We start from the raw sequence: 115,343 nt of genomic DNA on the forward strand, positions 1-115,343 counted from the left end.
ACATGCCCATGCGACTTCCGTAGAGGCCTGCCAGCTTTATGTGAATATTGCTCGTAGGCTCTTAAAAGGCCAGCAACTAGAGGAAATACTATCAGGCTTAGAGACTAGTACGACCTATGCTCGTTTGCAAACTTTAGCAGAGTTAGCAGAAGACGACATTCGCTCTAGTGGCTATGTGGTGGATACCTTGGAAGCAGCACTGTGGTGTCTGCTGACTAGCACTTCTTATCCGGAAACCGTCCTGAAAGCTGTTAATCTAGGCGATGACACTGATACAGTAGCAGCAGTTGCTGGCGGTCTGGCTGGTATCATCTATGGTTTGGAAGGGATTCCTGACAACTGGTTAGCCCAGCTGCGCAATAAAGAACTACTGGAAAGCTGCTTGTTTTAAAGGGATAATCGGAAGACAGGACTGTATTGATCATTTAAAAAGTAAAACATTAAAAGAGCCACCTAGGCTCTTTTACTTATTCTGTAGTTAATTCTTTCTGGGCTTCCTTGCCTTGGTCCAATAGGGCTTGGATAATCTTTTGATCACGCAATTTGACAGAGTTATTGATGGTCTCTGCAGACTGGATAACAGTAGCTTCTAGCAGAGCGCGTTTTTCCCGTCCTTTATCAATGGCTTCGATGATGCCTTGGTTTTGTGCGACGAGGCTTTCTGCCAGCTTAGTGACAGACTCAACAGCGATAGTAGGGCTTTGAGAAATCCGCTCCAGCTGAGGAATGACTTCCTTGCTCGTTTCGGCGAGCATTTGAAGGGCAGCATTATTCGCATTAGAGATGGCGTCAGCTACCTGACCGGACTTCATCGATTGCTGGAGGATCCCTAACTGGGCGATAGACAGTTTCATAGTTGGAATGGTATTTCGACGGAGCATTCCTAGCTTCTGGCGCATATCAGAGGAAACCTTGACCAGATTACGCATTTGAGGCGTTGTCGCCCAAGCCACATAGAGACGGCTGACATATTCAGTGTGTTGCTGCTCTAGGGTATTGACCACCTCTGTCATTCGAGCTAATTCTTGCGATTTAACTTGATAGTCAACGGTTGTCATATCTAGCTGAGCAACTTCAGCCTGCAGCTTGAGCGCTCGATTGCCAGATTCTTGCTGAGCAGCTTCGATAAAGGAAATAACTCCAACTAGGTTTTCAATCGATTTGGTATTGTCCTCAATCAGCATTTCAGCAGAAACAATATTGCGAGCCAGAACATCCTCTTGCTTGACGACGGTTGCAGCCATGCCGTCCATTTTCTGCTCAATATTTTGTGAGTCAAAATAGAATTCTTGAAGAGTGTTTTTGCTCTGTTTGAAGAGTTTTTCCAAGAAATTAGGCTTTTTGTCCAGTTCCGCTACTTGAGCATCCTTGTATTTTGCGACAAAGCCATTGAGTTCTTTGTTGGTATTTTTTAAAAGCTCATCTACCTGGGGAATTTGTAATTTTTTCTGCTCGGCTAAGATACGATTGACAGTGCCGTTGACCTCTTCTACAGCAGATTGGCCAAAGTCCAGCAAGGCATTTTGGTCCGATACGAAATTATCCACCAGCTGCGGAGCTTTAGCTGTAATCGCATTCTGTTGCTCAGGGGTCAGCTTTTCCAGAAAAGTTAGCTGGCCATTTTCTTGAGTCGTATTGGCTTCGATGATTTCTGTTGTTTTGTCGCTTTTGCTGATGGCATTGTTAGCAATTTTATCAATATCAAAATTAAATTCTTGGCTCATAGTTTCTCCTTTGGTTTATATAGCTTAAAGACCAGTTTCTGTTTGTTTTTCCTTGTCTAAGATGCGCAGACTAATGTCAAAGTCCCTCAAATCAGCTTCATTTAACTGGCGCAGTGCTTCGTCTAGGTCCAAGTCAAACTGCTCGATAGCTGCTTTGGCCTTGGCTAGCCGCTCTTCTGCATTGTAAAAATCTTTGGGAGAAGCTTTGATTTTGAGGTAGCCTTCTAAAATATCTTCGTAGTGCTCCATCTGGGACTGATGAATGGCAGTCAGTTCTTCCTTATTATTGCTTTCGGATTGAGAGATTTTTTGAAGAATGGCCTCATGGTCAATCTGAATATTGCGAACCGTAGCGACCAATTCTGGGGATAGCTCTTCTAGACTAGTTTTCTTAGGCTGCGCTTCTTTTCGTTTTTTCTCTCGTTCAATCTTTTTCAGTTGTTCATCGATTTCATCGGTGACAGTACGAATTTTGGTCTGGATTCGCTGGTAGACCGAAGTAGGAATTTCTCCTCGTAGGTCGTTAGCAGCATTTTTGATATAGGTTAGCTGGGGAAGAATTTCTAGAGCTAAATTCTGATAGCTTTCTTGGTCACCATCTTCTTGGTAGCCTTCCAATTCTTTAATACGGCGGTCAGCATGGCCAATCTCTGATTTCAAATCTTCAATCCGGCCAATGCTGGCTTGTTTAGCTTCAATCCGAACTTTTTTCTGGCTTTGGTGGCGATAGATTCCGTAGCCAATAGCCCCCAGAATAGCTATGGGAATTAGATAGCTGGCTACAGCTCCAGAACCAAATACAAATACAAGTATCCAAATCCAGCTAAACCATTCTGGTTGCTGGTTGGAATCATCATTTCTCCTCGACATGGACGTTTCTCTTTCTTCTCAATGTGATATCTCTATTTTAACATAAAAGCTGATTTTTGAAGGATAAAGATTAAAATGATTTTATATATTGAGACCATTTTTTATATTTGCTTAATTCAGAAAGGCATTTTATTCCTATCAATGAAGCATGCGTTGTTTCCAGAACGAAAATTTCTTCGATTCTCTCAAGTATTCAAACAAAAATCGCAAGATAACTCCCGCGATTTTCGTCTTATCAGTCCATTTCTGGGAAAAGTTTGGCCAATATTTTAGGGGTGATGCTTTGTCCCGGCCCCTCAGCACAATAGGTGTGCATATACATAGAGGGGTTGAAGTTGAGCTCGATGCAGGTGCAGTTGGGATTTTCCTTTATGGAAATAGCAGAGCTGTCAGGGATGATTAGGTCAACGCCACAAGCCCAGGCTCCCATAGCCTTTGCCATGTCAGCAGCGAGTTCCTTATAAGACGTGTGCATGCTGTCTGTGACATCGATCGAGTCTCCGCCAGTAGAAATGTTGGAATTGCGCCGCAAGTCAACCTTGACTCCAGCAGGAAGGATATCATCTGGTCCATAGCCTTGTTGGTCCAGCATAAGGAGTTCAATGTCGCCCAGTTCAATGATTTCAAGTGGTGAACGATGATCTCGGCCCCGCAGCGGATTGTCATTTTTGATGGCAATCAATTCTCTCACGGTATGCTGACCGTCTCCGACGACATTGGCCGCCACGCGCAAGAGGACTGCCTGGCACTGACCGTCTAAGACAAAGAAGCGGTATTCCGTTCCAGCGATGAATTCCTCCACCAAGACGGCGGCGTCTTCTGAAAAAGCAATCTCCAAAGCCTTGCCATAAGCTTCCAGACTAGCCGGTTCTTGGAAGATAGAGATGCCCAGTCCGAAGTTGGTCGATTTTGGTTTGACGACAATTTGTCGGTCCTTAATCAAAGGGTAATAGGCCAGTCCATCCTCTAGGGAAGAAAATTCTGCTCCAGCTGGAACGGGAAAGTCAGCTTCTGCCAAAATCTTTTTGGTGACTGTTTTATTGGCCATAGCCAGAGGAATGACATAGTTATCCTTGGAGGTCATGTTGCCGTTCTTGACATACTCCACATGGTGACCATGCCAAAGTTTGAGAAATTGGTCATTTTCATCTAAGATGTCTACATTCAGCCCCTTTTGAATAGCATCAAAGAGCAGCATCTGGGTGGACAGTTCCATATTTTCGTAGCCTTTAAGAGCATAAGGAGCAGTCCAAGCATAGCGGTGATATTCCTCTGCTTTTTCTAGTCCAAAGGCCATTAAGGAATCCTGCTGGATATGAGGTAGGAGCTGGCCAGATAGGGTTAGCTGAGGATTTAGTAGTACCTCTTTAAGCTGATCAAGCAAGTTTTGGTAGTATGTCGGCAGTTCAAAATGCTGGATGAGCTCTTCCATGGCTTGGAGCGGTGCTGAGCTGTCTGCCTCATCTGGCAGGGCAGTTAGCGGGTGGCTACAAGCAATCTTTTGGTTTAAGTCGTGGGCAGCTTTTAATACTGCATCAACATTTTCTACATCATCTAGCCAGAGCAGGCTCAGTAAAAAGAGATGGACAGTATCTAAGGTTTCCTGGCTAATGCCTAAATGGTCAAAAGGATTGAGGTCAAAGCAGCGGAATTCCAGATAGGTGATACCCTGCTCCAGATAGGCGTGATTGTGCTTCTGTCCTCGGAAGCGAACGGCTGAGTAAAATTCTTTTTCAGCGCTGAGCTCGCCTGACTGAACGTAGTTTTCAATATCAGTTATATATTGTTCCAAAGAAGCGTAGGATACCTGAATATTCTCGTCATTGACATAGCCATAGTCGCTGTTACGAAAAGAGCGGATAGGCTGGGAAATTTCCTGACTGTAGAAACCGGCTTCTGCCCAAGGGGCAGCCCCGTAGAGATAGGTTAAAATCCAGCGGAAACGCAGAAAGTTTCGAGCCAGCTTGAGATAGAGGTCATTTTTAAAGTCCTTGAGTGAATGGTAGGAGCTGACTTGAAAGAGAGAAGTGACCAGATCTTTTCCTAGCTCCATGTTGTAGTGGATGCCAGAGATGGCCTGTAGTTTTTTGCCATATTTTTTCGCTAAACCCTCTCGGTAGTGGCGTTCGTAGTCGTTTTCCAAACGGGCGATGACAATCTCTTCTTCAGTCAGCTGCGGTGGCATGGACAGGGGCCACAGGCGTTCACTCTGGTCAATCGAGCGGCCAGCCACATCGCTGATAGCTCCCAGCAAGCGTCGTGCTTCCTTAGTCGAGTGAGCGATAGGTGTAATTAGTTCCAGTTGTTGCTCGCTGAAATCTGTTTGGATGGTCGGGTGGAAATTGCGGGAACCAAGCTGACTCGGATGGGCAGTTTGAGCTAAGTGCCCGTCAGCTGTCACTCGCAGATTTTCCCTCTCCAGACCAAAGGTCGCTTGGAGAATAGGGCTTGATGTATCCAGTTTCTGCAGTAATTGATTAATCGTCATCGTTTCACCGTCCTATGGTAGTAATTTTAGTCTATTACAAACGGAAAAAGAAAACAAATTTTCGCTACGATTTTACAAAAATTCCGAACTTTTATTTTTAATAAACTAACAACTTTCAGAAAAAACAGATTTTTTGAAAATTTAATTCATTTTCAAAAGGAAAAAAGCAAATCAAGAATGGATCCTACCTTGAAAAATTGTTAAATTTTTCATATAATGAGGTATAAAACATAATCGCAGGTGAGATTCCTGCCTGCTTTTCAAGAAAGGACGAGCTGCTTCAGCTCAGACAAAATTATGACATCAGTAGTTGTTGTAGGAACCCAGTGGGGAGATGAAGGAAAAGGGAAGATTACAGACTTCCTTTCAGCCAATGCCGAAGTGATTGCCCGCTATCAGGGTGGTGACAATGCCGGCCATACCATCGTGATTGATGGCAAGAAGTACAAGCTGCACCTGATTCCGTCAGGGATTTTCTTCCCAGAAAAAATCTCTGTCATTGGGAATGGAATGGTGGTCAATCCCAAATCTCTGGTCAAAGAATTGAACTATCTGCATGAAGAGGGTGTGACGACGGATAACCTTCGTATCTCTGATCGAGCGCATGTCATCCTGCCATATCATATCGAGCTGGATCGCCTGCAGGAAGATGCAAAAGGTGATAATAAAATCGGGACGACAATCAAGGGAATTGGCCCTGCCTATATGGACAAGGCTGCTCGTGTCGGTATCCGCATCGCTGACCTTTTGGATAAAGATATTTTCAGAGAACGCTTGGAGCGGAATTTAGCTGAGAAAAACCGCCTCTTTGAGAAATTATACGATAGTACAGCAATCAGCTTTGATGATATTTTTGAAGAATACTATGAATATGGTCAGCAAATCAAGCAGTATGTGACCGATACCTCTGTTATCCTCAACGATGCGCTGGACCAAGGCAAGCGAGTGCTCTTTGAAGGGGCTCAAGGGGTTATGTTGGATATTGACCAAGGGACTTATCCATTTGTAACTTCTTCTAATCCAGTTGCAGGGGGAGTCACCATCGGTTCCGGTGTTGGTCCGAGTAAGATTGACAAGGTAGTCGGTGTCTGCAAGGCCTACACCAGTCGGGTCGGAGATGGACCATTCCCAACAGAGCTTTTCGATGAAGTAGGTGACCGCATTCGTGATATCGGCCACGAATATGGGACTACCACTGGCCGTCCGCGTCGGGTAGGCTGGTTTGACTCGGTTGTCATGCGCCATAGCCGCCGTGTGTCAGGGATTACCAATCTTTCGCTTAATTCCATAGATGTATTGAGCGGTCTGGATACAGTCAAGATCTGTGTAGCCTATGACTTGGATGGACAGCGAATTGACCATTACCCAGCTAGTCTGGAACAGCTCAAGCGCTGCAAGCCGATTTACGAAGAGCTGCCAGGCTGGTCAGAGGACATCACCGGTGTTCGCAGTCTGGAAGACTTGCCAGAAAATGCCCGCAACTATGTTCGCCGGGTGAGTGAGTTGGTTGGTGTTCGTATTTCTACCTTCTCAGTCGGTCCTGGCCGCGAGCAGACCAACATCTTGGAAAGCGTCTGGTCAAATTTATAAAAAAGTCAGCACAAGAAAATTGCTTCTTGTGCTTTTTTGTAGGAAAATTTAATATTAAGACTCATTTAAGATATATATTTTATACTAACAGCATAAACAAAGACCTCCTAACTTTGTTTAAAAATCCTAAACTTTTTTCATAATAATCTCCTGAAAGTCACCCCAGTGGTGGCTTTTACTTTTTCTGAGAAGTGCAGCGGGCTTGTGGTATAATGGGATAGACGACTATAGATTTAGAAAGACAATGATGAATTATACGATTGAAGAAAAAGAAGCATTCATGCGGGAAGCTTTAAAGGAGGCGGAGATTGCCCTAGCTCATGATGAAATTCCTATCGGCTGTGTTTTGGTTAAAGAAGGTAAGATTATCGGTCGCGGTCACAATGCACGTGAGGAGCTGCAACGGGCTGTTATGCATGCGGAAATTATGGCTATCGAAGAGGCGAATCGGCATGAAAATAGCTGGCGCTTGCTGGATACAACGCTTTTTGTGACTATTGAGCCCTGTGTCATGTGCAGCGGAGCGATTGGTCTAGCGCGCATACCCCATGTTGTCTATGGAGCAGCAAATCAGAAGTTTGGTGCAGCTGGCAGCCTTTATGATATTTTGACAGATGAGCGCCTGAATCATCGAGTAGAGGTGGAGACAGGTGTTCTCCAAGAAGAATGCGCTCAAATCATGCAGGAATTTTTCAGACAGAGAAGGAAAAAATAAAATTAGCCAAAATCAAAAGTTTGTGTTATACTAATTAGTGGAGCAACAGTTTTGCGTGAAGCGGGTCAGGGGAGGAATCCAGCAGCCCTAAGCGAAGTAAGCTGTGTGCTCTTTTTCTATGCCTCTTAACGAATCAAGTCCGAAGGAGGCAGATGAGTTTAGAAGTATTGATGCAGTTCAATTTACATGTTGGTTTTTTAAATTTTTAGTAGAACTTTATAAAGAATTTACTCGCAAGAAATGGCAATAGCTAACCTCGTTTTTATAAGATATATGCAAACGATTGCTCTCAGTCATGTCCTAGGATTATCTTATTTAGTAAAATAGTATGGAATAAAAAATGTAAACGTTTTAAAATAGTAAAAGCACTTGCTTATTTTTTCTTAAAGCGTTATCATAAGAGAAAAGAACAATTGGAGGACAAACATGACACATATTAAATTTGACTACTCAAAGGTACTAGATAAGTTTGTAGCACCACATGAAATAGATTATATGCAGCCTCAAGTGACTGCAGCGGATTCTGCTCTGCGAAATGGAACAGGTCCTGGGGCAGAAATGACTGGCTGGTTGAACTTACCTGAAGAATACGACAAAGATGAATTTGCTCGTATTCAAAAGGCTGCTGCTAAAATCCAATCTGATAGTGAAGTATTGATCGTAATCGGTATTGGTGGTTCCTATTTAGGTGCTCGTGCAGCTATCGATTTCTTGAATAATTCATTTGTAAACTTGCAAAGCAAGGAAGAACGTAAGGCACCTCAGATCCTCTATGCTGGAAACTCTATCTCTTCAAGCTATTTGGCTGATTTGGTGGACTATGTATCAGACAAAGATTTCTCTGTCAATGTTATTTCTAAGTCAGGAACAACAACAGAACCTGCTATCGCTTTCCGTGTATTCAAAGAGCTCTTGGTTAAAAAATATGGTCAAGAAGAAGCTAATAAACGGATTTATGCAACTACAGACCGGGTCAAAGGAGCAGTTAAGGTTGAAGCGGATGCTAATGGCTGGGACACTTTTGTAGTGCCTGATAGCGTGGGTGGTCGTTTTACAGTACTGACAGCAGTAGGGCTTTTGCCAATCGCAGCAGCGGGTGCTGATATCAGCAAGTTGATGGAAGGAGCAAATGCAGCACGTGAGACTTATGCTTCTGACAAGTTGGCTGAAAATGAAGCTTATCAATATGCAGTTGTACGCAACATCTTATACCGTAAAGGTTATCTAACAGAAGTTCTAGCTAACTACGAACCATCTCTGCAGTACTTTTCAGAGTGGTGGAAGCAGCTGGCAGGTGAATCAGAAGGTAAAGACCAAAAAGGTATCTACCCAACTTCTGCTAACTTTTCAACAGACTTGCACTCTCTTGGACAATTTATTCAAGAAGGTACTCGTATCCTCTTTGAAACAGTTATTCGTGTAGATAAGCCACGCAAAAATGTGCTGATTCCTGAATTAGCAGAAGACTTGGACGGCCTAGGCTATCTGCAAGGAAAAGATGTTGATTTTGTTAATAAGAAAGCAACGGATGGAGTTCTACTAGCACATACAGACGGTGGAGTACCGAATATGTTTGTGACTTTGCCTGAGCAAGATGAGTTTACGTTGGGATATACCATTTACTTCTTTGAATTGGCTATTGCTCTTTCTGGTTACTTGAATGGAATCAATCCGTTTGACCAGCCAGGAGTTGAAGCTTATAAGAAAAACATGTTTGCTCTTCTTGGGAAACCAGGTTTTGAAGAGCTTGGTGCAGAACTGAATGCACGTCTTTGATTCTCATATATTTTGAGTTCATTCAGAATAAAAAAATCCACAAGTTAATTTCTTGTGGATTTTTTAGTATAATCCTCTTAATTAGTTTATTATTTTTTTGAACAGTTCAAAAAAGACTGTCTTAATTATTTTATGAAAGCGCTGTATAATTGCCTTGTAAATAAAATTTGAGAGGTATCAAAATGAATGATTGGTTAAACATAAAAGGCAAAACAGTTCTTGTAACAGGCGCTTCATCTGGTATTGGCAAGGCAATCGTTGAAGAATTGCTGGAATTAGGTGTTAATGTAGCGAATTTTGACCTTAGTGACAATGATTTACGTCATCCGAATCTATTGTTTGTAAAAGTTGATGTAACTTCTCGTTCTGAAGTAGAAGCAGGTGTTGCTAAAATTGTTGAAAAATTTGGCAATATTGATGCTGTGGTTAATAATGCAGGGATTAACATTCCTAGATTATTAATTGATGCTGAAAATCCTAAAGGTCCTTATGAACTAGATGATGAGACATTCGAAAAAGTAACGATGATTAACCAAAAGGGCTTGTATTTGGTTAGTCAGACTGTAGGACGGATTCTAGTGAAAAATGGAAAAGGTGTGATTGTGAATATGGCATCTGAAGCAGGCCTAGAAGGTTCTGAAGGACAAAGCGCTTATGCTGCAACGAAAGCTGCAGTATATAGTTACACTCGTTCATGGGCGAAAGAGCTTGGTAAGCATGGTGTTCGTGTGGTGGGAGTTGCTCCAGGAATTATGGAAGCTACAGGACTTCGAACACTTACTTATGAAGAAGCGCTTGCCTATACACGAGGAAAGACTGTCGAAGATATTAGAGCTGGATATGCTTCAACTTCAACAACACCATTAGGTCGGAGTGGTAAACTACGGGAGGTAGCCGACCTCGTTGCTTTCTACATTTCAGACCGTTCTAGCTATATTACAGGTGTAACTACAAATATTGCCGGAGGTAAGACTCGCGGTTAAAATAATGAAGGTGAGGAAGAGAGTTGACTTTAGTAAATCGATGGTATAACATTTTGGAAAAAATGGTCTCGCAGCCGACTTATTCCTTGGTAGATATGCGTTTAGAGTTGGATATTAGTATGCAAACCTTGCAAAAGAGTATCCAACAATTAAATGATGTTTTAGCTCCTAATATACAGATTATCTCAAAGGATGATCAGCTATTATTGGAAGTATATGACTATACAGAGTTGGAAAAAATTTTATCTGGTAGTTTAAAAAAGGAAAGTGACTTTAATTCTTCCAGTAAAAGAATTGCCTATTTGCTAAAACGTTTAATTGAGTCAACCTCCCCTCTTCTTATTGACGATTTGGCAGAGGAAGTAGGCGTTAGTAGAAGTACGCTTAATAAGGATTTGAAACAGGTCAAGTCTTTAGCAGAGAAATACTTCATCACAATTTCAGGAAAGCCTAATCGAGGATTGGAGATTTTGGGCAGCGAGTTGAATTTACGTTTGCTATATATTCATCAAGTGGCTCCTTACTTTGAAGGAAACACTCTAACTGGGGAAACCTCTTATTTTCTGGAGACCTTGGTTCAAGACTATAAAATTCCCAAAGAAACACAGGATCTCCTTCGAAAGACTATTTCTATTATAGTGGAGCGCATTCACTCATCTAGGATGTTGGATTGTCCTATTCCTTACTACAGGAATGATTTAACATCGACACTTATGGCTGAGCAGTTAATCTATCATATTGAGATGACTTATAAAATTTCTCTAAGTCAGTTTGAGATAGACTTCTTATGTTTTCCGTTTAATGTCCGTTTTATCGATACTTTAAGTAAACCTTCTTATCACTCTAATCAGCTTACTCAAGTGTTTCACCAGATTGTGCAGAAAGTCAAAGAAAAAATGCTGGTACACTTTGATGAAGCTGAATTGTTCGAAGAAATCAAACCTCATCTTGGTTCTTTAATTAATAGACTGATCTTCCATGTGCAAGCTAATGATATATTTCATGGCGAGGTTCAAAATCAATATCCGTTTGCTTTTGAAATGGCTAAAATAGCTGGAGAAGAACTGACCTCCATTTTTGGTACCGAATTGGAAAAATCTGAAATCGGTTATCTGGCTTTGTACTTTGAAATGATTTTAAGAAAGCAAAACTCTACCGTGAAGGGTTCTCGCAAACAGATAGCTGTAGTCTGCACGACTGGCAGAGGAACTGCTGCGATGATTATTCAGCAGCTCAGGCGAGTTCTTGGAAATGATGTGGATATCACACAGTATTCTGAAGAGGATTTTAATTTCGATCTTGATCAGGAATACTTTGCAATTTTCACGACAGTGCCTCTGAAATATCAGAATTCTAAATCCCCAGTAATACAGGTTAATCATCTTTTTGATGATCAATGGCTGCAAGAAGAATGGCAGCGGGCGAATGATTTTCACCAAAAAAATCTAGAAACTGTAAGCTTGCGATTTATTTATTTGAATCCTGAAAAAAATTATCAGCGTTATTTGTTAAAAATGGTAGCTGAGTTAGAGAAATTTCAGATGATTGATGCAGATTTTAAAGAACGGATTCTTGAAAGAGAGAGGAAGCAATCAACTGTTTTTGGTGGGGGTATTGCCTTTCCCCATACGATTAATAAAGGCTATTCAAAGACAATTTTGATGTTTGGGAAGTTGGAAGAGCCTTATCAAAAAGGTGATGAATTGATTGAATTTATCTTTTTGGTTGCGATTCCTTCTGAAATTGAAACCAAGATGGAAAGTGAATTACTAGAAGTGTACGACGATATTTTTAGAGTCGCAGGTGAGTCTTCTTTGAAAGAAGCATTGAGAGGTGTAAACACGGAAGCAGAGTTTTTATCATTTTCTGAGAGCAAAGGAGTATTTTAATGAATTCGCTAATAATTTTTGCAATATTTGCCATGGCGGCTTATGTTTTCCAAATCTTCCTCGGCTGGCAACAACTAAAAGACTTCAATAAGACCTATACGATACTCAGGAAATTAGGGCGCGTAGCTATTGGCAGGAAGTCAGGAAAAATCAAATCTGGTACGATTGTCATGTTTGCAGTTGATGAGAATGGTCGAGTTCTCAAAGCTAGCAAAATGCAGGGAGTCACTATCTTAGCACGCTTTCAAAACATGGAAAATTTTGTTGGAGAAGATATCCATTATTTTGATAAGTATAATCCTCTTGTTAGACAGGAAAATAAGTTATTACAAGAAGCTATAGAAGATGCTAGAAAGGTTTATCTTTGGCACGAGGCTGGTATTGAGCAAGAGACAAATTCTTCTAATTCTTTTCTGGGATTGGCTTTCTATGCCAATTACTTAAAATTATCTATTAAGCAGTTCTTTACAAAAAATAAGAAAAGGAGTTCGTTATGAATCACATTACAAAATTTGCAGAGAGTTTTATGAAACTTTTCCAATTGGGCGGAGAGACATTTATTAGTTGGATGACAAATATTGTGCCGCTGGTCTTGATGCTATTGATTGCAATGAATACACTTATCGCTTTCTTGGGAGAAGAAAAAGTCAATGCTTTGGCTAAGATTTCCGCAAAGAATCCTATTAGCCGTTATATGATTTTACCTTTTATTTCAGCATTTATGCTGGGAAATCCTATGGCAATCAGTATGGGACGTTTCTTACCAGAATATTATAAACCTGGTTTTGTAGCAGCCCAGATGCAATTCTGTCACACTTCAAATGGTGTATTCCCTCATATCAATCCTGGTGAATTGTTTGTATGGATGGGAATCGCGACGGGGATTCAAACTTTAGGTTTAAGTCAGATGGATTTGGCAATTCGTTACATGCTTGTGGGGATTGTCATGAACTTTATAAGTGGCTGGGTAACTGATTTTACAACTGCTTATGTTGCAAAACAGCAAGGAGTTACCTTGAGTAAAACGTTTGATTGATAGGATAGAAAGAGTGAAATTATGGTATACAAGAGTATAAAAGTTGTTAAAGGAAATGGTGGTTTCGGAGGCCCTTTGGTCATTACTCCTAGTGAAGCTAAGCACAAATTTATCTATATCACTGGCGGAGGAGAAAAACCAGATATTGTAGATAAAATTGCTGATTTGACAGGTATGGAAGCCGTTAATGGCTTCAAAACTTCTATTCCTGATGAAGAGATTGCTTTAGCAATCGTTGATTGTGGCGGTACTCTTCGCTGCGGTATTTATCCTAAGAAAGGGATTCCCACTATCAATATTGTTGCGACAGGGAAAAGCGGTCCTTTAGCTCAGTATATTACTGAGGATATCTATGTATCAGCAGTCGGCCTGGATCAAATTTCAGCGGCTAATGAAGACGAAAAAGCGCCAACAGTCGTTACTGAGAAGCCAACCTATGATACAAGTAAAAAGATTACAGAACAAAAAGCAGAAACCAGTATTGTGGCAAGAATTGGGATGGGAGCTGGTAAAGTTGTTGCAACTTTCAACCAGGCTGCTCGTGAAGCTATTCAAACGATGCTCAATACAATCATTCCTTTCATGGCATTCGTTTCTTTGCTGATTGGGGTCATTCAGGGATCTGGTGTTGGAAATTGGATTGCAAAATTGATGGTTCCTTTAGCTGGGAATATCTGGGGACTCATTTTGATTGGCTTTATTTGTTCTTTGCCATTTTTATCTCCTCTGTTAGGCCCTGGCGCCGTAATCAGCCAGATCATCGGAACCTTGATTGGTGTTGAAATCGGCAAAGGAAATATTCCTCCCCAAATGGCTCTGCCGGCTCTATTTGCCATCAACACTCAAAATGGTTGTGATTTCATTCCTGTAGCACTTGGGTTGTCGGAAGCCAAGGCTGAAACTGTAGAGGTTGGGGTACCCTCTGTTCTCTACTCACGCTTTCTCAACGGAGTGCCACGGGTGTTAGTAGCTTGGATAGCAAGCATCGGTCTTTATCAATAAAGCTTGGATAGATGAATGCAAACCTAGCATCTATTATGCTAAATTTATCTGTAAGAATAATGTTCATTAACAATTAGAGAAAGGATGAATAGGAATTATATGAAGAAAATTTTTGAAGCTAAAGTAATTCAAGTGGGCCCTGAAGCTCAGAATATGATTCAAGACGCTAATATGCTAATTTTATTTGGAGAAGAAGCTCCAGAAGATTTAGCAGAGTATTGTTTTAAAATTGATAACAAAGATCTGCTAGGATCAATACAAAAAGGTGGAAAGCTAGTAGTCGATAGTGAAGAATATTTGATTACAGCTGTAGGAAATGTAGTAGAGAAAAATTTAACTGGACTGGGGCATATCACTATTTCTTTTGATGCTTCAGAAGAAGGCAGTCTTCCTGGAACCCTTCATGTTGCTGCAGAGAAAGAAGTGGTAATTGTACAAGGCACTACCATTCAGATCTTCGAAGCAGCTTAAGTATAAATCCTGTAAATTATTGAAGCAGCAGTCTAATTCGAAACGCAGCCTCCCTTTGGGGAGGTTTTTTGATTGGAAGAACAATTTATGTTATAATGTTGTAAAATTTGTCATTGTTTTTCAATATTTTCGCAATATGACAAATCAACAAAATTTATAAGGAGAAAACCATGTCAGATAAAGATGGTCAAGGTCAAGTGCAAGGGGCTTGGCAAGAAAATCAAGCTAGCAGCCAGCCATTGCAAGGGAATTTCCAGCAGATTCAGTCGCAAGGATTGCCTGATAAGAAGGGCAATATCGGAAAAGTCATAGGACTTTCAGTTTTTGCTCTCATAATTGGTCTTTTGATTGGCAGCGGTTCAGCTTATTTTATCGGCAAGCAGGCGCAGACAAATAAGGATATACAAAGGATTAAGCGTCTGAGTAAGGCTCAGGAAGAAGCCAAAGACAAGAGTGACAGCTTTACTACAGACGGGCAGTCGGTTCAGTTTAATTGGACCTTGAAAGACTTGGGACGGTTGAGCTATACAAATGATGAGGGATTAGGTCTGACGGCTGATCAAATCGTTGAAACTTATGGCTTGGCTAGTTCAGCAGAATATGATCGTAATCGTCTGTTACTCCGATGGGGCCCTTCTGTCAGGGACAAGGAGCAAAATATTTCTTTTCAATTTGATAAAGTTGACCAGAACTACTATCTGAGGCAAGTGGTAGTTGGAGATTCTTTTAAAGAATATAGAAAAGGGAAGGAAACGACAGATTGGAGCGTATTATCTCCCAAAGACCTTGAACGTTTGAAAAAAGGAGACAAGGAAACGGGTGAAGGAGGAACAGCTTTATCAGAGGTCCTGAAGAAGCATCCTGTTCCGTCAGAAATTGTCATCACAACCGAACGTGACGTGGATAATAAGATTATCTCCAACCGTCTGATTGCTGAGGTGACTTACAAAACAGAAGATGGTTATGAATACCTATTGTTTGTAGGCCAGCCAGATGGAAATTTCTTATATATAAAGTCAGAGGAAATGTAAGTTTTTAGTTATTTAGTTTATCTTTTGTGACTGACTGCTTTCAAAGCATTTCGTTATTAAAAGAGAACTGATAAGATTATTGGAAATAAACAAGAAAGAGGAAAGAAGATTGACAGAACAGCAAACACAGCATTCTTTTGAGCCTTCAAGGAATGCTCAGTCGCAAGAGGAATTCCCGCATCATTTTCAACCTCAGCAAGGCCATGTTTCAAGTCCGCAGGGACCAACTCCGCCTTTGACCAAGAATAAATCCTGGAGAGGAATCCTGATAGGCGGAGCCTTGCTCTCTCTTGGTCTTGGACTAATCGGAGGGGGAATCTGGGGATATAGAGTGGGAGTAGCGGAGGTCATCAGAGGAGAATATCCTGTGCTTCATCCTTTGGCAGATGCTAGGGAATCAAAGAGAGATCAATCAGATCAGTACATTGACCCCGATACTACTGAGTTCAAGTGGGACATTGATAGTTTGTCAGAGTTACGGTTCAATACTATTCAGACAGATACGAATGGTACTTCTGTGGAAGATATTCTTGATAAATATGGCAAGGCTTTAAAAGAAGAGATCTCTCGTGACAGCCTTGATTTAGAGTGGGGAACACTTCAAGATTCTGATGATGAGGAGGATTGGCCAATTTATTATACAGATCAAACTGCTTCTCTGGATTTTGAGAAGAAAAAAGATGGTTTCTATCTGAATAGCCTTCATATCTATAATATTCGCTTTGAAGGAAGCAAACATAATGCTGAGGACGAAGCGATGGCGACTGATTACTTTGAAAAACTGAAAAAAGGCGATGCAAAGACTGGTAAGGACGGCATTTCCTATAAGGAAGTTTTTAAGGAATATGGCAGTCCGAGGAGTATCTATATTCGTGTAGATGAAGATTTCAGTGAGGATACTAGTCAAACCATTATGGAGGCGGCTTATGATGCTCCTAATGATGGTACTTATAGGTTGTTCTTCGTTCAGCAGGAGGATGGAAACTATCTTTTGTCCGCTACTGCCAATAAATAAAATAGAACTCAAATAATAAAAGGAGAAACGATGTCAGAACAAAATAAACCGCAGGAACAATCTTTAGAAGGATTAGCTCCCTATCCACAGCAACCCCAGTCATCAGACCCAGGACAATTTGTAGCTAACTCAACAGAGGGACAGCCTCTCCCAGTAGAAGGGGGCAGTCCTGAAATGCCGAATCCTAATCAAGATTTTGGTGTTCAGCAACCCATTTTTGATGCTCCTCAGCAGCAGATGCCTCAGCAGGATAATTGGGGAAATCCTGCTTTTCAAAAAGAAATTCCTCAGGGATTTAATCCAGCTGGTCAGAACTTTACCGGACCACAGCAAGCTGCAAACTTCGCTGGCCAGCCAAGTCCAGAGCCAAAGAAAAATAGTACGGGTAAGCTGATAGGATTTTTAGGAATAGGTCTGGCAGCGGGACTATTGCTAGGAGGTCTTGGTGGCTATTTCCTAAATAATTTTATGGGTGGGGGAAGTGTGCCAAGTCTGTCTCGAAAGGGACATCAAAGCGATGTTGCTTCTTTTGTGGCTCCATCAAAAGACGATGTATATGAGTGGGAAGTGAAAGACCTTGAAAAGCTGAGCATTGTTAGTGCGGATAATGAAGGATTGACCCCTGAACAAGTAGTCAAAGATTTTGGCTTGGCCAGCAGTGTTACGTTTCAGGAAGAAGGGCTCTCATTGTCTTGGTTACCTGACTCTAGTTATACCACTCTGACCTTTATGAAACACGAGGATGGCAGCTACCATCTTCAGGGTATGAGTATTATGCCCGGTAGTGACGACTATAATAAAAAGGTATCTAGTCAGATTACAGAGAGCTTAAAGATGGGTGATGCGGAAACAGGCGAGGGCGGTTCTTCCTTTAAAGAAGTAATCAAGGAATACCCAGAATATCAACATATCTCAGTTTATGGGGATGGTGAATCAGAGCCGAAGATGCTTGTAAACTATGAAACCTCTTCAAATAAGGAGATAACTTTGACTTTTATCCGTCAGGAAAACGGACAGTATCTATTGAGTAATCTTTCTAAATAGAATAAATGAATAGGAGTGCTTATCTCACAAGCTGGAAGCTCTGAACGGTACGCAAAAGATTAAAATAACCATTGATGCTAACAGCGGGAACATTTTGAACGAAAGAATTAAATAATATCGTTGGTATATGGTTTGGAATTGCTTTGTTAGGCACGGACGAAAGTTCGTGTCTTTTTCCTTGTAGATTTAGAGCTAAACCTGTTCAAAATATGATATACTGGAACAAGACTGTCTTAGCGAAACATTGCCTTTTCAAAGTGTTTAGAGGAAGGGTGAACTGAGAAGTTAAAAGGACTATTCATCAAAGTCTCACATTAGTTATTTTTGTTGTAAAATATTTTAAATAGTAAATGATGTTTTAAAAAAGTTATTGATACAGATATGGTATTTCTAGCTTATTGAAGAAAGAGAAGCTAGCGATTGTCTGTTAGAGCAGATCTATCAAAATAAATAACAAATGCTATCTTACTAATGCTGATTAGTTTAAAAAATATGATTGGGAGAATATATGGAAAAAAGAAATCTGGAAGCCTTAAGACGGGAACATAAATCAAAATTTAATAAGGTTCAGCCTAAAAGAAGGGACGTCAATCATTCTGTATTCCCATCAAGAAAATCTGAAGAAGAGGAATCTCAGGCTTTAGCTCAATCACAAATGACTGAGAAAAAATCAGTCGAAAACATTGAGTCCAATGAATCCTCCTCTAACTCAGTAATTAATTTAAGCGACAAAGATAGTGGAGCTCAGTTCAGCTATCAGGATGTTTCAGAGACTCCAGACGGTTTGAGAACTGAAACAGAGATTAAACGAGTTTCAACGGCTGAGTCAGATGACTTCTTGCACCTGAGGGGGAGAGAGTTATCTCGCCTTATTTTTGCTTTAGAATCCTTGAAATCTAAGAAAAAAGAATCACTCTATTTTAAGGATGAAACTAGTCGTCCAGACTCAGAACTTGTATCTGAAGCAGAAGAGTATGAGCTTCGTCCGAGATTTAGTGCTGAGGAGCTCGCTAAAAAAGAAGAGAATGAGGCTTTTTGGAAGGAAAATTCGGAGTCTTCATCTGATAGTTCTATGGGTTGGAAACTTATGTGGGCGTTTTTCATGTTACTCATAGGACTAGGAGCTGCAGGGCTAGTTTCCAATCCGAGCTCTAAAACAAATAATATTTATAATGATTCTTTTGATATTTATCAGAGGGGAACGTCATCTAACAGCGAAAGGGATTTAACTTCTACTAATCGTTCAGAATTGATTGCTGGAGAAGAATATCAGTTTCATATCACTTATGATGATATCGCACTTTTGTTTGCGGATTTTAAAGGAACTGCCTCTCGTTTAACAGCAGATGAAGTGGTTGCTAAGTTAGGAAAAGCAAAATCTGGGAGGGAACATAACTATGATAATCAAATAATAACACTGAATTTAGATTATCCTGATGCAGGATCAAATGCTTCGGTTTCAATTTCTTTTTCTAGTTACGGTAGTGTGGGAACGCCTAAATTAGATTCTCTATTCAGTCATCATCTTAGCAGCAATAGTTTGCCAAATCGAAATTCTCAATTAACTCGTCAAGATTTTTCTGGCATAGAGAAAGGAAAATCCTACCAAGAAGTTGTCGGTCAATTGGGATTGCCAGATAGTCTTTCTATCTATACAAATTACATATCTTCTAGCAAAGTGTCTATTAGTTACCAGTTATCTGATGGCCAAATAGTTAATCTTTCTTTTGAAGTCTCTGATTCTCAAGATTATATATTAGAAAAAAGTCCTGGTTTAGAGGATGGAGCAGGAGAAACAAACACTTAGCGCTCGATGTAGAAGCTAATTTTGTTCAAGGTGCTAACAACATAGAGTTTAAATAAAAAATACAATAGGAGAATGGATGAAAAAAAGAGATTTAGAGTCATTGAGACAACAGCACAAGGCTAAATTTACAGGAGGAAAATCGGCGTCAGCTAAAAAAGAGCAGCGAGAACCTCAAATAAGCCCTGATATTGATGAAACGAAGGAAGAATCAGGACAGTTACTAACAGGAAATCAGAAATCTGAAACAAAAAATAATTGGAAGCAAGGGGAGTTTGTAGAGAAGCGAAGAAGAAATTTTAAGTGGGTCTGGAGAAGCGGGGCAATTCTTTTATTGATATTGGTGCTTATTTCTATTTTTCGGTATGTTTCTTCAAATAAGGGAAGCCAGGAACGCAACACCTATCAATCTAGTTGGTCTTCTAGCGAGGAAAGTGGGAGTGACTCTTTTTCGGAAACATCGTCTCGCTCATGGGAGGTTCCCGAGGATGAGACTTCTCAAGAAGCGACAGCTTATGTTGATAAGAAAGCAGCTAACTTCACTTGGACATTTGATGATATCTTAGCTCTTCAAGTCTATTCATCTGAACAGCAAGGAAGTGGACAAGACGCTCCAACTGCCGAAGAAATTATCGAACGGTTTGGGAAGGCAACTTCTGGAGGAGAAAGCAATAACGGTAGCGACGATACACTTTATCTTTTTTATAGTGAATCGAGTGGACAACAAACAGCTAGTCTTTTGTTCAAAAAAATTGACGGCAAGTACCGACTGAGCACAATCCGTGGTAACCAACTGAGCAGCACGCTTTACTCAAGTGGCTCAGAAACCCTGACTGAAGCAGATTTCCAGGACTTGAAAGCAGACGAGTTTGGTCAAGGTGCCCACATTCAAGATGTGGTGTCTCGTTTTGGTTTGCCACAAGTTATCAACAAGTCTGTAGACTATAAAGACAGAACGATTGTCTATCTCAAATATCAGCTAACAAATAAAAGCTATCTTTACTTAGACTTTGTCTTATCAAAGACAGGGGATTATCGACTGTCTCGGAAGTATGTTTATTGATAAGAAGATTCTTGTTCTACAGTTTAGGGTTATTTGATTGAGGATGATAGTTGGGTTATAAAGGAGAGAATGATGCCAAGAAAAGACTGGGAGAGTCTGCGCCAAAAGCGCCAAACTAAATTTCAACAGGGTCAGAAGAGAGCAGGAAAAGTCCAAGAGGAACAGGAACTAGCTATTACTGAAGCAGAGCGCCAAGAAGTTGCGAAGAATAGGGTGGAAAACAAGAGTTCTACTCCGGTTGAGAGAGACGGGAAAGCAATTCTTGGACGTAAGCTTGTTAATAAACAAGTGCTGTGGTTATCAGCAGGTTTCTTGTCCATCCTCTTGCTTTTGTCAGTTCCTTATTTGGTAAAACAGCTTGAATACTTCTTATCCCCTCAGAGAGTATTGGATGAATATGTGGATAAGGGGAACGATTATTTTGATTGGACTTATGAGGATATTAGTCAGCTTCAACTACAGAAAAAAAGTGATGTTGATGAGCGAAGCGGGTCTGGACTAACACCAAAGGATATTGTTAAAAAATTTGGTAAAGCGCAGTCAGGTAATCTAGCTCCTTTTCTGAATCAGACTGATGGGCGCATGAGCCTTTTCTATTCTCGCGAAGAACCGCGGCAGCGTTTGTCTTTCTACTTTGAAAAAATAAATAATGAATATCAATTGTCAGGTATTTATTCTTATAATCTTGCTAGTTCGCAGTATGTTCAAAGCCGAACGGATCTAAAAGAGGAAGATTTTGAACATCTTGTCCTTGGTAGAGAGTTTCACAACGAAGATGGAACTAGCTATCAGGAAATTTTAGAGAAGTTTGGTTTATCAAAATACATAGAAATTGATTCCGGTGGCGAGAGTGGTCAAAAGCTGAATGTGTTGTATAAGTTGGAGAATGGGAAATATGTGAGTCTTTGGTTCACTGTTTCTCAGGCCGGTGACTATCTTCTTTATGAAAAACATATTACCTGATGTTAGCTATCTTGAGAGCGAAAAGTATCGGTAGGCAGTGGCCGGAGATGTTATGAGTATTCATTATTGGGGAAAACTGAAGCTATCTGCTATTGTGTGACCAAGGTTCATTTTATTGAATAGATAGTATTTGTCAGATTAAGAAAAAGTGGACAGACGGTATTCTTTGTTTTGAAAAAATAGAAATTTGGTTTATTTAAGGAGAAGAGTATGGGAAGAGGACGGAAAATTCAACGGGAGTGGTCAAAGAAGCCAGGATTAAACAAGCAAGCAACTAGTGTGTTTTCTGATAACAGTCCTCAAGGGGAAGTCTTTGAGGTTACAGCTAAAGAAAAACAGCAAAAAAAGTTGGCTGAGAATCGAAAATCTAAACTTATATCAAGTTTAGGTCAGTCTAGATACGCCTCTTTGTTAGTAGTTTCTACAGGTCTAGTGCTAATTACTTGTTTTGCAATCCTTGTATCATATACGTGGCCAAGGTCCAAGCAAGTACGAAATCAGTCATCAGAGCAGTCTACTAGTACAGTTCAGGATGAATCAGAAGATAACATAAAGAAGCTGACTGAAGATTATTCTGACCTTATAGAAGAGAATCGACAAATAGACTTCCAAATAGAAGATATACTCCAGATGGTAAAAACGATGAAAGAACCTAATGTGCTTCCACAGGATGTTGTCGAGAAGTATGGAAAAGCTAGTTCCGGTAGCATAGATAATAGCGTGAAAGGCAGCCAACTAGTAGAATTGACATATAAATTAATAGGAGAGAAAGGAGATATTACCTTAAGGTTTAGGGATGTTGAGGGTAGAACAGAGCTCTCATTGGTATACGTTAGATTATTTCGTAATGCTTGGGGGCCAGTTACGAAATCGGTTGATGATTACCGAACTCTTATTCCTCAAGATAAGCAAGAAGGAGTGGAAGTAAAACAGGCCATAGCAGAACTGGGGATGCCTAAAACTATTTATGCTTCTAAATCAGTTAAGGGGCAAGTTGATTCAATTAGTCTAAGTTACTCAACCACAGACAATATGACTGTTTCTTTGTATTTTGACGAAGTGAATGGGCTTTACCGTCTAAAAAGTTTGCTGACCAGCACGGTCTGAGAAGATAGACCAGAAACGGCAGAATCTTCTTTAAAAATCAAGAGGCTGGTGCAAATAGAACTAGAAAAATCCTGATGAGAGTATGAGAAAGGTATTGAGGCAGTAAAAGTCTAAGGAATAGATGGAACCAATCGCAATGGGCTTTATCACAATCGGGTATCTAGGGAGTCCCTAAAACATTGGAGCTTCCAAATACTTATTATAAAGTAGGAATCAAGGAACATTAATCTGAGTCTATGTTAGATTAGAATCTACTGTCATTTGGAATTTGAGGAGGATAAGGGTGGGAGACTCCGTTTAAAAAATATTCAATCCTCTGAGTAGGAAATAATAGTATCATTCTAATAATGTGCAAACTAAACATCTGAAATGTGTTATAATAGATAAATATTAAATGGCTAGGAGAGAGTGTATCTTTCTCTAAATAAAGAAATAGAAAGAACAAAGAGGTAAAGCTATGTCTGCTACTAAAATGAACGCTCAAGAAATTATCAAATTTATCGCTGATGCCAAGAAAAAAACTCCGGTCAAGGTGACCTTTAATGGGGAATTGCACGGATCAATCCCTTGGTCTGTTGTGAAATTAGGCAATGTTCTTTTTGGGGATTGGGAAGAAATCAAGCCACTCCTAGTGAACTTAGAGGAAAATAAGACCTATGTCGTAGAGCAGGATGCCCGCAACTCAGCGGTGCCGCTTTTGGACAAGCGCGACATCAATGCCCGAATTGAGCCAGGTGCTATTATCCGTGACCAAGTCGAAATTGGTGATAATGTAGTCATCATGATGGGGGCAGTCATCAATATCGGTGCAGAAATTGGTGCTGGGACCATGATTGATATGGGTGCTATTCTGGGCGGCCGAGCGATTGTCGGCAAAAACAGTCATGTTGGTGCTGGTGCGGTTCTGGCAGGAGTCATTGAGCCGGCTAGTGCTGAGCCAGTTCGGATTGGCGACAACGTGCTGATTGGTGCCAATGCGGTTGTGATTGAAGGTGTACAAATTGGCAGTGGTTCCGTTGTTGCAGCTGGTGCGATTGTGACTCAGGATGTTCCGGAAAATGTAGTGGTTGCTGGCGTTCCGGCACGAGTTATCAAGACCATTGACGAGAAGACCCAGCAGAAGACAGCTCTGGAAGACGCTCTGCGTACTCTTTAAAAATAGCATAAATTTGAATTGATTGGGTGCGGCTCAACGCTCTAAATGGTCTAACAAGATTTTAAAGGAAAGAAACAATGATTGATTATCTGAAAATTCGCCGTGATTTACACCAGATACCAGAAATCGGTCTGGAAGAATACAAGACTCATGCCTACCTGATGCAGGTCATTGATGGACTGACAGCAGGCCTAGCCTTTGTGGAAATTCGAACTTGGCGGACTGGTATTTTGGTCTTTATCAAGGGAAGTTCACCGGATAAGACGATTGGCTGGCGGACAGATATTGATGGCCTTCCGATTGTGGAGGAGACGGGTCTGGACTTTGCCAGTACCCATGAAGGCCGGATGCATGCCTGCGGACACGATATGCACATGACGGTTGCCCTAGGCCTGCTGGAGCAAGCTGTGAGCGCTCAGCCTATACACAATCTGCTCTTTCTCTTTCAGCCTGCTGAGGAAAATGAAGCTGGCGGTATGCTCATGTACGAAGACGGTGCTTTTGGCGACTGGCTGCCGGATGAGTTTTACGGACTTCATGTGCGGCCGGATCTCAAAGTTGGTGATATTGCGACTAACAGAGAAACTCTCTTTGCTGGTACCTGTGAGGTCAAGCTGACCTTTAAGGGGAAGGGAGGCCATGCGGCTTTTCCTCATGAAGCAAATGATGCCTTGGTGGCAGCTAGCTACTTTATCACCCAGGTGCAGACCATTGTCAGCCGCAATGTCGATCCTATCGAAGGGGCAGTTGTGACCTTTGGTTCACTCCATGCTGGTACGACCAATAATGTCATTGCAGAAACGGCCTTTTTGCATGGCACCATTCGGACTCTGACTCAGGAGATGAACCTCTTGACCCAGAAGCGCTTACGGGAAATAGCAGAGGGCATAGCCCAAAGTTTCGGTCTGGAATTGGACTTGGAGCTTAAACAAGGTGGCTACCTACCTGTAGAAAACCATCCTGATCTGGCAGACGAATTGATGGACTTCTTCCAGAAGGAAGAAGGAGTGCAGATGATTGATATTGCGCCGGCTATGACAGGCGAGGATTTCGGCTATCTGCTCAGCAAGGTTAAGGGCGTCATGTTCTGGCTGGGAGTGGACAGTCCCTATGCCCTCCATCATCCCAAGATGACACCGGACGAGGCAGCACTGCCCTTTGCTATTGAAAAGATTGGGAAATTCCTAGATTATAAAATCAACGAAAGATAAGAAAAAGGTGGACGAGCTGCATGAAAAAAGAGCTGAGACAAACTGTACTGAACCAGATGAAGAAACTGTCAGGAAAAGAAAAAGAGCAGGCAGATAACTGGCTGACCCAGCACTTGCTCAGTTCGGCAGCTTATCAAAAAGCTCAGGTTATTGCTACCTATCTTTCTATGCCGCATGAAGTCTCAACTGCAGCCTTTATCAAGCAGGCTCAGTTGGATGGCAAGAGGGTTTTAGTGCCCAAAACCTATGGCCAGGGTCAGATGATATTTGTGGATTATGATCAAAGACATCTGCAAAAGAGCTCTTTCGGTCTTATGGAGCCGACGAGCGAAGAGGCTGTGGACAAGACAGAAATTGATTTGATTCATGTGCCGGGCGTGGTCTTCAATTCTCAAGGGTTTCGGATTGGTTACGGCGGTGGCTACTATGACCGTTATCTGGCTGATTTTGCAGGAACATCCATCAGCAGCATCTATAGTTTTCAACAGTCTGATTTTGAGCCCGATTATCACGATATAGCAGTAAAGGAAGTGTTGACTTATGAACCACATCTACGATAAAAAATATCCTGTGACCAGTATTTTGCTAATTTTGACAACGCTTGTCTTTGTGGGGATGCTTATTTTACGTGGCTTTTCTTATGCTGAAGCACAAACGGTCTTTGAATTTGGAGCAGTGTATTCTCCAACTATTATCATGAATCCTATTCAGATATGGCGTCTCTTTTCTGCTATCTTTGTGCATATTGGCTTGGAGCACTTTGTGGTAAATGTCATTACTCTTTATTTTATTGGACGGCAGTCAGAAGACATTTTTGGCTCACGAAATTTCTTTCTGCTCTATATGATGTCTGGCCTAATGGGAAATATCTTTGTCTTCTTTTTCAGTCCGGATGCTCTATCAGCAGGAGCTTCAACCGCCTTGTTTGGTCTCTTTGCTTCTATTGTGACCCTGCAATATGTCGTTCGCGACAGCTACATTCAGCAGCTGGGGCAGTCTTATATGACCTTGATTGTGGTCAATATCATCTTTAGTTTCATGCCTAGTATCAGCCTAGCTGGGCATTTGGGCGGTTTGATTGGCGGCATACTCTGCGCGGTCATTTTACCTGTCAAAGGCTCGAGCAATGCTTTTAAACCTGCTCAGCGCTGGCTAGTCTTGTTTGGCTATCTAGCCTTGGCCGCCCTTCTGATTTTTCTAGGCTTTCATCATTCTTTGATTTAACAAGTGTGTATAAATAACTAACGATATATAAAAAAGAGGTTTTTAACCTCTTTTTTATAGCTGAAATTTTATTTTCAAGGCTAGTTGTTTGAATCAATTATTTTTAATCTGTTTTTTCTCTAATGTATGACCCAAGTCAATGATATACTGCTTCAAGGAGTCTTTGACCTGCGGATGCTTGAGGGCGTAGTCGATTGAAGTCTTCATAAAGCCGAACTTGTCACCGACATCATAGCGATCACCCTTGAATTCGCGAGCGAACACGCGCTGCGTCTTGTTAAGAGTATCAATCGCATCGGTCAGCTGAATCTCATTTCCAGCACCTGGTGCTTGCTTTTCCAAGATTTCAAAAATTTCCGGTGTCAGCAGGTAGCGGCCGATAATAGCCAAATCACTCGGTGCATCTTCTGGTTTTGGCTTTTCGACAAAAGTTTCCACGCTGTAGAGACCTTTGACACCTTCGCCTTGAGGGGCAATCACACCATAAGAGGAAACTTCATCATGAGGGACCTGCATGACAGCGATGGTAGAAGCATGGGTAGCTTCGTAGTCATTAATCAATTGCTTGGTCAGCGGCACAGCCTTATCATTGGTGATATCCATAAGATCATCGCCCAGCATGACAACGAAAGGTTCGTTTCCAACGAAAGCCTTGGCCTGAAGGACAGCATCTCCCAGTCCGCGCGGATGGCTCTGACGGATGAAGTGCAGACCAATACCGGTGGTTTCATCAACCAATTTGAGCAAGTCGTCTTTACCCTTTTCTTTGAGGTTGTATTCCAATTCAAAGTTTGAGTCAAAGTGGTCTTCGATTGAGCGTTTTGACTTACCTGTGACAACTAGAATATCTTCAATTCCAGATTTGAGAGCTTCCTCAACGATAAACTGGATGGTTGGCTTGTCAACGATTGGCAACATTTCTTTGGCCAGTGCTTTGGTAGCTGGCAGGAAGCGGGTTCCTAAACCAGCTGCAGGGATGACGGCTTTCTTAACTTTTGACATAATTATTTCCTTTCTATTAGAACGAAGTCCATTCGTTCTCAGCCTTAAATTCATTGTTCATGATTTCATAAATGGCTTCTTTGATATTCCAGTTTTGATAAATAACCTTATAAATAGCCTGGGTAATCGGCATATAAACATCCAGCTCCTGGGCCAGTTCATAGGCTGCCTTGGTGGTAGAAATTCCTTCAATAACCATGCCCATGTTGGCTTCAATATCAGCTAATTTCTCGCCGCGTCCTAGAGCATTGCCGGCCCGCCAGTTGCGGGAGTGGATAGAGGTCCCTGTGACAATCAAGTCGCCGACACCAGATAGGCCGCTGTAAGTCAGAGGATTTGCTCCTAACTTGACACCTAGACGCGTGATTTCGGCCAGACCTCGTGTGATAATAGCTGCCTTGGCATTATCACCATAGCCTAGTCCATGGAGTGCGCCAGCTCCAACTGCGATGATGTTTTTCAGAGCGCCTGCAGTCTCCACTCCGATGACGTCGGTATTAGTGTATAGGCGGAAGTAGTGATTGCTGAAGAGCTCCTGCACATACTTAGCTGTTTCCAGGTCCTTAGAAGCAGCAGTAATTAGGGTAATATCGCGTACAATGGTTTCCTCAGCATGGCTGGGACCTGAGACAACGACAATCTCGCTACGTAGCTCTGCAGGGATTTCTTCTTCTAGGATAGTTGAAATCCGTTCGTGGGTATTGGGCTCCAGTCCCTTGGAGGCGTGCATGATTTTCACCTTATGGTCCAGAGCTTGAGCTACTTGTTTGGCTACCAGACGGGTTACCTTGGTCGGCACGACAAAAAGCACGGCATCCGCATCTTTTAAAGCTTCTTCTAGGTCATGATAAGCCTTGATCTTTTCATCCAGTACAATATCGTTGAAATAGCGTTTATTGGTGTGTTCGTCGTTGATTTCGTTGATTTGCTCAGCGATATTTCCCCAAATACGAACCTCATGTCCGTTGTCATTTAACACTTGTGATAAGGCCGTTCCCCAAGAACCAGGACCAATCACAGCAACTCGTTGTTTATCCATATCTTCTCCTTATGATGAAATTCCGAGTCTGAATTTAAATCGGTTTTAGAGTCTATATCTCATTTTACCATATAATATAAGAAATTTCTTGCTTGACATTGTTTTTATGTGTGATATAGTAAGGAAACTAAGTCAAATAAGAAAAAAGTAGGAGGAAGCATGTTTTTTAAAAGTCTATTACGGTATAAATGGTATGCCCTGAGTTCGCTTTTGATGACCTCGCTGATGATTGCCAGCTCTCTTTTACTGCCCTGGTTTTTAAAGCACATCTTAGATGCTCTGCAGGAGCAAAATAGCCAGACCATCTACAGTATGGGCGGCTGGCTAATTGGCATCGGTTTTGTCGGACTGGTGGCAGGAGGGATTAATGTGACCTTGGCGGCTTATATTGCCCAAGCTGTCTCATCAGATCTCCGCGAGGAGACTTTCCGCAAGATTCAGACCTTTTCTTATGCCAATATCGAGGAATTCAACGCTGGTAATCTAGTCGTGCGGATGACGAATGACATCAATCAGATTCAAAATGTAACTATGATGCTCTTTCAAATTCTTCTTCGACTGCCCATTCTTTTTATCGGATCAGTTATCTTGGCCATTGTGACCATGCCCTCTCTCTGGTGGATTATCTTCTTGCTGATTGTGCTCATAGCTGGTCTAACGGCTGTCATGATGGGGATGATGGGTCCTCGTTTTAAGAAATTCCAGACTCTTTTGGATAAGATCAATGCCATTGCTAAGGAAAATCTTCGTGGTGTGCGAGTGGTCAAGTCCTTCGTTCGGGAGGAAGACCAGTTTCGTAAGTTCAGTCAGGTGTCTGATGAACTTTTATCAGAGAATCTCTATATTGGCTATGCTTTTTCAATCATTGAGCCAATGATGATGTTGGTCGGCTACAGCTCTGTTTACTTGGCTATCTGGACTCTGTCTGGCATGATTCAGGCGGAGCCAGGACTGGTCAGCTCCATCGCTTCTTTTATCGGTTACCTGAGCCAGATTATTTTCACTATCATTATGGTTGGCTTCTTGGGAAATGGTGTGACGAGGGGGATCATTTCTATCCGTCGGATCAAGGAAGTATTGGCAACGGAGCCAGCTATGGCTTTCCCAGACTCGCCAGATGAAGAACTAGAAGGTAGCCTCAGTTTTGAGCATGTGACTTTTTCCTATCCCAATGATGACGAGCCAATGCTAAAGGATATCAGCTTTGAGGTAGAGCCTGGGCAAATGATTGGCGTTGTCGGTGCGACAGGCGCTGGCAAGTCCACCTTGGCTCAGCTGATTCCCCGTCTTTTTGACCCGCAGGAAGGTTCGGTCAAGATTGGCGGTCGAGATCTGCGAGAGCTTAGTCAGGGAACTCTTCGTAAAAATGTTTCTATCGTGCTGCAGCGGGCGATTCTATTTAGCGGGACCATTGCGGACAATCTCCGTCAGGGCAAGCTCAACGCTTCGCTGCCTGAGATGGAGCGGGCGGCTCGTATTGCCCAAGCTAGTGAATTTATCAGCCGTATGGAAGAGAGTTTTGACAGTGCAGTGGAGGAGCGTGGCAGCAACTTCTCTGGCGGTCAGAAGCAGCGGATGTCCATTGCCAGAGGTGTTGTCAACAATCCCAATATTTTGATTTTAGATGATTCGACCTCAGCCTTGGATGCCAAGTCAGAAAAGTTGGTTCAAGAAGCCTTGAATAAAGAGCTGCAAGGAACGACGACAATTATCATCGCTCAAAAGATTAGCTCCGTCGTTCATGCAGATAAGATTCTGGTCTTGGATCAAGGACGGCTGATTGGCCAAGGGACGCATGCGGAATTGGTCGCCACTAACGATGTCTACCGCGAAATTTACGAAACGCAGAAAGGGAAGGAGGACTAAGATGCGGACGATTGCATTTTTCTGGCAATATTTTAAGCGTTACAAATTATCCTTTGTCATTGTGCTCTTGATGATGGTAACAGCGACTGTTTTTCAGGTCCTTTTTCCGGTTTATGTCGGTCAGGCTGTTCAGCATTTGGTTGAGTTGGGACGGGCTTTTGCTGAGAAGGGTGAGACTGATCAGATTCTGTCGACTTTTGGCAGCGTCATGGGCAGTGTATTGGTATCTTTTGTCTGCCTATCTATTTCCAGCTTAATTTACATGGTTTTGATGACCCGAGTTATTGCCCATTCGACCAATGAGATGCGTAAGGGCCTGTTTGGCAAGCTGTCCAAGATGACAGTTGCTTTCTTTGACCGCCATCAGGATGGAGACATTCTGTCGCGTTTTACCAGCGACTTGGACAATATCCTGCAAGCTCTAAATGAGAGCATGATCCAGGTGATGAGCAATGCCTTGCTCTATCTGGGCCTCGTGATTATCATGTTTGCCCAAAATGCTAGATTGGCCTGGATAACGGTAGCTAGCACACCGGTTGCTTTTCTTCTTCTAGTGGTCATTGTTAGGCTGGCCAGGAAGTACACCAATCTTCAGCAAAAAGAAGTCGGCCGCCTCAATGCTTATATGGACGAGACAATTTCCGGTCAGAAAGCCGTTATCGTTCAGGGAATGCAGGAGGAGGTCATCAAAGGTTTCATTGAGCAGAATGACCGAGTACGCTTAGCGACCTTTAAAGGCCGGACATTTTCAGGGCTTCTTTTCCCTATCATGAACGGGATGAATTTGATTAATACAGCCATTGTTATTTTTGTTGGATCGGCTGTCTTACTGAGCGATCCTAATGTTGAAACGGCTGTTGCAGTTGGCCTGATTACCACTTTTACTCAGTTTTCTCAGCAATATTATCAGCCTATCATCCAGATTGCAGCCAGCTGGGGAAGTTTGCAGTTGGCCTTTACAGGGGCTGACCGGATTCAGGAGATGTTTGATGCACCAGAGGAAGTCCGGCCAGAGAATGCACCTGCTTTCACAGAGCTTACAGACTCTGTGGAGATCAAGCATGTGGACTTCTCTTATGTAGAAGGCAAGCCTATCCTCAAAGACGTGTCTATTTTAGCCCCTAAGGGCAAGATGACGGCTGTTGTTGGCCCGACTGGATCAGGCAAGACGACCATTATGAACCTGCTCAATCGTTTTTATGATGTGGATAGTGGCAGCATTGAGTTTGACGGTCGCGACATTCGAGACTATGAGCTGGATAGCTTACGGAGTCATGTGGGCATTGTCCTACAGGATTCGGTGCTCTTTAGTGGCACGATTCGGGACAATATCCGCTTCGGTGTACCAGATGCCAGTCAGGAAATGGTCGAAACGGCTGCGCGTGCGACTCATATCCATGACTATATCGAAAGTCTGCCAGACAAATACGATACTATGGTAGATGATGACCAGAATATTTTCTCAACTGGACAGAAACAGCTGATTTCCATTGCTAGAACTTTGCTGACGGATCCGCAAGTCTTGATTTTGGACGAAGCGACTTCCAATGTCGATACGGTGACGGAGAGTAAGATTCAGCAAGCCATGGAAGCCGTTGTGGCTGGCCGAACTAGCTTTGTCATTGCTCACCGCCTCAAGACAATCCTCAATGCAGACCAGATTATCGTCCTCAAAGATGGAGAGGTTATCGAACAGGGCGATCATCACCAGCTCCTCAAACTCGGCGGTTTCTACTCAGAACTTTATCATAATCAGTTTGTGTTTGAGTAGATGGTTGGTTTTGCAGCTGGATAATCAGCCAGACTTTGAAAATATTAGATAGAAAATTAAAAAAATCCAGCAGGTTTCTTTTTCTGCTGGATTTTTAATTAACATCAAAGTAGTGATTATTTCACATGTTTAGCCAGATCCTCTTGGGCCTTTTTATTGGATTCCTCTTTTTCTTTTTTCCATTTTTCTTGGGCCTTCTGATAATCTTTAGTCGTGACAATCTCATCACTGATTTCCACGTATTTATGATAGTTGGCATCTTTTGTACCTGTCTGAGCATAAGAGTTTGTAAATGGCACAATCCGAGAAATGAATGGTGCTGCTCCTCTGCTGCTCATAGTTGGCACAACGAGGGCGCTATCTGTCAGCCATGCTTGAGCTGCAGCATATTTTTCATAACGCTTGTCAACATCTTGTGTTTCGTTTCCGGCTTCTTCGATCAGTTTACTATACTCATCCAGTCCTACAGCTTTAGCAGCAGCATTATCTTTGTCTTCAAATCCAAGGTAGGTTCTGGTCTGAGTGCTGTTACCTGGCACTAAAATGTCCAGGTAAGTAGATGGATCTTGGTAGTCTGGATCCCAAGCAACGAGACCGTTGATATCCCAGTCTTCCTGGCTAGCAGCTTCAGCATTGAAGGTGATGTTTAGTGCTTCGTCCTCAGCCAGCATCTGCAGGTCTACAGAGACATTGTCCTTGCCTAAAGCCTTTTCTAATGACTGTTTCAGAGATTGCATGCGGTTGACGAAGTTAGTAGAATTCTGAGCGACAGGAACGTCTAGATGGATTGGGAATTGTACGCCTTCATCTGCAAGAGCCTGCTTGGCTTTGGCAAATTCCGCTTTGGCTTTGTCAGCATTGTGGAGACCGTCTTGACCGTCATCCAGCTTGATACCTTTCCACTCGTCACCATAGGAAGCCAGTGATTCTTCGACCAGAGTGCCAAATTCCTTGCCATTGGCTTGTACGAAGGTTGGCGGAACAAAGAGATTACGGACAGCTGGCTTGGCTGCATCTTCTCCATTGACCTGAGCTGAATAGCTTTCGCGGTTAAGGGCAAAGGCTAGAGCTTGGCGGAAGTCCTTGTTTAGCAGAGCTTTTTTGGTAGCTTCTTTTTGTTCATCGCTGGTTTTAGAAGTGTGGTTATAACTTTGACGGTCAATGTTAAAGCTGATTAGAGCGACACCCGCTCCTGCTTCTGTCATGAAGATATTATCTTTGTATTTCTCAGCGATTGAGGAATAACTGGAAGTTGCTGGGTAGAGTCTTGCCAAACTGTAGCCGCCATCTCCGAAGGTCCGCGCTAATGAATCTTGGTCAGAACCATCGTAGTAAGACAGTTTGACACCATCAATCTTGACCTTGTCCTTATCCCAGTAGTTAGAGTTCTTCTCAAATTCGACAGAGGATTTAGAAGTAATGGATTTCATGATAAATGGACCGTTATACAGAATGGAATCTGCTTTGGTTGCCTGACCGAATTCCTTGCCTTGCTTTTCTAGGAAGGCCTCGTTGACCGGCATCATAACACCTGATGTTGTTTTAGAGTTCCAGTAGGTTTCAGGCTTGTTGAGTGTATATTGAACCGTATGATCGTCCAGTGCCTTGACTCCAACAGCTGAAAAGTCTTTGTTGGTACCGGCTGCATATTCACTCAGACCCTTGATAGAATCTTGGATAAGAGGGAGAGCGTCTGATTTGACATCAGCAGCATGTTTGATACCTGCCACAAAGTCCTGAGCCGTGACATCTGCGTATTCTTCGCCATCAGCGGTATACCACTTGGCATCTTTGCGCAGCTTATAGGTATAGACGAGACCATCTGGAGAGACTGTCCAATCTTCTGCGATAGACGGAGCTAAGTTTCCATATTTATCATTTTCCAGCAAGCCGTCTACACCATTTGTAGTCAGCTCGTGGGTAGACCCCTTTGCCGACTGGATGTAGTCCAAAGTTGTTGGATCAGACGTAAAGACATAGCTGTAGATTTTTTTGCTGGATTGGGAACTTCCGCCTCCAGAGCAAGCTGTAAGTAAGCCGACAGAGAGCAGAGTGAGCCCTGCGGTAAGAAGAATTTTTGATTTTCTCATAGGGACCTCCAAGTCATGAGTTTTTACACTGCTTATTATAACAAATTTCTGCCAAAAGTAAATAATTTTCTGATAATTCTGAAATGTTTTTCTAAATTTTAAAAAAGAGATTTATAGTGTTGCATATTCTGATAAAAAATTTTTATAACCAGCTTTAAAAAAATCTATTGGACGGCTTCGCAGAGGAATGGTAAGATATACTATATCAAAATAAGGGGGAATCACGGTATGTGCAGAACAATTGTTGGAATTTCAGCCAATCTTTGTCCAGTCGATGAAGCTGGGAAAAATATTCACACCTCTGTTTCACGCAAGTTTGTGGACGGCGTACGAATGGTTGGTGGCCTGCCGATGGTGATTCCCGTTGGGGATAAAAGTTTAGTTCAGGATTATGTAGAAACGATTGACAAGCTGATTTTATCAGGCGGGCAAAATGTTCACCCGCAGTTTTATGGGGAAGAAAAAACCATTGACAGTGACGATTACAATATTGTCCGTGATGAGTTTGAGCTGGCACTCTTGAAAGAAGCCCTGCGCCAAAATAAGCCAGTCATGGCGATTTGCCGCGGTCTGCAGTTGGTAAATGTTGCTTTTGGCGGTACTCTTAATCAGCATATCGAAAATCACTGGCAGGGCTTGCCATTTGGTACTTCGCACTCCATTCGTACGGAGAAAGATAGCGTTGTGGAGCGCTTGTTTGGTCAGGCTAGCCAGATTAATTCGGTCCATCGCCAAAGCATCAAAGACTTGGCGCCTAATTTCCGCGCGACAGCTTTTGATCCAAGAGACAATACCATCGAAGCGATTGAATCGGTTGACAATCATCGTATCATAGGCCTTCAATGGCATCCGGAGTTTTTAATAAACGAAGAAAAGGGCAATTTGGAGCTGTTTCAGTACCTCTTGCAAGAGCTGTAAAAAATTATTTCATTTTTTTAAGTTACTTTTAGGAAAATTTAAGATAAGTGTTCTATACTAAGACCATAAACAAAGACCTCCTAACTTTGTTTAGAAATCCTAAAACTTTTCTTTTTCATAATAATCTCCCTATAAGAACCGCCCAATTGGCGGTTTTTTTGCTTGTTCTTTGCGAATTTAGTATAATAGGGACAGCAAAAATAGAAAAGAGAAATGCATGAAAATTCGCGGATTCGAGCTGGTTTCCAGCTTTACAAATGAAGATTTGTTGCCCAAGAGAGAGACGGCTCACGCAGCTGGCTACGACTTGAAAGTGGCGGAGCGTACCCTCATTGCGCCAGGGGAGATTAAGCTGGTTCCGACTGGTGTCAAGGCCTATATGCAGCCGGGCGAGGTGCTTTATCTCTACGACCGCTCGTCCAACCCTCGTAAAAAAGGCCTGGTCTTGATTAACTCCGTTGGGGTCATTGACGGCGACTACTATGGCAATCCTGGAAACGAAGGCCATATCTTTGCCCAAATGAAGAATATCACGGATCAGGAAGTCGTCCTTGAAGTTGGCGAACGTGTGGTGCAGGCCGTTTTTGCACCATTTCTAATTGCGGATGGAGATGAAGCAGATGGTGTGCGGACCGGCGGATTTGGATCGACAGGGAAATAGAGAAAGAAAATGGCAGACTATTTATTAGTTGTAGATATGCAGTCAGATTATGTTGCTGCAGGAAAAGCATATGATAATGAAGAACTGACTGCGGCTGTCAATGACAAAATAGCCAGTTATCCCAGCGACCGAGTTATCTATATTCTCAACCGTTTTTTCTGGGAGAGAAAAGATAGGAAGAAGAAATTTGCGACTGGTTTGCAGGTTGTATCTTCTCGCATCTTTGAGAAGCGTCGGGCTTCTTGCTTTACTAATCCGGATTTAAAAGATTTTTTAGAGGGAAACGGTGCTAAAAGCATAGATTTTATAGGGGTAGATGGCAATGGCTGTGTCAAGGCTTCCGTTTTGGCAGCTGTCAAGGAGAATTATCAGGTTTCCATCGATTTGTCCGCTGTCGGAGTTGCCAACCAGAAGAAATTCTCTAAAACACTGAAGCAATGGCAAGATTGCGGAATCAAGATTGGATAGCTTTATGAGGACATTAATATGAAAATCATTTTTATCCGCCATGGAGAGCCAGATTATTCACTTTTGGAAGAGGTTGGTTACACTGGCTTTGGACTAGATTTGGCTCCCTTGTCAGTTGCTGGTCGCCAGATGGCGACAGAGGCCGCTACTAATCCTTTGCTGGAACAGGCGGAAATTCTGATTTCATCTTCTGTGACGCGAGCTTTGGAGACGGCTTCCTATTTGATTCGAGACCGCCAACTGCCGCTTTTTGTGGAGCCTTTGCTGCATGAATGGCAGGTATATGAGAGTGGGATAGAAAAGTTTGAGCAGGCTCGGAAGTTATTTTTTGAAAATAAAGGCTCACTTCCTTCAGGAAGTCCTGTCCGGTATGAGACAGCTGAGCAGATGAAAGCCCGCTTTTTGCACACCATAAGCAAATACAGAGACTACGAGACAGTGGGTCTTGTAGCTCATCGCATGCTCATCCGCCAGTTTGTACCTGATCAGCAGATTGATTTTTGCCAGTTTGCTGAATGTGAATTGAAGTTTTAATGTTTCGTTGTAAAAAGAATCTTAATAAAAGGATTTTGAGATAGAAGAAAATATGAAAGAATTTAAGAACAAGGACTATGCAACAGAAATTCGTCAGAAAATTCCAGGCTATGATGTGATGCTAGATGTGATTTTCCGAGGAGTATTGCTTAGGTTAGCACCCAGTTTAAAAGTCGATAAGGTGTTAGCTTTGGCAAGCCAGACGGATGAGTTAAATGGTTTGGCATCCTTATTTCCTGAGGCAGGGTTGACGGTTGTGGAGCCAAGTGAGGCGATGCTACAAGAGCTTAAAAGACAGGTTCATCTGCCTCAAGCGGAGTATCTTAATAGTCGATTTGAAGAAGCAGTGCTGCCTTCTACTTATCAGATTTGTTCTTGCTTGCTAGTGTTGCAGTTTGTTGAAAATCCCAGCTTTTTTCTTCGAAAAATTTATAATTCTTTAAGTGAAGGTGGCCTTCTGATTCTTAGCTTTTTTTCCAACCAGCAACTGGGCTATTGGAAAACACTTACTTCAGAGCTAGGAGCCAATCAGCAACAAGTTCAGCGTACTTATGAGAATCAAGCTAGTTTGATGAATACCCTCTCGCCTCAAGAAGTTGCAAACCTATTAGAAGAGGCTGGCTTTACTAATATAGAGCAAGTGTGTCAGGTCTTATCTACTTTTGTTTGGATTATTAGAAAATAAGGAGAATCACCATCGCTAAGAAAAAAACGACCTTTGTTTGTCAAAATTGTGAATATCATTCGCCCAAGTATCTAGGCCGCTGTCCTAATTGTGGAGCGTGGTCTTCTTTTGTTGAGGAAGTAGAGGCTGCAGAAGTCAAGCATGCTCGTGTTTCCTTGACAGGTGAAAAGACTCGGCCCATGAAGCTGGCTGAGGTCACTTCGATTGATGTCAATCGGATCAAGACGGAAATGGATGAGTTCAACCGTGTGCTGGGTGGTGGCGTAGTACCTGGCAGTCTGGTCCTGATTGGCGGGGATCCCGGTATCGGGAAGTCCACCCTGCTTTTGCAGGTATCCACTCAGCTTTCTCATCAGGGCACTGTTCTTTATGTCAGCGGGGAGGAATCAGCTGAGCAGATTAAGCTGCGGGCGGAACGGCTCGGTGATATTGACAGTGAATTTTATCTCTACGCCGAGACCAATATGCAAAATATCCGCACGGAGATTGAGAAAATCAAGCCAGATTTTCTGATTATCGACTCTATTCAGACAGTGATGTCGCCAGAAATTTCCAGTGTTCAAGGCTCTGTTTCTCAGGTTCGAGAGGTAACGGCTGAGCTCATGCAGCTGGCCAAGACCAATAATATTGCGACCTTTATCGTTGGTCACATGACCAAGGAAGGAACATTAGCTGGCCCCCGAACGCTAGAGCACATGGTGGACACCGTGCTTTATTTTGAGGGCGAACGTCAGCACACTTTCCGTATTTTGCGGGCAGTTAAAAATCGTTTTGGCTCAACCAATGAGATTGGCATTTTTGAAATGCAGTCTGGTGGGCTAGTTGAGGTTGTCAATCCAAGTGAAGTCTTTCTAGAAGAGCGTCTGGATGGCGCGACAGGTTCGTCTATTGTCGTGACCATGGAAGGGACGCGGCCGATTTTGGCAGAGGTGCAGGCTTTGGTGACACCAACCATGTTCGGCAATGCTAAGCGGACCACAACTGGACTGGACTTTAACCGAGCCAGCCTCATCATGGCGGTTCTGGAAAAACGGGCAGGGCTCCTCCTGCAAAATCAAGACGCCTACCTCAAATCAGCTGGCGGCGTCAAGCTAGATGAGCCAGCCATTGATTTGGCGGTGGCGGTAGCCATTGCTTCCAGCTACAAGGATTTACCTACCAATCCCCAAGAGTGCTTTATCGGTGAAATTGGCCTGACTGGCGAAATCCGACGGGTCAACCGCATCGAGCAGCGCATCAACGAAGCAGCAAAGCTGGGCTTCACCAAAGTCTACGCTCCTAAAAACTCTCTGAACGGCCTCAAAGTTCCAGACAATATCCAAGTCATCGGTGTGACGACGATTGGGGAAGTCTTAAAGAAAGTATTTTCTTGATTAAAGTAGTATTGCGAAAAGTTGTTGTGCGTGCTATAATATTGCTAGAAAAAATAGGATTTATCTGGAATTTCCTATAAGTTGTTTTTCCAGATTTTTTAGGAGGATAATCAACCATGGTAGATCATCGTATGAATGTTTCTATTACCAACAATGCTCAATTTCCCTTGGCGGAGATTGCCTTAGATGCATCAGAGTCTGTTCGTATTCAGACTGGGAGCATGATATATCACACCCCCAACGTTGTCTTGAATGCTAAAGTGAATGCAGAGTCTCAATCAATCTTTGGCATGGCAATCCAAGCTGTGGGCCGTTCTATGGCTTCTGGCGAAGGAGTGTTTATCACTGAAGCAACTGCTCAATCAAATAACGGTCGTCTAGCCTTAGCGCCTAATGTACCTGGTCAGATTGTTGCTCTGGAACTAGGCGAAAAGCAATACCGCCTTAATGATGGAGCTTTTCTGGCTATGGATGGTTCTGCCTCTTATACTTTGGAGAGGCAGTCGGTGGGTCGAGCTCTCTTTGGTGGCCAAGGAGGCTTTTATGTGATGAGTACCCAAGGTCAGGGGACACTCTTGGTAAATTCCTTTGGCTCGATTCAAAAGGTCGAGCTGCATAATGATAGGATAACGATTGACAATGCTCACGTAGTAGCATGGAGTCGAGAGCTGGAATATGATATTCATTTAGAAAATGGTTTCTGGCAGTCCATGGGGACTGGTGAAGGAGTGGTTAATACCTTCTATGGAACTGGGGAAATTTACATCCAAAGTCTCAATATTGAAACCTTTGCAAATGTTCTTCGCCCACACCTGAATATTGACAATTCTTGAAAATTTCTAGGAGAGACTCAGGCAGTCTCTTCTTTTTTGATGCTTCAGTTTTCCTTTGTCCAAAATATATGAAAATGTTATAATCAAGTCATAATAAGAAGGAGGTATTTCTTATGCGATTTTCTATGGATAGTAATATGCAGTTTCCTTTGGTTGAGTTGTCGCTCAATCAAGGAGAAACCGTCTTTATCCAGCGTGGCAGCATGGTCTACCACACGCCGAATGTGACCCTGAATACCCAGCTCAATGCCAGCGGTTCTGGCTTGGGACGTTTTGTCAAGGCTGTAGGGCGGTCAATGGTTTCTGGTGAAAGTACCTTTATTACTCAGGCTGTTGCCCAGTCTGATAATGGTTACCTTGCTTTAGCGCCAGATGCTCCTGGTCAAGTCATTCCTCTTCAGCTAGGCGAAAAGCAATATCGGCTTAATGACGGCGCCTTCCTAGCTCTTGATGGTACGGCTTACTATACCATGGAGCGCCAGTCTGTCGGCAAGGCTATCTTTGGAGGGCAAGGGGGTCTCTTCGTTATGACAACTCAAGGTCAGGGCACTCTTTTGGCCAATGCCTTTGGTTCAATTAAGAAAATTGAGCTTCATAACCAAGAAGTGACAATTGACAATGCCCATGTAGTAGCTTGGAGCCAGTCTTTGAATTATAATATCCATCTGGAAAATGGCTTCTGGCAGTCTATCGGAACGGGTGAAGGAGTAGTCAACACCTTCCAAGGTACTGGTGAAGTCTATGTGCAAAGTCTCAATCTTCAAACCTTTGCAGGCTCACTCAGCAAGTTTATTCCAAGAAGCTCATAACAAAAAAACTAGGACAGAAGACCAGTCTAGATGCTGGATTTGACTGTCCTATTTTTTTGTAACAAAGTCGAGAACTGACAAATAACAGAAAAGATGGTAAGATAATATAAAATTATTTGAACGTCAAAGTATTAGCAAGGGGAAAGAATGTCTTATTTTGAAAACTTTATGAAGGCCAATAAAGCCTTGAAAAGGCAACGGCCGCCTTTATGATTTAGCTGTTAGCACCATCGGATGCGAACTCGTTCGTGGCATTTTTGGCGGATTAAAGAAACGTTAGGAGAATAAAGTGACAATTACTATAAAACCTTATCAGAAATTGGATAAAGAGGCTGTTTTAGAATTATCAATTCAAGCTTGGTCTCCAGTTTTTCCAAAAATGGAAAAAGGAGTTCCTAAGTTTGTTTATGATAATTTTTATCCTCAAGGGTGGGAAAAAAGGCAAATCAATGATCTAACAGCAGTCTTAAATGAAGAGAGTCAGTTTGCCTGGTTAGCTTTTCTGGAGGAAGAATTAGTCGGATGGATTCACATTCGCTTGCACCCTGAGGATAAGATGGGTGAGATTTATATCCTAGCTGTTGCTCCAAGATATCAGCGTCAAGGTATTGGAAAAGCGCTCATGACCTATGCTTGTGATCAGATTAAACAAAAAGGAATGGAAATGGTCATGGTTGAGACGGGTGGTGATCTAGGTCATGCACCGGCTCGTAAAACCTATGAGAACTTTGGTTTTGAACAATGGCCCGTTGCTCGCTACTTTAAGAAGTTATAACTCACGGCTCTTTGTCAACTGTAGTGGGTGATAAAAGCTAGCACAGAGAGCAGTTCATATAGGTTCTCTCTTTTTTGAAGTTAGGGAAGTTCTAAAGCCAAAACCTAGTATGATAAGGTTAATTCGTTTGAACATCAAATAATATAATTAGTCAGGAGTCAAAATGTCATATTTTGAAAACTTTATGAAGGCCAATAAAGCTTATGTTGATTTGCATGGGACAGCACATCTGCCCATCAATCCCAAGACCAAGGTAGCTATTGTGACATGCATGGACTCTAGGCTTCACGTGGCTCAGGCTCTGGGACTGGCACTAGGAGATGCCCATATCTTGCGCAATGCTGGCGGTCGGGTGACGGAGGACATGATTCGCTCACTGGTCATCTCTCAGCAGCAGCTAGGGACGCGGGAAATCGTGGTTTTGCATCATACAGACTGCGGGGCACAGACCTTTAAGAATGAAGATTTTACGGCCTATCTTCATAAAGAACTAGGTGTCGATGTCAGCGAGCAGGACTTTTTGCCATTTACAGATGTAGAGGAAAGTGTGCGTGAGGATATGGCCTTGCTGCGGCAGTCACCGCTAATCCCAGCTGATGTAAAAATCTCAGGTGCGGTTTATGATGTAGATACTGGTCGAATGACAGTTGTTAAGGAATAGTTAGGAAGTCAATTTCTTTGTCTGCGCATCAGCATTGAAATTGGCTCCTTTTTTATGTTAAAATAGAGAAACGATTTTAATTAGTTAGGACAATGTTATGATTCTTTCCATTATTTCTCAGGGATTGGTTTGGGCCGTTTTAGGTCTAGGTATTTTTATGACCTTCCGGATTCTGGGCTTTCCTGATATGACGACAGAAGGCTCTTTCCCCTTGGGTGGGGCGGTGGCCGTTACCTTGATTACCAAGGGAGTCAATCCTTTTCTGGCAACAGCAGCAGCCGTTTTAGCGGGCTGTGCTGTGGGTGCCGTGACAGGTCTGCTTTATACCAAGGGGAAAATTCCGACTCTGCTTTCTGGGATTTTGGTCATGACCTCCTGCCACTCTATCATGCTGATGCTGATGGGCCGTGCCAATCTGGGGCTTTTAGGAAGCAGCAAAATTCAGGATATTCTGCCTTTTTCAGGGGAAGTCAATGACCTCTTGACTGGTTTGATTTTTGTCAGTCTAGTGATTGCAGCTCTGCTCTTTTTCTTGGATACCAAGCTAGGGCAGGCCTATATCGCGACCGGAGATAATCCGGATATGGCTCGCAGTTTTGGGATCAATACTGGCCGTATGGAGTTGATGGGACTGATTCTGTCAAATGGCTTGATTGCTCTGGCTGGGGCGCTGATTGCCCAGCAGGAAGGCTATGCAGATGTTTCCCGTGGGATTGGAGTGATTGTTGTCGGTCTGGCCAGTCTTATCATTGGCGAGGTGCTCTTCCAGAGTCTGACCTTGGCAGAGCGTCTGATTACCATTGTAGTTGGTGCGATTGCCTATCAGTTCTTGATCTGGGGCGTTATTGCTCTCGGGTTTAATACCAACTATCTCCGTCTCTACAGTGCGGTGATTCTGGCCGTCTGTCTCATGATTCCAACCCTGAAAAATAAATTCTTTAAAGGAGCCAAGTTAAGCAAATGACAGCGATTGTAGAATTAAGAAATGCAACCAAGCTTGTAAAGAGCGGCTTTGATGAAGAAAAAATCATCCTAAATGATGTTTCTTTAGATATTCATGAGCATGATTTTATTACGATTTTAGGTGGAAACGGTGCAGGAAAGTCAACCCTGTTCAATGTCATTGCCGGAACTCTCCCCCTAACCAGCGGCAGTATTCATATCTTGGGTGAAAATGTCACTCATTTTTCACCAGAAAAGCGGGCCAAGTACCTGTCCCGTGTCTTTCAGGATCCTAAGATGGGAACAGCTCCGCGCATGACAGTGGCGGAAAATCTTCTTATTGCCAAATTCCGAGGTGAAAAGCGTGGCTTGGCGCCCCGTGGACTAAACAGTTACAGGGAAGAGTTTCAGGCGACGATTGAGAAAATCGGCAATGGCCTGGACAAGCATCTGGATACACCGATTGAATTTCTCTCTGGCGGGCAAAGACAGGCTTTGAGCCTGCTCATGGCAACGCTCAAGCGACCAGAGCTTTTGCTTCTGGATGAGCATACTGCAGCACTGGATCCTAAGACCAGTGTAGCCTTGATGGAGCTGACCAATGAGTTTGTCAGTCGTGACCTCCTAACAGCCCTCATGATTACCCATCACATGGAGGATGCCCTCAAATACGGCAACCGACTAATCGTTATGAAAGATGGGCGGATTATTCAGGACTTAAACAAAGACGAGAAAGCCAAGATGACCATCGCGGATTATTATGGCTTGTTTGAATAGGCTTGCTCAGAGTTTTGTAAAAACAAGAGAAAGAATATGTACTAAATAATGTACTGCTTCACAAAATTAGACAAATAATAATCAAAAGGATTTGGTTCTCTGTTAAATAGGACTATGTCCTTTTTCTTCAAATTGCTCTCATAGATTAATAAAAACCACAGATTTTGTACTGACCCCCAAAAGTTAGACAATTTATTTATCCAAAGGATTTAGTTCTGTATTGAACAGGGCTAAGTCCTTTTAGTTTTGTCTTAATTCGTTTGTTGTTGTAATAAAAAATATAATCCGCAATAGCTTGCTCAAGCTCATCCAGGGACTGATATGATGTCTCAAGACCATAAAACATCTCAGATTTAAGTATCCCAAAGAAAGATTCCATCATTCCGTTATCAGGACTGTTCCCTTTACGTGACATGGATGGACGAATGCCCTTGTTCTCTAAAAAATGATGATAAGATTGGTGCTGATATTGCCAGCCTTGGTCACTGTGAAGGATTGTTCCACTATATGATTTAGCTGGAAAGGCCTTCTCAAGCATGCTCTGAACTTGTTTCAAATCTGGTGAACGTGACACAGTGAAGTTAATAATCTCGCTGTTGTAACCATCCAACACAGGGGACAAGTAGAGTTTTCCTTCTGCTAAAGCAAACTCTGTCACATCAGTATAACACTTCTCATAAGGTTTAGATGCACTGAACTGACGGTTAATGAGGTTATCAGCCTTTTTACCTATTTCCCCTCTGTATGATGAATACTTGCGTTTGCGGCGGATACGGGCTTTTAAGCCTAACCTCTTCATCAAACGTTGTATTTTTTTGTGATTGACGATAAAACCACGATTTCTTAGTTCCAGATGGATGCGACGATAGCCATAATTGCCATGATGTTCATCATAGATGTCTTGAATGAGCTCCTTTAAGGCCATGTCCTGATCTTCTTGAGCAGCTAGTCGCTTGACTTGATAGTAATAGGTTGACCGTGATAAATCAAGGATTTCCAGCAGAGTCGCTAGAGAAAATTGACCGATTAATTCTTGGATGATTTCTGTTGCTCTTTGAGCTTTGCTTCGTCCCTCAATCGGTATTCTCTCAGCTTTTTTAGCACCGCATTCTCCGCTCTAAGGTAGTCTAATTCTTTCTGGAGTCGTTCCAACTCTGTCATTTGTTCCCAAGTCTTCTTTGGTTTACGCCCCATCTTTATTGGTCTCCCTCTTCTTTTCTCAAGAATAGTATAGCCATTTTTCTTGTATTGCGCAATCCACCTTGAAATCATACTAGAATTTGGTAAGGCATAATCTAAGGACGTCTGTTTCTGAGATTGCCCATCAATCAGAACTTTATCTATTATCTCTTGCTTCAGTTCTGGAGAATAATAACTATTCTTCCCTTTTTGGACAATGGCTAACCCATACCTGTCAATCAGGCGAATCATGTACCTTAGTCCAGAAACATCCACACCAAATCTTTTTGAAAGCTGGTTAAAGCTTAAACCTTGTTTTATGAGCTCATAGATTTGAACCTTGTCTTCATAACTCAATTTCATAAAAATAGCACCCCAATCGTTAGATTTTATGTCTAACTTTTGGGGTGCAGTTCATGATTGCGGTTTTTTTGTTATCAAAATAGTCTAAATCACTCATCTAATCGAATAAACATCATTGCGTTAAGTAAGGAGATGAGTGCGACCGTATTAATATTATTGGAATAGATCAGTCTCTTGTTCTCAATGGGTGGAATAATAAAATTAGAAATGATGATATCGTAAGGTGATTCTTTTAAAGAATCGATTGATAATTCTAATTTATTCCAAACTTCAAGTTCAAAATTATTACTGCAATAATAAGAAAGTGTCTCTGCTACCGATCTTGCATGATACTGATCAAAATTACTCATGACTAAAACCTTTAATTTAGGCTGATTTTGTAAAAGATTCAGCACTAAATGTTTGCTATGAGTGATAAAAGTATAGGATAGGTGGTTGACTTTCATTGGTGTGCTATGGATATCCAAAGTCTCTAGGTAGTGTTCAATCCCTTTTTTAATATCTGAAACAAATTGAGGGAAAATATTTTGAAAGTTCTTGATTGTATTCCCTTTTTGATCAAACAGAATAAATTCTGTAGATAGTTCCTGACGGTGCAGATGTGCTGTATTATGCAAATGCCAAATAAGATTGTCCTTATTGTCTATTTTTAGATTATATCTGCTTTCTATCTGATCAATCAAATCACTTAATAATTGATACGAATTTTTTACATAGCTGTCTGTTTTTGCGCAGCTCATAAATAGATTTTCATCAATGAAAAACATTTTTTGAAAATAGGAGACAAATAGTTGGCCTATCACTTCTTTATTCAAAGAGATATGATATTCAGAATCAAAGCTCGCTACAATGTCTTCGATTCCTTCTGCCTGCATGAAAGATTCTAACAATTGATTGTTAAAAGAATCTTTCTCAACTTCCAAGAAATGACCAAACTTTATTCGATATAAATTTGTAACTAGGAGCAATTTTAACATTCTTTGAGTTGCGAAATTGACAGGAAATGCAGTTTCTTTATAGACCAGTGCTAACAGCTTACACAAAGGTTCTACTGAAAAATCTGTAAAGGGCCATTCAAGAAAATAATATTTTTCCGAAAAATATTGTGCAAAAAAATAGCGGATATCAATCTCATCTCCAATAATCCGAGCAGGATTGAGACTAATTTTAAAATTATATTGTTTTTTTATAATTTTGTTAATATGACTGATTATACGATAGAGTGATGAAGAGCTTATATAAAACTCTTTACAAATACTCTCAGTTTCATATCCTTCGTTAAAGAAGATGAATTCTAAAATTGAAAAATGGGTTGAGTGCTTAAAAAAATGGTGATAGACCATCTCAATATCACTATCATCGGTATTAATGATACGTATGCCATTAGTAGACGAGTGAAAAATCAATTGAGGAAACGCAGACTTGACATGGGATAAATCATCTTTTACTGAACGTTCTGTACAATTCAATAGTTCAGCCAGTTCAGAAATATGAAACCAGCGTTTGTTTTTAAATAGTAGTTCTAGTAGTTCTAATTGCCTGTGGCTCTTTTTAGATAGTAATTCTCGCATTAAAATATTATCTTTCTTTATATAGTGTTTTTATTATCAGGCAATTATACCATATTTTATGCGTTTAACCTCATTTAACAACTCTAAAATATATCTAAAAATGCTGATAAAAGCCTATAGAAAAAGGAATTCTTATCTTTGCGTATCTATAGTACAGATAAACGGAAAGAAAACTAAGTTGAATTATTATGTTTCCAAGTTGGAAAATTATATAATTATGTTAATCAAAAAATAATAGTAAAAAATATTATTAAACAATTTTGATTTAGAAAAAATTAGAAAGGAGAATCAATATGCTTTGGTCTATTATTGTTGGAGGTGTTATTGGTCTTATTGCTGGATCAATCACTAAAAAAGGCGGCTCAATGGGTGTTATTGCAAACGTTGTTGCAGGTTTAGTTGGTTCTGCTGTCGGTCAGTCACTTTTAGGAACTTGGGGTCCTAGTTTGGCTGGTATGGCCTTGCTTCCTTCTATCATTGGTGCAGTTATTGTGGTAGCTGTTGTATCATTTTTTGTAGGTAAAAAGGCATAAATTGTTTTTTTACTTTCAAAATACAATTTTAAATTTAATGATGTGAGGATTCAATATGTCAAAATCAAGAAAAATACTTTCCCTTATTTTCTGTATTTTAATCTTGACAATTTTGATTCCTGTTTTGCTAGACTTTCATAAAGTCAGCGGTCTGGGGCTCCAGTTATTTAGCTGGAAGTTATTCACTTGGAAGCAGATTCCTTTTGTGGGCTACTATCTTTCTCGATATGTTTTCTGGGGCACTGTGGTTTTGGCAAGCTTAATCTTACTACTGATGTTAGTGATAGCTTTTTATCCTAAGAGACGTTTGGAAATTCAGCTAGCTGATGCGGATGGGAAACTGATGCTGAAAAATTCAGCCATTGAAGGGTTTGTTCGTAGTCTGTTAACAGAACACGGTTTAATTAAAGATCCTGCAGTTTCAGTAAATAGCCGTAAAAACAAATGCATGGTTTCTGTTAAAGGGGCAATCGTTCCTTCGGAAAACATCATCAAGAGAAGTCAGTTGATTCAAGAAGAAATTGCGTCTGGATTGACAGAATTCTTCGGAATCAATCATAATGTCAAGCTTAAAATCTCTGTCTCAGACTTCAAGCCAAAAGAAGCGGCTAAAAAAACTACTAGTCGTGTAAAGTAAGGAAGTAAAAAATGGAATGGTTTAAAAAATATCAATATCCAATCTTGTCTGGATTAGCAGGCATTATTCTAGCATGTTTTATCCTATCCTTTGGCTTCTTTAAGACTCTATTTGTCTTGATTTGCGCTACTCTAGGGGCAGGAATCGGATATTATATTCAAAAAAATAATATATTTAAATAACTAATCAAGGAGTTTAATATGTCAAATAAAGATGTTAAAGATGTTGCAAAAAAAGAAGTTGCTCAAGCAGCTCATGAAGTAAAAGGTGAATTGACTTATGATGATAAGGTCATTCAAAAAATTATCGGTCTCTCTTTAGAGAAAGTTTCAGGTTTGCTGGCTGTTGACGGCGGCTTCTTCTCTAACATAAAAGATAAATTGGTCAACTCTGACAATGTCACTCATGGTGTCAATGTTGAAGTTGGTAAAGAACAAGTAGCTGTTGACCTGAATGTGGTTGCGGAATATCAGAAGAATGTTCCTGCTTTATACAAAGAAATCAAGAAAGTTGTTGTAGAAGAAGTTTCTAAGATGACTGATTTGGAAGTTGTTGAAGTAAATGTCAATGTTGTTGATATTAAAACAAAAGAACAACACGAAGCGGACTCAGTAAGCCTTCAAGACCGAGTGACAGATGTTGCTGAATCAACAGGCGAATTTGCTTCAGAGCAATTCGAAAAAGCAAAATCTAGCATTAGCGGTGGTTTCTCAGCTGTTCAAGAAAAAGTTGGCGATGGTGTAGAGGCTGTTAAAGACGCTGCATCAAATGAAAAAGCTCGTGTGCGTTAATTCTCTAACTAAGTTTAGGAATTCTTATATTCTTTCATTGCTTTAAAAATTGAAACTAATAACGGAGGTATCAATTATGTCTACAGAAGAAAAATTCAACCAAGCTAAAGGTTCTGTTAAAGAAGGACTAGGCAAATTAACTGGTGATAAAAAAACAGAAAAAGAAGGAGCTGCTGAAAAAGTAGTTTCTAAAGTTAAAGAAGTTGCAGAAGATGCCAAAGATGCTGTTGAAGGAGCCATCGAAGGCGTTAAAAATATGGTTAAAAAAGACGATAAATAAAACCAATAGTTTATTTTCCTTATAAAAAGTCTTTGTTAGCTATAGTCACGGATAAAAATTATCTAGAGTTTAAAGGAGATCATTTTAAGGTCTCCTTTCCTTTTTGCTTGCATGATTTATAGCTAAAAAGTTTTTCTACTTCTTAAGTGTAAACGCTTGCAAAAATCTGGATAGAGTACTATAATAGAATTAAGGAAATAGAAAGAAAGGAAACTAAATTCATTCGCTTTAAAGTTTACTTTGTTGGTATAGTTGTTTGTAATACATAAGTAGTTGCTTTACTTGACATATTGGTTGAATTGTCAGACAGGCCTGCTTAGCTTGCCTGATTGTAACGATAGTATAGAAAGTAGAAGCTTTTAGATGGTTTTCAAACTTCGAGAATTCAATCAATAGTGCTTTATTATGTTATAGAGATTTCCAATGCTAAGATAAAAAGAAAATCATTAGCGGTTGAAGGAATTAAAAGTTTATAAAAAATAATAAAAACAATAAATCAAAAAAATTGTTATTCAGTTACACCTTGGATGAACTGATTGCTCTCATACCAGCGAAGTAAACCAGACCTCTAGCCGAGTAAAGCTAGAGGTCGTTTTTTGTAGTCAAGAGCGCTAAGAAGACACACTTGACTTTGAAAAAACATAAAAAAATGCTATAATAGATTGGATATGCGAACCTTTGGTTTGCAAGACTGTAATTCGACTTGGCTAGCCAAGGACCGTTAGTAATAAAATAAAGAATCTTTGATAAAAGTAAGGTTCTGAAAATTGAATAGGAGAAAAAATGAGCAAGAGCAATATTAAACTGATTGCTTTGGGCGGCGTACGTGAAAATGGTAAAAACCTCTACGTTGCCGAAGTGGATGATTCCATTTTTGTATTGGATGTTGGGCTGAAGTACCCAGAAAATGAGCAGTTGGGTGTGGATTATGTCGTTCCCAACATGGACTATTTGTTTGAAAACAAGAAGCGGATTGCGGGTGTCTTTCTGACGCACGGACACGCGGATGCGATTGGTGCTCTGCCTAATCTTTTGGCAGATGCTAAGGTGCCCGTTTTCGGATCAGAATTGACGATTGAGCTAGCTAAGCTTTTTGTTAAAAACAACGATGCGGTTAAGAAGTTCAATGATTTCCATGTGATTGATGAAAATACCGAGATTGAATTTGGCAAAACCGTGGTTTCCTTCTTCCGGACGACTCACTCGATTCCTGAGAGTTTGGGAGTTGTCATCAAGACCAGAAAAGGCAGTATCGTTTATACAGGTGATTTCAAGTTTGACCAGTCTGCCAGCCCGTCCTACGCGACAGACTTTGGCCGTCTGGCTGAGATTGGCCGCGAGGGTGTTCTGGCCTTGCTCAGTGATTCAGCCAATGCAGATAGCACTGTTCAGGTGGCTAGCGAGAGCGAGGTCGGCAAGGAAATCGAAGATACGATTGCTGACTGGGACGGTCGCGTGATTGTTGCGGCGGTTGCCAGCAACTTGTCTCGTATCCAGCAGGTCTTTGATGCAGCTGCAGAGACTGGCCGCCGAGTGGTTTTGACAGGCTTTGATGTTGAAAATATCGTTCGTACGGCTATCCGCCTCAAGAAGCTGTCCTTGGTGGACGAACGCCTTTTGATCAAGCCCAAGGAAATGTCTAAGTTTGAAGATCATGAGCTGATTATCTTGGAGACTGGCCGGATGGGTGAGCCTATCAATGGTCTGCGCAAGATGTCAATCGGCCGTCACCGCTATGTGGAAATCAAGGAAGGTGATTTGATTTACATCGTAACGACGCCGTCAATTGCCAAGGAAGCGGTCGTGGCTCGTGTAGAAAATATGATTTATCAGGCTGGGGGCATTGTCAAGCTGATTACCCAAAACCTGCGGGTGTCGGGTCACGCAAATGCGCGTGATTTGCAGCTCATGATTAACCTGCTGCAGCCTAAGTATCTCTTCCCGATTCAGGGGGAGTACCGCGGATTGGATGCTCATGCTAAGGCTGCCATGGAAGTTGGCATGCTGCCGGAAAATATCTTTATTCCTAAACGGGGCAGCATCATGGAATACGACCATGGTGATTTTGTGCCGGCTGGTGCTGTGTCAGCAGGAGATGTCATGATTGATGGGAATGCGATCGGCGATGTGGGTAATATCGTCCTCCGTGACCGCAAGGTCTTGTCTGAAGATGGCATTTTTATCGTGGCACTCACAGTTAACCGTAAGGAAAAGAAAATCATTTCCAAGGCTAAAGTACACACTCGTGGCTTTGTCTATGTCAAGAAGAGCAGAGATATTTTGCGCGAAAGCTCTGACATTATCAATAAAACCGTGGAAGATTATCTGGCGCAGGATAGCTTTGACTGGGGTGAGCTGAAGGGTGCTGTCCGTGACAGTCTGGCCAAATATCTCTTTGACCAAACCAAGCGTCGCCCAGCTATTTTGCCGGTTGTTATGGAAGTGCGGTAAAAATCTCAACACAAATACAAGAAAAGTCGGGTTTCGGCTTTTTCTTGTCAGAAAGATACGAAGGAGAAATGCGAATGGCAGTGATGAAAATAGAGTATTATTCTGAAGCTTTGGAGATGGAATGGGGCGTTAATGTCCTCTATCCGGATGCAGCTCGCGTAGACAAGCCGGATGATAAGGACATTCCTGTTTTGTATCTGCTTCATGGTATGAACGGGAATCACAATAGCTGGCTCAAGCGCTCGAATATTGAGCGTCTGGTTCGCTCGACGAATCTGATTGTTGTCATGCCTAATACCAGCAATGGCTGGTACACCGATACTCAGTATGGCTTTAACTATTACGAAGCCATCGCTGAGGAGCTGCCTCGGGTGCTCAAGCGCTTTTTCCCAAATATGTCGGATAAGCGGGAGAAGAATTTTATTGCGGGTCTTTCCATGGGCGGATATGGAGCCTTTAAGCTGGCTCTCAAGTCTAACCGCTTTTCATACGCAGCTAGTCTTTCTGGCGCTTTGAGTTTTCTTGATGCTCGTCCAGACAATGCTGAGATGGCAACGCCAGCCTATTGGCGAGGAGTTTTTGGAGACTATAAAGACTGGACCAGCAGCCCCCATTCGCTGGAAAGTATAGCCAAGCAATCTGATAAAAAGACTAAGCTTTGGGCATGGTGTGGCGAAGAAGACTTTCTCTACAAGGCCAATCAGGAGGCAGTGAAAAACCTGCAAGACTTAGGCTTGGAGATTACTTACAGCCACAGTCCAGGTAAGCATGAGTGGTATTACTGGGAAAAGCAGTTGGAGAATGTACTGGCCTGGCTTCCTATCGACTTCCAGCTGGAAGAGCGCCTGTCATAAAAATAGACTGTAAAATCGTATTCTGCCTTCAGAGTATGATATAATGATTACGTTTGAAAATCGGAGTGGGAATGATTCCCCGAAATGCAAATAGGAGAATGGAACTTTGACAAAAGCGATTCGAGTGCGTTATGCACCAAGTCCGACTGGACTTTTACACATCGGAAATGCGCGGACTGCGCTCTTTAACTACCTCTATGCTCGTCACTATGGTGGAACCTTCATTATCCGTATCGAGGATACTGACCGCAAGCGCCATGTAGAAGACGGGGAACGCTCACAGCTTGAAAACTTACGCTGGCTGGGTATTGACTGGGATGAAAGTCCTGAGACTCACGAAAACTACCGTCAGTCTGAGCGCTTGGATATTTACCAAAAATACGTCAATGAACTCTTGGACAAGGGCTTGGCTTACAAGTCCTATGTAACTGAGGAAGAATTAGCGGCTGAACGTGAACGTCAGGAAGCAGCTGGTGAAACACCGCGTTATATCAATGAGTTTCTAGGTATGTCTGAGGAAGAAAAGGCAGCCTATATCGCTGAGCGCGAAGCAGCGGGGATCATTCCGACGGTTCGTCTGGCTGTCAATGAAGCTGGTGTCTACAAGTGGACGGACATGGTCAAGGGCGAAATTGAGTTTGAAGGCGGCAATATCGGTGGTGACTGGGTTATCCAGAAGAAAGACGGCTACCCAACCTACAACTTTGCTGTGGTTATTGATGACCATCTGATGGAAATCTCACACGTTATTCGTGGAGATGACCACATTGCTAACACACCTAAGCAACTTATGGTTTATGAAGCTTTAGGCTGGGAAGCTCCAGAATTTGGGCACATGACCCTGATTATCAACTCTGAAACAGGCAAGAAGCTGTCCAAGCGCGATACCAATACCTTGCAGTTTATCGAGGATTATCGCAAGAAGGGCTACCTGCCAGAAGCAGTCTTTAACTTTATTGCACTGCTGGGCTGGAATCCTGGCGGTGAGCATGAGATTTTCTCTCGCCAAGAATTGATCGAGCTTTTTGATGAAAAACGTCTCAGCAAGTCTCCAGCTGCTTTTGACCAGAAGAAGCTGGACTGGATGAACAACGAATACATCAAGAATGCGGATTTTGACACAATCTTTGCTCTGGCTAAGCCATACTTGGAAGAAGCGGGCCGTTTGACAGATAAGGCAGAAAAGCTTGTAGAGCTCTACAAACCACAAATGAAGTCTGTAGACGAAATTGTGCCGCTGACAGACCTCTTCTTTGCGGACTTTCCAGAGTTGACAGATGCGGAGCGTGAGGTCATGGCTGGTGAAACGGTACCGACTGTGTTGACAGCTTTCAAGGAAAAGCTAGAAGCTATGTCGGATGCAGATTTTGTGACAGAAAACATCTTCCCGCAAATCAAGGCTGTCCAAAAAGAGACAGGGATCAAGGGCAAAAACCTCTTCATGCCTATTCGGATTGCCGTTTCGGGTGAAATGCATGGACCAGAACTGCCAGATACGATTTACCTGCTAGGCCGTGAAAAATCTATCCAGCATATCGAAAACATGCTGAATCAAATTCAATAAGATGAACCAGCTTTCAAGCTGGTTTTTACTTTGCAAATTTTTGTTTTTATGTCACAATTGTAATAAGAAAATACCTTAAGGAGAGAGAAATGAAAAAATGGATCATCATCTTGATTGGAGGATTACTAGCCTTACTCGTGCTAGTAACCTGTAATCAAAAGAAAGAGCAAACGACTCCAGCTTCCAACAATTCTAAAGTAAGTTCGCCTAGCTCTGCATCTTCTAAAAAGTCTGAAAGAGAGAGCAATTCGAGCGAACTTGATGGTCAAGCGGATGGTCAAGAAATTTCTGATGCTGGCTCTCAGCAGAATTCGGAAACTGAAGCTGAGAAGTCTACCAAAGAAACTAGCAAAGGAGAGAAAGAGACGGCACCAACTTCTAGTTTGGATATGAAGGCTATTGCTTCTGGAGATTTTTCCAGCATGATTGGTACTTGGCAGGATGCCAAAGGGAACAGCTATACATTCGATGCGTCTGGTATTGAGTCAGATGTTGCCAAGCTTGAGACAGGGGATTACTCTGGGCCAGATGAAAATGGGATTTTTCGAGCAGGGATTCGTTGGAAAAACCAAACCGGTGCTGCCTTTCTTATCATTCCAGCAGGAAAGAGTTTGCCAGCTGGGGAGACTGTCAATGGGACAGATCCGACTGATACCAGTCAAGATCGTTTCATCATCACCCAGAGTGTTTCCGAACATCCCGATGTTTTTTACCGCGTAAAATAAGGAGTCTTGATGGGCTCTTTTATCTTGTTTTGAGTCCAGTATATAATATATTGATTCTGAATAAAAATTTATAAAACGTTTTTATTTTAATAAATATTAAAATTTCTCTTGACATTCGCATTTTCATACAGTAGAATGTTTAAAAATAAAATGTAGAAGGATAGAGGTAATCATATGGTTAAAGAGAAAGTCATTTTAGCATATTCCGGTGGTTTGGACACTTCGGTGGCCATTACTTGGCTGAACAAGGATTATGATGTGATCGCGGTCTGTATGGACGTAGGTGAAGGAAATGATTTAGAGTTCATTCATGACAAGGCGCTGAAAGTAGGTGCTATCGAATCACATGTTATTGATGTTAAAGACGAGTTTGCGGAAGACTACGTCTTGGTTGCTCTGCAAGGACACACCTTCTACGAACGAAAATATCCTCTAGTGTCCGCTCTGAGCCGACCTTTGATTTCTAAGAAATTGGTTGAAATTGCCCACAAGACGGGGGCGACAACCATTGCCCATGGCTGTACCGGAAAAGGAAACGATCAGGTACGTTTTGAAGTGGCTATCGCATCCTTGGATCCCAGTCTCAAGGTCATTGCTCCGGTTCGGGAGTGGAAATGGTCTCGGGAAGAAGAAATTAATTACGCCAAAGCTAATGGTGTGCCAATTCCTGCAGATCTGGATAGTCCTTACTCAGTCGATCAAAACCTTTGGGGACGAGCCAATGAGTGCGGTGTCTTGGAAAATCCTTGGAATGAAGCACCGGAAGACGCCTATGATTTGACGGTTGCACCAGAAGCAGCACCAGACAGCCCACTCTATGTAAATATTGACTTTGAGGCGGGCGTGCCAGTTGCTTTAGATGGCAAAAAGATGAAGCTGGCGGACTTGATTCTTGAGCTAAATGACCTAGCTGGACAGCACGGTGTTGGGCGGATTGACCATGTAGAAAATCGTCTGGTAGGGATTAAGTCTCGGGAAATCTATGAATGCCCTGGGGCGGTGACTCTATTGGCTGCCCACAAGGAAATCGAGGATCTGACTCTAGTCAGAGAACTGGCTCATTTCAAGCCAATTATCGAAAACGAACTATCTAATCTCATCTACAATGGCCTCTGGTTTAACCCAGCGACAGAAGCTCTGATTGCCTATCTCAAGTCCACCCAGCAGGTGGTCAATGGTACAGCTAAGGTGAAGCTTTATAAGGGTTCTGCTACAGTTGTAGCGCGTAAGTCTGACAATTCTCTTTACGATGAAAGTCTGGCCACCTATACCAGTGCAGATACTTTTGATCAGGATGCCGCAATTGGCTTTATTAAGCTGTGGGGGCTTCCATCTAAGGTTCACGCAGAGGTTCAGGCTCACAAAGATAAATAGAAAGGTGCTTTCCTATGGCGAATCATAAACTGTGGGGCGGACGTTTTGAAGCCTCTCTGGAAGGCTGGGTAGAGGAGTTTGGCGCCAGCATCGGCTTTGACTATCGTCTGGCTCCTTATGATCTGCAAGGCAGCCTAGCCCATGTCAAAATGCTGGGGCAGACAGGAATTATTGCTCCAGAGGAAGCAGCTGCTATTCAAGCGGGCTTGGAAAAGCTGTTAGCACGTTATGAGGCTGGAGAGCTTGAGTTTGATGTCCGTAATGAAGATATTCATATGAATATGGAGGCTCTTCTGACTGAGGAGATTGGGCCAGTGGCTGGCAAGCTTCATACAGCTCGCTCCCGTAATGACCAGGTGGCGACAGATATGCACCTTTATCTAAAGGATCAGCTCGGTCAGATTGCGGATAAACTCTTGAATTTGCGTCAGGTGCTGCTGGACTTGGCTGAGGAGCATGTAGAGACAATCATGCCAGGCTATACCCATCTGCAGCATGCCCAGCCGATTAGCTTTGCCCATCATCTGCTGGCCTATTATCAGATGTTCAGCCGGGATAGTCAGCGCTTTGCCTTTAATCTGGAGCATACGGATTTGTCTCCTTTGGGAGCGGCGGCTCTGGCGGGGACAACATTTCCGATTAACCGAGAGCTGACGGCTGATTTATTGGGATTCAAAGGCATTTACCACAATTCCTTGGATGCGGTAAGTGATCGAGATTTTATCCTGGAGTTTCTATCTAACAGCAGCATTCTCATCATGCATCTGTCACGTCTCTGCGAGGAGCTGATTAACTGGTGCAGCTATGAATATGGCTTTGTCAGTCTGTCAGACACCTTTAGTACAGGATCATCCATTATGCCGCAAAAGAAAAATCCTGACATGGCGGAGCTGATTCGAGGCAAGAGTGGCCGGATCTATGGCCATCTCTTCAGCCTTCTGACGGTTATGAAATCCCTGCCCTTGGCCTATAATAAGGACCTGCAGGAAGACAAGGAAGGCATGTTCGATACAGTAGATACCATCCAAAAATCGCTGGATATTATGGCGGGTATGCTGTCTAGTATGACAGTAAACAAAGAAAAAATGCTGGTTTCAACTCAGCAGGACTTCTCCAATGCGACAGAATTGGCTGACTATCTAGCCAAGAAAGGACTGCCTTTCCGGGAAGCCCATGAGATTGTCGGAAAGTTGGTGCTGGAATGCAGCAAGGCAGGCTATTATCTACAGGATATCCCGCTGAGCCGCTATCAGGAAGTGTCGTCGCTGATTGAGGAGGATATTTATCAAGCACTTGAGTCGCAGACCGCTGTACAAAAACGGGATTCCCTTGGCGGGACGGGATTTACACAGATCCGTCAGGAGTTGGAAAGAGCGAAAAAACAGCTGGAAAAGGAATAAGATATAGGGAACATCGCAAGGAAATTGCGGTGTTTTTTTGGTGAATCAACCTTTTAAATATTTGCAAAAACGGCGTCATAGCGGCTCTTATTGGCATTTTCGAAAAATATGGTATAATAGATATAATTTTGGTGGATGGAGTTGAGTTTTGAGAAAAAACTATCGCGTCAAGAGCGAAAAAGATTTTAATGCGATTTTTAAAAGAGGACAGAGTTTTGCTAATCGAAAATTTGTCGTTTACATGTTAGAAAAAGAGCAAAAGCATTTTCGAGTTGGAATTTCCGTCAGTAAAAAGCTGGGGAATGCAGTAGTTCGTAATCGTATTAAAAGAAAAATCCGCCATGTCTTGATGCAGCATCAGAAACAGTTAGTCCAGGCGGACTTCGTAGTTATCGCTCGCAAAGGAGTGGAACAGTTGGACTACCACCAAGTTGAACAAAATTTATTGCATGTGTTAAAAATTGCTAAACTTTATCAGGAAGGATTCATTTGTGAAACAGAAAAGTAAATTAGGGATTTTGCTGGTTGCCTCGCTGCTCTTTCTCACAGCCTGCGGAACCAGTCAAGTAACGGCCGATTCACATGGCTTCTGGGAAAAGTTGGTCTATTTCTTTGCGGATACCATTCGTTTTCTATCCTTTGGTGGAAGCAAGGGGATTGGGATTATTCTCTTTACCTTGATTATCCGGACAGTGCTCCTGCCGGTCTTCCAATTCCAGACGACTTCTTCGCGCAAGCTGCAGGAAGTACAGCCGCATATCAAGCGCCTGCAGGAAAAGTATCCTGGCAAGGACATGGAGAGCAGAACAGCCTTGGCTGAGGAAACTCAAAAGCTCTACAAAGAAATGGGTGTCAATCCTTATGCCTCATTCATTCCGCTCTTTATCCAGATGCCAGTGCTCTTGGCTCTGTTTCAAGCCCTGACTCGGGTTGATTTTATGAAGACAGGTCACTTCCTCTGGCTCAATCTAGGAGCGACAGATCCGACCTTTATTCTTCCGCTGTTGGCGGCTCTCTTCACTTTCCTCAGTACGTGGCTTTCAAACAAGGCCTTGCCTGAGAGAAATGGCGGGATGACAGTCATGATGTACCTGTTGCCAGTTGCGATTTTCTTTTTTGCCTTCTATGCAGCGAGTGGGGTAGCTCTCTACTGGGCGGTCTCAAATGCTTATCAGGTGGTTCAGACCTTGCTGCTGAGCAATCCTTTTAAAATCATTGCCGAGCGAGAAGCCAAGGAACGGTCAGAGCGTCAATTGGAGCAGAAAAAGAAACGTGCCCTGAAAAAAGCACAGAAAAAGAAAAAGTAAGTAAGAAGGAGGACTTTTGCAATGGTTATTTTTACAGGAGCAAGTGTTGAAGAAGCCATTCAAAATGGTTTGAAAACGTTGGATATTCCACGTATGAGAGCGCATATCACTGTTATTTCACGTGAGAAAAAAGGCTTTTTAGGTCTGTTTGGCAAGAAGCCAGCTCAGGTGGATGTCGAGCCGATTGCTGAGACGACAGTTGTCAAGGCTAATCAAAAGGCTGTAAAAGGTGTTCCCGAAGAGATTAACGCTCAGAATGAGCCTGTGCAGTCTGTCAGTGAAGCAACGGTTGATTTGGGCCGTGTGGTAGCTGCCATCAAGAAGGTCGAAGGGGAAGGCGAAGTTATCTCAGATGAGGTCAAGGCTGAAATACTCAAAAATGACAAGCAAGCCAATACGATTTTAGAAGAGACTGGCACCATTGATCTTCTCAAGACCAACCAAGCTATTGATGAGTCAATTGCTCAAGCAGAAGCGGACGATAGCAAGGTTATCTCTTTTGAACAAGCGGCTAAAGACAAGGCTGAGCCGACAGAAACAGAAGAAAGCTCTTTTGCTGACTTAGGCATCCAAGTCGAAGCTGACTACGATATTGAAGAAGTAGTTGAAAACGTAACGAACTATGTTCAGAAAATCGTTGATGAGATGGATGTTGAAGCGGGTATTTCCAGCAGCCACAACCGCCGAACTATCAACATGCAGATTGATACTAATGAACCGGGGCGCGTGATTGGCTACCACGGAAAAGTCTTGAAAGCTCTGCAGCTATTGGCGCAAAACTATCTTTATAACCAATATTCTAAGAGCTTCTATATTTCCATTAATGTCAATGACTATGTTGAGCATCGGGCTGAAGTGCTGCAAAGCTATGCTCAGAAACTGGCTCAGCGAGCTTTGGAAGATAGACGCGGTCAGCACACTGACCCTATGTCTAACAGCGAGCGCAAAATTATCCACCGTATCATCTCTCGCATCGATGGCGTGACTAGCTATTCCGAAGGCGACGAGCCTAACCGCTATGTCGTTGTGGATATTGACAGCGAATAAAAAGAAAGCCAGCAGAGATGCTGGTTTTTGCATATAGAAAGGATTTTTTATGTCACTTTTTCCAGCTATTGAAAGTTATCTGCCTCATCAAGGGGCTAAGTATATATCTCCAGACAAGGCAGGGCAGCTGCGTGAGTCTATGTTGGAGTTGAGATCTAAGGGCCAGGCGGCGCGCAAGGAATTTGCGGATTTGGTCAAGGATTTTCAGAGCCTCTATCCTAAGCTGACCTTGGAGCGAACCAGCCAGTGGATGAATCAGGCGCAGATACTGCGACCCCATTTTTGGAATTATCTTAAAGGCTATGGAGAAATCACAGAACCGATGTTTGCCCTGCGCTTGTATGGGACTGCAGAAGATTTTGGAGTGTCATTAGAGGTGAGCTTTATGGAGCGTAAGAAAGATGAGCACAGCCTCAGCAAGCAAAATCGGGTCTTGGAGCTGCCTATTCAGCTGCCAGCTTATTATTTTGCCCAGATAGATGGTGTGAGTCGGCGCTTTGAAGGCACAGAGGAAAATCGGCAGCTCCTTACTCAGCAGCTGGCAGCCGGTCAGGTTCGTAAGGTCTTAGTCAAATACGATATTCCCCTTTCTCAGGCCGCTTCAAGAGAGCAAGTGCTGTCCCAGCTGCAGGAGGCCATGACAGCCTTGATTCCCTTTTATGAGGCAACTCGGACCATATGATTACGTTTACAAAGAGAAAGTTATTTAAGTAAGTATTGACAAAAGCCCCGGAATCATATAGAATAGTAAAGTATGTTTAGTAACTGATCACAACTAGCCGGCTAAACGAATACAAGAATCTAAGAGGAGGTATTCATCGTGAAACGTACTTATCAACCAAGTAAAATCCGTCGTGCGCGTAAACATGGTTTCCGCCACCGTATGTCAACTAAAAACGGTCGTCGTGTATTGGCAGCTCGCCGTCGTAAAGGACGCAAAGTTTTGGCTGCTTAATCCAAACGATTAATCAAGAAACCAGCGGAGACTCGAGACCGCTGGTTTTTTTGTATTTAATTTATGGGTAAAAGTCAATAGACTGGCAGTACAGTTCCTCTTTTTGGCCAGTGTCTTTATTTATGACCTCCACATACCAGTTCCCTTTGAGACTAAATAGTTTGATAAATTGAACCTGAAGAGACTGCTGTTCATACTTAATTGGAAAAAATTCTTCCTGCCTGTGCAATAAAATATCAAGAATTATTCGCAACTGAGAATTGTTGATTGTCTTTCTGACTTCTGGTTGAAGGATTTTCTCAATTTTTGTGATCTTGCTTAACTGCTGTTCTGAAATCGAGTTTTCAAATTTTTCTTTTAATTTTTGCAGGTCAATATCAAAAGAGCACATATTGTAGTTTTCCAGAGTCAGCATGGAAAAATACAAGGCAGAAATTTCATCTATGGAGAAAATAATAGGAGATAACAAGTCGTTGCTAAGAATTTTATAACTGCCATTCCGGCCTAAGTCAGAATAAATTGGAATGCCTAACGTTTCAAGGCTGGCAATATCACGAAGGGCAGTGCTTTTTGAAATGTGATATCGATTCATAATATCTTTTAGATTGAATCGTCTTTTCTTATTGAGAAAAATAAGCATATCGTTAATTCTTTGAGATTTATTCATGCTAAACTCCATATTTTTATTAAATGGTTTCAAAAAATGATACCTTTTTATATTATACTAGTTTTAGAGAAAATAATAAAGGAGTCAAATATGAATCAATATTTTAAGGCCTTATTGGCAGAACAGACAGAAATGGCCCTAGCAACTTCTGTAAAGGATATCCCAAATGTAAGAATTGTAAATTTTTACTATGATGAGGATACAAAGAAATTGTTCTTTATCTCATTTAAAAATAGTCAAAAAATTCAAGAGTTGGCAACCAATAATCGTATTGCTCTTACAACAGTCCCGAAAGGTGATGGGAGGTATGTCCGGATTCAAGGGAGAGTCAAAGAAAGCCAGCTTTCTATTGAGGATATAAAAAGCGTTTTTATCCAGAAGTATCCTTATTATCAAGCTATTATTGAGCAACACATAAACTCTTTGCAGCTTTTTGAAGTCTCTTTTTCTGATGCTTTCTTGGTTTTAGATAATAATCAAGTTGAGAAAGTCAAACTATAAGGAGAAAATAGATGGTTGAGATAAAAAGGTGCGATTGGGCTGAAAATAGTGAGCTTGAGAGAAATTATCATGACCATGAATGGGGGCGACCTGTGCATGACGAGCATAAACTCTTTAAAATGTTGATTTTAGAAGGCCAGCAGGCGGGCTTGAGCTGGCAAACTATTTTGTCAAAAATGGATGCTATGACAGAGGCTTATGAAAACTTCAATCCTGAAATACTCTCCAACTATGACGAGCAGAAGATTGAAGAATTGCTTAGTGATCAAAGAGTGATACGAAATAGGCTGAAAATAAAGGCAGTTATAAAAAATGCTAAAGCCTATTTAAAACTAAAAGAAGAATATGGTAGTTTGGATTCTTATATTTGGTCTTTTGTAAAGAATGGACCGATTGTCAATTCATGGTCCAGTATTGAAGAGGTGCCCGCTCGAACGGATCTATCCGATAAAATCAGCAAAGAACTCAAAAAGAAAGGTTTTTCTTTTGTTGGTTCTACGACTGTATATGCCTTTATGCAGTCAATTGGCATGGTCAATGATCATTTGCTGACCTGTGATTTTAGAATATAATCATTTTTCCTTTGAATTAGAAGAATGAGCGGTCTATTATCGAATGCCGGTAAATGATATAAAAAGAGAATAAAACCAGAAAGAAATTGATTTTCTTTCTGGTTTTTTGTGTATAGTTAAGTACAGTTGCTTATTTTGCTACTGGTAAAAGTATTGGATACAGATAGCAGAGTAAGGTAAAGCTTATCATGGCGTAAAAGATACCGATGCGAATAGCTTGGATAGGTTTGTAGAAGCGGATTAGAGTCAGTAGGCACCAGACTAAGAGAACTAGGATGAACCAAGCTGAAATCAAGCGCAGCGGTGTTGGTCCGTAAAGGTAGATGTAGATGCCAAATAATTTCCAGCCGGCTAGCAAGGCCAGCAGACCAGTAAAGATAAAGAGGATAGTAGCTGCGAGTCGCGTCCCTGTCTGATTCCAGAGCGGCTTTTTGGCAATCAGATAGAAGACACCTAGGACTGCAAAGTTAAGGATAGATACCCGAACCAGCTGCCAGAAGCCAGCTACGGCAACAGTCGAAGCATTCTGCGGAGAAATAGACTGAGCTACTGTTCCGGCGCTTAGGAGCTGGCCAAGTTCACCTAGACCCGTCAGGAAGAAGAGCGCATAGGTCAGGCAGAGGCTGCCGATGATAATGTAGGCTGCGAAAGCGGGTGCTACTCGCAAAGGGCGGATGCTTGCTTGAAATTTTTTGTAGCTAAGTTTAGTATCTTTTTTGCCTAACAGACTGCCGGCTAGGAGGCCATACAAGTATAGACTGACAGGAACAGCCAGGCAGGCCTTGAAGACAATCATGCTGCTATCAAGACTTGAAAAGAGGGAGTCAAGGAGATTTTCAATAACATCAGCGGTATTGCTGAAGAAAGAAGCAAAGCTGTCTGAAACCTGACTTAGCTGGGACCAGACAAAGTAGACCAAGATTCCTGCGACAAAGAAGCTGCTAACGATAATTGCGAGCTGTTGGGCTTTCTTTGAAGATAGACTGTCAGAGTTATCGGAATAGTCCTGTTTCTTGCCTTCTATAAAGACTAGAATAGCAGCAATGAAATTTTTAAAGGGCAGGATGCAGAAGGCTTGAATGGCATCAAACCAGACCAGGATTCCCAAACGTCCCTGACTTAACCAGCCTGTGCGGGACAGAATATAGAAGGCGAATGAGATGTGGATGGCCAGAAATTGAAAAAATTCTAGCTGGCGATGAAGTCCCCAGAGACTTAAAGCTAGGGCTTGAGCTAGCGTCATGACCAAAAAGCTTCTAGCCTCTAATCTGCTGTCAAGATTCTTTATCTGCAGAGATGGATAGGCTAATTTCCTGATTAGGGCTTCGCTTAGCAATATAAGACCGATTGCAAAAGGGAAAAAGGATGCCGTTTGATAATTAAAAAATACTGCAGAGTAAAAGTAGGTTAAAAGATAGAGGATTAGATAGCTGATTTTAAAGAATCGCAGTTGCTTGTCCTCTAGGTCTGCGAAGATGGTCTTTCTTTCTTCCTCTGCGGGCAGACAAGGCTGGATATTCATCTGATCTTGTGCTGGGTATTCCATAATTATTTCTCCTCCTCATCAGGGATATATTCCAAAATATCGCCAGGCTGGCAGTCTAATTCACGGCAGAGAGCGTTGAGTGTTGAAAAACGGACTGCCTTGGCTCGATTATTTTTTAGGATAGATAGATTGGCTGGAGTTAGGTCAATCAACTCTGCTAAACGGCCAGCACTGATGCGCTTTTGCGCCATGACAAGGTCTAAATTTATCTGAATCATAAGACCTCCTAAATGGTGTAGTCCACTTGATCCTGTAGCTCAATGGCCTTGCCAAAGGCATTGCGGATGACACGGATAATCAGAGTCAAGATGCTACAGGAAACAGTGACTAAGAGCATGGGCAAATAGGCTGTCAGTCCCATAAAGAGGGAGATAAGAGCAACAGTGCCCACTTCCCAGCCAAGATAGCGCATGTACTGAACATTTTGTGTAATAAAAACCTGATTTTTACCAATGCGGCTTAGGAGTCGATAGAGATGGACAATGCAGGCCAGAGCCAGGCAGCCTAGGACATAGCCAAACAGCAGCAAGATCCAAAAGCGCGTCTCCCCTTGAAAGAAAGGAGAGGGAAATTCGATAACTAGGTTGACGACCCAAGGTCCTAGGGCTATCAGGATAATGGAAGCAATAAATAAAAGGCTGATACTGATTTTTGTAAGAGTAATGCTCATATCTTCAGCAGTCTTTTTCATTTTGTCTGTCATAATTTCCTCCGACTAACGTTTCATTTCTTAGTAACTATAACACGAATTTTATCGATAATCAATAATAAAATATCGAAAAAAGATAAAATCGGTCTTAAGGACTAGATGAAAGTTTCTAAAAAGTTCTTATTTTATAGAGATGGATTTCTTATCAGGAGATGAACAGAGCAGAAGGCGATGAATATTTTGCTTGATTTTTGGTATAATAAAGGACAGGAAAGACAAGGAAGTAAACCATGAAGATTTTTGATACACACACGCATTTAAATGTGGAAGAATTTGCTGGTCGAGAGGCAGAGGAGCTCCAGCTGGCTACAGAAATGGGCATCAGCAAAATAAATATTGTGGGTTTTGACCGACCGACCATTGAGCGCGCCTTGGTGCTGGCAGATTGCTATGATCAGCTTTATGCTACGATTGGCTGGCATCCGACTGAGGCTGGGACTTATGATGAGGCGGTGGAAGCCTATCTGCTGGATAAGCTTCGTCACCCCAAGGTTGTGGCTCTGGGCGAGATTGGGCTGGACTATCACTGGATGACTGCGCCCAAGGATGTTCAGGAGAGGGTGTTTCGACGCCAAATCCAGCTCTCCAAAGAGCTGAACCTGCCCTTTGTCGTTCATACGCGCGATGCTTTAGACGATACCTATGAGATTATCAAGAGTGAGGGAGTTGGTCCTCGAGGTGGTATTATGCACTCTTATTCCGGTTCTTTGGAAATGGCAGAGCGCTTTATCGAGCTAGGAATGATGATTTCCTTTTCTGGAGTCGTCACCTTTAAAAAAGCGACGGATATTCAGGAGGCTGCGCAGAACCTGCCTTTGGACAAAATCCTCGTCGAGACTGATGCACCCTATCTAGCACCTGTTCCCAAGCGTGGCCGGGAAAACAAAACAGCCTATACCCGCTATGTTGTAGAGAAAATTGCTGAGCTTCGTGAGTTGACTGTCGAAGAAGTTGCGCAAGCGACCTATGACAATGCAAAGAAGGTGTTTGGGCTTGACTGAGAAGATAAAAATCCCTCAGGTGATTGTCGTTGAGGGCAAGGATGACACAGCTAATCTGCAGCGATTTTACCAAGTGGACACTTACGAAACGAGAGGTTCCGCTATCAATGAAGAAGACCTAGAGCGGATTGCGAAACTGCACCAGCTGCGTGGTGTTATTGTCTTTACCGATCCAGACTACAATGGAGAGCGTATCCGTCGAATGATTATGAAGGCAGTGCCAACTGCTCAGCATGCCTTTCTTCGCCGTGATGAGGCGGCACCCAAGTCTAAGAACAAAGGTAAATCGCTTGGGGTAGAGCACGCTTCATTTGAGGATTTACAGCAGGCATTGGCTGGGTTGGTCGGATATTTCGATGATGAGGATAATTTTGACATCACCAAAAGCGATCTTGTACGATTAGGTCTGCTTATGGGAAACGATAGCCGACAGCGTCGAGAGTATTTGGGTGAGCAGCTCCGTATCGGCTATTCTAACGGCAAACAGCTGCTTAAACGCTTGGAATTGTTTGGGGTGACTTTGGCGGAAGTGGAAGAAACCATGCTCAGATATTCAGGTCTAACGGAGTAAGAAATGAAAAAAGTAATTATTACAGGTGGCAATAGTGGGATTGGCTATCAGGCTGCAAAACAGTTGGCTGAAAAGGGGTGGTCAGTGACCCTATTTTGCCGGCGAAAAGCAGCTGCTGAGCAAGCCTGTGAGGAAATCCGTCAACAAGCAGAAAATCCGCATGTAGATTATATCTTGGTTGATTTATCTGATATGAAAAGTGTCAGGCAAGCGGTAGAACAGTATATCCACAAAGAAGAGACTTTAGATGTTTTAATTAATAATGCGGCTGATTTTGATTTATCAATCAAAAGTCCTGTGATTACCAAAGATGGATTAGAAAAGCAGTTTGCTACAAATGTGGTTGCTCCCTTTTCACTTTCTACCTTGTTGAAGGGCTTGTTGGAAAAGTCAGAAAGTGGTCGGATTATTAATATTTCTTCCCAAGGACTGATGCTCTATCCTTTCATGAAGCTTGATTTTGAAAATTTATCTGGACAAAAACATTACAGTCCTGCTAAGACCTATTATCAGAATAAACTGGCCTTGTTGATGCTGTCGCTTTATATGCGGAAGCATTGGAAAGGTATCAAGGTTCAGGCCATCCGTGTGACCAATGTCAAAGTAGATATGCGCCGCTATGATCACATCAGCGCTTTTATGAAAAATCTGTATAAAATTAAGTCGAGATTTTCGATTAGTCCTGAAGAGATGGCGAAAGTCTATACAGCCTTATCTACAGAAGATGGCTATGAGGGCTTTTTGTATGACGAGAAATGTAGAGAAGTCAAGGCTAACGTATTTGCTTACAAGGAAGAAGAACAGGAAAAACTTTACACCTTGCTAGAGCAAATGACCTTCTTAAAAGATAACGAATAACGAATTAGAAAAGAGAAAAGATGCGAATTGCAGACCATAGTGTGACCCGTGCCATTCTGGAGCGTCACGGTTTCACTTTTAAAAAATCTTTCGGTCAGAATTTCCTGACTGATACCAACATCCTCCAGAAGATTGTGGATACTGCTGAGATTGACAAAAAGGTCAATGTCATCGAAATTGGTCCTGGTATTGGGGCATTGACAGAATTTTTGGCGGAAAGTGCTGCCGAAGTCATGGCCTTTGAGATTGATGATCGGCTGGTGCCGATTTTGGCGGATACTCTGCGCGATTTTGACAATGTGACAGTGGTTAATCAGGATATTCTCAAGGTTGATCTGGCTCAGTACATAGCAGAGTTTAAGAATCCAGACCTGCCTATCAAGGTAGTGGCGAACTTGCCCTACTACATCACGACGCCGATTCTCATGCATTTGATTGAGAGCGGGATTCCTTTTAGTGAGTTTGTCGTTATGATGCAAAAAGAAGTAGCGGATCGGATATCAGCTCAGCCGAATACCAAGTCCTACGGCAGTTTGTCGATTGCGGTCCAGTATTATATGACGGCCAAGGTTGCCTTTATCGTGCCGCGAACAGTTTTTGTGCCAGCGCCTAATGTGGATTCGGCTATTCTCAAGATGGTGCGCAGAGACCAGCCAGCTGTTGCGGTACAGGACGAGAAATTCTTTTTCAAGGTCTCCAAGGCCAGCTTTGTCCATCGCCGAAAGACTCTCTGGAATAACCTGACCAGTTGTTTTGGGAAGTCAGAGGAGACCAAAGACAAGTTAACAGCTGCTTTAGAACGAGCGGAGTTATCTCCAAGTGTTCGGGGAGAAGCTCTTAGTTTAGAAGAATTTGCGCGCTTGGCAGACGCTTTGAAGTCTGAGGGATTATAAAAAAATAGAAGATCTGCTCTATATAGCTGGTCTTCTATTTTACTAATGAGGTAAATATGAAAGTGAAATTTCTGTCTTTGTTTTCTGCCCTGCTCTGGTTTTCGCAGTCTTTACTCCATTTCCTTCTACTGCTAGGACTTCCGCTGGGGCGTTTGGTATTTGGCGGCGCTTATATAGTATTTCCTTTATGGCTGCGTCCTGTCAACTTCCTGCTTTTCTTGCTGTGGGGTTTCTTTAGTCTTAGTTATCTATCTTTGGGCGGTTGGCTAAGAAGTAGCTTGAAGTCTTCTGTTCTGAGAAAGATCATCTTAAGCGGAACTGTTTTTCTCTTTTTGGGTACTGTTTTCAATTTCTTTGTGACCGCGAGTCTATTAGAGAAGTATTTAACAGGGGGACTGACCTTTCTGGCTTTTCTCAGCAGTGTAACTCTACTTCATAATAACAAAAAATCCTATCAATCATGATAGGATTACTTTTTATGCGGAGGAAGGGATTTGAACCCTCACACCCGTACGGGCACATGCGCCTGAAGCATGCGTGTCTGCCGTTCCACCACCTCCGCTTGAGATTCTATTATAACTTATTTTTGTGAAAATGCCAATAGAGAATGTGAAATTTTTTCATACTACGAAAAAGCTTCTATTTTTTCTTTACTAAAATAGTTCTATAATATTGCCATTATAGCAAGTATTTGTTACAATTAGATTAATTACTTATTTAGGTAACGAAATAAAAAAGGAGAATGTTATGAAACTGAAAAAATGGCTGCTATTTTTGATGCTGCCCCTTCTGTTTTTGCTGGATTTGAAGCTGTTTACAGCAACTGCTCAAGCGGATGCTTTGAAGAATGCAATCACAGATATTAAAATCTGGGACCATTCTAATGGCCGCGAAGCAACTAAGGTTAATGGTGCTTACAATTTGGTTCAAGGGGGAAATTATCGCTATGAGCTAGTTTTTGATTTGTCTGCTTACGATAACCAGCTCAAGGATGGGGATACCTTTACCTTTACAGTACCGAACGGTGCAACCATTGCTGATGGTACAACTTTTACTCTGACGGATAATGAAACGCAGGTCCAGCTCGGAGCTGCTAAGATGACATCGAATGGTTCAGGTAAGGGCGGTCTGATCACAGTTACTATTCAGAATTTGGCAGATTACAAGTCTAAGACAACTGCTAGTGGAGTAAGAGGGAGCTTCTTCTTTGACTTTCAGGCGACGACAGTAGGCGCTGATCAGGACTGGAATTATAATCCCGAGGAAACTCAAGGCGCGATGAGCCATAAGGTAACCATTAACGAGCGCAAACAAAGCAGTTTTTCAACAGCCGGTGAAAACTACGCTAAGATTGGAGGGGTCATTGCTAAGAAGCCATATAATTCGGCTATTCTTGGCAAGAGCGGAGACTACTCCCATAACTGGACTGTTCGTATCAATACTCAGCAAAAGACTTATAATTCTCCGATTGTTATCAAGGATGTAATTCCAGATAGCAGTGCGCCAATGCAATTCGTTCCGGAGCAATTTGTCCTTCGCCAAGGGGAGTACACGCAGAGTTTATCAAGTATTGCGAATTCTGTTATCTTGAAAGAAGGTCAAGATTATACAGTTGCCTATAATGACACTTATACAGAGTTTACTCTAACCATCAATAACCCAGGCAATCGTGCCTTTATGTTGAACTATATGACAACTTCACCAGCTGATGGTTCTTTAGTATCCAATACGGCTGAGATGGAAGTTGATAATACAAAACTGCCATTCAGAGATGACCGTCCTGGTCAGACGAGTTCTACAGTAGAGCGTAGCAGCCGGATTACAGAAGGCGGTGTCATTACAGCGGATATCAGCAACAGTCTGGTTCTCTACAAGCAAGATTCTAAGAATGGCAAAATGCTGGAAGGTGCTGTCTTTAAGGTGACAACTCCTAGCGGTGAAGAGATTACTCTGCCGCCGACAGATGCTAACGGTCGGGTTTCTACACAGCCTTTCTCAAGTGAAGAAATCAAGAAAGGTCAATTCACAGTAGAAGAAGTAACAGCTCCGGAAGGCTATGTACTGGACAGCAATCCGATGAAAGTGACCATCAAGGCTGATGGTGCAGTCAAAACAGTCAAGAATACGGTAGATCCAAATGCCAGCAAAAAGCTGACAGTCAAGAAAGTTTGGAAAGATGAAAGCAATCAGGATGGCAAGCGTCCAGCTTCTATTGCTGTAGATGTCTACGCTAACGGTCAAAAACTGGCTGATAAGACAGTGACCGTAACTGGTGGCAGTACTGATGCGGAGTGGACAGCTCAGACAAGTGATTTACCAATCTTTGATACAAATGGTCAAAAAATCACCTATACAATCGGTGAAGATCAGCTTGATGGCTACGATGCTCCAGAAGTAGATCAGGAAAATCTCACTGTTACCAATACTCGTACGCCAGAGAAAATCTCTATCAAAGCAAGCAAGAAATGGGATGACGCTGAAAATCAAGACGGTAAACGCCCTGCCAATGTTGTTGTAAAACTTTATAAAGAAGTTGGTGGTCAGAAATCAGAAGTTGAGAACCGAACTCTGACTGAAGCTGACCAGTGGGCAACCGAGTTCACCAACTTGAACAAATATGAAAAGGGACAAGAAGTTGTTTATTCTCTGGAAGAAGACGCGGTCCCTCACTATCAATCTCAGGTAACTGGCAATGCAGCTGATGGCTTTGTAGTGACCAACACTTACAAGCCAGAAACCATCAAGATTTCCGGCCAGAAGAAGTGGGAAGATGCGGACAACCAAGACGGCAAGCGTCCAAATGCTGTTAGAGTCAAGATTTTGAAAGGCCAAGATATTGTCGATGTGCAGGAAGTGACGGCTGCTAACGGTTGGAAATATGAATCTAATCCTCTTCCTAAATATGCGTCAGGTCAAGAAATTGCTTATACTGTTGCAGAAGAAGCTGTCTCAGGCTACACGAGCAAGGTGGACGGCTACAACATCACCAACTCTTACACCCCAGAAACGGTCAAGATTTCCGGTCAGAAGAGATGGGATGATGCGGACAACCAAGATGGTAAGCGTCCAGCTTCTGTTAAGGTTAAAATTCTGAATGGTGATACGGTTGTTGACGAGCAAAATGTGACTTCCGCTAACGAATGGAAGTATGAGTCGAAGGCTCTGCCTAAATATGCGTCAGGCCAAGAAATCACTTATACCGTAAGTGAGGAAGCTGTTTCGGACTACACGAGCAAGGTAGAGGGTTACAATATCACTAATTCTTATACTCCAGAGACAACGACTGTGTCTGGCAGCAAGACTTGGGAAGATGGAGATAACCAGGATGGCAAACGCCCAGCTTCTATCACAGTTAATCTGCTAGCTGACGGTCAAAAAGTCAATACCCAAACAGTCGGTGCGGCAGAAGGCTGGTCTTACAACTTTACTGGCTTGCCAGTCTATAAGGATGGTCAACGGATTACCTATACGGTGACGGAAGAAGCTGTTCCGGGCTATTCGACCAATCTCAACGGCTATAATATCACTAACTCTTATACACCAGAGAAGACAGAAATCACTGCCAGCAAGACCTGGAATGACAGCGATAATCAAGACGGCAAGCGTCCAACCAAGATTAGCATTAAGCTGATGAAGACAGTCGGCGGTGTCAAGACAGAAGTCGCTAGCAAGGAAGTGACGGCTGCTGATCAATGGCAAACCAAATTTGAAAATCTGCCAGTTTATGAAAATGGTCAGAAGATTGATTACTCTATCGAGGAAGATGATGTAGCTGGCTATACTAAAGAAATCAAAGATTTCACAGTTACCAACTCTTACACTCCAGAGATGATCAAGATTTCCGGTCAAAAAGTCTGGGATGACGCTGATAACCAAGATGGCAAGCGTCCAGCTTCTGTTAAGGTTAAGGTGAAAAATGGCGATACTGTCGTAGATGAGCTGGAAGTAACAGCTGCTAACGATTGGAAGTTTGAGTCTAAAGCTCTTCCTAAGTATGCAGCAGGCCAAGAGATTGCCTACACTGTCACTGAAGAAGCGGTTGCAGAATATCAAACTAAGATTGATAAGTTCACCATTACCAATTCTTACACTCCTCAAAGCACAGAGTATGCTGTTACGAAGGTCTGGGATGATGCTAATAACCAAGATGGCAAGCGTCCAGCTTCTATCACAGTGCAACTGTATAGCTCAGTAAATGGTAAAGAGCCAGTTGCTGTCGCAGGTAAGACATTGACCTTGACGGCTGATAATGAGGTGGCAGCTAACACTTGGAAAGCAAGCTTCACCAATCTTCCTCAGTTTGACAAGGGACAGGAGATTACCTACTCTGTCAAAGAGGATGATGCAACAGTAGCCGCTTTGAAAGAAAAAGGTTACAGTCCGAAAGTAGAGGGTCAGACAATCACTAACTCTCATACTCCAGAGCAAGTGAAGGTTTCTGGTCAGAAAGTCTGGAATGATGCAGACGATCAAGACGGCAAACGCCCAACATCTATTACAGTTAAGGTAATGGATGGAAGCACTATTGTTGATACGCTTGAAGTAACAGCTGCTAATGGATGGAAGTTTGAATCTAAAGACCTGCCTAAATATAGAAATGGTCAAGAGATTGCCTATACACTTAAGGAAGATGCTGTTGCTCAGTATGAAACTAAGATTGATAAGTTCACCATTACCAACTCCTACACTCCAGAAACTGTTAAAGTCTCTGGTCAAAAGGTTTGGGATGATGCAAATAACCAAGATGGCAAGCGCCCAGCATCTATCAAGGTCAAGATTTTGGACGGAGACAAGGTGGTAGATGAGCTGGAAGTGACAGCCGCTACTGACTGGAAGTTTGAGTCTAAAGATCTGCCTAAGAATAAGAAGGGCAAGAAAATCAACTATACAGTCCTTGAAGAAGTGACAGTTGAGGGTTATAGCAGTAGCCAAGAACAAGCAACAGATGGCAGCTTCACTTTGACTAACAGCTATAAACCAACACAGATTGCTGTTAAGGGAACTGCTGTATGGTCTGATGCTGAAAATCAAGATAAGGTGCGACCTTCTAAGGTTACTGTTCGCCTCTTGGCAGATGGCAAGCCAATCAAAGAAGAGGTTGTGTCAGGAGAAAATGGTTGGCAGTATGACTTTAGCGGCCTTCCTAAATACAAGGACGGTAAGGAAATTGTCTACAGCATTGCGGCTGATCCAGTAGATGGCTACAAGCTTGAGATCAACGGTACTCAGCTGACCTTCAGTCATATCCCTGCTAAGAAAGTGACTGTTGAAGGAGCGGTAAATAATAAGCCAGGCGGTCAAGCTCCGAAAGTCGGAGGGAAAGCTCTTCCTCGTACTGGACAGGAAGAAAGTCTTCTTGTTACTATTCTTGGCTTCTTAACAGCTCTTCTCGCAGGAGGAATGCTGATGGCTAAGGCGAAACGCAGCTAATTTGTTTTGATACTTACCGAAAATTACAGTGAGCATCTCATTCGATATAAAAAAGCGAACAGGTTCTTTTGGACTTGTTCGCTTTTATCATGTCAGTTTCATCTCAAGTATTTTAAAGTAGCTGCTTTCTATGAAAAAAGAAGTCAACCTTAAGAAATGCCTTCTATGCAAAACAAGCAAGCTAAATCTCGCATTTTTTGTTATAATGAGTGTATTAACTTTTAAGGAGTAATCTTGCAAGGAAAAATCATTAAGGCTCTAGCTGGCTTTTATTATGTAGAGTCGGACGGACAGGTTTATCAAACCAGAGCGCGGGGTAATTTTCGCAAAAAAGGGCAGACACCCTATGTCGGTGATGAAGTCGAATTTTCAGCAGAAAAAGACTCGGAAGGCTATATTTTAAAAATAGCAGAGCGAAAGAACAGTCTCGTGCGGCCTCCGATTGTCAACATTGACCAGGCAGTTGTAATCATGAGCGCGAAAGAGCCAGATTTCAATGCCAATCTGTTGGATCGCTTTCTGGTGCTTTTAGAGCGTAAGCGGATTCATCCTATTATCTACATCAGCAAGTTAGACCTGCTTGGAGATGAGCAGAGCTTGGATGTCTATGTACAGGCCTATCAGTCCATCGGCTATGAGGTCATTAAGACGACTGAGGAGTTGCTGCCACTGCTGACAGGGAAAATCACTGTTTTTATGGGACAGACTGGGGTTGGAAAGTCCACCCTGCTCAATAAGATTGCCCCAGACCTGCAGCTGGAAACAGGAGAGATTTCTGAAAGTCTGGGCCGCGGCCGTCATACGACACGGGCTGTCAGCTTTTACAATCTAAATGGTGGGAAGATTGCTGACACACCAGGATTTTCGTCTTTGGATTACGAGGTGAGCACAGCTGAAGATCTCAATCAAGCTTTTCCAGAGATTGCTGAGTTTAGCCAGTCCTGTAAGTTTCGTACTTGCACTCATACCCACGAGCCAGCTTGTGCTGTCAAGCCAGCAGTTGAGTCCGGCCAGATAGCTTCATTCCGCTTTGATAATTACCTGCAGTTTCTCAGCGAGATTGAAAATCGCCGGGAAACCTATAAAAAAGTTGCCAAAAAAAATTCTAAATAAGGAGAAGAACTATGACATCATTCAAAATTGCCCCTTCAATTTTAAGTGCGGACTATGCTAATTTTGAAGCAGAGTTAAGAAAATTAGAAGCGACAGGTGCTGAGTATGCTCATATTGACATTATGGACGGTCATTTTGTACCGAATATCAGCTTTGGAGCTGGGGTTGTTGCCAGTATGCGTCCTCACAGCAAGCTGGTCTTTGACTGTCATCTGATGGTTTCCAATCCTGAGCATCATATCGAAGAATTCGCTCGTGCCGGTGCAGATATTATCAGCATCCATGCCGAAGCGACACCTCATATCCACGGAGCGCTGCAGAAGATTCGAGCAGCAGGAGTTAAGCCTAGTGTTGTGATTAATCCGGGAACACCAGTCGAAGCAGTTAAAAATGTCTTAAATCTGGTTGATCAAGTCCTTGTGATGACAGTTAATCCAGGCTTTGGCGGTCAGGCCTTTCTACCAGAAACTATGGATAAGATTCGTGAACTGGTCGTTCTGCGCGAAGTCAATCAGCTGAATTTTGATATTGAAGTGGATGGCGGTATTGACGATAAGACGATCGGAATTGCTAAAGAAGCCGGTGCCAATGTATTCGTAGCTGGCAGCTATGTCTTCAAAGGTGATGTCAATCATCAAGTCCAAACCTTACGGGATGCCCTACATGACTAAGGTTGCGCTGTTTGCTGGCGGAAACTTGGAGCATTTTAGCTTAGATTTTGATGTTTTGGTCGGAGTAGACCGTGGGAGCCACTTTCTGTTTGAGCAGGGAGTTTGTCCTGACTTGGCTGTCGGGGATTTTGACTCTGTGAGCAAGGAAGAGTTGCTGCGCATAAAAGATAATGCCAAGGAAGTCGTTCAGGCCCATCCTGAAAAGGATGATACAGATCTGGAGTTAGCTGTTCTGGCTTGTTTTGAACGGTATCCAGATGCTTGTCTAACTATTTTTGGAGCCTTTGGCGGTCGTCTGGATCATGCCTTGGCCAATGTTTTCCTACCCAGTAATGAAAAAATTGCACCATATATGGAGAAGATTTTTCTGGAAGACGAACAGAATCTGCTGACCTATGTTCCCAAGGGGCGCCATGAAATCAAACCAGTACCTGGTATGCGTTATCTGGCTTTTCTGCCATCGGATGATGCTGCCTTAACGATTGAGGGCGCCAAATATCCGCTCAATAAAGATAACTTTTTTTTCAAAAAAGTGTATGCTTCTAACGAATTTATAGATAAGCCCATTTATTTGGACTTTGATAGCGGCTATACAGTCGTCATTTACAGCAAAGACAGGAGCTGATATGGAGTTTATAATTATCCTCATTCTTTTGGGAAACCTAGTGCTGACTTTTCTCCTATGGCAAAAGCTCAGTCAGCAGACTGAGACGCTAAAGCAAGTCTTGGAAAATCAGGCAGATCATCTATCGGATCAGTTGGACTATCGCTTGGAGCAAGAAAGCCAGAAAAAGCAAACGGCTCAGAAAGAGCTGGAATTAGCTCTGGGAGATCGCTTAAGCGAGGTCAGGACAGACTTGCACCGCAACTTGACAGAGCTGCGCTTGGAAATCAGTGACAACCTGACCAAGAATCGGGATAAAACTGACGAGCGTATGCAGCAGATCCAAGAGTCCAATGAAACCCGTCTAGAGCAGATGCGTCAGACTGTTGAAGAAAAATTGGAAAAAACACTTCAGACTCGTCTTCAGACTTCTTTTGAAACCGTCTCTAAGCAGTTGGAGTCTGTCAATCGCGGTCTGGGAGAAATGCAGAGTGTTGCTCGAGATGTCGGTACACTGAATAAGGTCTTATCCAACACCAAGACACGAGGGATTCTAGGGGAGCTGCAGCTGGGGCAGATTATTGAGGACATCATGACGGCCAGTCAGTATGAGCGAGAGTTTGTGACAGTGGCCGGTTCCAGTGAGCGTGTCGAATATGCCATTAAACTGCCAGGACAGACAGAGCATGAATATGTCTACCTGCCTATTGATTCTAAGTTTCCTCTGGCTGATTACTACCGTTTGGAAGATGCTTATGAGTCTGGCAGCAAGGAAGAGATTGAGCACTACCGCAAGTCTCTCTTAGCAAGTGTTAAACGCTTTGCCAAGGATATTAAGAGTAAATATCTGGCACCACCAGCTACGACCAATTTTGGCATTATGTTTCTGCCAACGGAAGGTCTCTATTCGGAAGTTGTCCGCAACCCAGCATTTTTTGACAGTTTGCGACGGGAGGAGCAGATTGTGGTAGCGGGACCATCTACCCTCTCTGCTCTGCTCAATTCACTGTCTGTCGGCTTTAAAACGCTCAATATTCAAAAAAGTGCGGACGACATCAGCAAGGTTCTGGGCTCAGTCAAATCCGAGTTTAACAAGTTCGGTGGCATTCTGACCAAGGCACAGAAACATTTGCAGCATGCTTCAGGCAATATTGATGAACTCTTGACCCGGCGGACAGGAGCTATCGAAAGAACCTTACGCCATATTGAGCTGTCTGACCAAGACCTCGATTTGAACTTACTTGATTTTTCAGAAGAAAGGGAAAACAATGAAGATTAATCAAATGAAAAAAGATGAACTGTTTGAAGGTTTCTATCTGATCAAGTCAGCAGAAGTCCGTCAGACAAGGGCTGGGAAAAATTATCTGGCCTTCACTTTCCAAGACGATACAGGAGTAATCGAGGGCAAACTCTGGGATGCTCAGCCGCATAATGTTGAAGAATTTACCGCTGGTAAGGTCGTACACATGCAAGGCCGACGGGAAGTTTACAATAACACGCCTCAGGTCAATCAACTGACCCTGCGTCTTCCTAAGGCTGGAGAGCCCAACGATCCAGCGGATTTCAAGGAAAAACCGCCAGTAGATCAGAAAGAAATCCGAGACTATTTATCTCAGATGATTTTCAAGATTGAGAATTCGGTCTGGCAGCGCGTGGTCCGCTCGCTTTATAGCAAGTATGACAAGGAGTTCTATTCCTATCCAGCTGCCAAGACCAATCACCATGCTTTTGAGTCTGGTCTGTCCTTTCATACCGCTACTATGGTCAAGCTGGCAGATGCTATCGGAGACATTTATCCTCAGCTTAATAAAAGCTTGTTATTCGCAGGGATCATGCTCCATGACTTGGCCAAGGTTATTGAGCTCAGCGGTCCAGAAAATACAGAGTACACTGTGCGAGGCAATCTGATTGGCCACATCGCTTTGATTGATGAAGAATTGACCAAGACCTTGATGGAGCTGAAAATTGACGATAGTAAGGAAGAGGTTATTGTCCTGCGGCATGTTCTTCTCAGCCACCACGGTCTCTTGGAATATGGCAGTCCTGTCCGGCCTAAGATTATGGAGGCGGAGATTCTGCACATGATTGATAATCTGGATGCGGAGATGATGATGATGACTGCTGCCTTAGGACTTGTAGATCCAGGTCAAATGAGCAATAAAATATTCGCTCTTGAAGGCCGTTCTTTCTACAAACCAAAACTTGAACAGTAAAATACGAAAAATGGACATTACTTGGAAAAGAATGTTCGTTTTTTTGTTTCTGTTATGGTATAATGAATAAAATAACTTTAATTGGTGAAAAAATGAAATTAAGAAGAAGTGAGCGTATGGTGGTTATTTCTAATTATTTGATTAACCATCCTTATGAATTAACGAGCTTAAATACATTTGCAGAAAAATATGAATCTGCCAAATCTTCTATTTCAGAAGATATTGTCATTATTAAGCGAGCCTTTGAAGAGATTGAAATTGGGACCATTGAAACGATTACTGGTGCAGGTGGAGGAGTCATTTTTAGCCCGTCCATCTCCGATACAGAAGCTAAGACCATTGTACAAGGTCTTTGTGATCAGCTATCTGAAAGTAATCGGATTCTTCCTGGGGGCTACATTTATCTATCTGATCTGCTCAGCACTCCATCCATTTTAAATAATATCGGCCGGATTATTGCCAAAAGCTTTAAAGGTCAACAGATTGATGCTGTCATGACGGTTGCAACTAAGGGTGTACCTTTGGCCAATGCAGTAGCCAATGTTCTCAATGTACCTTTTGTCATCGTTCGTCGGGATTTAAAGATTACAGAAGGGTCAACGGTCAGTGTCAACTATGTATCGGGCTCCAGCGGAGATCGTATTGAAAAGATGTTCTTGTCCAAGCGCAGTCTCAAGGCCGGCAGCCGCGTCTTGATTGTGGATGACTTCCTCAAAGGCGGGGGGACCATTACAGGGATGATTAGCCTCTTATCTGAGTTTGACTCTGAGTTGGCAGGTGTAGCTGTCTTTGCGGACAACGCGCAGGCCAATCGCGATTATCTGGACTATAAATCGCTCTTGAAAGTAACCAATATTGATGTCAAGGCGAATACCATTGATGTGGAAATTGGAAATATTTTTGATTAGGGAAAAGGGCGGAGATTATAGATGAAAACAGTTTTAGAAAAGTTTGACCACAGTCCGCTGTGGATTCGTTTAGGAGTATTGTCGATTTTATTTGGGATTCTGATTACTGGCATGATTTTGGTGCAGGGGCAGTCTAATTCTAATAAGAATTCAGTTAGTTCAGCTGCCAGCATCGCATCAAGCAGCTCTTCCTTACAACTGTCTTCTGCTCAAAAAGAAGCACAGGAAAAAGAAATTCAGGAAGAGGAGCAAGCAGTTCAGGCCGCAGAAGAAGCGGTTAAACAGCTTGAAACCATGCAAACTTTGGAAGATTTGCAGCTAGCTAAGACTGCAGCAGAGAAGGTCAAAGATGCAGCTACTAAGGCTAAATTCCAAAGCCGTATTCATGCAATAGCTGTCCTGATTGACCCAGAAGGGGCTCAGGCTGGTGTTTATGAAAATCCAGCTGCTGTATCAGAAGAAGCAGTGGCTCAGTCGCAGCAATAAGTTAGCAGAAATCTAATAAGCAGAGATAGGCTTAAAATAGAAAAAATGTATTGACAGAGAAGTATCGTCGTGCTATAATGATAGACGGTACTTTTTACTTTTGGTCTCTCAAAAGTGTACAGAGACGTGCTGACAAATGTTGCAAAAGTACACGCAGATGGTAGCTGTCACCAAGTGTATCATCACCAAAATTAAAAAAATACAGGAGAATGTAGATGCCTACAATTAACCAATTGGTTCGCAAACCGCGTAAATCAAAAGTAGAAAAATCTAAATCACCAGCTTTGAACGTTGGTTACAACAGCCATAAAAAAGTTCAAACAAACGTATCTTCACCACAAAAACGTGGAGTTGCTACTCGTGTCGGAACAATGACACCTAAGAAGCCTAACTCTGCCCTTCGTAAGTTTGCCCGTGTACGTCTGAGCAACCTGATTGAAGTTACAGCTTACATCCCAGGTATCGGACACAACCTGCAAGAGCACAGCGTAGTGCTTCTTCGTGGTGGACGTGTAAAAGACCTTCCAGGGGTACGTTACCATATCGTCCGCGGTGCACTTGATACAGCAGGTGTTACTGATCGTAAACAAGGCCGTTCTAAATACGGTACTAAAAAACCAAAAGCATAAGGAAAGGGGAGAAAGATAAATGAGTCGTAAAAACCAAGCGCCTAAGCGCGAAGTATTGCCAGATCCGCTTTACAATTCAAAATTAGTTACTCGTCTTATCAACCGCGTTATGCTTGATGGTAAGCGTGGTACAGCGGCTTCTATCGTTTACGGAGCTTTTGATCAAATCAAAGAAGCAACTGGAAACGATGCGCTGGAAGTATTTGAAACAGCTATGGAAAACATCATGCCTGTACTTGAAGTTCGTGCTCGCCGTGTCGGTGGTTCAAACTACCAAGTTCCGGTTGAAGTTCGTCCAGAACGTCGTACAACACTTGGACTTCGCTGGTTGGTAACTATTGCTCGTCAACGTGGTGAGCACACAATGGTTGACCGCCTTGCAAAAGAAATCTTGGATGCATCTAACAACACTGGTGCAGCTGTTAAGAAACGTGAAGACACTCACCGTATGGCAGAAGCTAACCGTGCCTTCGCACACTTCCGTTGGTAAGAATAAGATACTAAAGGCGTTAAAAAAGCGACTGAAAATTAGGAAGCTTGATGCAGAATCAAAGATTCTAGAAAAGCTTATCTATTTTCCGAGCTTTTAGCCCGAGTTCAATTCAACTTATCTACAAGTTGAGACCAACAAAAACAAGATAAACATTGAGAACGGGTAGGTCCTGCCTATCCGTTTTTGCTAAATAATGTTATAATAAACTGTAAAATAAATTAATAGGAGAAATAACCAAATGGCTCGCGAATTTTCACTTGAAAAAACTCGTAATATCGGTATCATGGCCCACGTCGATGCTGGTAAAACAACAACAACTGAGCGTATTCTTTACTACACTGGTAAAATCCACAAAATCGGTGAAACTCACGAAGGTGCGTCACAAATGGACTGGATGGAGCAAGAGCAAGAGCGTGGTATCACTATCACATCTGCTGCGACAACAGCTCAATGGAACAACCACCGTGTAAACATCATCGACACACCAGGACACGTGGACTTTACAATCGAAGTACAACGTTCTCTTCGTGTCTTGGATGGTGCGGTTACCGTTCTTGACTCACAATCAGGTGTTGAGCCTCAAACTGAAACAGTTTGGCGCCAAGCAACTGAGTACGGAGTTCCTCGTATCGTATTTGCTAACAAGATGGACAAGATTGGTGCTGACTTCCTTTACTCAGTAAGCACTTTGCATGATCGTCTTCAAGCAAACGCTCATCCAATCCAATTGCCAATTGGTTCAGAAGATGACTTCCGCGGAATTATCGACTTGATCAAGATGAAGGCTGAAATCTATACTAACGACCTTGGTACAGATATTTTGGAAGAAGATATCCCAGCTGAATACCTTGAGCAAGCTCAAGAATACCGTGAAAAATTGGTGGAAGCAGTTGCTGAAACTGATGAAGACTTGATGATGAAATACCTTGAAGGTGAAGAAATCACTAACGAAGAATTGAAAGCTGCTATCCGCAAAGCGACTATCAACGTTGAATTCTTCCCAGTATTGTGTGGTTCTGCCTTCAAGAACAAGGGTGTTCAGTTGATGCTTGATGCAGTTATCGACTACTTGCCAAGCCCACTTGACATCCCAGCTATTAAGGGTATCAACCCAGACACTGAAGAAGAAGAAACTCGTCCTGCATCTGATGAAGAGCCGTTTGCAGCTCTTGCCTTCAAGATCATGACTGACCCATTCGTAGGTCGTTTGACTTTCTTCCGTGTTTACTCAGGTGTTCTGAACAGCGGTTCATACGTATTGAACACTTCTAAAGGTAAACGTGAGCGTATCGGACGTATCCTGCAAATGCACGCTAACAGCCGTAATGAAATCGAAACAGTATACGCTGGTGATATCGCTGCTGCCGTAGGTTTGAAAGATACAACTACTGGTGACTCATTGACAGATGAAAAAGCTAAAATCATCCTTGAGTCTATCAACGTTCCAGAACCAGTTATCCAATTGATGGTTGAGCCTAAGTCTAAGGCTGACCAAGACAAGATGGGTGTTGCCCTGCAAAAACTTGCTGAAGAAGATCCAACTTTCCGCGTTGAAACAAACGTTGAAACTGGTGAAACAGTTATCTCTGGTATGGGTGAGCTTCACTTGGATGTCCTTGTTGACCGTATGCGTCGTGAGTTCAAGGTTGAAGCTAACGTAGGTGCACCTCAAGTATCTTACCGTGAAACTTTCCGCGCTTCTACTCAAGCTCGTGGATTCTTCAAACGCCAATCTGGTGGTAAAGGTCAATTCGGTGACGTTTGGATCGAGTTCACACCAAACGAAGAAGGAAAAGGCTTCGAGTTTGAAAATGCTATCGTTGGTGGTGTAGTTCCACGTGAATTCATCCCAGCAGTAGAAAAAGGTTTGGTTGAGTCAATGGCTAATGGTGTCCTTGCTGGTTACCCAATCGTTGACGTGAAAGCTAAACTTTACGATGGTTCATACCACGATGTCGACTCATCTGAAACAGCCTTCAAGGTTGCGGCTTCACTTGCATTGAAAGAAGCTGCTAAGACTGCACAACCAGCTATCCTTGAGCCAATGATGTTGGTAACAATCACTGTTCCTGAAGAAAATCTTGGTGACGTTATGGGTCACGTAACAGCTCGTCGTGGACGTGTTGACGGCATGGAAGCGCATGGTAACAGCCAAATCGTTCGTGCCTATGTGCCACTTGCTGAAATGTTCGGTTATGCAACAGTTCTTCGTTCAGCATCACAAGGACGCGGTACCTTCATGATGGTATTTGACCACTACGAAGATGTACCTAAGTCAGTACAAGAAGAAATCATTAAGAAAAACAAAGGTGAGGCTTAAGCTTTGAGCTGAACCTTGGCACTCGCGATTGCGGGTGCTTTTTCTATTTTTTAGAGAACCGACCCCTCAATAAAAAGGGGAAATGATTGATTTTGTAAGTTTTATTTCTACATTTTCAAAAGATACTGCTTTGCTTTTTCAAATCAATGAAAGTCGAAATGAAAGTTAGTGAAAGAATTCATAATACTTGTTAATAACAATGAAATCAGTTGCATTTTACCTCAATTAAGTATATAATAGAAATGTTGAAAGGTGATTTGTAGCAACTCAAGTTACTCTTTTCACATAAAAATTTTTTGATTTTCATAAGGAGGAAATCACGAATGGTAGTTAAAGTTGGTATTAACGGTTTCGGTCGTATCGGTCGTCTTGCTTTCCGTCGTATCCAAAACGTAGAAGGTGTTGAAGTTACTCGCATCAACGACCTTACAGATCCAGTAATGCTTGCACATCTGTTGAAATACGATACAACTCAAGGTCGTTTCGATGGTACTGTTGAAGTTAAAGAAGGTGGATTCGAAGTTAACGGAAAATTCGTTAAAGTTTCTGCTGAACGTGACCCAGAACAAATTGACTGGGCTACTGACGGTGTAGAAATCGTTCTTGAAGCAACTGGTTTCTTTGCTAAGAAAGATGCTGCTGAAAAACACCTTAAAGGTGGTGCTAAGAAAGTTGTTATCACTGCTCCAGGTGGAAATGACGTTAAGACAGTTGTATACAACACTAACCACGACGTTCTTGACGGTACTGAAACAGTTATCTCAGGTGCTTCATGTACTACAAACTGCTTGGCTCCAATGGCTAAAGCACTTCAAGACAACTTCGGTGTTGTTGAAGGATTGATGACTACTATCCACGCTTACACTGGTGACCAAATGATCCTTGACGGACCACACCGTGGTGGTGACCTTCGTCGTGCTCGTGCTGGTGCTGCAAACATCGTTCCTAACTCAACTGGTGCTGCTAAAGCTATCGGTTTGGTTATCCCAGAATTGAACGGTAAATTGGACGGATCTGCACAACGCGTTCCAACTCCAACTGGATCAGTTACTGAATTGGTTGCTGTTCTTGAAAAGAACGTAACAGTTGATGAAGTAAACGCAGCTATGAAAGCAGCTTCAAACGAATCATACGGTTACACAGAAGATCCAATCGTATCTTCAGATATCGTAGGTATGTCTTACGGTTCATTGTTTGACGCAACTCAAACTAAAGTTCTTGATGTTGACGGCAAACAATTGGTTAAAGTTGTATCATGGTACGACAACGAAATGTCATACACTGCACAACTTGTACGTACTCTTGAATACTTCGCGAAAATCGCTAAATAATTCAATGGTAAAAGAAAGAGGCTCATTTGAGTCTCTTTTTTTGTGCACTGTTTTACGAGAATTATCAGAGACATGGCTATTGGAATGTACAGATCTATCTCCTATTCTTTATTAGTCATATAGAAAGTCAGTTCTGATGCATCTGTCCATTTTTCCAAATGCTTCAAGGAGCTATTTTGCGGTATGAGAAGCTAAGCATACTTTTCTTAAAGAAAACTATACCAATTTTATACTTGACAAACCAAAAAACAGTGTGTATACTATCTTTGTTGAAGTTATTTAACTTCAAGTAAACTATACCAATTTTTAATAAGAAGGGCTGGTTTCTAAAATATAGGAAATCAGAAGTAATGTTATGTGTGGAATTGTCGGAGTTGTCGGAAATCGCAATGCAACTGATATCTTGATGCAGGGCTTGGAAAAGCTGGAATACCGTGGTTATGACTCGGCTGGAATTTTTGTAACAACAGGGAAAACTTCTAGTCTGGTCAAGTCAGTCGGTCGTATCGCTGACCTACATGCTAAAATTGGCATCGATGTTGCTGGGACTACTGGTATCGGACATACTCGTTGGGCTACTCATGGAAAACCTAGTGAAAACAATGCCCATCCTCATACTTCACAGACAGGCCGTTTTGTCTTGGTTCACAACGGTGTGATTGAGAACTACCTTGATATCAAGAATACTTACTTAGCTGATCATGACTTCAAGGGTCAGACAGATACGGAGATTGTTGTGCACCTGATTGGCAAATTTGCTGAAGAAGAAGGCTTATCTGTTTTAGAAGCCTTTAAAAAAGCTCTCCACATTATCCGTGGTTCTTATGCCTTTGCTTTGGTAGATTCAGAAGATGCAGATGTTATCTATGTTGCTAAAAATAAATCTCCACTTCTAGTCGGATTGGGTGATGGCTACAATATGGTCTGTTCAGATGCCATGGCCATGATTCGCGAGACAAATCAGTTTATGGAAATTCATGATCAAGAGCTAGTTATTGTCCGTAAAGATAGCGTGGAAGTACAGGATTATGACGGGCATACTCTGGAGCGTGAAAGCTATACAGCTGAGCTAGATCTGTCCGATATCGGTAAGGGAACTTATCCATACTATATGCTCAAAGAAATCGATGAGCAGCCAACTGTGATGCGTAAGCTAATCAACACATACTCTGATGAGAATCAACAGATGGTTGTGGATCCTGAGATTGTTAAAACGGTTCAGGAAGCTGATCGAATTTATATCATTGCAGCTGGAACTTCTTATAATGCAGGTTATGCTTCTAAAACGATGCTAGAAGAATTAACTGATACACCTGTAGAGTTAGGAATTGCCTCTGAATGGGGATATGCTATGCCACTTTTGAGTAAAAAACCTTTGTTTATTTTGCTCAGTCAATCTGGTGAAACTGCTGATAGTCGTCAAGTTTTAGTTAAGGCTAATGAAATGGGAATTCCAAGCTTGACTGTGACTAATGTTCCAGGCTCTACTCTTTCTCGTGAAGCAACTTATACTATGTTATTGCACGCTGGTCCAGAAATTGCCGTAGCTTCAACGAAAGCTTATACAGGACAAGTAGCGACTCTAGCATTTCTTGCTAAAGCAGTTGGGGAAGCCAATGGTAATGAAAAAGCAAAAAATTTCGATTTAGTGCGTGAACTTTCAATTGTAGCTCAGTCTATTGAGTCGACTCTTTCTGAAAAAGAGTTAATTGAAGAAAAGGTTCGTGGACTCTTGGAAACGACACGTAATGCTTTCTATATCGGGCGCGGTCAAGACTATTATGTAGTTATGGAAGCTAGCCTCAAGCTTAAGGAAATTTCTTATATTCAATGTGAAGGTTTTGCGGCTGGAGAGCTCAAACATGGAACCATCTCTTTAATAGAAGATGGTACACCTGTTATTGCGTTGATTTCTGACAATCCAACCGTTGCTTCTCATACTCGTGGTAATGTTTCTGAAGTAGTAGCACGTGGTGCTAATGTTCTGACTATTGTGGAAGAAGGAATAGAAAAAGAAGGGGATGATATTATTGTCAACAAAGTTCATCCATATCTATCTAGTATTTCTATGGTTATTCCTACTCAATTGATTGCTTACTACGCTTCACTTCACCGTGGACTAGATGTAGATAAGCCGCGCAATTTGGCTAAGGCCGTTACAGTTGAATAATAAATAGATGAACAATAGGCGTAAGACTAGGAGGGTTATCTCTTAGATTTTACAGCCTATTTTTTATAACTCATAATTTGAATTTTTGATGCGATTTTCAGTACATTTTATATTGTTATATGGCAAAATAAAGAGAATTTTGTGACAAAAGTTGATTTTTTGGCACAAAATCTGTGACAAAGCTTTAGTTTTAAGCGTTTTCATTTTTGTATATACTAGAATTAAAGAAAAGGAGGAAAATCCTAATGGAAGAAAAAGTATCTTTGAAAGTTAGAGTTCAAAAACTGGGAACATCACTTTCAAACATGGTTATGCCCAATATTGGGGCTTTTATTGCTTGGGGAGTGTTAACTGCCCTCTTTATTCCTGATGGTTATCTACCAAATGAGCAGTTGGCTGCTATTGTTAGTCCTATGTTGACTTATCTACTGCCGACTCTAATTGGTTACACGGGCGGTTATGTAATTCATGGACAACGTGGTGCCGTCGTAGGGGCTATTGCTACTGTTGGTGCGATCACAGGTTCTAGTGTTCCTATGTTTATCGGAGCTATGGTAATGGGGCCACTGGGAGGCTGGGCTATCAAGAAATTTGATGAGAAGTTCCAAGAAAAAATTCGTCCCGGCTTTGAAATGTTAGTTAATAACTTTTCAGCTGGTCTAGTTGGTTTTGCATTACTACTTTTGGCTTTCTACGCAATCGGTCCAGTGGTATCGACTCTTACTGGAGCTGTTGGAAATGGTGTTGAGGCTATTGTCAATGCTAAACTTCTACCTTTGGCAAACATTATCATCGAACCAGCAAAGGTACTTTTCCTTAACAATGCTCTTAATCATGGAATCTTTACACCTCTAGGAGCTGAGCAAGTATCTCAAGCTGGTAAATCTGTTCTCTTCCTCTTAGAGGCTAATCCTGGACCAGGTCTGGGTATTCTCTTGGCTTACGCCTTGTTTGGTAAAGGTTCTGCGAAATCTTCTTCTTGGGGAGCAATGGTCATCCATTTCTTCGGTGGTATCCATGAAATATACTTCCCTTATGTTATGATGAAGCCTGTTCTTTTCCTAGCTGCGATTGCTGGAGGTGTGTCAGGTACCTTTACATTCCAATTTTTAGATGCTGGTCTTAAATCTCCAGCTTCTCCAGGATCTATCATCGCGATTATGGCTATGGCTCCAAAAGGTATGTGGCCTCATCTTAATGTCCTGCTTGGGGTATTAGTGGGAGCAATTGTCTCTTTCCTTGTAGCAGCTCTTATCCTACGTGCAGATAAGTCGACTGATGATTCGTTAGAAGCTGCTCAAGCTGCTACTCAAGCTGCAAAGGCTAAATCTAAGGGGCAAGTAGTTCCAGTTGCTGTAGATACAAACATTTCAAGAGATTCAGTAGAGAAAATTATTTTTGCTTGTGATGCTGGCATGGGAAGCTCTGCGATGGGAGCTAGTATTCTCCGTGATAAGGTTAAAAAAGCAGGTCTGGGAATTCCAGTATCTAATCAGGCCATCTCAAACTTGGTTGATACACCAAAAACATTAATTGTTACTCAGGAAGAACTGACACCAAGAGCTAAAGGCAAGAGTCCAAGTGCTATTCATGTTTCTGTTGATAATTTCTTAGCGTCCCCTCGTTATGATGAAATTGTAGCTTCATTAACAGGAGCTTCTCCAATAGCAGAAATTGAAGGAGATATACCAACTTCAGCTCCAGTAGATAGTCAGGAAATTGACCTTAACCATATTGATGCTGTAGTAGTTGCTTATGGTAAAGCACAGGGATCTGCAACTATGGGCTGTGAAACGATTAGGGCTATCTTTAGAAACAAGAATATACGTATTCCAGTTTCTACTGCTAAAATTTCAGAATTAGGTGAATTTAATTCTAAAAACATAATGATTGTAACAACTATTGCTTTACAGGCAGAAGTGCAACAAGCAGCACCGAATTCTCAATTTCTTATTGTAGATAGTTTAGTAACAACACCAGAATATGATAAAATGGTTGCTAGAATGTATAAATAGAACTAGAGGTTTCTAAATTACGAATGCTATTAACCAAACGAGAAGAACAATTATTGAAGGCTTTCCTACATGTAGGGAAGCTTTCAATGCAAGACATGACTGAAATCTTACAGGTCTCATCTAGAACAATTTATCGGACTTTATCAGATTTGACAGATAGCATAGAGCACTATGGGATTGAAATAACGAAGCATGGGAAATACTATATTTTGACTGGCGAACTGGACGATCTACCAACAGAACTTGAAGTGTTAGTTGAGTATAGTCCCCAAGAAAGACAAGAGTTGATTACCTATCGCCTTCTGACTGAGAATGGTTATGTCACTAATGAAGTCTTGCAAGAGTGCACGAAAGTCAGTAATGTAACTATTATTCAGGATATTTCAGATATTGATAAGCGTCTTTTAGACTTTGATCTGAAAATTGAACGGCAAAAGGGTTATCGGATTTCTGGTGATTCAGTTAGTAAGAGAAGATTTTTGGCTATTTTACTGACAAACTGTATCTCAGTGGCAGATTTTTCAACCGGAAATTTTGGAAGTTTTGATATTTTAGAAGCAGATAGAACTCGGCTGGCCAGTCAGATTGTTAATAAGCAACTGTCAGGTTTTCCAGATATGGATGCTAGGATGAAGATGTTTTTTGCAATCTTGTTATCTCTTATAGGTCAGGAGCAAAACATTGAAAATTTACCTAATACTAGTAAGCAAGCTTTGGAGATTTCTCAAAAAATTTTTCAAGCTTACTCTAAGCAGACTGAGCAATTTTATAGTATTCAGGAAATTATCTATTTTGCGAGTATCTTGGATGAATTAATCATTAAACGTCAGGAAAATCCGCTCTTTACTGAGAAATTTGATGGTGAATTTTTCTACAATATTTCAAATCTGATTGATACGGTTTCCATGTACACCAAGATTGACTTTTTTAAGGACAAGGTTTTATTCAATTTTCTTTTCCATCATATTCGGCTCAGTTTAGGCGTCCCTATTCTTTTTCAGGGTGAAAATTTACCAGAATCTGTCCAGCTTTTAGTTGAAAGGAATAAATTTCTTTATACAGTCATCAGTCTTTTGGTGAATGATATTTTTCCGAAATACCTTCATACAGAGTATGAGTATGGCATGATTGCCCTACATTTTATCTCTAGCTTAGGTCGTAGTCCAGAGATTTATCCAGTCCGTATTTTGCTTTTAACGGACGAACGTCGGGTCACTAGAGATTTATTATTCAGTAAAATTAAGAGTGTTGCTCCTTTCGTAGAGTGGATAGATATTCAGTCTCTAGCAGACTATCACAGTATTGATCTCAGTCAGTATGATTATATTTTATCTACCAAGCCACTGGCTAATCAGGAAATTGATGTAATTTCTAGTTTTCCAACCGTCAAAGAATTGCTTGAACTGCAGGAACGGCTTCAGTATGTACAGGCACATCGTACGATTGTCGCGCGCGATGCTATAGCTCCAGAGAAAAATTATGACTTGCAGGACTATTTGATATCTAGCAGTCAGCTTTTGAGTCAATTTGAGCTGGTACAATTGGAGAATGAGCAATCATTTGAGCGCACGGTAGAACAAATCATCCAATATCAGAAGAATGTGAGTGACTATGATTATCTAACAAGAAAATTATTATCACACTTCCATAATAGTCCTATGGCGATTCCTAATACTGGTCTGGTACTTTTACATAGTCAGTCTAGCAAGGTAACAACAAATAGTTTTACTATGTTTGAACTCAAACTACCTATCTCCGCATTGTCAATGAAACGAGAGGAAGAAGAGGTCAAAAGGTGTCTGCTGATGCTTATGTCTAAGGAGGCTAGCGAGGAAGTGAGAGATTTAATGACAGCTATCAGTCAGTCGATTATTGAAAATCATCTTTATACAGAGATTTACAAGACGGGAAATCAATCCATTATTTATCAGATGCTAAATACTATTTTTAACGAAAAAATTAAGAAATTGGAGAACTAACATGAAACTTGAAAAACATTTGATTAAGCTTAATAAACAATTTTCTAACAAGGAGGAAGCTATCCGTTATTGTGGGCAAGTTCTTTATGAGGGTGGATATGTTAATGAAGACTATATTGAAGCCATGATTGAGCGTGATAAAGAGCTATCTGTTTATATGGGTAACTTTATCGCCATACCACATGGAACAGATGCAGCAAAAAAGGATGTCCTCAAGTCTGGTATTACAGTCGTTCAAGTCCCTAGAGGGATTGACTTTGGGAATGAATCTAACCCTCAAGTGGCAACAGTTCTTTTTGGTATTGCTGGTATTGGTAATGAACACTTAGAAATTATTCAGAAAATTTCTATCTTCTGTGCAGATGTAGATAATGTTCTTAAATTAGCAGATGCTCAGTCAGAAGAGGAAGTATTGCGCTTACTTGATGATGTTGAATAATCGAATTTCTTCATTTATCATCTAGTATATATGTCCCTCAAACAAGAAAAGGAGAAATTCAATGAAACATGCTGTTCATTTTGGTGCCGGTAATATCGGTCGAGGTTTTATAGGTGAAATTCTATTCAAAAATGGTTTTCATATTGATTTTGTGGATGTCAATAATCAGATAATTCATGCTCTAAATGAAAAGAGCAAGTATGAAATTGAAATTGCTCAGGAAGGACAGCCCCGCATAGAGATAGCTCATGTGGCTGGCATTAATAGTAAGGAACATCCTGAGCAAGTTATTGAAGCGATTCAAAAGGCGGATATCATTACTACTGCAATCGGACCTAATATACTCCCTTTTATCGCTGAACTTCTAGCTAAGGGAATCGAAGCTCGACGGTCTGCAGGAAATACGCAAGCATTGGATGTTATGGCCTGTGAAAATATGATTGGCGGATCTCAATTTCTCTATCAAGAAGTCAAGAAATATTTAAGTCCGGAAGGTTTGATATTTGCTGAGAACTATATAGGTTTTCCAAATGCTGCAGTAGACAGGATTGTTCCAGCACAAAGTCACGAAGATCCTCTTTTTGTTGTGGTCGAGCCCTTTAATGAATGGGTCGTGGAAACCAAGCGTCTTAAAAATCCAGATTTACGTCTAGAAGATGTTCATTATGAAGAAGATTTGGAACCTTTTATTGAGCGAAAACTTTTTTCAGTCAATTCTGGCCATGCAACTTCAGCTTACATTGGTGCTCATTATGGTGCCAAGACAATTTTGGAAGCTCTCCAGAATCCTGATATCAAGTCTCAGATTGAAGCCGTTTTAGCTGAAATTCGCAGTCTCTTGATTGCCAAATGGAATTTTGATAAAAAAGAGTTGGAAAATTATCACAAAGTCATTATAGAACGTTTCGAAAATCCTTTCATAGTGGATGAGGTTAGCCGGGTAGCTCGTACTCCAATACGCAAATTAGGATACAATGAACGCTTTATTCGACCGATTCGTGAGCTGAAAGAACGCAAACTGTCCTATTATAACCTACTTAAAACAGTTGGTTATGTCTTTGACTATCGCGATGTAAATGATGAAGAAAGTGTTAAATTAGAACAACTTTTAAGCAATGAGCCAATCAGAGATGTTGTCGTTCAGATTACAGGCTTAAATGATCTGGAACTGATAAATCAGATTGTCGCTCTTATCAAAAAGTAAATCAGATTCGAAGTCTCTTCTACTTGCTTAATTGATAGGTAGCAATAAATTAGATAAAATCTTGCGCAACAGGCTGTGCCTATAAAAATTACCTATCTCATCCATAGAAAATATATATGGTACTTATCTAAAAAGGGTACAAAAAATAAGGTTATTCAGCAGAGTCTGAAAAGCCTTGAGAAAGCTAGCTTAGTCTAGCTTTTTTATTTTGCTTTGATAAATATTTTTAATCAGGCTGATAGGGAAAATATATTTCCCAGGAGAAAGAGAGGATGGTAAGATATATTACAAATTCAAAGAAGGAGGAAGTAATGATCAGCAAGAAAGAATTAGTGCTGAGAGCTTTTCGGGGTGAAGAAGTTGACCGAGTGCCTGTTGGTTTTTGGTTTCACTTTGTAAGCCAAGAGGAAAAGATGCTGGGCCTGAACAATCCAGTGATTTTCAATAAAAGTGTTGAGGGGCATGCTGCTTATGTTCGAGCTGCACGGCCAGATTTTGTCAAGATTATGAGCGATGGCTTCTTTAAGTATCCTAGCGCGCTTTATTCGGATCATGTTGAGTCCATTCGGGACTTGGCAGCTATTCAGTCTATCGGTGAGCATCATCCTTGGATTGAGCAGCAGATTGAGATGGTGAAGGCTGTAAAAGCAAGCTATCCAGAGGACCTCGCTTCCTTCTACAATATCTTTGCGCCGGTCTCCTACCTCAAGCGCTGGTTCCGCAGGGAAGGGTCGCGAGGAGATAGAGAAATTGCAGATTTTCTGGCAGAGGATCCTGAGCTGACAGGACATGTTTTAGATGTTATTGCCGGTGATATTTCTATTTTGACTAGACGCATCATTGAGGAGACGGGCACTGATGGGATTTATCTCAGTACCCAGCAAGTCCAAGACGGTCGGGTAGATGAGGCCAGTTATCGTCGTTATATTGAGCCTAGTACAGTTAAGGTCCTGGAAGCGGCAAATGCGGCTGGCGGTCAGAATATTCTCCACATCTGCGGCTTTGAAGGAGCCAGCAATGATTTGGAACTGTTCAAAGACTATCCGGCTCAAGTCTTTAACTGGGCAACCCATCATGAGGGGGTCAGCTTAGCGAAAGGGCGCAAGCTCTTTGGCGGTCAGGCTGTCCTGGGCGGCTTTGAAAATGGCAGAGCAGCTCTTCTAAATACGGGCAGTCGTGCAGAATTAGAGAATGAGACCAAGCGGCTGCTGGCTGAAACTGGCAGTCAGGGAGTGATTCTAGGGGCTGACTGCACTGTACCAGATGATTTTGAAATAGAAAGACTGGACTGGATTCGTCAGGCGGCTAGTCAGTTCTGACGGACTTGCCAAAGTCCTAGAGAGCATTTTTCAACTCTTTCAAGGAGGAAGATAGATGAATCGGTATCAAAAAAGGCTTGCAGCTCTTGCTCTGATATTCTTGATAATAGGAGCATTTCTGAGCATCAGTCAGATTTATGCTCATCAGTCTTCAGACAAAAAAGAAGATGATTTACAGGTGCTCAAGAAACTGCCAGAGCAGTCAACTGGCTTGATGCAGCCCAATGATATCGCTGCTCTGCTCTTGTCGGATTAGAATTTTACTTAAAATGATGAATTAGTCCAATGAAAAAGCTAAAAAACAACTCATTGGCTAGATAGGAACAATAGAAAAAGGAGAGAAGATGACTTCAAAAAGAGAATTAGTACTGAAAGCTTTCAGAGGAGAGCCTGTTGACCGAGTGCCAGTTGGTTTCTGGCATCATTTTACCAGCGAAGAGGAGTGGCTGGCTGGTTTTGGAAATCAGGCCATTATTGATAAAAATCTGGCTGGCCATCAAGCTTTTCTGGCAGAAGTCGAGCCAGACTTTATCAAGCTGATGAGTGATGGTTATTTTGCCTATCCTAACGAGCGCTTGGAAAAAGTCCAATCTATCAAGGATTTAGCAGATATTGAGCCGCTAGGTGCTGACCACCCTTGGATTAGTGAGCAGGTGGAGCTGGTTCAGAAGATTAAGGCTGGCTTTACAGAGGACTTAGTCGCTATTTACAATATTTTTGCGCCAGTGACCTACTTCAAATGGTTGGTCGGTAAGGTTGCTGGTGGAGATGACATCATTGCAGATTTCTTGGCGGAGGATGCGGTGCTCACGAAGCGGGTACTGGATGTGATTGCTCAAGATATTGCAGCTCTGACGGAGCGAATTATCAAGGAAGCTGGTGCGGATGGAATCTACCTTAGCGTTCAGAGCATTCAGGATGCACGGGTGTCGCCTGAAGACTATAAGGCTTTTATTGCTCCGAGTGAATTGGCGGTGCTGGAAGCAGCCAACGCGGCTGGCGGAGTGAATATCCTGCACATTTGCGGTTACGAAGGCGCGCGAAATGATGTTCATCTTTTCACAGATTATCCAGCTCAGGTCATCAACTGGGCAGTGGGGCCAGAAGGTATCAGCCTAGCGGAGGGACGAAAATTATTTGGCGGTCGGACTGTCCTCGGTGGCTTTGAAAATGGCAAGGACGGCCTGCTCTACACGGGCAGTCAAGCGGCTATTCAAGATGAGACCAAGCGGCTGATAGCAGGAGCTGGCAAGGAAGCTTTGATTATCGGGGCTGACTGTACTATTCCAAGCGATATTGAAGCAGAGCGGATTCAGTGGGTTCGCCAAGCAGCAAGCTTAACATAAGAAGGAGACGAAAGAATGAGCAAGAAAAAATGGATTATTGGTGGAGCAGCAGTGATTGCTATTGTAGCTGCGACTTACTTGGGCCGGACTTTGACAGGTGCTTCATCTAGCAAGACGAGCAGCTCTGCATCAGGCAGCGGCAAGGTCACGACTTTGAAAGTGGCACATACACAGAACTATGTTCCTTATGACTTTGTGGATGAAAAGGGCGAGTCAGATGGCTATGAGGTTGCTGTTCTCAAGGCCATTGATGAAAAGCTGCCAGACTATCAGTTTGAATATACTGGTACTAGTGATGAGGATCTTTTAGTCGGTCTGGAATCTGGGAAATATGACATCGGAACCAAGGGAGCCTGGTACACCGAAGAGCGGGCGAAGAAGTTCATCATTCCAAAAAGCCCAATCGGCGCTAGCATTATCGGTTTCACTATTCGCAAGGAAGACGCTGAAAAATACAAGACCATTGATGACTTTGCCAAGGAAAAGGGCAAGCTGGTACCAATCTCTCCGCAGAATGCTCAATGGGCCGTTATCGAAGAGTATAACAAAAAGCATAGCGGAGCTCCTATTGATTTGACTGCAGCAGAGTCCTTCAAGGTGGCTGATGCTTATGCTTGGGTTCTGGAAGGACGCTACGATGCTTTCTTTGACATCAAGCTGTCATTTGAAAAAGCTGTGACGGACAAGGAAGGTTCTTACCACCAGTATGCGGATCAACTGACTTGGTTCCCTTACAAGGGGATTCCGACCTATCCACTGCTTCATAAAAACGAAAAAAATGAAGAATTTGCCAAGGCATATGAGAAGGCTATTAAGGAACTGGAAAAAGATGGAACCTTGGCCAAACTATCTGAAAAGTATTTCGGAGAAGATGTCTTCTCTTATGTGGACAAGGATTAGTTGCTGCTGTCTGCTGATTATGGAAAATCAAAAGGCTGACTGAGAAGCTGGCTGAAAATAGAGTTGGTGGCTTCTAAGCTGACCTTGCTGCTGTTTGAAGGAATTTTCAAAGAGGATAGCCAGGCGAGAGCAAGGCTATTCCAATCTGAAAGCGCCCGTCCAAGAGAAGCTTATTCTATCTAATCACTGTCGAAGGAGAAGAAACTTATGGTCTCGTATGACTTGTCCCGTGTCTTTGGCCTGCTGCCTAGTCTGCTGCAGGCTCTGCCGACCACTTTATGGATTATGTTTGTGACAGCTTTGATTGGCTCCTTGCTGGGTGGTCTGTTGGCTTGGGCTCAGATTGCTGAGGAGCAGTCTTTCGCTGGTCTGGCTAGAGGATATATATTTATCCTTAGATGTACACCGCCTATCGTCTTGCTTTTCTTGGTTTTTTATGGCATTCCAGAGTTCTTAGAATGGTGGCTGGGGCTGGATATCAATAATTGGTCGCGAACTGTGTTTGTCATCATCACCATGATTCTGCTCTTTGCGGCTATGATTGCGGAAGTCTTCAAGGCAGCTTATCTTGCTGTTCCCAAGGGGCAGACTGAGGCAGGTCTCAGTATTGGCTTGACACCGGTGCAGACTTTTCTGCGTATTGTCCTGCCACAGGCTTTTCGCATCGCCCTGCCTAATCTGACTACTGCCCTTCTTAATCTCATGCGGGATGCTGCGCTGGCTTATACGATTGGAGCTGTTGATGTCATGGGAGCGGGGCAAAATCTTATCAGCCGTAATCTGGGCAATTATTCCCTCGAAACCTATACAGCGGTGGCCTTGATTTACTGGGGAATTGCTCTAGTGGTTTCGCTGGCTTCCCAGCTTCTGGAAAAAAGTCTGACAGTCAAGGAGAGGTAAAGCATGGATTTGAATTATATTGTAAATACCTTTCTGGTAACGTTGAAAGGCATACCGGTAACCCTGATCATTATGGTGGTGGCTATTCTGCTCAGCTTTATTCCGGCTCTGCTTCTAGCTCTGGGACAGATTTATAAAGTTCGGGGTTTTCGGACCTTTTCAGTGGTTTATCTGGCCTTTATTCGGGCGACGCCGCCCATTTTGCTCATTCTCTTTTTCTATAGTCTTTTTCCTAGCTTACTGAATCAAATTTTTAAAAGTCTGGGCAGTCAGGTAGACGTCTTTAAGTTCAATCCGCTTTACTATGCTTTCATCATTTATAGCCTGATGACGACAGGCAGTTTATCGGAAATTCTGCGCTCTGCCATTTTGACGGTGGATAAAGGGCAGTTGGAGGCGGCTCAAGCGATTGGTTTAACGAATTTTCAAGCTTATCGGAGAATTGTTTTTCCTCAGGCATTGCGCTCAGCCCTGCCCAATCTGGCCAATCTGGTTATCAATCTAGTCAAGGGCACCTCGCTGGTATTTGTCATGACGGTCAAGGATATCACAGCCCTGGCTAAGATAGAAGCCTCCCATTCTTACCAGTATTCAGAGTCTTATCTGGTGATTTTTGTTATTTATCTCATTATTTGTGGCTTGATTCAGTGGATGTTTAGGGGCTTGGAAAAGCGCTACGCTCTTGCTTAGGAAGGAAAGATTATGTTAGAAGTAAAACATATCTCCAAACGATTTGGAGAGCACCAGGTGCTGGCAGATGTCAGTCTCAAGGTCAATCAAGGTGACGTTGTGGTTATTCTGGGCCCCTCAGGCTCTGGGAAAACAACATTTCTGCGCTGTCTGAATCACTTAGAAAAAGCGGATGGCGGCCAGTTGACTTTGTCTGGTAAGGACTATGATTTGGCTAAGCTCAGCAAAAAGGAGATTTTGGAAATTCGTAGAAAGACGGCCTTTGTCTTCCAGCATTATAATCTCTTTGCCAATAAAACAGCCCTTGAAAATATCTTAGAAGGCTTAGTGATAGCTCGTAAGATACCGAGGGAAGAAGCGCTTAAGATTGCGGAAGAGTCCTTGAATCGCGTGGGCCTCTTGGCCTACAAAGACTACTATCCTTCTCAGCTATCAGGCGGCCAGCAGCAGCGGATTGGGATTGCGCGTGCCATTGCTGTCAAGCCAGATGTCATCCTGCTGGATGAACCAACTTCGGCTCTAGATCCGGAATTGGTCGGAGAAGTTCTCAGTGTCATGAAACAGCTGGCTCAGGAGGGAGTGACCATGGTCGTTGTGACCCACGAGATGAGCTTTGCCCGTGATGTGGCCAACCATGTCATCCTTATGGACGGAGGTCACATCGTCGAAGAAAATCCTCCTCAGGAGTTCTTCTCTAGCCCGAAGGAAGAGCGGACCAAACAGTTTCTGTCCCGCATTCTATCGGATGCCAGCTATAGTGTAGAGTATATGATTTAAAAATCTGGATTATGTCCAGATTTTTATTTTTGATAGAACGCTGTTATCCTTTGGCTCAATAATGAAAAAGATAGACAAAAAACTAGACCGAGATAAGCCTATCTCGGTCTAGTTTGTGTTTAAAGAAAGTTGCTTACCAGAGGATTTCGCACTGGCTCCCGACAGCGTTTTGGAAGGATTCAACTGGTGGCTGGTCGGTGATAATGCAATCCAGGCTAGAGTAGTTGGAAAGTTTGAAATAATGACTGGTGTTAAACTTAGAGTGGTCGGCCAATAGAATTGCCTTGTCGCTATTAGCTATCATTTCCCGCTTGATGTGCGCCTGATTGTGGTTGGCTTCGTAGGCGGCGTAGCGATCCAATCCGCGGCAGCTAAAAAACAGTAAGTCTGCATGGAAATTGTTGATGAAGTTGGCAGCAAAATCGCCCAGCGCAGAATTGGTCCCGCAGCCAATATGTCCGCCTGATAAAAAGAGGGTAACATTTTCAAAGTTATTTAGCTGGTGGGCTGCTTCAATACCATTTGTTATGACACGTAGGTTCTGGAAAGGTGCCAAATGCGGAATGAGCATAGCTGCAGTCGTAGAGCTGTCAATGAAGATAGACTGGTTATGAGTGATAAAAGTTGAAGCAATTTCAGCAATTTGTTGCTTGCTTTTTTCTTCTTCACGGGCGCGAGCAGAATACACATATTCTACATTATTAGCCGTAATCAGCATGACTTCACCATGAGAGCGGATGATCTTCCCCTCTTTTTCTAGCTCAATCAAGTCCCGTCGAAGCGTTGATGTAGAACAGTACAAAAGTTCTTCAAGTTGGGCGGTTGCAATAATCTTTCGCTTGCTGAGAATGTCTATAATTCGACTCATTCGTTCCAAAAGAAACCATAGTGACCTCCACCGATGAACAAAGCTGAACATTTATGGTCACATTATAACACAATAAACGAAAAAAAATCAATATAGTAACCATTAGATTGGACGATTATGAACATTTTTGGCCATATTGTTATATAAAAGTTGGCTATTTATCAATTAAAGGTACAGGTATTGAATGCGCTTACCAAAAATACTATGATGAATCCAGAAAGGAGTGAGATTATGGATCATCAAGAAGAAATAATCCGCGAACAAATATGTGATGTATGCCACAAGATGTGGCAACTAGGCTGGGTAGCCGCTAATGACGGCAATGTCTCAGTCCGTCTAGACCAAGATACCATTATTGCAACGCCAACAGGTATCAGTAAGAGCTTTATCACGCCTGAAAAACTCGTCAAGCTCAATCTAAAAGGGGAGATTATCGAGGCTCAGGACGGCTATCGTCCATCCAGTGAAATCAAGATGCACATTCGCTGCTATGAAGAACGGGAGGATGTGAATGCTGTTGTCCACGCACATCCGCCAATTGCGACTGGCTTTGCGCTGGCTCATATTCCGCTTGATACCTATTCCTTGATCGAGAGTGCCATTGTAGTAGGAGCAATTCCCATCACTCCCTTTGGTGTGCCATCTACTATGGAAGTGCCAGATGCTATCACTCCGTACTTGCCAGAACATGATGTCATGTTACTTGAAAATCATGGTGCCTTGACAGTAGGAAGCGATGTGATTACAGCTTACTATCGGATGGAAACCTTGGAGCTGGTTGCTAAGACCACTTTCCACGGACGCATGTTGCTTTCTACTAAGGGAGTTGAGGAGGAGGAAATTTCTCGTCCAACCTTGGAACGCTTGTTTGCAATGCGGGCCAATTATAAAGTCACAGGCCGTCACCCTGGTTATCGTAAATATAATGGTGACGGAAGCATCAAAGAATAAGAAACATTGGAGGAAATGATTATGACTCAACATCCACGTATTGGAATTCGTCCAACCATTGACGGACGTCGCCAAGGTGTTCGGGAATCACTAGAAGTACAAACCATGAATATGGCTAAAAGTGTGGCTGACTTGATTAGCTCAACTCTGAAATATCCCGACGGTCAGCCTGTTGAATGTGTTATTTCGCCATCTACCATCGGACGTGTGCCTGAGGCAGCCGCATCACATGAATTATTCAAAAAATCAAATGTCTGCGCGACTATCACAGTGACACCCTGCTGGTGCTATGGTAGTGAAACCATGGATATGTCGCCAGATATTCCGCATGCTATCTGGGGCTTCAATGGCACTGAACGGCCAGGAGCTGTTTATCTCGCTGCAGTACTGGCTTCACATGCGCAAAAAGGAATTCCAGCTTTTGGTATTTATGGCAGGGATGTCCAGGAAGCTAGCGACACTGAAATTCCAGAAGATGTAAAAGAAAAAATTCTCCGTTATAGTCGGGCCGCTTTGGCAACAGGACTGATGCGTGACACAGCTTACTTGTCCATGGGCAGCGTCTCTATGGGAATCGGCGGCTCCATTGTCAATCCAGATTTCTTCCAAGAATACCTAGGTATGCGTAATGAATCAGTTGATATGACGGAGTTTACTCGTCGGATTGACCGGGGCATTTATGATCACGAAGAATTTGAACGGGCCATGGTTTGGGTCAAAGAACACATCAAAGAAGGTGTGGATCGTAACCGTGAAGACTTGGTTCTTTCTCCAGAAGAAAAAGCAAAACAATGGGAATTTGTAGTCAAGATGTTCATGATTGGCCGAGACCTTATGCAAGGCAACCCTCGCTTGGCTGAGCTTGGCTTTGAGGAAGAAGCTGTTGGGCATCATGCCTTGGTTGCTGGCTTCCAAGGTCAGCGTCAATGGACAGACCACTTCCCGAACGGGGACTTCATGGAAACCTTCCTCAATACTCAGTTTGACTGGAACGGCATTCGTAAGCCTTATGTCTTTGCGACAGAAAATGACTCGCTCAACGGTGTGTCTATGCTCTTTAACTATCTCTTGACAAATACACCGCAAATCTTCGCAGATGTCCGGACTTATTGGAGTCCAGAAGCGGTAGAACGTGTTACAGGGCATCAGTTAGAAGGTCAGGCAGCTGACGGCTTCCTGCACTTGATTAACTCTGGCTCTTGTACTCTGGATGGAACGGGGCAAGCCAGTCGAGACGGCAAGCCAGTCATCAAGCCATTCTGGGAATTGGAACAAAGCGAAGTAGATGCGATGCTTGAAAATACAGACTTCCCACCAGCCAATCGCGAATACTTCCGTGGTGGCGGCTTCTCTACTCGCTTCTTGACCAAGGGCGATATGCCTGTGACCATGGTACGTTTGAACATCCTTAAAGGTGTAGGTCCGGTCTTACAAATCGCTGAAGGTTATACTTTGGAATTGCCAGAGGAAGTGCATCATACCTTGGATAATCGAACAGATCCGGGCTGGCCAACCACTTGGTTTGCACCGCGTTTGACAGGAAAAGGTGCCTTCAAGTCTGTCTATGATGTTATGAACAACTGGGGAGCAAACCACGGTGCTATCACCTATGGCCATATCGGAGCGGATTTGATTACGCTGGCTTCTATGCTGCGTATCCCAGTCAATATGCACAATGTGCCAGAGGAAGACATCTTCCGTCCCAAGAACTGGTCACTGTTTGGCACAGAAGATTTGGAATCAGCCGACTACCGTGCTTGCCAATTATTAGGGCCAATTCATAAATAAAGATTTTGGGTGGGCGTGCCTCTTTCTGGGCATGCAGCCTACCCAATAGAAAGAGAGTAGCTTAGATGACCAAGACAATTATTCTAGCCTGCGTAGGTGGCTTAACAACCAGTATGTTGGTAGAGCGAATCAATGAAGTTATTCATCGTGACCAATTGGATTATTCCTTTTATTCCATTGGGATTACGGGTATGAATAACTTGAAGAATATTGATGTCTTATTGCTCAGTCCGCAATTAGCCTATTTAGAAGAAAAGGCTAAAGCAAGCCTACAGGTGCCAGTCGCAGTCATTAGTGATGAAGATTTCGAGTTGATGAGAGGCGAAGAAGTACTTCGTCAGGCTGAAGTATTGATGGACTAGGCCTATGGCAGGACAAGACAAAGGCTCAAGCCAAGAGCTGATGCGACTGATTATCAAGAGTAGTAAAGTGGCTGCGCAAGTCATGCAGAGTTTGGAGTTGGCTCAGTCAGGTCAGAAGGAAGAAGCAAATGCTGAGTTGGAACAAGCGAGAAAACTCAGCGTGGAGGCTCACAACTTACAGACCAGCCTTATCCAGTCTGAACTGAGTGGCAAAGCCAATCCTCCAAGTCTGCTGGCGGTCCATGCTCAGGACCATTTTATGAATAGCCATTTATTACTCGAATTAGCCGCCGTATTTCTCAATCAAATAGAAGAAATCGAAGATTTAAAAGCAAGAATTGCAAAACTGGAACAGGTAGGTGAGTAGCATGGATCATCCTGTCATATTAGAAATGAAGGGCATTGTTAAAAGCTTCGGTCCAGTCCGAGCCTTAAAGGGAGTCAATTTTGACTTGCGGGCTGGTGAAGTGCATGCTCTAATGGGTGAAAATGGGGCTGGTAAATCCACTTTGATGAAGGTCTTGACTGGTATCTACGGAGCAAATGAGGGTACTATTCATTACAATCAAGAAGAGGTGGTCTATTCCAAGCCCAAGGAAGCAATGGATGCAGGAATCGTTATCGTTCACCAAGAATTGAATATGATGAACCATCTAACAGTGGCTCAAAATATCTTTATTGGACGGGAAGAAGTCCAAGGCAGCTTCTTCATTAACGATGCATCCAGTATTAAAAAAGCAAAAGAACTCTTTAGTCTCTTAAAACTAGACATCAACCCAACTGAAAAAGTAGGAAATCTGACAGTTGGGAAACAACAAATGGTCGAAATTGCCAAGGCCCTCTCAATGGATGCCAAGGTGATTGTCTTTGACGAACCGACAGCAGCTCTGACTGAATCGGAAATCAATGAGCTCTTTGTCATCATTGACGACCTGCGTGCAAAAGGTGTCGGTATTATCTACATCTCCCACCGGATGGATGAGATTGCCCGAATCACAGACCGCGTGACTGTTATGCGGGACGGTGAGTATGTAGGCACGGTCAATACCAAAGATACCACCAAGGATGAAATCATCTCTATGATGGTTGGACGGACGATTTATGAAGATCCTAAGGCTGCGTCAACAGTAGCAGAAGATGCTCCTGTGGTGCTGGAGGTGAAAAAACTCTGTGCTGGAACGGCCGTTAAAGATGTGAGTTTCAAACTCCATAAGGGTGAAATTCTAGGCTTCTCAGGATTGATGGGAGCCGGTCGGACAGAAGTTGCCCGTTTGCTGTTTGGTGCAGACAAAAAAGAAAGCGGTTCCATTATTATAAATGGGAAAGAAGTGAGTATCAATTCTCCCCAGGATGCCATTCGGGAAGGGATTGGCTACTTATCTGAAGACCGCAAGCGCTTTGGCTGTATCGTGGACATGACCATTGCCAACAATACGGTTATAACCAATCTTGATAAGTATATCAAGGCTGGCTTGATTGATGATGGTGCTATTGTCAAGGCAAGTGATCAGTTTGTTCAATCTTTACATACCAAGACACCGTCATCCAAACAGCTGGTTCGCAATCTTTCGGGAGGAAACCAGCAGAAAGTGGTCATCGCCAAATGGCTGGAACAAAATAGTGATATTTTAATCTTTGATGAGCCGACACGAGGGATTGATGTCGGTGCCAAAAGTGAAATATACACACTGATGAATGATTTGGTTGCTCAAGGCAAATCCATTATCATGATTTCGTCAGAACTGACGGAAATCTTACGGATGAGCGATCGAATCGTAGTTATGTGTGAAGGTAGAAAAACGGGTGAGCTGGATATTAGCCAAGCAACACAAGAGAGAATCTTGGCGCTAGCGACTGACCGTTAAAAGTGAAAACAGAGGTGTTTACGTATGGAAGAGAAACAATCCTTATGGATGAAATTAGAAAAAACAGTTGGTTTACAAAAGCTGATTGCCTTGATTGCCTTGGTGGTAATCTTTGCCTTCTTTGCCATCTCCAGCGAATCATTTCGTTCGTTTGATACGGTAGTCAGTATCTTAGATGCGTCATATTACATTGGTTTCCTTGCCATTGGGGTCACATTTGTCATCATTACAGGTGGTATTGATCTCTCTATTGGTACGGTGATGATGTGCTCGGCTATTATCGGGGGCGTCCTTCATACCAAGATGGGCTGGCCGCTCTGGCTGTCTTTGCTGGCTATTCTAGTCATTGGAGGATTATTCGGCCTGCTGAATGGAATCATGGTCGCAAAATTCGGTTTGCCGCCTTTTATCGCGACACTGGGTACGATGATGATTTCCCGCGGTTTGAGCTCTATTGTCTCAAATGTGCAAAGTGTGACCTTCCCTCTTCGTGGAACAGGTGAAGGTTGGTACAAAGATTTATTCCGAACTCAGGATAATTTCCCGACAGGCTTGATCGTGCTGGTGATTGTGGCTGTCCTTGCTGCAGTAGTATTGAACAAGACAAAAATTGGCCGCTATATCTTCGCGATTGGATCCAATAAAGAAGCCACTCGTCTGTCTGGGGTCAATGTCGTCAAATGGGAAGGCATGGCCTATGTCATAGGTGGTCTGTCAGCAGGGCTTGCTGCCGTTGCTTATGCGGCCACCTACTCTACGATTCTGCCAGGTACTGGTAACGGTATGGAGCTGGATGCGATTGCCGGTGTCGTAGTAGGGGGAACTTCTCTAGCTGGTGGTGTCGGATCTGTTATTGGTACCATTATCGGGGTCTTCATCATGTCAGTCCTGAAAATTGGTTTGCCATATATTGACCTACAGCCCCACTATCAACTCTTTATTACTGGTTTCGTTGTTATCGTCGCTGTTTACTTTGATATTTTCATTCGCAAGAATAAGAAGAAATAAGTACAGCCCTCGCTATCATATATATGAGTGTATAAAATATAATAGGAGCTTTTATCATGAGAAAATCATTTAAATTTGCTACTGCGGCCCTTCTTGCTGCTGCTGCGATTGGACTAGTTGCTTGCTCTTCTAAGAAAGACAGCAATAAAGCAACAAACAGCAAGGGTGGAGACTATCGGGTAGAAGTAATTGCCAAAGGCTTCCAACATGACTTCTGGAAAGCTGTTAATAAGGGTGCTGAACAAGCGGCAGATGAATTTGGCGCTAAGATTACTTTTGTCGGCCCTCAAAATGAAACCGCTATCGCAGAACAATTGGAACAGTTGAACAATGCCATTAACAAAAATCCAGATGCGATTGCCTTAGCAGCACTTGATACCGAATCAGAGCTAGACGCTATTAAACAAGCCCAAGCGAAGAATATCCCGCTGATTGGTTTTGACTCAGGGGTTCCCGGTGCACCAGACGGAGCAATCAAAGCAACAGCCTCCACAGACAACCATGCAGCCGGTGCCAATGCAGCAGAACACTTATTCCCAATGCTAGAAAAGAAATTGGGTGACAAGCCGGTTCGTATCGGAGTGGTTTCCCAAGAAGCAAACTCACTCTCTATCACACAACGGACTTCCGGTTTCATTGACAAGATGGTTGAGTTGCTAGAAAAGAAAGGCATCAAAACGGCTGTTGTTGGTCATGATAAATTCAAAAATAATGTCTCTGAATCAGATGCCAAAGCTATCATTGAAGTTCGTGTACCAGCTCAAGTAGACGATGCAGCAGGTAAGACAGAAGCTTCCACTGTACTTGAAAAATCAGATACAGTCGCTATTTACGGTTCAAATGAATTTGCAGCTAAAGCTATTATCAACGCAAATGGCAGTTTCAAGGAATCTAAGCTCGGTGCCGACAAGATTTTGGCTGTCGGTTTTGACTCAGGTGCCTTGCAGCAAGATGCGATTCGCAACGGTCTATTTGTAGGCTCTGTTACGCAAGATCCGATTCAAATCGGCTATCAATCTGTAAAATTAGCTATTGAAGCGGCTCAAGGGAAAGAAGTCAAAGATGTAGACACAGGCTCAAAATGGTATGATGCCAAGAACATCGACTCTGATGAAATTAAACCATTGCTTTACCAATAATCAAAATTGTTTGTAAAGATTGGTGTATTGGAGGAGATGAGAATGACATTGATGAAATTACTGGCCATTGACCTAGGTGCTAGTTCAGGTCGTGTCATGCAAGCAATTTACAATGGCCATAGTATCCAGCTATCAGAAGTTCATCGGTTCAAAAACGAGCCGATGAACGTGAATGACGGTCTTTATTGGAATATCCTGCATCTGTTTGGAGAAATCAAAATTGGGATTAAGAAAGCTTCAGCAGATGGGATTCCTATTCGATCCATATCCGTTGATACATGGGGAGTGGACTATGCCTACCTAGACCAAAACGGAGATCTGCTCTACCAGCCGCATTGTTATCGTGACAATCGTATGGGCCAATACGAAGAAACTTTTTATAAGAAAATCAGCAAAGAGGCGCTTTTTGAGGAGACAGGCGTACAGCCTGCTTGCATTAATACTGTCCTGCAAATATTCGCTGATTTGCAGGAAAAGCCCCATTTGGCAAGAGTTGCAGAGCGCGTGCTCTTCATGCCGGATTTGATTAACTATCTTTTGTCAGGTGTTTTATCCAGCGAGTACACTATTGCCAGCAGCAGCGGTTTGCTCAATATCAATTCTCAGACATGGTCTGACAGCGTTTTTGAGACGCTGGAGATTCCTAAAAAGTGGTTTGGTGAGGTGATACAGGGAGGAAGAGTCCTGAGAAGCCTGTCGCCACGGATTACACAAGAGCTGAAAATTGAGCCTTTTGATGTCATTGCAGGTGCTGGTCATGATACAGCGGCAGCTGTTCTGGCTATTCCTTATGCCAGTGAGCAGCCAACAGCCTTTATCTCTTGCGGTACTTGGTCTCTGGTTGGTCTAGAATCTCCGAATCCTGTGACCAGCCAGGAAGCTTTAGCGGCCAATCTGACCAATGAAGGCTGCTTTGACGGACGCTATCGGATTTTGAAGAATACGACAGGGCTCTGGATTATCCAAGAACTGCAGCGGGACTGGCGCTTGCAAGGAGAGGACATCAGCTTTGATGAAATGGTAACACTAGCAAGAAACGTCACGAATAATCGCTCTTGGATTAACCCCAATGATGCTATTTTTGCAGCTCCGGGAGACATGGAGGCTAAGGTCAAGGAGCGTTGCCATATGACCAACCAGCCTGTTCCGCAAAGCAAAGGAGAGGTTGTCCGAGTGGTCTTGGAAAGTCTCGCTTTTGCCTACCGTCAAACCGTGGAGCAAATTGAGAGCTTGACCGGTCAGAAAATCAAGCAGATTCACATGGTCGGCGGCGGTATCCAAAATGAACTGCTCTGCCAGCTGACAGCTGATGTAAGCCAGAAACCAGTCCTAACAAGGCCGATTGAAGCCAGTGCTTTGGGAAATATCTTGGCACAGCTTTTGACCTTAGGTGAGATTAAAGATCGACAGACTGCCCAAAAGCTCATCAAGGATTCAGAAAAGACCAAGCAATACCAGCCTCAAGAAGGTTCAGACTTGGCTCAGTCCTATCAAGAATTTCAAGCAAGTATGAAAGTAGGAAGCTAGATGTTAAAGTATATTCCAACTATTTTAAGTCCAGAATTGGTCAAGTATCTGATGGAGATGGGTCACGGAGATGAAGTAGTCATTGCCGATGCAAACTTCCCTGCCCATAGGATTGGTCAGCGGGTTGTTCGCTGTGATGGTCACGGAGTTCCAGCGCTGCTAGATGCTATCTTGACTGTGCTGCCCTTGGATACTTATAGCAATTACCAAGCAGGTCTTATGCAGGTAGTAGCGGGAGATCCGACCGTACCAGTCATCTGGGATGACTACAAGGCTTTATTAGAAAAGCACTATCCAGGTACAGCCATTAAAGAATTTGAACGCTTTGCTTTCTATGAGCAGGCGGAAAAAGCTTACTTGGTCATCCAAACGGGCGAGGGAGCTCTGTATGGTAACATCATTTTGAAAAAAGGTGTCATTGCCAGCTAATGAAAAAAACAGGTAAGAGGTGAACAAGGTTGCTTCTGGAAAGGAGTATCCTTGTTCCTCATCCTTATCTGGGGCTTTCTTTGCTTTTTTTATCAACCTGCTTGTTAAAAAAATCACAAAAATCTTGCAAAAAGCAAAATTTTGCGGTATCATTATATTAACAATGTAAATTAAAAGGAGAAATATATGTCTACATTTTACGTACCCGCTGTCAATCTTATTGGCAAAGGTGTTGTCAAGGAAGTTGGGCCTTATGTTAAGGAGCTGGGTTATAGCAAGGCCTTGCTGGTGACGGATAAGTTTATCGAAGGCAGCGATATCTTGCCACAAATCCTAGCACCACTAGATACAGAAGGCATCCAGTATGTGGTCTTCAGCGATGTTGAGCCAAATCCGACTTGTAAGAACGTCATGGATGGTGTAGCTGCTCTCAAGGAACACAACTGTGACTTCATCATCAGTGTCGGCGGAGGTTCACCGCAGGATGCGGCTAGCTGTATTTCAGTTATTGCGACAAATGGTGGCAAACCACAAGACTACGAAGGCTTGCACAAGTCTGCTAAGAAAGGTCTGCCGGTAGTGGCAATCAATACTACAGCAGGAACTTCAGCTGAAATTACCATTAACTATGTCATCACAGATGAAGAACGCAAGGTTAAGATGGTTATGGTGGACAAGAATAGCTTGGCTCTGATCTCAGTCAATGACCCTGAACTCATGGTATCCAAACCAGCTGCCCTCACAGCAGCAACAGGGATGGATGCTTTGACTCACGCGGTCGAAGCTCTCGTCACACCAGGAGCTTACGGTGTAACCAAGAAATTATCTATCGGAGCTATTGAACTTATCAAGGAATACCTTCCTCGTGCGGTTGCAAATGGCCATGATATTGAAGCGCGTGAAGGCATGGTGAATGCCATCTTCCTTGGCGGTATGTCCTTTAACAATGCTGGTCTAGGTTATGTTCACTCTATGGCTCACCAGCTAGGGGCAGTTTATAATCTACCGCATGGTGTCTGCTGTGCCATGCTCCTGCCAGTTGTAGAGCGTGAAAATGCTAAACGGGTACCAGAAGCTTTCCGCAATGTTGCCAAAGCCCTTGGTCTGCAAATCGAAGGCAAGACTGACGAAGAATGTGCAGCTTATGCCATTTCTGAAATCGAAAAACTGTCTGAAACGGTTGGTATTCCGAAAAAACTCACTGAACTTGGTATCGAAGAAAAAGACTTTGACTTTGACTACCTATCCAAAAACGCTTTGATTGATGCTTGTGCGCCAGGCAATCCATTCATGCCAACTCTAGAAGAAACGATTGCTTTTTATAAAGAACTCTTCTAAGAACGAAAAAAATCTGCTGAAACAAACAAGGCTCTGCATGACTCTAACTTGCAGGGCTTTTTTATAGGAATGAAAAGGACCCAAACAAAAATTTTGATTACAACTGTAAATTTATTTTAAAAAATTATGTAAAATCTATTGACAAATAAATTCTGTCATGATAAAATTACAACTGTAAACAAAAAAGTTTACGTAAATTTAATCAGAAGGTATGAATACAGTCGGAAGGCAATTATTTTTGGGAGGATTGGAAATTATGTAAAATCATCTTCTTTTGAAAGAGATTTAATTCACTCATAAAAATAGAGACTGAATCAGTCTTGATTTTTGGAAATGAAATAAGTTATGTAAAGTAATAGATAGGAGAAGATCTCCCAAATGAATATTTTATAGTAGATAAGGAAAAGATTTCTTATCTGAAATTTTGGAAAACAAAAAATTATGTAAAAACAAATATAAAAAAAGTGAGGCAATGCTATGAACAACAACTACAACAATTTTAACAAGATGGACGACCTTTTCAACCAACTCATGGGACGCATGGGTGGCTACAACAGCGAACACCGGCGCTACTTGATTAATGGTAGAGAGGTCACACCGGAAGAGTTTGCTCAGTACCGGGCTACTGGCAAGCTCCCCGGTCAAGGAGCAGGTGAGCAGACTAGCCAGACTGCTGCTCAAGGACCTAAGCAGGATGGTATCCTGGCTAAGCTAGGTCGCAATCTGACTCAGGAAGCTCGTGATGGTAAGTTAGATCCAGTCATTGGGCGCAATAAGGAAATCCAAGAAACTGCTGAAATCCTTTCCCGCCGGACTAAGAATAATCCTGTATTGGTCGGAGATGCCGGAGTTGGTAAGACAGCTGTCGTAGAAGGATTGGCTCAGGCTATCGTCAACGGTGATGTGCCAGCTGCCATCAAGAACAAGGAAATTATTTCTGTTGATATTTCCGGTCTGGAAGCTGGTACTCAGTATCGTGGTAGCTTTGAAGAAAATATTCAAAACTTGGTCAATGAAGTCAAGGAAGCCGGCAACATTATCCTCTTCTTTGATGAAATCCATCAAATCCTAGGAGCAGGATCTACTGGCGGAGACAGTGGCTCTAAGGGATTGGCAGATATTCTCAAACCGGCTCTTTCTCGTGGTGAATTGACCGTTATCGGGGCGACTACTCAGGATGAGTACCGCAATACTATTCTCAAAAATGCAGCTCTGGCTCGCCGGTTCAATGAAGTCAAGGTCAATGCACCATCTGCCGAAGATACTTATCAGATCCTTCGAGGTATTCGGGACCTGTACGAAAAGCACCATAATGTCATCCTGCCGGATGAAGTGCTGAAAGCAGCTGTGGACTACTCTGTCCAGTATATTCCACAGCGGAGCCTGCCAGACAAGGCCATTGACCTGGTCGACGTGACTGCTGCCCACCTGGCAGCCCAGCATCCAGTAACCGATGTTCATGCGGTTGAAAATGAGATTGCTGAGCAAAAAGACAAGCAGGAAGCGGCTGTTGAAAAAGAAGATTATGAAGCAGCTCTAAATGCCAAGACCCGCATTGAAGAGTTGGAAAAGAAAATTCAAAACCACACTGAGGATATGAAGGTGACAGCTACAGTCAACGACGTAGCAGAGTCTGTTGAGCGGATGACAGGTGTGCCGGTATCTCAAATGGGTGCCAGCGACATTGAGCGCCTCAAGGGCATGAATGACCGTCTCAAAGCCAAGGTTATTGGTCAAGACAAGGCTGTAGAAGCTGTAGCTAGGGCTATCCGCCGAAACCGTGCAGGCTTTGATGAAGGCAACCGTCCAATCGGAAGCTTCCTCTTTGTTGGTCCGACAGGTGTCGGCAAGACTGAGCTGGCTAAGCAGCTGGCTCTAGATATGTTCGGTACCAAGGAAGCCATCATCCGTCTGGATATGTCAGAATACTCCGACCGGACTGCCGTTTCCAAGCTGATTGGTACCACTGCGGGCTATGTCGGCTATGATGATAACAGCAATACCTTGACCGAGCGAGTGCGCCGCAATCCATACTCTATCATTCTCTTGGATGAGATTGAAAAGGCGGATCCACAGGTGATTACCCTTCTCCTTCAAGTTCTGGATGATGGTCGTTTGACGGATGGTCAAGGGAATACAGTCAACTTCAAGAACACGGTCATCATTGCGACTTCCAATGCCGGATTTGGCTATGAAGCAGGCTTGGAAGAGGATGCAGAAAAACCAGATCTGATGGATCGACTCAAAGCTTATTTCCGTCCAGAATTCCTCAATCGTTTCAACGCGGTTATTGTGTTCTCTCATCTCAAGAAAGAAGATTTGATGGAGATTGTGAATCTCATGTTGATCGAAGTAAATCAAACCTTGAGCAAGAAAGAAATTGATCTGGCTGTATCTGATGCAGCTAAGGAATTCCTGCGCGATGCTGGTTATGACCAAGTCATGGGTGTTCGTCCACTCCGCCGTGTCATCGAGCAGCAAATTCGTGACAAGGTGACTGACTTCCACTTGGATAATCTAGATGCTAAGCACTTGACGGCCGATTTGGAAGATGGTGTCTTGGTTATCCGGGAAAAAGGCGCTGCCGCATCTGAAGAAGACAAGCAGGCAGAATAAAGCTTACTAAGTCAACTAAATTTTCAAAGACCTCCTTCTTAGATGACGGCAGGTCTTTTTTGCTGAGTATGAATTTCAAATAACTCTCCTTTCTGGAAATAAATTAGCGTTTATTCCAAAATATCAACTTGACTCTCCTTAACAGAACCTAAAAGCAAGCAACTTTATAAAGCCAGTATATTAGCCTATCAGGGGGATCAGCTTTATGCAGAAGGATTTAAAACAAGAGAGATGAATAATTTTTGACGAAAGCAGACTGCTATGAAACAGTAACTACAATTAAGCTCAATGTCATTATCTTTGCCATTCTCAGCACTCTATGCGGCTGGATTGGTTATGTTGTTGATAAAATAACCGGCCAGGCTCATTACGAAAATATCGGAACAGAGATAGGAAGCGGCTTTTTAGGATGCTGATTTGGCTGGAACCCCCGTTAATCTGTACCCTCTTTCTCCGAAACTTTGGCGAAGACGGCTGAAAAGAGGCGGGGTTTTTCATTAATTTTAAGAATAATAAAAAATTATACCTGATTGGCTTTTTAGTCTACCTCTTGTTACGATGATAGTGATACTCTTGGGACTGATGACACAAGGCATCAGAGTGACAGATGTGAAGGTTGAGCTCATGGTCTATCTTGGAATCTTGCTTACACATGTAGGGACTCAATTCATAAAAAATATTTTTGAAGAATCTGTTTGGAAGGTTTACATTCTTCCTTATCGGGATGATAACTGTTTCATGCTGGACGGTTATGTATACAGAGATTTTTAGAATTACTAAGTCTGTATTGCCCCTGGTAATTATGTACACTATGGAGGATGCAGTTATAAATCCTTTACTATTACTAGGATTTGTCTCGGTAAAAAAAATCAAGCTTTCCTCTTCTCGCTTTCAGTGGGGATGATTCCGACTACTCTTTATCTACTCGTCGGCCTAGCTATACGGAAATGGAGAAAAAAACAGGAGTATGGAAAGTCGAGCTAACAGAGTAACAAAAGACGATAATGTTGATTCTTTTTTTATTTAATAGAGGTAAAAGGCTATCAAAAGTCTGTAAAAAATGAAAAAAGTTGACATTTCAATGAGTTATGTTCTAATTTTTTTGTACATTTTCAAGTTTTTATATATGTAAATGTCAGAAAAAAGTGTATAATGGATTAGTAAATTAAATTTTAGGAGAGGATTTAATTATGAAAAAGTTGGATATTACAACCATGCCCGACTATAGGAAAGTCGAGGCTGTTGTTCAGTTGTTAGTTAATGGAACCTTAACTAGTTATCGAATTGCGACGGATGCAAACATCAGCAAGATGAGTATCCTGACCTTAACTAAAGGAACCAGCAAAATTAAAAACATTACTTATCAAACTGCGATGGCCTTAATTAATTGGTATGAAGAAAACCATGAAAAATATGGCATCACTATTCATCAAAAGGCCGCAGGATAGTTTAAAACTATGATGTAGCTCAACCCTAACCCAGCTAACCATTTGGATAGCTGGGTTTTTCTATGCCTCTTAGCGATTGCCGGCTCGCAGAGTCGAGCAGAGCTTAGAGGCATAGATGCAGTTTGAGCGTAAGCGAAAACTACGTTCTGAAAAAACTTAATGAGACAAGCCAGAGGCGCAGTCGAACTTAGGAGCAGCGATGCTCACTTTCTTACTTTTTTCTGTCCTTATGGGCAGATTTTTTTGACAGTCCAAGAGTGAACAGTCACCTGTGTAATTCTTGGTCTTTTTGTTACCGTTTTCAAGATTTATAATAAATCTATAAGAATAAGAAAAATAAAAAATAAAGGGGAGTTACCATGAATATCCTTCTTAATATTCTAAATTGGTTCTCGCAGAACATTCTGCAAAATCCAGCTTTCTTCGTCGGCCTTTTGGTGCTAATCGGTTATGCACTGCTCAAGAAACCGGCCCACGATGTGTTCGCTGGCTTCATTAAAGCAACGGTCGGCTATTTGATTCTTAATGCCGGAGCAGCCGGTCTGGTGAATACTTTCCGACCAATTCTGGCAGCCCTGAACTTTAAGTTCAAAATTGGGGCTGCAGTCATTGATCCTTACTTTGGATTGACAGCGGCGAATACAAAGATTGCGGAAGAATTCCCAAACTTTGTCGGAACAGCTACAACAGCTCTCTTGATTGGGTTTGGCTTCAACATCCTACTAGTAGCTTTCCGTAAGGTCACTAAGATTCGGACTCTCTTCATCACTGGTCACATCATGGTTCAGCAGGCTGCTACTGTATCACTGATGGTGCTCTTGCTGGTACCGCAGCTGCGCAATAGCTGGGGAACTTTGGCTATCGGCCTCATCTGTGGTCTCTACTGGGCTGTCAGTTCCAATATGACTGTCGAAGCTACTCAGCGTTTGACTGGAGGTGGTGGTTTCGCCATCGGTCACCAGCAGCAATTTGCCATCTGGTTCGTTGATAAGGTTGCGCCTTTCTTTGGTAAAAAAGAAGAAAATCTGGACAATCTGAAGCTGCCTAAGTTCCTGTCTATCTTCCATGATACTGTCGTTGCTTCTGCAACTTTGATGCTAGTCTTCTTCGGTGCTATCCTCTTAGTCTTGGGACCAGATGTTATGGCCAACAAAGAAGTTATCACGACTGGTACACCATTTGACCCTGCCAAGCAAGACTTCTATATGTATATCATTCAGACAGCCTTTACCTTCTCAGTCTATCTCTTCATCCTCATGCAAGGGGTGCGCATGTTCGTATCAGAACTGACTAATGCCTTTCAAGGTATTTCAAGCAAGCTCTTGCCAGGTTCCTTCCCAGCGGTGGATGTGGCAGCGTCTTATGGATTTGGCTCACCAAATGCCGTTCTTTCCGGCTTTGCCTTTGGTTTGGTTGGTCAACTGATTACCATTGTACTATTGATTGTTTTCAAAAATCCAATCCTGATTATCACTGGTTTCGTTCCTGTCTTCTTTGACAATGCAGCGATTGCAGTCTATGCCGACAAGCGTGGTGGTTGGAAAGCAGCCCTTGTCCTATCATTTATTTCAGGTGTGCTGCAGGTAGCCCTTGGTGCTCTCTGTGTGGCTCTGCTAGGCTTGGCTTCTTACGGCGGATATCACGGTAATATCGATTTTGAAATTCCATGGTTAGGCTTTGGCTACATCTTCAAATATCTGGGTATTATCGGTTACGCTCTGGTTTGCTTCTTCTTCTTACTCATTCCTCAGCTGCAATTCGCTAGAGCGAAGGATAAGGAAGCCTACTATCAAGGTCAGGTACAGGCAGAAGATTAATATAAAATAAGATTTCGGAGGAAACTAAAATGGTTAAAGTATTAACAGCATGCGGAAATGGCATGGGATCATCTATGGTGATTAAAATGAAAGTGGAAAATGCACTTCGTAATTTGGGACAAACAGACTTTACGGTCAATTCTTGCAGTGTCGGAGAAGCTAAAAGTTTAGCTTCGGGCTACGATATTGTCATTGCTTCTCTGCATTTAATCAATGAATTGGAAGGCCGAACCAATGGAAAATTAATCGGCTTGGATAACTTGATGGATGATAAGGAAATCACTGAAAAATTAAGTCAGGTATTGTAAGAATTTATATCTATGAAGATGGGTTCTCAGTTAGGGTGGGGTGGTTAGGCTGCCCCACCTTCCTATATTATCTATTGTGAGATTGAGCAGGGGCTAAAATTCTGGAAAGGATTGAGGATGCCCCTTGTATCTAATGAAAGGAAGAGAAATGAATTTAAAACAAGCATTGACAGACAACAAGTCTATTCGTTTGGGTCTTTCAGCCGCGACTTGGCAGGAAGCAGTCA

Annotated in this window: 111 protein-coding genes, 1 tRNA gene, 1 other RNA gene and 2 pseudogenes (2 of these 115 running past the window's edge); 101 read left to right on the plus strand and 14 right to left on the minus strand. The window is 42.5% G+C overall.

From position 1 onward, the window contains the following. Positions 1-391: the end of an ADP-ribosylglycohydrolase family protein gene (locus tag J1C81_RS00955; protein ID WP_002916665.1), read on the plus strand. The gene continues 428 nt to the left of window position 1, outside the view; 391 of the gene's 819 nt are visible here — the last part of the coding sequence; the start codon falls outside the window, past its left edge; it ends in the stop codon at positions 389-391. A 76-nt stretch (positions 392-467) separates the two neighbouring features. Here J1C81_RS00955 and J1C81_RS00960 read toward each other — a convergent pair whose 3' ends face one another. The 3 genes from J1C81_RS00960 to gshAB all read right to left on the minus strand — a co-directional run bounded on the left by J1C81_RS00960 (position 468) and on the right by gshAB (position 5,082). After that, complete coding sequence (locus J1C81_RS00960; protein WP_002902094.1) at positions 468-1,724, minus strand: toxic anion resistance protein; 1,257 nt, start codon at positions 1,722-1,724, stop codon at positions 468-470. A 24-nt stretch (positions 1,725-1,748) separates the two neighbouring features. Continuing rightward, positions 1,749-2,594, minus strand: coding sequence for a membrane protein (locus J1C81_RS00965; RefSeq protein ID WP_002916664.1), 846 nt, complete (start codon positions 2,592-2,594; stop codon positions 1,749-1,751). 235 nt (positions 2,595-2,829) lie between these two features. After that, the gene (gene gshAB, locus J1C81_RS00970; RefSeq protein WP_002916663.1) at positions 2,830-5,082 is read right to left on the minus strand and encodes a bifunctional glutamate--cysteine ligase GshA/glutathione synthetase GshB; all 2,253 of its coding nucleotides are present in this window, start codon (positions 5,080-5,082) and stop codon (positions 2,830-2,832) included. A gap of 297 nt (positions 5,083-5,379) precedes the next feature. On the opposite strand from gshAB, the gene J1C81_RS00975 reads away from it, so the two are divergent. The 21 genes from J1C81_RS00975 (at position 5,380) to J1C81_RS01075 (ending at position 26,162) form a co-directional block, all read left to right on the plus strand. After that, positions 5,380-6,672 (plus strand): adenylosuccinate synthase, encoded by a 1,293-nt coding sequence (locus J1C81_RS00975; RefSeq protein ID WP_002916662.1) that lies wholly within the window; start codon positions 5,380-5,382, stop codon positions 6,670-6,672. A 244-nt stretch (positions 6,673-6,916) separates the two neighbouring features. Next, entirely contained in the window at positions 6,917-7,387 is a 471-nt protein-coding gene (gene tadA / locus J1C81_RS00980) for a tRNA adenosine(34) deaminase TadA (RefSeq protein WP_002916661.1), read from the plus strand. Between the two features lie 34 nt (positions 7,388-7,421). Next, an RNA gene (gene ffs / locus J1C81_RS00985) (signal recognition particle sRNA small type) lies at positions 7,422-7,507 on the plus strand. Between the two features lie 306 nt (positions 7,508-7,813). Then, complete coding sequence (locus J1C81_RS00990) at positions 7,814-9,163, plus strand: glucose-6-phosphate isomerase (protein ID WP_002916659.1); 1,350 nt, start codon at positions 7,814-7,816, stop codon at positions 9,161-9,163. Positions 9,164-9,345: 182 nt separating this feature from the next. Then, positions 9,346-10,146, plus strand: coding sequence for an SDR family oxidoreductase (locus J1C81_RS00995; RefSeq protein ID WP_002916657.1), 801 nt, complete (start codon positions 9,346-9,348; stop codon positions 10,144-10,146). Between the two features lie 62 nt (positions 10,147-10,208). Continuing rightward, on the plus strand, positions 10,209-12,035 hold the full coding sequence (locus tag J1C81_RS01000; RefSeq protein WP_080555469.1) for a BglG family transcription antiterminator: 1,827 nt from the start codon (positions 10,209-10,211) through the stop codon (positions 12,033-12,035). Continuing rightward, complete coding sequence (locus J1C81_RS01005) at positions 12,035-12,532, plus strand: transcriptional regulator GutM (RefSeq protein ID WP_002899206.1); 498 nt, start codon at positions 12,035-12,037, stop codon at positions 12,530-12,532. The genes J1C81_RS01000 and J1C81_RS01005 overlap by 1 nt, the downstream gene beginning before the upstream one ends. Continuing rightward, positions 12,529-13,071, plus strand: coding sequence for a PTS glucitol/sorbitol transporter subunit IIC (gene srlA, locus J1C81_RS01010; RefSeq protein ID WP_002899205.1), 543 nt, complete (start codon positions 12,529-12,531; stop codon positions 13,069-13,071). Before J1C81_RS01005 ends, srlA begins: the two co-directional genes overlap by 4 nt. Before the next feature lie 21 nt (positions 13,072-13,092). Then, on the plus strand, positions 13,093-14,073 hold the full coding sequence (gene srlE / locus J1C81_RS01015) for a PTS glucitol/sorbitol transporter subunit IIB (RefSeq protein ID WP_002916654.1): 981 nt from the start codon (positions 13,093-13,095) through the stop codon (positions 14,071-14,073). A 99-nt stretch (positions 14,074-14,172) separates the two neighbouring features. Continuing rightward, a complete protein-coding gene (locus tag J1C81_RS01020) occupies positions 14,173-14,544 on the plus strand; it encodes a PTS glucitol/sorbitol transporter subunit IIA (RefSeq protein ID WP_032909939.1) in 372 nt (123 codons plus the stop codon). A 170-nt stretch (positions 14,545-14,714) separates the two neighbouring features. Continuing rightward, positions 14,715-15,575, plus strand: coding sequence for a hypothetical protein (locus tag J1C81_RS01025; protein WP_002916652.1), 861 nt, complete (start codon positions 14,715-14,717; stop codon positions 15,573-15,575). Between the two features lie 79 nt (positions 15,576-15,654). Next, positions 15,655-16,590: a hypothetical protein gene (locus J1C81_RS01030; protein ID WP_002916651.1), complete on the plus strand. Its 936-nt coding sequence runs from the start codon at positions 15,655-15,657 to the stop codon at positions 16,588-16,590. A gap of 30 nt (positions 16,591-16,620) precedes the next feature. Beyond that, positions 16,621-17,634: a hypothetical protein gene (locus tag J1C81_RS01035; RefSeq protein ID WP_002916649.1), complete on the plus strand. Its 1,014-nt coding sequence runs from the start codon at positions 16,621-16,623 to the stop codon at positions 17,632-17,634. Positions 17,635-18,142: 508 nt separating this feature from the next. Further along, complete coding sequence (locus tag J1C81_RS01040) at positions 18,143-19,441, plus strand: hypothetical protein (RefSeq protein WP_002916648.1); 1,299 nt, start codon at positions 18,143-18,145, stop codon at positions 19,439-19,441. Positions 19,442-19,517: 76 nt separating this feature from the next. Beyond that, a complete protein-coding gene (locus tag J1C81_RS01045) occupies positions 19,518-20,501 on the plus strand; it encodes a hypothetical protein (protein ID WP_002916647.1) in 984 nt (327 codons plus the stop codon). Between the two features lie 69 nt (positions 20,502-20,570). Beyond that, a complete protein-coding gene (locus tag J1C81_RS01050) occupies positions 20,571-21,464 on the plus strand; it encodes a hypothetical protein (RefSeq protein WP_032909936.1) in 894 nt (297 codons plus the stop codon). 210 nt (positions 21,465-21,674) lie between these two features. Continuing rightward, positions 21,675-22,571, plus strand: a complete 897-nt coding sequence (locus J1C81_RS01055; protein WP_002916645.1) for a hypothetical protein — start codon at positions 21,675-21,677, stop codon at positions 22,569-22,571. A gap of 457 nt (positions 22,572-23,028) precedes the next feature. After that, complete coding sequence (gene dapD / locus J1C81_RS01060; protein WP_002916644.1) at positions 23,029-23,727, plus strand: 2,3,4,5-tetrahydropyridine-2,6-dicarboxylate N-acetyltransferase; 699 nt, start codon at positions 23,029-23,031, stop codon at positions 23,725-23,727. A 77-nt stretch (positions 23,728-23,804) separates the two neighbouring features. Further along, entirely contained in the window at positions 23,805-24,938 is a 1,134-nt protein-coding gene (locus J1C81_RS01065; RefSeq protein WP_002916643.1) for an N-acetyldiaminopimelate deacetylase, read from the plus strand. A gap of 20 nt (positions 24,939-24,958) precedes the next feature. After that, positions 24,959-25,498 (plus strand): 5-formyltetrahydrofolate cyclo-ligase, encoded by a 540-nt coding sequence (locus J1C81_RS01070; protein WP_002916641.1) that lies wholly within the window; start codon positions 24,959-24,961, stop codon positions 25,496-25,498. Further along, positions 25,479-26,162, plus strand: coding sequence for a rhomboid family intramembrane serine protease (locus J1C81_RS01075; RefSeq protein ID WP_002916640.1), 684 nt, complete (start codon positions 25,479-25,481; stop codon positions 26,160-26,162). The genes J1C81_RS01070 and J1C81_RS01075 overlap by 20 nt, the downstream gene beginning before the upstream one ends. A 93-nt stretch (positions 26,163-26,255) precedes the next feature. On the opposite strand, the gene galU is transcribed toward J1C81_RS01075, so the two are convergent. Together galU and J1C81_RS01085 are read right to left on the minus strand one after the other, a co-directional pair. Further along, positions 26,256-27,164: a UTP--glucose-1-phosphate uridylyltransferase GalU gene (gene galU, locus J1C81_RS01080; protein WP_002916638.1), complete on the minus strand. Its 909-nt coding sequence runs from the start codon at positions 27,162-27,164 to the stop codon at positions 26,256-26,258. A gap of 16 nt (positions 27,165-27,180) precedes the next feature. After that, positions 27,181-28,203 (minus strand): NAD(P)H-dependent glycerol-3-phosphate dehydrogenase, encoded by a 1,023-nt coding sequence (locus J1C81_RS01085; RefSeq protein ID WP_002916637.1) that lies wholly within the window; start codon positions 28,201-28,203, stop codon positions 27,181-27,183. Positions 28,204-28,362: 159 nt separating this feature from the next. On the opposite strand from J1C81_RS01085, the gene J1C81_RS01090 reads away from it, so the two are divergent. From J1C81_RS01090 to J1C81_RS01105, 4 genes and pseudogenes are all read left to right on the plus strand, one after another. Further along, a complete protein-coding gene (locus tag J1C81_RS01090) occupies positions 28,363-30,069 on the plus strand; it encodes an ABC transporter ATP-binding protein (RefSeq protein WP_002916636.1) in 1,707 nt (568 codons plus the stop codon). Between the two features lies 1 nt (position 30,070). Next, positions 30,071-30,209 (plus strand): annotated as a pseudogene (locus J1C81_RS01095) (ABC transporter ATP-binding protein); the annotation flags it as partial. Next, positions 30,185-30,916, plus strand: a pseudogene (locus tag J1C81_RS01100) (ABC transporter ATP-binding protein); the annotation flags it as partial. The pseudogenes J1C81_RS01095 and J1C81_RS01100, both read left to right, overlap by 25 nt. A 135-nt stretch (positions 30,917-31,051) precedes the next feature. Further along, positions 31,052-31,840, plus strand: coding sequence for an ABC transporter ATP-binding protein (locus J1C81_RS01105; RefSeq protein ID WP_412774827.1), 789 nt, complete (start codon positions 31,052-31,054; stop codon positions 31,838-31,840). Between the two features lie 116 nt (positions 31,841-31,956). Here the strand turns inward: J1C81_RS01105 and J1C81_RS01110 are convergent, their stop codons facing one another. Continuing rightward, the gene (locus J1C81_RS01110; protein ID WP_002916632.1) at positions 31,957-33,930 is read right to left on the minus strand and encodes a peptide ABC transporter substrate-binding protein; all 1,974 of its coding nucleotides are present in this window, start codon (positions 33,928-33,930) and stop codon (positions 31,957-31,959) included. A gap of 228 nt (positions 33,931-34,158) precedes the next feature. On the opposite strand from J1C81_RS01110, the gene J1C81_RS01115 reads away from it, so the two are divergent. The 12 genes from J1C81_RS01115 to J1C81_RS01170 all read left to right on the plus strand — a co-directional run bounded on the left by J1C81_RS01115 (position 34,159) and on the right by J1C81_RS01170 (position 43,366). Further along, a complete protein-coding gene (locus J1C81_RS01115) occupies positions 34,159-34,848 on the plus strand; it encodes a gamma-glutamyl-gamma-aminobutyrate hydrolase family protein (RefSeq protein ID WP_002893948.1) in 690 nt (229 codons plus the stop codon). Positions 34,849-35,065: 217 nt separating this feature from the next. Further along, positions 35,066-35,509: a dUTP diphosphatase gene (locus J1C81_RS01120; RefSeq protein WP_002916631.1), complete on the plus strand. Its 444-nt coding sequence runs from the start codon at positions 35,066-35,068 to the stop codon at positions 35,507-35,509. Positions 35,510-35,518: 9 nt separating this feature from the next. Further along, on the plus strand, positions 35,519-35,977 hold the full coding sequence (locus J1C81_RS01125; protein ID WP_002916630.1) for a cysteine hydrolase family protein: 459 nt from the start codon (positions 35,519-35,521) through the stop codon (positions 35,975-35,977). Between the two features lie 18 nt (positions 35,978-35,995). Beyond that, positions 35,996-36,511 (plus strand): histidine phosphatase family protein, encoded by a 516-nt coding sequence (locus tag J1C81_RS01130; RefSeq protein WP_002916626.1) that lies wholly within the window; start codon positions 35,996-35,998, stop codon positions 36,509-36,511. A 52-nt stretch (positions 36,512-36,563) separates the two neighbouring features. Next, entirely contained in the window at positions 36,564-37,196 is a 633-nt protein-coding gene (locus tag J1C81_RS01135; RefSeq protein ID WP_002916625.1) for a methyltransferase domain-containing protein, read from the plus strand. 5 nt (positions 37,197-37,201) lie between these two features. Next, complete coding sequence (gene radA, locus J1C81_RS01140; protein WP_080557044.1) at positions 37,202-38,569, plus strand: DNA repair protein RadA; 1,368 nt, start codon at positions 37,202-37,204, stop codon at positions 38,567-38,569. Positions 38,570-38,685: 116 nt separating this feature from the next. Then, on the plus strand, positions 38,686-39,402 hold the full coding sequence (locus J1C81_RS01145; protein WP_002916623.1) for a TIGR00266 family protein: 717 nt from the start codon (positions 38,686-38,688) through the stop codon (positions 39,400-39,402). 113 nt (positions 39,403-39,515) lie between these two features. Then, positions 39,516-40,211, plus strand: a complete 696-nt coding sequence (locus J1C81_RS01150) for a TIGR00266 family protein (RefSeq protein ID WP_002916622.1) — start codon at positions 39,516-39,518, stop codon at positions 40,209-40,211. Positions 40,212-40,500: 289 nt separating this feature from the next. Further along, positions 40,501-40,986, plus strand: a complete 486-nt coding sequence (locus J1C81_RS01155) for a GNAT family N-acetyltransferase (RefSeq protein WP_002893940.1) — start codon at positions 40,501-40,503, stop codon at positions 40,984-40,986. 163 nt (positions 40,987-41,149) lie between these two features. Continuing rightward, positions 41,150-41,647, plus strand: coding sequence for a beta-class carbonic anhydrase (locus tag J1C81_RS01160; protein WP_002916621.1), 498 nt, complete (start codon positions 41,150-41,152; stop codon positions 41,645-41,647). A gap of 97 nt (positions 41,648-41,744) precedes the next feature. Then, positions 41,745-42,611: an ABC transporter permease gene (locus J1C81_RS01165; protein WP_002916616.1), complete on the plus strand. Its 867-nt coding sequence runs from the start codon at positions 41,745-41,747 to the stop codon at positions 42,609-42,611. Next, the gene (locus tag J1C81_RS01170; RefSeq protein WP_002916610.1) at positions 42,608-43,366 is read left to right on the plus strand and encodes an ABC transporter ATP-binding protein; all 759 of its coding nucleotides are present in this window, start codon (positions 42,608-42,610) and stop codon (positions 43,364-43,366) included. The genes J1C81_RS01165 and J1C81_RS01170 overlap by 4 nt, the downstream gene beginning before the upstream one ends. A 196-nt stretch (positions 43,367-43,562) precedes the next feature. Here J1C81_RS01170 and J1C81_RS01175 read toward each other — a convergent pair. Both J1C81_RS01175 and J1C81_RS01180 read right to left on the minus strand, forming a co-directional pair. Then, positions 43,563-44,908, minus strand: a protein-coding gene (locus J1C81_RS01175) for an IS3 family transposase (protein ID WP_173334392.1) whose coding sequence is annotated in 2 segments (ribosomal slippage) — positions 43,563-44,458 and positions 44,458-44,908 — 1,347 coding nt in all. Because the reading frame shifts where the segments join, the coding sequence is not laid out codon by codon here. 89 nt (positions 44,909-44,997) lie between these two features. Next, positions 44,998-46,479, minus strand: coding sequence for a M protein trans-acting positive regulator PRD domain-containing protein (locus tag J1C81_RS01180; protein WP_002916608.1), 1,482 nt, complete (start codon positions 46,477-46,479; stop codon positions 44,998-45,000). A gap of 293 nt (positions 46,480-46,772) precedes the next feature. On the opposite strand from J1C81_RS01180, the gene J1C81_RS01185 reads away from it, so the two are divergent. The 16 genes from J1C81_RS01185 (at position 46,773) to rpmH (ending at position 60,397) form a co-directional block, all read left to right on the plus strand. Then, entirely contained in the window at positions 46,773-47,012 is a 240-nt protein-coding gene (locus J1C81_RS01185) for a GlsB/YeaQ/YmgE family stress response membrane protein (protein WP_002899160.1), read from the plus strand. A 55-nt stretch (positions 47,013-47,067) separates the two neighbouring features. Further along, positions 47,068-47,649, plus strand: coding sequence for an alkaline shock response membrane anchor protein AmaP (gene amaP, locus J1C81_RS01190; RefSeq protein WP_002916606.1), 582 nt, complete (start codon positions 47,068-47,070; stop codon positions 47,647-47,649). An 11-nt stretch (positions 47,650-47,660) separates the two neighbouring features. Beyond that, the gene (locus tag J1C81_RS01195) at positions 47,661-47,831 is read left to right on the plus strand and encodes a DUF2273 domain-containing protein (protein ID WP_002905455.1); all 171 of its coding nucleotides are present in this window, start codon (positions 47,661-47,663) and stop codon (positions 47,829-47,831) included. 18 nt (positions 47,832-47,849) lie between these two features. Continuing rightward, positions 47,850-48,440, plus strand: a complete 591-nt coding sequence (locus J1C81_RS01200) for an Asp23/Gls24 family envelope stress response protein (RefSeq protein ID WP_002916604.1) — start codon at positions 47,850-47,852, stop codon at positions 48,438-48,440. A 76-nt stretch (positions 48,441-48,516) separates the two neighbouring features. Then, positions 48,517-48,720, plus strand: a complete 204-nt coding sequence (locus J1C81_RS01205; protein ID WP_002893927.1) for a CsbD family protein — start codon at positions 48,517-48,519, stop codon at positions 48,718-48,720. A gap of 783 nt (positions 48,721-49,503) precedes the next feature. Next, a complete protein-coding gene (locus J1C81_RS01210) occupies positions 49,504-51,171 on the plus strand; it encodes a ribonuclease J (protein WP_002916602.1) in 1,668 nt (555 codons plus the stop codon). A 74-nt stretch (positions 51,172-51,245) separates the two neighbouring features. Next, positions 51,246-52,025 (plus strand): alpha/beta hydrolase, encoded by a 780-nt coding sequence (locus J1C81_RS01215; RefSeq protein ID WP_002916601.1) that lies wholly within the window; start codon positions 51,246-51,248, stop codon positions 52,023-52,025. Between the two features lie 106 nt (positions 52,026-52,131). Further along, a complete protein-coding gene (gene gltX, locus J1C81_RS01220) occupies positions 52,132-53,589 on the plus strand; it encodes a glutamate--tRNA ligase (RefSeq protein WP_002916599.1) in 1,458 nt (485 codons plus the stop codon). An 89-nt stretch (positions 53,590-53,678) separates the two neighbouring features. Further along, entirely contained in the window at positions 53,679-54,314 is a 636-nt protein-coding gene (locus tag J1C81_RS01225; RefSeq protein ID WP_002916598.1) for a DUF6287 domain-containing protein, read from the plus strand. A 174-nt stretch (positions 54,315-54,488) separates the two neighbouring features. Further along, positions 54,489-55,688, plus strand: coding sequence for an argininosuccinate synthase (locus J1C81_RS01230; RefSeq protein ID WP_002916596.1), 1,200 nt, complete (start codon positions 54,489-54,491; stop codon positions 55,686-55,688). 14 nt (positions 55,689-55,702) lie between these two features. Beyond that, the gene (gene argH / locus J1C81_RS01235) at positions 55,703-57,088 is read left to right on the plus strand and encodes an argininosuccinate lyase (RefSeq protein WP_002916595.1); all 1,386 of its coding nucleotides are present in this window, start codon (positions 55,703-55,705) and stop codon (positions 57,086-57,088) included. A 148-nt stretch (positions 57,089-57,236) separates the two neighbouring features. Further along, complete coding sequence (gene rnpA, locus J1C81_RS01240) at positions 57,237-57,596, plus strand: ribonuclease P protein component (protein WP_002916593.1); 360 nt, start codon at positions 57,237-57,239, stop codon at positions 57,594-57,596. Next, positions 57,580-58,395: a membrane protein insertase YidC gene (locus J1C81_RS01245; protein ID WP_002916592.1), complete on the plus strand. Its 816-nt coding sequence runs from the start codon at positions 57,580-57,582 to the stop codon at positions 58,393-58,395. The genes rnpA and J1C81_RS01245 overlap by 17 nt, the downstream gene beginning before the upstream one ends. A 21-nt stretch (positions 58,396-58,416) precedes the next feature. After that, positions 58,417-59,442, plus strand: coding sequence for an RNA-binding cell elongation regulator Jag/EloR (jag, locus tag J1C81_RS01250; protein ID WP_002916591.1), 1,026 nt, complete (start codon positions 58,417-58,419; stop codon positions 59,440-59,442). 49 nt (positions 59,443-59,491) lie between these two features. Further along, the gene (locus J1C81_RS01255) at positions 59,492-60,124 is read left to right on the plus strand and encodes a hypothetical protein (protein ID WP_002916586.1); all 633 of its coding nucleotides are present in this window, start codon (positions 59,492-59,494) and stop codon (positions 60,122-60,124) included. Positions 60,125-60,262: 138 nt separating this feature from the next. Next, positions 60,263-60,397: a 50S ribosomal protein L34 gene (gene rpmH, locus J1C81_RS01260; RefSeq protein ID WP_002893904.1), complete on the plus strand. Its 135-nt coding sequence runs from the start codon at positions 60,263-60,265 to the stop codon at positions 60,395-60,397. Between the two features lie 61 nt (positions 60,398-60,458). Here rpmH and J1C81_RS01265 read toward each other — a convergent pair whose 3' ends face one another. Further along, entirely contained in the window at positions 60,459-61,076 is a 618-nt protein-coding gene (locus J1C81_RS01265) for a helix-turn-helix transcriptional regulator (protein ID WP_032909933.1), read from the minus strand. 24 nt (positions 61,077-61,100) lie between these two features. Between J1C81_RS01265 and J1C81_RS01270 the strand changes: the two genes are divergently transcribed. Continuing rightward, positions 61,101-61,565: a pyridoxamine 5'-phosphate oxidase family protein gene (locus J1C81_RS01270; RefSeq protein ID WP_050540745.1), complete on the plus strand. Its 465-nt coding sequence runs from the start codon at positions 61,101-61,103 to the stop codon at positions 61,563-61,565. Positions 61,566-61,576: 11 nt separating this feature from the next. Continuing rightward, positions 61,577-62,137, plus strand: a complete 561-nt coding sequence (locus J1C81_RS01275) for a DNA-3-methyladenine glycosylase I (RefSeq protein WP_002916579.1) — start codon at positions 61,577-61,579, stop codon at positions 62,135-62,137. A 130-nt stretch (positions 62,138-62,267) separates the two neighbouring features. Here J1C81_RS01275 and J1C81_RS01280 read toward each other — a convergent pair whose 3' ends face one another. The 3 genes from J1C81_RS01280 to J1C81_RS01290 are packed head-to-tail and all read right to left on the minus strand — an operon-like array spanning position 62,268 to position 64,386. Continuing rightward, positions 62,268-63,683, minus strand: coding sequence for a DUF4153 domain-containing protein (locus tag J1C81_RS01280; RefSeq protein WP_002916577.1), 1,416 nt, complete (start codon positions 63,681-63,683; stop codon positions 62,268-62,270). 2 nt (positions 63,684-63,685) lie between these two features. Continuing rightward, positions 63,686-63,901, minus strand: a complete 216-nt coding sequence (locus J1C81_RS01285) for a helix-turn-helix domain-containing protein (RefSeq protein ID WP_002893895.1) — start codon at positions 63,899-63,901, stop codon at positions 63,686-63,688. A gap of 8 nt (positions 63,902-63,909) precedes the next feature. Beyond that, a complete protein-coding gene (locus tag J1C81_RS01290) occupies positions 63,910-64,386 on the minus strand; it encodes a DUF2975 domain-containing protein (RefSeq protein WP_002916575.1) in 477 nt (158 codons plus the stop codon). A 236-nt stretch (positions 64,387-64,622) separates the two neighbouring features. Between J1C81_RS01290 and J1C81_RS01295 the strand changes: the two genes are divergently transcribed. From J1C81_RS01295 to J1C81_RS01315, 5 genes are read left to right on the plus strand one after another with little or no spacing between them, the layout of a single operon-like run. Then, positions 64,623-65,393: a TatD family hydrolase gene (locus J1C81_RS01295; protein WP_002916573.1), complete on the plus strand. Its 771-nt coding sequence runs from the start codon at positions 64,623-64,625 to the stop codon at positions 65,391-65,393. Next, positions 65,365-65,964 carry a ribonuclease M5 gene (gene rnmV / locus J1C81_RS01300; RefSeq protein ID WP_162066087.1) on the plus strand — a complete coding sequence of 200 codons (600 nt, stop codon included), beginning with the start codon at positions 65,365-65,367 and terminating at the stop codon, positions 65,962-65,964. The genes J1C81_RS01295 and rnmV overlap by 29 nt, the downstream gene beginning before the upstream one ends. 3 nt (positions 65,965-65,967) lie before the next feature. Further along, positions 65,968-66,822: an SDR family NAD(P)-dependent oxidoreductase gene (locus J1C81_RS01305; RefSeq protein WP_002916570.1), complete on the plus strand. Its 855-nt coding sequence runs from the start codon at positions 65,968-65,970 to the stop codon at positions 66,820-66,822. A 20-nt stretch (positions 66,823-66,842) separates the two neighbouring features. Next, complete coding sequence (gene rsmA / locus J1C81_RS01310; protein ID WP_002916569.1) at positions 66,843-67,715, plus strand: 16S rRNA (adenine(1518)-N(6)/adenine(1519)-N(6))-dimethyltransferase RsmA; 873 nt, start codon at positions 66,843-66,845, stop codon at positions 67,713-67,715. 56 nt (positions 67,716-67,771) lie between these two features. Beyond that, complete coding sequence (locus tag J1C81_RS01315) at positions 67,772-68,179, plus strand: hypothetical protein (RefSeq protein WP_002916566.1); 408 nt, start codon at positions 67,772-67,774, stop codon at positions 68,177-68,179. A gap of 15 nt (positions 68,180-68,194) precedes the next feature. On the opposite strand, the gene J1C81_RS01320 is transcribed toward J1C81_RS01315, so the two are convergent. After that, positions 68,195-68,277 (minus strand) — tRNA-Leu (locus J1C81_RS01320). A gap of 185 nt (positions 68,278-68,462) precedes the next feature. On the opposite strand from J1C81_RS01320, the gene J1C81_RS01325 reads away from it, so the two are divergent. The 24 genes from J1C81_RS01325 (at position 68,463) to J1C81_RS01440 (ending at position 97,652) form a co-directional block, all read left to right on the plus strand. Then, the gene (locus J1C81_RS01325) at positions 68,463-73,145 is read left to right on the plus strand and encodes a Cna B-type domain-containing protein (protein WP_002916564.1); all 4,683 of its coding nucleotides are present in this window, start codon (positions 68,463-68,465) and stop codon (positions 73,143-73,145) included. A 234-nt stretch (positions 73,146-73,379) separates the two neighbouring features. Continuing rightward, a complete protein-coding gene (rsgA, locus tag J1C81_RS01330; protein ID WP_002916563.1) occupies positions 73,380-74,258 on the plus strand; it encodes a ribosome small subunit-dependent GTPase A in 879 nt (292 codons plus the stop codon). 11 nt (positions 74,259-74,269) lie between these two features. Further along, positions 74,270-74,929: a ribulose-phosphate 3-epimerase gene (gene rpe, locus J1C81_RS01335; protein WP_002916562.1), complete on the plus strand. Its 660-nt coding sequence runs from the start codon at positions 74,270-74,272 to the stop codon at positions 74,927-74,929. Next, entirely contained in the window at positions 74,922-75,554 is a 633-nt protein-coding gene (locus J1C81_RS01340; protein ID WP_002916561.1) for a thiamine diphosphokinase, read from the plus strand. Before rpe ends, J1C81_RS01340 begins: the two co-directional genes overlap by 8 nt. A 1-nt stretch (position 75,555) precedes the next feature. Beyond that, positions 75,556-76,812, plus strand: a complete 1,257-nt coding sequence (gene rmuC, locus J1C81_RS01345; protein ID WP_002916560.1) for a DNA recombination protein RmuC — start codon at positions 75,556-75,558, stop codon at positions 76,810-76,812. After that, a complete protein-coding gene (locus J1C81_RS01350) occupies positions 76,802-77,746 on the plus strand; it encodes a 3'-5' exoribonuclease YhaM family protein (RefSeq protein ID WP_002916559.1) in 945 nt (314 codons plus the stop codon). Before rmuC ends, J1C81_RS01350 begins: the two co-directional genes overlap by 11 nt. Before the next feature lie 92 nt (positions 77,747-77,838). After that, on the plus strand, positions 77,839-78,654 hold the full coding sequence (purR, locus tag J1C81_RS01355) for a pur operon repressor (RefSeq protein WP_032909974.1): 816 nt from the start codon (positions 77,839-77,841) through the stop codon (positions 78,652-78,654). 21 nt (positions 78,655-78,675) lie between these two features. After that, a complete protein-coding gene (locus J1C81_RS01360; RefSeq protein ID WP_002916557.1) occupies positions 78,676-79,140 on the plus strand; it encodes a hypothetical protein in 465 nt (154 codons plus the stop codon). Between the two features lie 215 nt (positions 79,141-79,355). Next, positions 79,356-79,769, plus strand: coding sequence for a 30S ribosomal protein S12 (gene rpsL / locus J1C81_RS01365; RefSeq protein ID WP_002893867.1), 414 nt, complete (start codon positions 79,356-79,358; stop codon positions 79,767-79,769). 19 nt (positions 79,770-79,788) lie between these two features. Then, complete coding sequence (rpsG, locus tag J1C81_RS01370) at positions 79,789-80,259, plus strand: 30S ribosomal protein S7 (RefSeq protein WP_002893865.1); 471 nt, start codon at positions 79,789-79,791, stop codon at positions 80,257-80,259. A 241-nt stretch (positions 80,260-80,500) separates the two neighbouring features. Next, a complete protein-coding gene (gene fusA, locus J1C81_RS01375; protein ID WP_002916556.1) occupies positions 80,501-82,582 on the plus strand; it encodes an elongation factor G in 2,082 nt (693 codons plus the stop codon). A gap of 323 nt (positions 82,583-82,905) precedes the next feature. Beyond that, the gene (gap, locus tag J1C81_RS01380) at positions 82,906-83,913 is read left to right on the plus strand and encodes a type I glyceraldehyde-3-phosphate dehydrogenase (protein WP_002916555.1); all 1,008 of its coding nucleotides are present in this window, start codon (positions 82,906-82,908) and stop codon (positions 83,911-83,913) included. Positions 83,914-84,268: 355 nt separating this feature from the next. After that, positions 84,269-86,083: a glutamine--fructose-6-phosphate transaminase (isomerizing) gene (gene glmS, locus J1C81_RS01385; RefSeq protein ID WP_002916554.1), complete on the plus strand. Its 1,815-nt coding sequence runs from the start codon at positions 84,269-84,271 to the stop codon at positions 86,081-86,083. Between the two features lie 245 nt (positions 86,084-86,328). Next, positions 86,329-88,098, plus strand: coding sequence for a PTS mannitol-specific transporter subunit IIBC (locus J1C81_RS01390; protein ID WP_002916553.1), 1,770 nt, complete (start codon positions 86,329-86,331; stop codon positions 88,096-88,098). A 23-nt stretch (positions 88,099-88,121) separates the two neighbouring features. Continuing rightward, positions 88,122-90,077, plus strand: coding sequence for a BglG family transcription antiterminator (locus tag J1C81_RS01395; protein WP_002916552.1), 1,956 nt, complete (start codon positions 88,122-88,124; stop codon positions 90,075-90,077). 1 nt (position 90,078) lies between these two features. Further along, entirely contained in the window at positions 90,079-90,516 is a 438-nt protein-coding gene (locus tag J1C81_RS01400) for a PTS sugar transporter subunit IIA (protein ID WP_002916551.1), read from the plus strand. 61 nt (positions 90,517-90,577) lie between these two features. Then, positions 90,578-91,720 carry a mannitol-1-phosphate 5-dehydrogenase gene (locus J1C81_RS01405; RefSeq protein ID WP_002916550.1) on the plus strand — a complete coding sequence of 381 codons (1,143 nt, stop codon included), beginning with the start codon at positions 90,578-90,580 and terminating at the stop codon, positions 91,718-91,720. Positions 91,721-91,992: 272 nt separating this feature from the next. Continuing rightward, positions 91,993-93,039 (plus strand): uroporphyrinogen decarboxylase family protein, encoded by a 1,047-nt coding sequence (locus tag J1C81_RS01410; RefSeq protein WP_002905419.1) that lies wholly within the window; start codon positions 91,993-91,995, stop codon positions 93,037-93,039. Between the two features lie 55 nt (positions 93,040-93,094). Then, entirely contained in the window at positions 93,095-93,295 is a 201-nt protein-coding gene (locus tag J1C81_RS01415) for a hypothetical protein (protein WP_002905417.1), read from the plus strand. 88 nt (positions 93,296-93,383) lie between these two features. Continuing rightward, a complete protein-coding gene (locus J1C81_RS01420) occupies positions 93,384-94,385 on the plus strand; it encodes a uroporphyrinogen decarboxylase family protein (protein ID WP_002905416.1) in 1,002 nt (333 codons plus the stop codon). A gap of 15 nt (positions 94,386-94,400) precedes the next feature. Further along, positions 94,401-95,285 (plus strand): transporter substrate-binding domain-containing protein, encoded by an 885-nt coding sequence (locus J1C81_RS01425; protein ID WP_002893848.1) that lies wholly within the window; start codon positions 94,401-94,403, stop codon positions 95,283-95,285. Between the two features lie 207 nt (positions 95,286-95,492). Further along, positions 95,493-96,185: an amino acid ABC transporter permease gene (locus tag J1C81_RS01430; protein ID WP_002916549.1), complete on the plus strand. Its 693-nt coding sequence runs from the start codon at positions 95,493-95,495 to the stop codon at positions 96,183-96,185. Between the two features lie 3 nt (positions 96,186-96,188). Continuing rightward, positions 96,189-96,875 carry an amino acid ABC transporter permease gene (locus tag J1C81_RS01435; RefSeq protein ID WP_002916548.1) on the plus strand — a complete coding sequence of 229 codons (687 nt, stop codon included), beginning with the start codon at positions 96,189-96,191 and terminating at the stop codon, positions 96,873-96,875. A gap of 12 nt (positions 96,876-96,887) precedes the next feature. Continuing rightward, positions 96,888-97,652: an amino acid ABC transporter ATP-binding protein gene (locus J1C81_RS01440; RefSeq protein WP_002916547.1), complete on the plus strand. Its 765-nt coding sequence runs from the start codon at positions 96,888-96,890 to the stop codon at positions 97,650-97,652. A gap of 133 nt (positions 97,653-97,785) precedes the next feature. Here J1C81_RS01440 and J1C81_RS01445 read toward each other — a convergent pair whose 3' ends face one another. After that, positions 97,786-98,520, minus strand: a complete 735-nt coding sequence (locus J1C81_RS01445) for a DeoR/GlpR family DNA-binding transcription regulator (protein WP_002916546.1) — start codon at positions 98,518-98,520, stop codon at positions 97,786-97,788. Positions 98,521-98,724: 204 nt separating this feature from the next. Here J1C81_RS01445 and J1C81_RS01450 point away from each other — a divergent pair, with 204 nt between their 5' ends. The 16 genes from J1C81_RS01450 to J1C81_RS01525 all read left to right on the plus strand — a co-directional run. Further along, a complete protein-coding gene (locus J1C81_RS01450) occupies positions 98,725-99,471 on the plus strand; it encodes a class II aldolase/adducin family protein (RefSeq protein ID WP_002927999.1) in 747 nt (248 codons plus the stop codon). 21 nt (positions 99,472-99,492) lie between these two features. Next, positions 99,493-101,259, plus strand: a complete 1,767-nt coding sequence (locus J1C81_RS01455; protein ID WP_032909930.1) for an L-fucose isomerase — start codon at positions 99,493-99,495, stop codon at positions 101,257-101,259. 65 nt (positions 101,260-101,324) lie between these two features. Then, a complete protein-coding gene (locus J1C81_RS01460) occupies positions 101,325-101,621 on the plus strand; it encodes a PTS sugar transporter subunit IIB (RefSeq protein ID WP_002916544.1) in 297 nt (98 codons plus the stop codon). 4 nt (positions 101,622-101,625) lie between these two features. Continuing rightward, entirely contained in the window at positions 101,626-101,988 is a 363-nt protein-coding gene (locus J1C81_RS01465; RefSeq protein WP_002916543.1) for a PTS lactose/cellobiose transporter subunit IIA, read from the plus strand. 1 nt (position 101,989) lies between these two features. After that, positions 101,990-103,486, plus strand: a complete 1,497-nt coding sequence (locus J1C81_RS01470; protein ID WP_002916541.1) for a sugar ABC transporter ATP-binding protein — start codon at positions 101,990-101,992, stop codon at positions 103,484-103,486. 48 nt (positions 103,487-103,534) lie between these two features. Further along, positions 103,535-104,494, plus strand: coding sequence for an ABC transporter permease (locus J1C81_RS01475; RefSeq protein ID WP_235787750.1), 960 nt, complete (start codon positions 103,535-103,537; stop codon positions 104,492-104,494). A gap of 56 nt (positions 104,495-104,550) precedes the next feature. Beyond that, a complete protein-coding gene (locus tag J1C81_RS01480) occupies positions 104,551-105,633 on the plus strand; it encodes an ABC transporter substrate-binding protein (protein WP_002907949.1) in 1,083 nt (360 codons plus the stop codon). A 42-nt stretch (positions 105,634-105,675) separates the two neighbouring features. Further along, the gene (locus J1C81_RS01485; protein WP_032909927.1) at positions 105,676-107,160 is read left to right on the plus strand and encodes a rhamnulokinase; all 1,485 of its coding nucleotides are present in this window, start codon (positions 105,676-105,678) and stop codon (positions 107,158-107,160) included. Beyond that, positions 107,161-107,589 (plus strand): RbsD/FucU family protein, encoded by a 429-nt coding sequence (locus J1C81_RS01490; RefSeq protein ID WP_002916538.1) that lies wholly within the window; start codon positions 107,161-107,163, stop codon positions 107,587-107,589. It abuts the gene before it with no gap. A gap of 186 nt (positions 107,590-107,775) precedes the next feature. Continuing rightward, positions 107,776-108,927: an iron-containing alcohol dehydrogenase gene (locus J1C81_RS01495; RefSeq protein WP_002916536.1), complete on the plus strand. Its 1,152-nt coding sequence runs from the start codon at positions 107,776-107,778 to the stop codon at positions 108,925-108,927. 477 nt (positions 108,928-109,404) lie between these two features. Further along, positions 109,405-111,543 carry an ATP-dependent Clp protease ATP-binding subunit gene (locus tag J1C81_RS01500; protein WP_002916535.1) on the plus strand — a complete coding sequence of 713 codons (2,139 nt, stop codon included), beginning with the start codon at positions 109,405-109,407 and terminating at the stop codon, positions 111,541-111,543. A 242-nt stretch (positions 111,544-111,785) separates the two neighbouring features. Further along, positions 111,786-111,959, plus strand: coding sequence for a hypothetical protein (locus tag J1C81_RS01505; RefSeq protein ID WP_002916534.1), 174 nt, complete (start codon positions 111,786-111,788; stop codon positions 111,957-111,959). Positions 111,960-112,733: 774 nt separating this feature from the next. Further along, on the plus strand, positions 112,734-112,991 hold the full coding sequence (locus J1C81_RS01510; protein ID WP_002893837.1) for a hypothetical protein: 258 nt from the start codon (positions 112,734-112,736) through the stop codon (positions 112,989-112,991). Positions 112,992-113,350: 359 nt separating this feature from the next. Continuing rightward, entirely contained in the window at positions 113,351-114,808 is a 1,458-nt protein-coding gene (locus tag J1C81_RS01515; protein WP_002899076.1) for a PTS ascorbate transporter subunit IIC, read from the plus strand. A 29-nt stretch (positions 114,809-114,837) separates the two neighbouring features. Beyond that, complete coding sequence (locus J1C81_RS01520; protein WP_002899074.1) at positions 114,838-115,116, plus strand: PTS sugar transporter subunit IIB; 279 nt, start codon at positions 114,838-114,840, stop codon at positions 115,114-115,116. Between the two features lie 148 nt (positions 115,117-115,264). Further along, positions 115,265-115,343, plus strand: the 5' portion of a protein-coding gene (locus J1C81_RS01525) for a PTS sugar transporter subunit IIA (RefSeq protein WP_032909924.1). The gene runs 407 nt beyond the window's last position; the window shows 79 of its 486 coding nt (coding positions 1-79); the start codon lies at positions 115,265-115,267; its stop codon lies beyond the right edge, outside the window.

The sequence above is a fragment of the Streptococcus sanguinis genome, assembly GCF_050225395.1.
Classification (GTDB): domain Bacteria; phylum Bacillota; class Bacilli; order Lactobacillales; family Streptococcaceae; genus Streptococcus.

What these genes read in the sequence shown, in the direction of transcription:
- J1C81_RS01470 (WP_002916541.1), top strand. Translation starts at nt 101,990, where the DNA reads ATGGATCATCCTGTCATATTAGAAATGAAGGGCATTGTTAAAAGCTTC.
- galU (WP_002916638.1), bottom strand. Translation starts at nt 27,164, where the DNA reads ATGTCAAAAGTTAAGAAAGCCGTCATCCCTGCAGCTGGTTTAGGAACC.
- J1C81_RS01145 (WP_002916623.1), top strand. Translation starts at nt 38,686, where the DNA reads ATGGTAGATCATCGTATGAATGTTTCTATTACCAACAATGCTCAATTT.
- J1C81_RS01500 (WP_002916535.1), top strand. Translation starts at nt 109,405, where the DNA reads ATGAACAACAACTACAACAATTTTAACAAGATGGACGACCTTTTCAAC.
- J1C81_RS01215 (WP_002916601.1), top strand. Translation starts at nt 51,246, where the DNA reads ATGGCAGTGATGAAAATAGAGTATTATTCTGAAGCTTTGGAGATGGAA.
- J1C81_RS01160 (WP_002916621.1), top strand. Translation starts at nt 41,150, where the DNA reads ATGTCATATTTTGAAAACTTTATGAAGGCCAATAAAGCTTATGTTGAT.
- J1C81_RS01110 (WP_002916632.1), bottom strand. Translation starts at nt 33,930, where the DNA reads ATGAGAAAATCAAAAATTCTTCTTACCGCAGGGCTCACTCTGCTCTCT.
- rmuC (WP_002916560.1), top strand. Translation starts at nt 75,556, where the DNA reads ATGGAGTTTATAATTATCCTCATTCTTTTGGGAAACCTAGTGCTGACT.
- J1C81_RS01520 (WP_002899074.1), top strand. Translation starts at nt 114,838, where the DNA reads ATGGTTAAAGTATTAACAGCATGCGGAAATGGCATGGGATCATCTATG.
- J1C81_RS01000 (WP_080555469.1), top strand. Translation starts at nt 10,209, where the DNA reads ATGGTCTCGCAGCCGACTTATTCCTTGGTAGATATGCGTTTAGAGTTG.
- J1C81_RS01430 (WP_002916549.1), top strand. Translation starts at nt 95,493, where the DNA reads ATGGTCTCGTATGACTTGTCCCGTGTCTTTGGCCTGCTGCCTAGTCTG.
- fusA (WP_002916556.1), top strand. Translation starts at nt 80,501, where the DNA reads ATGGCTCGCGAATTTTCACTTGAAAAAACTCGTAATATCGGTATCATG.
- J1C81_RS01460 (WP_002916544.1), top strand. Translation starts at nt 101,325, where the DNA reads ATGACCAAGACAATTATTCTAGCCTGCGTAGGTGGCTTAACAACCAGT.
- J1C81_RS01495 (WP_002916536.1), top strand. Translation starts at nt 107,776, where the DNA reads ATGTCTACATTTTACGTACCCGCTGTCAATCTTATTGGCAAAGGTGTT.
- J1C81_RS01515 (WP_002899076.1), top strand. Translation starts at nt 113,351, where the DNA reads ATGAATATCCTTCTTAATATTCTAAATTGGTTCTCGCAGAACATTCTG.
- J1C81_RS01280 (WP_002916577.1), bottom strand. Translation starts at nt 63,683, where the DNA reads ATGGAATACCCAGCACAAGATCAGATGAATATCCAGCCTTGTCTGCCC.
- J1C81_RS01165 (WP_002916616.1), top strand. Translation starts at nt 41,745, where the DNA reads ATGATTCTTTCCATTATTTCTCAGGGATTGGTTTGGGCCGTTTTAGGT.
- J1C81_RS01510 (WP_002893837.1), top strand. Translation starts at nt 112,734, where the DNA reads ATGAAAAAGTTGGATATTACAACCATGCCCGACTATAGGAAAGTCGAG.
- J1C81_RS01075 (WP_002916640.1), top strand. Translation starts at nt 25,479, where the DNA reads ATGAACCACATCTACGATAAAAAATATCCTGTGACCAGTATTTTGCTA.
- J1C81_RS01400 (WP_002916551.1), top strand. Translation starts at nt 90,079, where the DNA reads ATGAAACTTGAAAAACATTTGATTAAGCTTAATAAACAATTTTCTAAC.
- J1C81_RS01185 (WP_002899160.1), top strand. Translation starts at nt 46,773, where the DNA reads ATGCTTTGGTCTATTATTGTTGGAGGTGTTATTGGTCTTATTGCTGGA.
- amaP (WP_002916606.1), top strand. Translation starts at nt 47,068, where the DNA reads ATGTCAAAATCAAGAAAAATACTTTCCCTTATTTTCTGTATTTTAATC.
- J1C81_RS01405 (WP_002916550.1), top strand. Translation starts at nt 90,578, where the DNA reads ATGAAACATGCTGTTCATTTTGGTGCCGGTAATATCGGTCGAGGTTTT.
- J1C81_RS01170 (WP_002916610.1), top strand. Translation starts at nt 42,608, where the DNA reads ATGACAGCGATTGTAGAATTAAGAAATGCAACCAAGCTTGTAAAGAGC.
- dapD (WP_002916644.1), top strand. Translation starts at nt 23,029, where the DNA reads ATGTCTGCTACTAAAATGAACGCTCAAGAAATTATCAAATTTATCGCT.
- srlE (WP_002916654.1), top strand. Translation starts at nt 13,093, where the DNA reads ATGGTATACAAGAGTATAAAAGTTGTTAAAGGAAATGGTGGTTTCGGA.
- J1C81_RS00965 (WP_002916664.1), bottom strand. Translation starts at nt 2,594, where the DNA reads ATGTCGAGGAGAAATGATGATTCCAACCAGCAACCAGAATGGTTTAGC.
- glmS (WP_002916554.1), top strand. Translation starts at nt 84,269, where the DNA reads ATGTGTGGAATTGTCGGAGTTGTCGGAAATCGCAATGCAACTGATATC.
- J1C81_RS01480 (WP_002907949.1), top strand. Translation starts at nt 104,551, where the DNA reads ATGAGAAAATCATTTAAATTTGCTACTGCGGCCCTTCTTGCTGCTGCT.
- J1C81_RS01415 (WP_002905417.1), top strand. Translation starts at nt 93,095, where the DNA reads ATGAATCGGTATCAAAAAAGGCTTGCAGCTCTTGCTCTGATATTCTTG.
- J1C81_RS01445 (WP_002916546.1), bottom strand. Translation starts at nt 98,520, where the DNA reads ATGAGTCGAATTATAGACATTCTCAGCAAGCGAAAGATTATTGCAACC.
- J1C81_RS01085 (WP_002916637.1), bottom strand. Translation starts at nt 28,203, where the DNA reads ATGGATAAACAACGAGTTGCTGTGATTGGTCCTGGTTCTTGGGGAACG.
- J1C81_RS01115 (WP_002893948.1), top strand. Translation starts at nt 34,159, where the DNA reads ATGTGCAGAACAATTGTTGGAATTTCAGCCAATCTTTGTCCAGTCGAT.
- tadA (WP_002916661.1), top strand. Translation starts at nt 6,917, where the DNA reads ATGATGAATTATACGATTGAAGAAAAAGAAGCATTCATGCGGGAAGCT.
- J1C81_RS01195 (WP_002905455.1), top strand. Translation starts at nt 47,661, where the DNA reads ATGGAATGGTTTAAAAAATATCAATATCCAATCTTGTCTGGATTAGCA.
- srlA (WP_002899205.1), top strand. Translation starts at nt 12,529, where the DNA reads ATGAATCACATTACAAAATTTGCAGAGAGTTTTATGAAACTTTTCCAA.
- J1C81_RS00990 (WP_002916659.1), top strand. Translation starts at nt 7,814, where the DNA reads ATGACACATATTAAATTTGACTACTCAAAGGTACTAGATAAGTTTGTA.
- J1C81_RS01340 (WP_002916561.1), top strand. Translation starts at nt 74,922, where the DNA reads ATGACTAAGGTTGCGCTGTTTGCTGGCGGAAACTTGGAGCATTTTAGC.
- purR (WP_032909974.1), top strand. Translation starts at nt 77,839, where the DNA reads ATGAAATTAAGAAGAAGTGAGCGTATGGTGGTTATTTCTAATTATTTG.
- J1C81_RS01005 (WP_002899206.1), top strand. Translation starts at nt 12,035, where the DNA reads ATGAATTCGCTAATAATTTTTGCAATATTTGCCATGGCGGCTTATGTT.
- J1C81_RS01040 (WP_002916648.1), top strand. Translation starts at nt 18,143, where the DNA reads ATGGAAAAAAGAAATCTGGAAGCCTTAAGACGGGAACATAAATCAAAA.
- J1C81_RS01465 (WP_002916543.1), top strand. Translation starts at nt 101,626, where the DNA reads ATGGCAGGACAAGACAAAGGCTCAAGCCAAGAGCTGATGCGACTGATT.
- J1C81_RS01230 (WP_002916596.1), top strand. Translation starts at nt 54,489, where the DNA reads ATGGTTAAAGAGAAAGTCATTTTAGCATATTCCGGTGGTTTGGACACT.
- J1C81_RS00960 (WP_002902094.1), bottom strand. Translation starts at nt 1,724, where the DNA reads ATGAGCCAAGAATTTAATTTTGATATTGATAAAATTGCTAACAATGCC.
- J1C81_RS01025 (WP_002916652.1), top strand. Translation starts at nt 14,715, where the DNA reads ATGTCAGATAAAGATGGTCAAGGTCAAGTGCAAGGGGCTTGGCAAGAA.
- J1C81_RS01435 (WP_002916548.1), top strand. Translation starts at nt 96,189, where the DNA reads ATGGATTTGAATTATATTGTAAATACCTTTCTGGTAACGTTGAAAGGC.
- J1C81_RS01285 (WP_002893895.1), bottom strand. Translation starts at nt 63,901, where the DNA reads ATGATTCAGATAAATTTAGACCTTGTCATGGCGCAAAAGCGCATCAGT.
- J1C81_RS01455 (WP_032909930.1), top strand. Translation starts at nt 99,493, where the DNA reads ATGACTCAACATCCACGTATTGGAATTCGTCCAACCATTGACGGACGT.
- J1C81_RS01395 (WP_002916552.1), top strand. Translation starts at nt 88,122, where the DNA reads ATGCTATTAACCAAACGAGAAGAACAATTATTGAAGGCTTTCCTACAT.
- J1C81_RS01045 (WP_002916647.1), top strand. Translation starts at nt 19,518, where the DNA reads ATGAAAAAAAGAGATTTAGAGTCATTGAGACAACAGCACAAGGCTAAA.
- J1C81_RS01295 (WP_002916573.1), top strand. Translation starts at nt 64,623, where the DNA reads ATGAAGATTTTTGATACACACACGCATTTAAATGTGGAAGAATTTGCT.
- J1C81_RS01440 (WP_002916547.1), top strand. Translation starts at nt 96,888, where the DNA reads ATGTTAGAAGTAAAACATATCTCCAAACGATTTGGAGAGCACCAGGTG.
- J1C81_RS01105 (WP_412774827.1), top strand. Translation starts at nt 31,052, where the DNA reads ATGTTTGATGCACCAGAGGAAGTCCGGCCAGAGAATGCACCTGCTTTC.
- J1C81_RS00975 (WP_002916662.1), top strand. Translation starts at nt 5,380, where the DNA reads ATGACATCAGTAGTTGTTGTAGGAACCCAGTGGGGAGATGAAGGAAAA.
- J1C81_RS01490 (WP_002916538.1), top strand. Translation starts at nt 107,161, where the DNA reads ATGTTAAAGTATATTCCAACTATTTTAAGTCCAGAATTGGTCAAGTAT.
- J1C81_RS01420 (WP_002905416.1), top strand. Translation starts at nt 93,384, where the DNA reads ATGACTTCAAAAAGAGAATTAGTACTGAAAGCTTTCAGAGGAGAGCCT.
- J1C81_RS01070 (WP_002916641.1), top strand. Translation starts at nt 24,959, where the DNA reads ATGAAAAAAGAGCTGAGACAAACTGTACTGAACCAGATGAAGAAACTG.
- rpsG (WP_002893865.1), top strand. Translation starts at nt 79,789, where the DNA reads ATGAGTCGTAAAAACCAAGCGCCTAAGCGCGAAGTATTGCCAGATCCG.
- J1C81_RS01485 (WP_032909927.1), top strand. Translation starts at nt 105,676, where the DNA reads ATGACATTGATGAAATTACTGGCCATTGACCTAGGTGCTAGTTCAGGT.
- J1C81_RS01315 (WP_002916566.1), top strand. Translation starts at nt 67,772, where the DNA reads ATGAAAGTGAAATTTCTGTCTTTGTTTTCTGCCCTGCTCTGGTTTTCG.
- J1C81_RS01210 (WP_002916602.1), top strand. Translation starts at nt 49,504, where the DNA reads ATGAGCAAGAGCAATATTAAACTGATTGCTTTGGGCGGCGTACGTGAA.
- argH (WP_002916595.1), top strand. Translation starts at nt 55,703, where the DNA reads ATGGCGAATCATAAACTGTGGGGCGGACGTTTTGAAGCCTCTCTGGAA.
- rpsL (WP_002893867.1), top strand. Translation starts at nt 79,356, where the DNA reads ATGCCTACAATTAACCAATTGGTTCGCAAACCGCGTAAATCAAAAGTA.
- J1C81_RS01125 (WP_002916630.1), top strand. Translation starts at nt 35,519, where the DNA reads ATGGCAGACTATTTATTAGTTGTAGATATGCAGTCAGATTATGTTGCT.
- J1C81_RS01090 (WP_002916636.1), top strand. Translation starts at nt 28,363, where the DNA reads ATGTTTTTTAAAAGTCTATTACGGTATAAATGGTATGCCCTGAGTTCG.
- J1C81_RS01475 (WP_235787750.1), top strand. Translation starts at nt 103,535, where the DNA reads ATGAAATTAGAAAAAACAGTTGGTTTACAAAAGCTGATTGCCTTGATT.
- J1C81_RS01020 (WP_032909939.1), top strand. Translation starts at nt 14,173, where the DNA reads ATGAAGAAAATTTTTGAAGCTAAAGTAATTCAAGTGGGCCCTGAAGCT.
- J1C81_RS01225 (WP_002916598.1), top strand. Translation starts at nt 53,679, where the DNA reads ATGAAAAAATGGATCATCATCTTGATTGGAGGATTACTAGCCTTACTC.
- J1C81_RS01275 (WP_002916579.1), top strand. Translation starts at nt 61,577, where the DNA reads ATGGTTGAGATAAAAAGGTGCGATTGGGCTGAAAATAGTGAGCTTGAG.
- J1C81_RS01035 (WP_002916649.1), top strand. Translation starts at nt 16,621, where the DNA reads ATGTCAGAACAAAATAAACCGCAGGAACAATCTTTAGAAGGATTAGCT.
- J1C81_RS01255 (WP_002916586.1), top strand. Translation starts at nt 59,492, where the DNA reads ATGTCACTTTTTCCAGCTATTGAAAGTTATCTGCCTCATCAAGGGGCT.
- rnmV (WP_162066087.1), top strand. Translation starts at nt 65,365, where the DNA reads ATGCAAAGAAGGTGTTTGGGCTTGACTGAGAAGATAAAAATCCCTCAG.
- J1C81_RS01265 (WP_032909933.1), bottom strand. Translation starts at nt 61,076, where the DNA reads ATGGAGTTTAGCATGAATAAATCTCAAAGAATTAACGATATGCTTATT.
- J1C81_RS01290 (WP_002916575.1), bottom strand. Translation starts at nt 64,386, where the DNA reads ATGACAGACAAAATGAAAAAGACTGCTGAAGATATGAGCATTACTCTT.
- jag (WP_002916591.1), top strand. Translation starts at nt 58,417, where the DNA reads ATGGTTATTTTTACAGGAGCAAGTGTTGAAGAAGCCATTCAAAATGGT.
- J1C81_RS01410 (WP_002905419.1), top strand. Translation starts at nt 91,993, where the DNA reads ATGGTAAGATATATTACAAATTCAAAGAAGGAGGAAGTAATGATCAGC.
- gshAB (WP_002916663.1), bottom strand. Translation starts at nt 5,082, where the DNA reads ATGACGATTAATCAATTACTGCAGAAACTGGATACATCAAGCCCTATT.
- gap (WP_002916555.1), top strand. Translation starts at nt 82,906, where the DNA reads ATGGTAGTTAAAGTTGGTATTAACGGTTTCGGTCGTATCGGTCGTCTT.
- J1C81_RS01065 (WP_002916643.1), top strand. Translation starts at nt 23,805, where the DNA reads ATGATTGATTATCTGAAAATTCGCCGTGATTTACACCAGATACCAGAA.
- rsmA (WP_002916569.1), top strand. Translation starts at nt 66,843, where the DNA reads ATGCGAATTGCAGACCATAGTGTGACCCGTGCCATTCTGGAGCGTCAC.
- J1C81_RS01055 (WP_002916645.1), top strand. Translation starts at nt 21,675, where the DNA reads ATGGGAAGAGGACGGAAAATTCAACGGGAGTGGTCAAAGAAGCCAGGA.
- J1C81_RS01425 (WP_002893848.1), top strand. Translation starts at nt 94,401, where the DNA reads ATGAGCAAGAAAAAATGGATTATTGGTGGAGCAGCAGTGATTGCTATT.
- rpe (WP_002916562.1), top strand. Translation starts at nt 74,270, where the DNA reads ATGACATCATTCAAAATTGCCCCTTCAATTTTAAGTGCGGACTATGCT.
- J1C81_RS01050 (WP_032909936.1), top strand. Translation starts at nt 20,571, where the DNA reads ATGATGCCAAGAAAAGACTGGGAGAGTCTGCGCCAAAAGCGCCAAACT.
- J1C81_RS01200 (WP_002916604.1), top strand. Translation starts at nt 47,850, where the DNA reads ATGTCAAATAAAGATGTTAAAGATGTTGCAAAAAAAGAAGTTGCTCAA.
- J1C81_RS01450 (WP_002927999.1), top strand. Translation starts at nt 98,725, where the DNA reads ATGATGAATCCAGAAAGGAGTGAGATTATGGATCATCAAGAAGAAATA.
- J1C81_RS01390 (WP_002916553.1), top strand. Translation starts at nt 86,329, where the DNA reads ATGGAAGAAAAAGTATCTTTGAAAGTTAGAGTTCAAAAACTGGGAACA.
- J1C81_RS01325 (WP_002916564.1), top strand. Translation starts at nt 68,463, where the DNA reads ATGAAACTGAAAAAATGGCTGCTATTTTTGATGCTGCCCCTTCTGTTT.
- J1C81_RS01135 (WP_002916625.1), top strand. Translation starts at nt 36,564, where the DNA reads ATGAAAGAATTTAAGAACAAGGACTATGCAACAGAAATTCGTCAGAAA.
- J1C81_RS01150 (WP_002916622.1), top strand. Translation starts at nt 39,516, where the DNA reads ATGCGATTTTCTATGGATAGTAATATGCAGTTTCCTTTGGTTGAGTTG.
- J1C81_RS01130 (WP_002916626.1), top strand. Translation starts at nt 35,996, where the DNA reads ATGAAAATCATTTTTATCCGCCATGGAGAGCCAGATTATTCACTTTTG.
- J1C81_RS01120 (WP_002916631.1), top strand. Translation starts at nt 35,066, where the DNA reads ATGAAAATTCGCGGATTCGAGCTGGTTTCCAGCTTTACAAATGAAGAT.
- J1C81_RS01180 (WP_002916608.1), bottom strand. Translation starts at nt 46,479, where the DNA reads ATGCGAGAATTACTATCTAAAAAGAGCCACAGGCAATTAGAACTACTA.
- J1C81_RS00995 (WP_002916657.1), top strand. Translation starts at nt 9,346, where the DNA reads ATGAATGATTGGTTAAACATAAAAGGCAAAACAGTTCTTGTAACAGGC.
- J1C81_RS01270 (WP_050540745.1), top strand. Translation starts at nt 61,101, where the DNA reads ATGATACCTTTTTATATTATACTAGTTTTAGAGAAAATAATAAAGGAG.
- J1C81_RS01360 (WP_002916557.1), top strand. Translation starts at nt 78,676, where the DNA reads ATGAAAACAGTTTTAGAAAAGTTTGACCACAGTCCGCTGTGGATTCGT.
- J1C81_RS01305 (WP_002916570.1), top strand. Translation starts at nt 65,968, where the DNA reads ATGAAAAAAGTAATTATTACAGGTGGCAATAGTGGGATTGGCTATCAG.
- J1C81_RS01350 (WP_002916559.1), top strand. Translation starts at nt 76,802, where the DNA reads ATGAAGATTAATCAAATGAAAAAAGATGAACTGTTTGAAGGTTTCTAT.
- J1C81_RS01205 (WP_002893927.1), top strand. Translation starts at nt 48,517, where the DNA reads ATGTCTACAGAAGAAAAATTCAACCAAGCTAAAGGTTCTGTTAAAGAA.